General features: G+C 63.9%; 116 protein-coding genes and 1 pseudogene (1 of these 117 running past the window's edge). 82 read left to right on the forward strand and 35 right to left on the reverse strand.

What is annotated here, in order from left to right; genetic code table 11:
• The coding region (locus FJ543_RS07305; protein ID WP_140874504.1) for a chloride channel protein at positions 1 to 695 on the reverse strand (695 nt) is incomplete at its 3' end.
• A 128-nt stretch (positions 696 to 823) separates the two neighbouring features.
• On the opposite strand from FJ543_RS07305, the gene FJ543_RS07310 reads away from it, so the two are divergent.
• Positions 824 to 1,381 (forward strand): DUF305 domain-containing protein, encoded by a 558-nt coding sequence (locus FJ543_RS07310; protein ID WP_140712197.1) that lies wholly within the window; start codon positions 824 to 826, stop codon positions 1,379 to 1,381.
• An 80-nt stretch (positions 1,382 to 1,461) separates the two neighbouring features.
• On the opposite strand, the gene FJ543_RS07315 is transcribed toward FJ543_RS07310, so the two are convergent.
• Positions 1,462 to 1,761, reverse strand: a complete 300-nt coding sequence (locus FJ543_RS07315) for a hypothetical protein (RefSeq protein WP_015314947.1) — start codon at positions 1,759 to 1,761, stop codon at positions 1,462 to 1,464.
• A 278-nt stretch (positions 1,762 to 2,039) separates the two neighbouring features.
• Here FJ543_RS07315 and rlmN point away from each other — a divergent pair, with 278 nt between their 5' ends.
• From rlmN to FJ543_RS07330, 3 genes are read left to right on the forward strand one after another with little or no spacing between them, the layout of a single operon-like run.
• Positions 2,040 to 3,275, forward strand: a complete 1,236-nt coding sequence (rlmN, locus tag FJ543_RS07320; RefSeq protein ID WP_140874506.1) for a 23S rRNA (adenine(2503)-C(2))-methyltransferase RlmN — start codon at positions 2,040 to 2,042, stop codon at positions 3,273 to 3,275.
• Between the two features lie 32 nt (positions 3,276 to 3,307).
• The gene (locus tag FJ543_RS07325) at positions 3,308 to 3,721 is read left to right on the forward strand and encodes a hypothetical protein (RefSeq protein ID WP_224529748.1); all 414 of its coding nucleotides are present in this window, start codon (positions 3,308 to 3,310) and stop codon (positions 3,719 to 3,721) included.
• On the forward strand, positions 3,718 to 4,191 hold the full coding sequence (locus tag FJ543_RS07330; RefSeq protein WP_140874510.1) for a hypothetical protein: 474 nt from the start codon (positions 3,718 to 3,720) through the stop codon (positions 4,189 to 4,191). The genes FJ543_RS07325 and FJ543_RS07330 overlap by 4 nt, the downstream gene beginning before the upstream one ends.
• Here FJ543_RS07330 and FJ543_RS07335 read toward each other — a convergent pair.
• Positions 4,163 to 4,804, reverse strand: a complete 642-nt coding sequence (locus FJ543_RS07335; protein ID WP_015314951.1) for a LysE family translocator — start codon at positions 4,802 to 4,804, stop codon at positions 4,163 to 4,165. The genes FJ543_RS07330 and FJ543_RS07335 overlap by 29 nt on opposite strands.
• Before the next feature lie 327 nt (positions 4,805 to 5,131).
• Between FJ543_RS07335 and FJ543_RS07340 the strand changes: the two genes are divergently transcribed.
• Together FJ543_RS07340 and FJ543_RS07345 are read left to right on the forward strand one after the other, a co-directional pair.
• A complete protein-coding gene (locus FJ543_RS07340) occupies positions 5,132 to 6,355 on the forward strand; it encodes an argininosuccinate synthase (protein ID WP_015314952.1) in 1,224 nt (407 codons plus the stop codon).
• A 5-nt stretch (positions 6,356 to 6,360) separates the two neighbouring features.
• Positions 6,361 to 6,882: a hypothetical protein gene (locus tag FJ543_RS07345; protein WP_140618256.1), complete on the forward strand. Its 522-nt coding sequence runs from the start codon at positions 6,361 to 6,363 to the stop codon at positions 6,880 to 6,882.
• 48 nt (positions 6,883 to 6,930) lie between these two features.
• Here the strand turns inward: FJ543_RS07345 and FJ543_RS07350 are convergent, their stop codons facing one another.
• The gene (locus tag FJ543_RS07350) at positions 6,931 to 7,728 is read right to left on the reverse strand and encodes a lytic transglycosylase domain-containing protein (RefSeq protein ID WP_015314954.1); all 798 of its coding nucleotides are present in this window, start codon (positions 7,726 to 7,728) and stop codon (positions 6,931 to 6,933) included.
• Positions 7,729 to 8,059: 331 nt separating this feature from the next.
• Here FJ543_RS07350 and FJ543_RS07355 point away from each other — a divergent pair, with 331 nt between their 5' ends.
• The 7 genes from FJ543_RS07355 (at position 8,060) to FJ543_RS07385 (ending at position 14,599) form a co-directional block, all read left to right on the forward strand.
• Complete coding sequence (locus FJ543_RS07355; protein ID WP_140874512.1) at positions 8,060 to 9,157, forward strand: putative zinc-binding metallopeptidase; 1,098 nt, start codon at positions 8,060 to 8,062, stop codon at positions 9,155 to 9,157.
• 62 nt (positions 9,158 to 9,219) lie between these two features.
• Positions 9,220 to 9,819 carry a DUF1236 domain-containing protein gene (locus FJ543_RS07360; protein WP_015314956.1) on the forward strand — a complete coding sequence of 200 codons (600 nt, stop codon included), beginning with the start codon at positions 9,220 to 9,222 and terminating at the stop codon, positions 9,817 to 9,819.
• 178 nt (positions 9,820 to 9,997) lie between these two features.
• Positions 9,998 to 10,954, forward strand: coding sequence for a type II CAAX endopeptidase family protein (locus FJ543_RS07365; protein WP_140874513.1), 957 nt, complete (start codon positions 9,998 to 10,000; stop codon positions 10,952 to 10,954).
• 294 nt (positions 10,955 to 11,248) lie between these two features.
• Positions 11,249 to 12,844, forward strand: a complete 1,596-nt coding sequence (gene ffh, locus FJ543_RS07370; RefSeq protein WP_015314958.1) for a signal recognition particle protein — start codon at positions 11,249 to 11,251, stop codon at positions 12,842 to 12,844.
• 7 nt (positions 12,845 to 12,851) lie between these two features.
• Positions 12,852 to 13,178 carry a chorismate mutase gene (locus FJ543_RS07375; RefSeq protein WP_015314959.1) on the forward strand — a complete coding sequence of 109 codons (327 nt, stop codon included), beginning with the start codon at positions 12,852 to 12,854 and terminating at the stop codon, positions 13,176 to 13,178.
• A gap of 48 nt (positions 13,179 to 13,226) precedes the next feature.
• Positions 13,227 to 13,628 (forward strand): 30S ribosomal protein S16, encoded by a 402-nt coding sequence (rpsP, locus tag FJ543_RS07380; RefSeq protein WP_023774471.1) that lies wholly within the window; start codon positions 13,227 to 13,229, stop codon positions 13,626 to 13,628.
• 125 nt (positions 13,629 to 13,753) lie between these two features.
• On the forward strand, positions 13,754 to 14,599 hold the full coding sequence (locus tag FJ543_RS07385; protein WP_140874515.1) for an acyl-CoA thioester hydrolase/BAAT C-terminal domain-containing protein: 846 nt from the start codon (positions 13,754 to 13,756) through the stop codon (positions 14,597 to 14,599).
• Positions 14,600 to 14,707: 108 nt separating this feature from the next.
• Here the strand turns inward: FJ543_RS07385 and FJ543_RS07390 are convergent, their stop codons facing one another.
• From FJ543_RS07390 to FJ543_RS07400, 3 genes are all read right to left on the reverse strand, one after another.
• The gene (locus FJ543_RS07390; RefSeq protein WP_015314961.1) at positions 14,708 to 14,971 is read right to left on the reverse strand and encodes a YMGG-like glycine zipper-containing protein; all 264 of its coding nucleotides are present in this window, start codon (positions 14,969 to 14,971) and stop codon (positions 14,708 to 14,710) included.
• A 179-nt stretch (positions 14,972 to 15,150) separates the two neighbouring features.
• The gene (locus FJ543_RS07395) at positions 15,151 to 15,561 is read right to left on the reverse strand and encodes a DoxX family protein (protein WP_140618262.1); all 411 of its coding nucleotides are present in this window, start codon (positions 15,559 to 15,561) and stop codon (positions 15,151 to 15,153) included.
• Positions 15,562 to 15,664: 103 nt separating this feature from the next.
• Complete coding sequence (locus FJ543_RS07400) at positions 15,665 to 16,570, reverse strand: bestrophin family ion channel (RefSeq protein ID WP_140712213.1); 906 nt, start codon at positions 16,568 to 16,570, stop codon at positions 15,665 to 15,667.
• Positions 16,571 to 16,744: 174 nt separating this feature from the next.
• On the opposite strand from FJ543_RS07400, the gene FJ543_RS07405 reads away from it, so the two are divergent.
• Positions 16,745 to 17,152, forward strand: coding sequence for an ACT domain-containing protein (locus FJ543_RS07405; RefSeq protein WP_140874517.1), 408 nt, complete (start codon positions 16,745 to 16,747; stop codon positions 17,150 to 17,152).
• 215 nt (positions 17,153 to 17,367) lie between these two features.
• Here the strand turns inward: FJ543_RS07405 and FJ543_RS07410 are convergent, their stop codons facing one another.
• The gene (locus FJ543_RS07410) at positions 17,368 to 18,402 is read right to left on the reverse strand and encodes an aspartate-semialdehyde dehydrogenase (protein ID WP_140874519.1); all 1,035 of its coding nucleotides are present in this window, start codon (positions 18,400 to 18,402) and stop codon (positions 17,368 to 17,370) included.
• 458 nt (positions 18,403 to 18,860) lie between these two features.
• On the opposite strand from FJ543_RS07410, the gene FJ543_RS07420 reads away from it, so the two are divergent.
• The 4 genes from FJ543_RS07420 (at position 18,861) to FJ543_RS07435 (ending at position 22,677) form a co-directional block, all read left to right on the forward strand.
• On the forward strand, positions 18,861 to 20,729 hold the full coding sequence (locus tag FJ543_RS07420; RefSeq protein ID WP_140618269.1) for a DEAD/DEAH box helicase: 1,869 nt from the start codon (positions 18,861 to 18,863) through the stop codon (positions 20,727 to 20,729).
• 215 nt (positions 20,730 to 20,944) lie between these two features.
• Positions 20,945 to 21,676 carry a DUF805 domain-containing protein gene (locus tag FJ543_RS07425; protein ID WP_140874521.1) on the forward strand — a complete coding sequence of 244 codons (732 nt, stop codon included), beginning with the start codon at positions 20,945 to 20,947 and terminating at the stop codon, positions 21,674 to 21,676.
• 139 nt (positions 21,677 to 21,815) lie between these two features.
• Entirely contained in the window at positions 21,816 to 22,235 is a 420-nt protein-coding gene (locus FJ543_RS07430) for a polyketide cyclase (protein WP_140874523.1), read from the forward strand.
• A complete protein-coding gene (locus FJ543_RS07435; RefSeq protein WP_140874525.1) occupies positions 22,228 to 22,677 on the forward strand; it encodes a MarR family winged helix-turn-helix transcriptional regulator in 450 nt (149 codons plus the stop codon). Before FJ543_RS07430 ends, FJ543_RS07435 begins: the two co-directional genes overlap by 8 nt.
• Here FJ543_RS07435 and leuB read toward each other — a convergent pair whose 3' ends face one another.
• From leuB to FJ543_RS07450, 3 genes are all read right to left on the reverse strand, one after another.
• Entirely contained in the window at positions 22,678 to 23,781 is a 1,104-nt protein-coding gene (leuB, locus tag FJ543_RS07440) for a 3-isopropylmalate dehydrogenase (RefSeq protein ID WP_015314971.1), read from the reverse strand.
• Positions 23,782 to 23,963: 182 nt separating this feature from the next.
• Positions 23,964 to 24,314: a VOC family protein gene (locus FJ543_RS07445; RefSeq protein WP_140874527.1), complete on the reverse strand. Its 351-nt coding sequence runs from the start codon at positions 24,312 to 24,314 to the stop codon at positions 23,964 to 23,966.
• A gap of 13 nt (positions 24,315 to 24,327) precedes the next feature.
• Entirely contained in the window at positions 24,328 to 24,711 is a 384-nt protein-coding gene (locus tag FJ543_RS07450) for a RidA family protein (protein ID WP_140874529.1), read from the reverse strand.
• 365 nt (positions 24,712 to 25,076) lie between these two features.
• Here FJ543_RS07450 and FJ543_RS07455 point away from each other — a divergent pair, with 365 nt between their 5' ends.
• The gene (locus FJ543_RS07455) at positions 25,077 to 26,912 is read left to right on the forward strand and encodes a tetratricopeptide repeat protein (RefSeq protein ID WP_181173938.1); all 1,836 of its coding nucleotides are present in this window, start codon (positions 25,077 to 25,079) and stop codon (positions 26,910 to 26,912) included.
• A complete protein-coding gene (locus tag FJ543_RS07460) occupies positions 26,903 to 28,312 on the forward strand; it encodes a tetratricopeptide repeat protein (protein WP_140874533.1) in 1,410 nt (469 codons plus the stop codon). Before FJ543_RS07455 ends, FJ543_RS07460 begins: the two co-directional genes overlap by 10 nt.
• A gap of 615 nt (positions 28,313 to 28,927) precedes the next feature.
• On the opposite strand, the gene FJ543_RS07470 is transcribed toward FJ543_RS07460, so the two are convergent.
• Both FJ543_RS07470 and leuD read right to left on the reverse strand, forming a co-directional pair.
• Positions 28,928 to 29,863, reverse strand: coding sequence for a hypothetical protein (locus tag FJ543_RS07470; RefSeq protein ID WP_015314975.1), 936 nt, complete (start codon positions 29,861 to 29,863; stop codon positions 28,928 to 28,930).
• Between the two features lie 51 nt (positions 29,864 to 29,914).
• A complete protein-coding gene (gene leuD / locus FJ543_RS07475) occupies positions 29,915 to 30,520 on the reverse strand; it encodes a 3-isopropylmalate dehydratase small subunit (protein WP_140874535.1) in 606 nt (201 codons plus the stop codon).
• 153 nt (positions 30,521 to 30,673) lie between these two features.
• On the opposite strand from leuD, the gene FJ543_RS07480 reads away from it, so the two are divergent.
• From FJ543_RS07480 to FJ543_RS07500, 5 genes are all read left to right on the forward strand, one after another.
• On the forward strand, positions 30,674 to 31,114 hold the full coding sequence (locus FJ543_RS07480; protein ID WP_140874537.1) for a GNAT family N-acetyltransferase: 441 nt from the start codon (positions 30,674 to 30,676) through the stop codon (positions 31,112 to 31,114).
• A gap of 81 nt (positions 31,115 to 31,195) precedes the next feature.
• Positions 31,196 to 31,513 (forward strand): metalloregulator ArsR/SmtB family transcription factor, encoded by a 318-nt coding sequence (locus FJ543_RS07485; RefSeq protein WP_015314978.1) that lies wholly within the window; start codon positions 31,196 to 31,198, stop codon positions 31,511 to 31,513.
• The gene (locus FJ543_RS07490; protein WP_140660427.1) at positions 31,513 to 31,959 is read left to right on the forward strand and encodes an SRPBCC family protein; all 447 of its coding nucleotides are present in this window, start codon (positions 31,513 to 31,515) and stop codon (positions 31,957 to 31,959) included. Before FJ543_RS07485 ends, FJ543_RS07490 begins: the two co-directional genes overlap by 1 nt.
• A 41-nt stretch (positions 31,960 to 32,000) precedes the next feature.
• On the forward strand, positions 32,001 to 32,492 hold the full coding sequence (locus tag FJ543_RS07495) for an SRPBCC domain-containing protein (RefSeq protein ID WP_140874539.1): 492 nt from the start codon (positions 32,001 to 32,003) through the stop codon (positions 32,490 to 32,492).
• 67 nt (positions 32,493 to 32,559) lie between these two features.
• Complete coding sequence (locus tag FJ543_RS07500; RefSeq protein ID WP_140874542.1) at positions 32,560 to 33,297, forward strand: DUF72 domain-containing protein; 738 nt, start codon at positions 32,560 to 32,562, stop codon at positions 33,295 to 33,297.
• A gap of 233 nt (positions 33,298 to 33,530) precedes the next feature.
• On the opposite strand, the gene FJ543_RS07505 is transcribed toward FJ543_RS07500, so the two are convergent.
• The 4 genes from FJ543_RS07505 to FJ543_RS07520 are packed head-to-tail and all read right to left on the reverse strand — an operon-like array spanning position 33,531 to position 38,566.
• Positions 33,531 to 34,697 carry an FAD-binding oxidoreductase gene (locus tag FJ543_RS07505; RefSeq protein ID WP_015314982.1) on the reverse strand — a complete coding sequence of 389 codons (1,167 nt, stop codon included), beginning with the start codon at positions 34,695 to 34,697 and terminating at the stop codon, positions 33,531 to 33,533.
• Positions 34,698 to 34,724: 27 nt separating this feature from the next.
• The gene (locus FJ543_RS07510) at positions 34,725 to 36,341 is read right to left on the reverse strand and encodes an ATP-binding protein (protein ID WP_140874544.1); all 1,617 of its coding nucleotides are present in this window, start codon (positions 36,339 to 36,341) and stop codon (positions 34,725 to 34,727) included.
• Positions 36,332 to 37,024 (reverse strand): response regulator transcription factor, encoded by a 693-nt coding sequence (locus tag FJ543_RS07515; protein WP_015314984.1) that lies wholly within the window; start codon positions 37,022 to 37,024, stop codon positions 36,332 to 36,334. Before FJ543_RS07515 ends, FJ543_RS07510 begins: the two co-directional genes overlap by 10 nt.
• Before the next feature lie 3 nt (positions 37,025 to 37,027).
• Positions 37,028 to 38,566, reverse strand: a complete 1,539-nt coding sequence (locus FJ543_RS07520) for a DUF4173 domain-containing protein (RefSeq protein ID WP_140874546.1) — start codon at positions 38,564 to 38,566, stop codon at positions 37,028 to 37,030.
• A gap of 285 nt (positions 38,567 to 38,851) precedes the next feature.
• Between FJ543_RS07520 and FJ543_RS07525 the strand changes: the two genes are divergently transcribed.
• Entirely contained in the window at positions 38,852 to 39,739 is an 888-nt protein-coding gene (locus FJ543_RS07525; protein WP_140618286.1) for a CoA ester lyase, read from the forward strand.
• A 37-nt stretch (positions 39,740 to 39,776) separates the two neighbouring features.
• The gene (locus FJ543_RS07530) at positions 39,777 to 39,983 is read left to right on the forward strand and encodes a DUF1737 domain-containing protein (RefSeq protein WP_015314987.1); all 207 of its coding nucleotides are present in this window, start codon (positions 39,777 to 39,779) and stop codon (positions 39,981 to 39,983) included.
• An 18-nt stretch (positions 39,984 to 40,001) separates the two neighbouring features.
• On the opposite strand, the gene FJ543_RS07535 is transcribed toward FJ543_RS07530, so the two are convergent.
• The 3 genes and pseudogenes from FJ543_RS07535 to FJ543_RS07545 form a co-directional block, all read right to left on the reverse strand.
• On the reverse strand, positions 40,002 to 40,283 hold the full coding sequence (locus FJ543_RS07535) for an XRE family transcriptional regulator (protein ID WP_015314988.1): 282 nt from the start codon (positions 40,281 to 40,283) through the stop codon (positions 40,002 to 40,004).
• Between the two features lie 9 nt (positions 40,284 to 40,292).
• Positions 40,293 to 40,612, reverse strand: a pseudogene (locus tag FJ543_RS07540) (type II toxin-antitoxin system RelE/ParE family toxin).
• 203 nt (positions 40,613 to 40,815) lie between these two features.
• Complete coding sequence (locus FJ543_RS07545) at positions 40,816 to 41,238, reverse strand: metallopeptidase family protein (protein WP_140618287.1); 423 nt, start codon at positions 41,236 to 41,238, stop codon at positions 40,816 to 40,818.
• Between the two features lie 178 nt (positions 41,239 to 41,416).
• Between FJ543_RS07545 and FJ543_RS07550 the strand changes: the two genes are divergently transcribed.
• From FJ543_RS07550 to FJ543_RS07560, 3 genes are read left to right on the forward strand one after another with little or no spacing between them, the layout of a single operon-like run.
• Positions 41,417 to 42,460, forward strand: coding sequence for a hypothetical protein (locus FJ543_RS07550; RefSeq protein WP_140874548.1), 1,044 nt, complete (start codon positions 41,417 to 41,419; stop codon positions 42,458 to 42,460).
• The gene (locus tag FJ543_RS07555) at positions 42,402 to 43,880 is read left to right on the forward strand and encodes a DUF6504 family protein (RefSeq protein WP_140719708.1); all 1,479 of its coding nucleotides are present in this window, start codon (positions 42,402 to 42,404) and stop codon (positions 43,878 to 43,880) included. The genes FJ543_RS07550 and FJ543_RS07555 overlap by 59 nt, the downstream gene beginning before the upstream one ends.
• Positions 43,877 to 47,212, forward strand: a complete 3,336-nt coding sequence (locus FJ543_RS07560; protein ID WP_140874550.1) for an error-prone DNA polymerase — start codon at positions 43,877 to 43,879, stop codon at positions 47,210 to 47,212. The genes FJ543_RS07555 and FJ543_RS07560 overlap by 4 nt, the downstream gene beginning before the upstream one ends.
• A gap of 83 nt (positions 47,213 to 47,295) precedes the next feature.
• On the opposite strand, the gene FJ543_RS07565 is transcribed toward FJ543_RS07560, so the two are convergent.
• On the reverse strand, positions 47,296 to 47,463 hold the full coding sequence (locus FJ543_RS07565; RefSeq protein WP_015314993.1) for a hypothetical protein: 168 nt from the start codon (positions 47,461 to 47,463) through the stop codon (positions 47,296 to 47,298).
• 282 nt (positions 47,464 to 47,745) lie between these two features.
• On the opposite strand from FJ543_RS07565, the gene FJ543_RS07570 reads away from it, so the two are divergent.
• Together FJ543_RS07570 and FJ543_RS07575 are read left to right on the forward strand one after the other, a co-directional pair.
• Entirely contained in the window at positions 47,746 to 48,666 is a 921-nt protein-coding gene (locus tag FJ543_RS07570; RefSeq protein ID WP_015314994.1) for an SMP-30/gluconolactonase/LRE family protein, read from the forward strand.
• A 162-nt stretch (positions 48,667 to 48,828) separates the two neighbouring features.
• Positions 48,829 to 49,038: a 4-oxalocrotonate tautomerase family protein gene (locus tag FJ543_RS07575; RefSeq protein ID WP_015314995.1), complete on the forward strand. Its 210-nt coding sequence runs from the start codon at positions 48,829 to 48,831 to the stop codon at positions 49,036 to 49,038.
• A 39-nt stretch (positions 49,039 to 49,077) separates the two neighbouring features.
• Here the strand turns inward: FJ543_RS07575 and zapE are convergent, their stop codons facing one another.
• The 3 genes from zapE to FJ543_RS07590 all read right to left on the reverse strand — a co-directional run bounded on the left by zapE (position 49,078) and on the right by FJ543_RS07590 (position 51,518).
• Positions 49,078 to 50,304 (reverse strand): cell division protein ZapE, encoded by a 1,227-nt coding sequence (zapE, locus tag FJ543_RS07580; RefSeq protein ID WP_140874551.1) that lies wholly within the window; start codon positions 50,302 to 50,304, stop codon positions 49,078 to 49,080.
• A gap of 92 nt (positions 50,305 to 50,396) precedes the next feature.
• Complete coding sequence (locus tag FJ543_RS07585; RefSeq protein ID WP_015314997.1) at positions 50,397 to 50,936, reverse strand: protease inhibitor Inh/omp19 family protein; 540 nt, start codon at positions 50,934 to 50,936, stop codon at positions 50,397 to 50,399.
• Positions 50,937 to 51,074: 138 nt separating this feature from the next.
• Positions 51,075 to 51,518: a hypothetical protein gene (locus tag FJ543_RS07590; RefSeq protein ID WP_015314998.1), complete on the reverse strand. Its 444-nt coding sequence runs from the start codon at positions 51,516 to 51,518 to the stop codon at positions 51,075 to 51,077.
• A 215-nt stretch (positions 51,519 to 51,733) separates the two neighbouring features.
• Here FJ543_RS07590 and FJ543_RS07595 point away from each other — a divergent pair, with 215 nt between their 5' ends.
• The 9 genes from FJ543_RS07595 (at position 51,734) to FJ543_RS07640 (ending at position 59,919) form a co-directional block, all read left to right on the forward strand.
• Positions 51,734 to 52,744 carry an MBL fold metallo-hydrolase gene (locus FJ543_RS07595; protein ID WP_140618297.1) on the forward strand — a complete coding sequence of 337 codons (1,011 nt, stop codon included), beginning with the start codon at positions 51,734 to 51,736 and terminating at the stop codon, positions 52,742 to 52,744.
• An 80-nt stretch (positions 52,745 to 52,824) separates the two neighbouring features.
• Positions 52,825 to 53,391 carry a hypothetical protein gene (locus FJ543_RS07600; protein WP_140618299.1) on the forward strand — a complete coding sequence of 189 codons (567 nt, stop codon included), beginning with the start codon at positions 52,825 to 52,827 and terminating at the stop codon, positions 53,389 to 53,391.
• A 213-nt stretch (positions 53,392 to 53,604) separates the two neighbouring features.
• Positions 53,605 to 53,766, forward strand: coding sequence for a DUF1328 family protein (locus tag FJ543_RS07610; protein ID WP_015315001.1), 162 nt, complete (start codon positions 53,605 to 53,607; stop codon positions 53,764 to 53,766).
• Between the two features lie 93 nt (positions 53,767 to 53,859).
• Entirely contained in the window at positions 53,860 to 54,744 is an 885-nt protein-coding gene (gene dapF, locus FJ543_RS07615) for a diaminopimelate epimerase (protein ID WP_140874553.1), read from the forward strand.
• Complete coding sequence (mtaB, locus tag FJ543_RS07620) at positions 54,744 to 56,069, forward strand: tRNA (N(6)-L-threonylcarbamoyladenosine(37)-C(2))-methylthiotransferase MtaB (RefSeq protein ID WP_140874555.1); 1,326 nt, start codon at positions 54,744 to 54,746, stop codon at positions 56,067 to 56,069. The genes dapF and mtaB overlap by 1 nt, the downstream gene beginning before the upstream one ends.
• Before the next feature lie 12 nt (positions 56,070 to 56,081).
• Complete coding sequence (ftsY, locus tag FJ543_RS07625; protein WP_140874557.1) at positions 56,082 to 57,971, forward strand: signal recognition particle-docking protein FtsY; 1,890 nt, start codon at positions 56,082 to 56,084, stop codon at positions 57,969 to 57,971.
• Positions 57,972 to 58,028: 57 nt separating this feature from the next.
• Positions 58,029 to 58,703, forward strand: coding sequence for a septation protein A (locus tag FJ543_RS07630; RefSeq protein ID WP_015315005.1), 675 nt, complete (start codon positions 58,029 to 58,031; stop codon positions 58,701 to 58,703).
• 19 nt (positions 58,704 to 58,722) lie between these two features.
• Positions 58,723 to 59,343, forward strand: coding sequence for a pyridoxamine 5'-phosphate oxidase family protein (locus tag FJ543_RS07635; protein WP_140660442.1), 621 nt, complete (start codon positions 58,723 to 58,725; stop codon positions 59,341 to 59,343).
• Between the two features lie 36 nt (positions 59,344 to 59,379).
• Positions 59,380 to 59,919: an NADPH-dependent FMN reductase gene (locus FJ543_RS07640; protein WP_140660443.1), complete on the forward strand. Its 540-nt coding sequence runs from the start codon at positions 59,380 to 59,382 to the stop codon at positions 59,917 to 59,919.
• 72 nt (positions 59,920 to 59,991) lie between these two features.
• On the opposite strand, the gene FJ543_RS07645 is transcribed toward FJ543_RS07640, so the two are convergent.
• Positions 59,992 to 60,420 carry a GNAT family N-acetyltransferase gene (locus FJ543_RS07645; protein WP_140712253.1) on the reverse strand — a complete coding sequence of 143 codons (429 nt, stop codon included), beginning with the start codon at positions 60,418 to 60,420 and terminating at the stop codon, positions 59,992 to 59,994.
• 213 nt (positions 60,421 to 60,633) lie between these two features.
• Here FJ543_RS07645 and mdh point away from each other — a divergent pair, with 213 nt between their 5' ends.
• The 10 genes from mdh to lpdA all read left to right on the forward strand — a co-directional run bounded on the left by mdh (position 60,634) and on the right by lpdA (position 71,800).
• Positions 60,634 to 61,602: a malate dehydrogenase gene (gene mdh, locus FJ543_RS07650; protein WP_015315009.1), complete on the forward strand. Its 969-nt coding sequence runs from the start codon at positions 60,634 to 60,636 to the stop codon at positions 61,600 to 61,602.
• A 45-nt stretch (positions 61,603 to 61,647) separates the two neighbouring features.
• On the forward strand, positions 61,648 to 62,841 hold the full coding sequence (gene sucC, locus FJ543_RS07655; protein WP_140660445.1) for an ADP-forming succinate--CoA ligase subunit beta: 1,194 nt from the start codon (positions 61,648 to 61,650) through the stop codon (positions 62,839 to 62,841).
• A gap of 4 nt (positions 62,842 to 62,845) precedes the next feature.
• A complete protein-coding gene (locus FJ543_RS07660; RefSeq protein WP_015315011.1) occupies positions 62,846 to 63,217 on the forward strand; it encodes a cupin domain-containing protein in 372 nt (123 codons plus the stop codon).
• 3 nt (positions 63,218 to 63,220) lie between these two features.
• The gene (locus FJ543_RS07665; RefSeq protein WP_140874558.1) at positions 63,221 to 63,718 is read left to right on the forward strand and encodes a DUF1579 family protein; all 498 of its coding nucleotides are present in this window, start codon (positions 63,221 to 63,223) and stop codon (positions 63,716 to 63,718) included.
• 11 nt (positions 63,719 to 63,729) lie between these two features.
• Positions 63,730 to 64,632 (forward strand): succinate--CoA ligase subunit alpha, encoded by a 903-nt coding sequence (gene sucD, locus FJ543_RS07670; protein WP_023784122.1) that lies wholly within the window; start codon positions 63,730 to 63,732, stop codon positions 64,630 to 64,632.
• A gap of 144 nt (positions 64,633 to 64,776) precedes the next feature.
• A complete protein-coding gene (locus FJ543_RS07675) occupies positions 64,777 to 67,761 on the forward strand; it encodes a 2-oxoglutarate dehydrogenase E1 component (RefSeq protein ID WP_140822836.1) in 2,985 nt (994 codons plus the stop codon).
• 32 nt (positions 67,762 to 67,793) lie between these two features.
• Entirely contained in the window at positions 67,794 to 69,071 is a 1,278-nt protein-coding gene (odhB, locus tag FJ543_RS07680) for a 2-oxoglutarate dehydrogenase complex dihydrolipoyllysine-residue succinyltransferase (protein ID WP_140874560.1), read from the forward strand.
• A gap of 93 nt (positions 69,072 to 69,164) precedes the next feature.
• Complete coding sequence (locus FJ543_RS07685) at positions 69,165 to 69,617, forward strand: hypothetical protein (RefSeq protein ID WP_224622419.1); 453 nt, start codon at positions 69,165 to 69,167, stop codon at positions 69,615 to 69,617.
• Positions 69,614 to 70,369 carry an SDR family oxidoreductase gene (locus tag FJ543_RS07690; protein ID WP_015315017.1) on the forward strand — a complete coding sequence of 252 codons (756 nt, stop codon included), beginning with the start codon at positions 69,614 to 69,616 and terminating at the stop codon, positions 70,367 to 70,369. Before FJ543_RS07685 ends, FJ543_RS07690 begins: the two co-directional genes overlap by 4 nt.
• A 24-nt stretch (positions 70,370 to 70,393) precedes the next feature.
• Positions 70,394 to 71,800, forward strand: a complete 1,407-nt coding sequence (gene lpdA, locus FJ543_RS07695) for a dihydrolipoyl dehydrogenase (protein WP_140874564.1) — start codon at positions 70,394 to 70,396, stop codon at positions 71,798 to 71,800.
• A 673-nt stretch (positions 71,801 to 72,473) separates the two neighbouring features.
• Here lpdA and FJ543_RS07705 read toward each other — a convergent pair.
• The gene (locus tag FJ543_RS07705; RefSeq protein WP_140822829.1) at positions 72,474 to 73,541 is read right to left on the reverse strand and encodes a TraB/GumN family protein; all 1,068 of its coding nucleotides are present in this window, start codon (positions 73,539 to 73,541) and stop codon (positions 72,474 to 72,476) included.
• A gap of 328 nt (positions 73,542 to 73,869) precedes the next feature.
• The gene (locus FJ543_RS07710) at positions 73,870 to 74,808 is read right to left on the reverse strand and encodes a tyrosine recombinase XerC (protein WP_140874566.1); all 939 of its coding nucleotides are present in this window, start codon (positions 74,806 to 74,808) and stop codon (positions 73,870 to 73,872) included.
• A gap of 115 nt (positions 74,809 to 74,923) precedes the next feature.
• Here FJ543_RS07710 and rimM point away from each other — a divergent pair, with 115 nt between their 5' ends.
• Positions 74,924 to 75,529 (forward strand): ribosome maturation factor RimM, encoded by a 606-nt coding sequence (gene rimM / locus FJ543_RS07715; RefSeq protein WP_140660455.1) that lies wholly within the window; start codon positions 74,924 to 74,926, stop codon positions 75,527 to 75,529.
• On the forward strand, positions 75,526 to 76,224 hold the full coding sequence (gene trmD / locus FJ543_RS07720) for a tRNA (guanosine(37)-N1)-methyltransferase TrmD (protein WP_140874568.1): 699 nt from the start codon (positions 75,526 to 75,528) through the stop codon (positions 76,222 to 76,224). Before rimM ends, trmD begins: the two co-directional genes overlap by 4 nt.
• On the opposite strand, the gene FJ543_RS07725 is transcribed toward trmD, so the two are convergent.
• Positions 76,206 to 76,958, reverse strand: coding sequence for a sulfite exporter TauE/SafE family protein (locus FJ543_RS07725; protein WP_140719739.1), 753 nt, complete (start codon positions 76,956 to 76,958; stop codon positions 76,206 to 76,208). The genes trmD and FJ543_RS07725 overlap by 19 nt on opposite strands.
• 338 nt (positions 76,959 to 77,296) lie before the next feature.
• Between FJ543_RS07725 and rplS the strand changes: the two genes are divergently transcribed.
• The 7 genes from rplS to leuC all read left to right on the forward strand — a co-directional run bounded on the left by rplS (position 77,297) and on the right by leuC (position 83,138).
• Positions 77,297 to 77,848: a 50S ribosomal protein L19 gene (rplS, locus tag FJ543_RS07735; RefSeq protein WP_013892267.1), complete on the forward strand. Its 552-nt coding sequence runs from the start codon at positions 77,297 to 77,299 to the stop codon at positions 77,846 to 77,848.
• A 158-nt stretch (positions 77,849 to 78,006) separates the two neighbouring features.
• Complete coding sequence (locus FJ543_RS07740) at positions 78,007 to 78,420, forward strand: organic hydroperoxide resistance protein (protein ID WP_140874570.1); 414 nt, start codon at positions 78,007 to 78,009, stop codon at positions 78,418 to 78,420.
• The gene (locus tag FJ543_RS07745; RefSeq protein ID WP_140793884.1) at positions 78,417 to 78,917 is read left to right on the forward strand and encodes a MarR family winged helix-turn-helix transcriptional regulator; all 501 of its coding nucleotides are present in this window, start codon (positions 78,417 to 78,419) and stop codon (positions 78,915 to 78,917) included. Before FJ543_RS07740 ends, FJ543_RS07745 begins: the two co-directional genes overlap by 4 nt.
• A gap of 170 nt (positions 78,918 to 79,087) precedes the next feature.
• Positions 79,088 to 79,885, forward strand: coding sequence for a transporter substrate-binding domain-containing protein (locus tag FJ543_RS07750; protein WP_140874572.1), 798 nt, complete (start codon positions 79,088 to 79,090; stop codon positions 79,883 to 79,885).
• Between the two features lie 90 nt (positions 79,886 to 79,975).
• The gene (locus FJ543_RS07755; protein ID WP_140712273.1) at positions 79,976 to 80,785 is read left to right on the forward strand and encodes an amino acid ABC transporter permease; all 810 of its coding nucleotides are present in this window, start codon (positions 79,976 to 79,978) and stop codon (positions 80,783 to 80,785) included.
• Positions 80,786 to 80,838: 53 nt separating this feature from the next.
• The gene (locus FJ543_RS07760; protein WP_140874574.1) at positions 80,839 to 81,474 is read left to right on the forward strand and encodes a class I SAM-dependent methyltransferase; all 636 of its coding nucleotides are present in this window, start codon (positions 80,839 to 80,841) and stop codon (positions 81,472 to 81,474) included.
• A gap of 254 nt (positions 81,475 to 81,728) precedes the next feature.
• The gene (gene leuC, locus FJ543_RS07770) at positions 81,729 to 83,138 is read left to right on the forward strand and encodes a 3-isopropylmalate dehydratase large subunit (protein WP_140793890.1); all 1,410 of its coding nucleotides are present in this window, start codon (positions 81,729 to 81,731) and stop codon (positions 83,136 to 83,138) included.
• Between the two features lie 39 nt (positions 83,139 to 83,177).
• On the opposite strand, the gene FJ543_RS07775 is transcribed toward leuC, so the two are convergent.
• Positions 83,178 to 83,495 carry a hypothetical protein gene (locus FJ543_RS07775; RefSeq protein ID WP_140712277.1) on the reverse strand — a complete coding sequence of 106 codons (318 nt, stop codon included), beginning with the start codon at positions 83,493 to 83,495 and terminating at the stop codon, positions 83,178 to 83,180.
• A 149-nt stretch (positions 83,496 to 83,644) separates the two neighbouring features.
• Between FJ543_RS07775 and FJ543_RS07780 the strand changes: the two genes are divergently transcribed.
• Together FJ543_RS07780 and FJ543_RS07785 are read left to right on the forward strand one after the other, a co-directional pair.
• Positions 83,645 to 84,841: a GGDEF domain-containing protein gene (locus FJ543_RS07780; protein WP_140874576.1), complete on the forward strand. Its 1,197-nt coding sequence runs from the start codon at positions 83,645 to 83,647 to the stop codon at positions 84,839 to 84,841.
• Between the two features lie 75 nt (positions 84,842 to 84,916).
• Positions 84,917 to 86,134, forward strand: a complete 1,218-nt coding sequence (locus FJ543_RS07785; protein WP_140874577.1) for a GGDEF domain-containing protein — start codon at positions 84,917 to 84,919, stop codon at positions 86,132 to 86,134.
• Here FJ543_RS07785 and FJ543_RS07790 read toward each other — a convergent pair.
• Complete coding sequence (locus tag FJ543_RS07790) at positions 86,118 to 86,525, reverse strand: hypothetical protein (protein WP_140874579.1); 408 nt, start codon at positions 86,523 to 86,525, stop codon at positions 86,118 to 86,120. The two genes, FJ543_RS07785 and FJ543_RS07790, sit on opposite strands and share 17 nt — an antisense overlap.
• Before the next feature lie 241 nt (positions 86,526 to 86,766).
• On the opposite strand from FJ543_RS07790, the gene FJ543_RS07795 reads away from it, so the two are divergent.
• The 8 genes from FJ543_RS07795 to FJ543_RS07830 all read left to right on the forward strand — a co-directional run bounded on the left by FJ543_RS07795 (position 86,767) and on the right by FJ543_RS07830 (position 94,064).
• Positions 86,767 to 87,192 carry a hypothetical protein gene (locus tag FJ543_RS07795; RefSeq protein ID WP_181173940.1) on the forward strand — a complete coding sequence of 142 codons (426 nt, stop codon included), beginning with the start codon at positions 86,767 to 86,769 and terminating at the stop codon, positions 87,190 to 87,192.
• A gap of 256 nt (positions 87,193 to 87,448) precedes the next feature.
• Positions 87,449 to 87,865, forward strand: a complete 417-nt coding sequence (sdhC, locus tag FJ543_RS07800; protein ID WP_140618350.1) for a succinate dehydrogenase, cytochrome b556 subunit — start codon at positions 87,449 to 87,451, stop codon at positions 87,863 to 87,865.
• Complete coding sequence (gene sdhD, locus FJ543_RS07805; protein ID WP_023771889.1) at positions 87,865 to 88,260, forward strand: succinate dehydrogenase, hydrophobic membrane anchor protein; 396 nt, start codon at positions 87,865 to 87,867, stop codon at positions 88,258 to 88,260. Before sdhC ends, sdhD begins: the two co-directional genes overlap by 1 nt.
• A gap of 4 nt (positions 88,261 to 88,264) precedes the next feature.
• Complete coding sequence (sdhA, locus tag FJ543_RS07810; RefSeq protein ID WP_140712281.1) at positions 88,265 to 90,100, forward strand: succinate dehydrogenase flavoprotein subunit; 1,836 nt, start codon at positions 88,265 to 88,267, stop codon at positions 90,098 to 90,100.
• 2 nt (positions 90,101 to 90,102) lie between these two features.
• Positions 90,103 to 90,537: a DUF3052 domain-containing protein gene (locus FJ543_RS07815; protein WP_140874581.1), complete on the forward strand. Its 435-nt coding sequence runs from the start codon at positions 90,103 to 90,105 to the stop codon at positions 90,535 to 90,537.
• A complete protein-coding gene (locus FJ543_RS07820) occupies positions 90,537 to 91,316 on the forward strand; it encodes a succinate dehydrogenase iron-sulfur subunit (protein ID WP_140874583.1) in 780 nt (259 codons plus the stop codon). Before FJ543_RS07815 ends, FJ543_RS07820 begins: the two co-directional genes overlap by 1 nt.
• A gap of 638 nt (positions 91,317 to 91,954) precedes the next feature.
• Positions 91,955 to 93,277, forward strand: coding sequence for an LTA synthase family protein (locus tag FJ543_RS07825; protein WP_246678826.1), 1,323 nt, complete (start codon positions 91,955 to 91,957; stop codon positions 93,275 to 93,277).
• Between the two features lie 157 nt (positions 93,278 to 93,434).
• On the forward strand, positions 93,435 to 94,064 hold the full coding sequence (locus tag FJ543_RS07830) for a DUF480 domain-containing protein (protein ID WP_140874585.1): 630 nt from the start codon (positions 93,435 to 93,437) through the stop codon (positions 94,062 to 94,064).
• A 126-nt stretch (positions 94,065 to 94,190) separates the two neighbouring features.
• Here the strand turns inward: FJ543_RS07830 and FJ543_RS07835 are convergent, their stop codons facing one another.
• A complete protein-coding gene (locus tag FJ543_RS07835; protein ID WP_015315043.1) occupies positions 94,191 to 94,616 on the reverse strand; it encodes an OsmC family protein in 426 nt (141 codons plus the stop codon).
• 212 nt (positions 94,617 to 94,828) lie between these two features.
• On the opposite strand from FJ543_RS07835, the gene FJ543_RS07840 reads away from it, so the two are divergent.
• The 3 genes from FJ543_RS07840 to FJ543_RS07850 all read left to right on the forward strand — a co-directional run bounded on the left by FJ543_RS07840 (position 94,829) and on the right by FJ543_RS07850 (position 96,082).
• The gene (locus FJ543_RS07840) at positions 94,829 to 95,056 is read left to right on the forward strand and encodes a hypothetical protein (RefSeq protein ID WP_140791388.1); all 228 of its coding nucleotides are present in this window, start codon (positions 94,829 to 94,831) and stop codon (positions 95,054 to 95,056) included.
• Positions 95,053 to 95,409, forward strand: a complete 357-nt coding sequence (locus FJ543_RS07845; protein ID WP_015315045.1) for a YciI family protein — start codon at positions 95,053 to 95,055, stop codon at positions 95,407 to 95,409. The genes FJ543_RS07840 and FJ543_RS07845 overlap by 4 nt, the downstream gene beginning before the upstream one ends.
• 142 nt (positions 95,410 to 95,551) lie before the next feature.
• On the forward strand, positions 95,552 to 96,082 hold the full coding sequence (locus tag FJ543_RS07850; RefSeq protein ID WP_015315046.1) for a hypothetical protein: 531 nt from the start codon (positions 95,552 to 95,554) through the stop codon (positions 96,080 to 96,082).
• A 117-nt stretch (positions 96,083 to 96,199) separates the two neighbouring features.
• Here the strand turns inward: FJ543_RS07850 and FJ543_RS07855 are convergent, their stop codons facing one another.
• Positions 96,200 to 97,459 carry a ubiquinone biosynthesis hydroxylase gene (locus FJ543_RS07855; protein WP_140618363.1) on the reverse strand — a complete coding sequence of 420 codons (1,260 nt, stop codon included), beginning with the start codon at positions 97,457 to 97,459 and terminating at the stop codon, positions 96,200 to 96,202.
• Between the two features lie 98 nt (positions 97,460 to 97,557).
• Here FJ543_RS07855 and tesB point away from each other — a divergent pair, with 98 nt between their 5' ends.
• The 7 genes from tesB (at position 97,558) to FJ543_RS07890 (ending at position 105,635) form a co-directional block, all read left to right on the forward strand.
• Positions 97,558 to 98,418, forward strand: a complete 861-nt coding sequence (tesB, locus tag FJ543_RS07860; protein ID WP_140822799.1) for an acyl-CoA thioesterase II — start codon at positions 97,558 to 97,560, stop codon at positions 98,416 to 98,418.
• 298 nt (positions 98,419 to 98,716) lie between these two features.
• Positions 98,717 to 99,055, forward strand: coding sequence for a P-II family nitrogen regulator (locus FJ543_RS07865; RefSeq protein ID WP_015315049.1), 339 nt, complete (start codon positions 98,717 to 98,719; stop codon positions 99,053 to 99,055).
• Positions 99,056 to 99,086: 31 nt separating this feature from the next.
• Positions 99,087 to 100,442 (forward strand): ammonium transporter, encoded by a 1,356-nt coding sequence (locus FJ543_RS07870; RefSeq protein WP_015315050.1) that lies wholly within the window; start codon positions 99,087 to 99,089, stop codon positions 100,440 to 100,442.
• 326 nt (positions 100,443 to 100,768) lie between these two features.
• The gene (locus tag FJ543_RS07875; protein ID WP_015315051.1) at positions 100,769 to 101,047 is read left to right on the forward strand and encodes a hypothetical protein; all 279 of its coding nucleotides are present in this window, start codon (positions 100,769 to 100,771) and stop codon (positions 101,045 to 101,047) included.
• Positions 101,048 to 101,255: 208 nt separating this feature from the next.
• Positions 101,256 to 103,916, forward strand: coding sequence for a DNA translocase FtsK (locus FJ543_RS07880; RefSeq protein ID WP_140874587.1), 2,661 nt, complete (start codon positions 101,256 to 101,258; stop codon positions 103,914 to 103,916).
• A 133-nt stretch (positions 103,917 to 104,049) separates the two neighbouring features.
• The gene (locus FJ543_RS07885) at positions 104,050 to 104,730 is read left to right on the forward strand and encodes an outer membrane lipoprotein carrier protein LolA (protein ID WP_140618433.1); all 681 of its coding nucleotides are present in this window, start codon (positions 104,050 to 104,052) and stop codon (positions 104,728 to 104,730) included.
• 98 nt (positions 104,731 to 104,828) lie between these two features.
• Positions 104,829 to 105,635 (forward strand): exodeoxyribonuclease III, encoded by an 807-nt coding sequence (locus tag FJ543_RS07890; protein WP_140874589.1) that lies wholly within the window; start codon positions 104,829 to 104,831, stop codon positions 105,633 to 105,635.
• A 169-nt stretch (positions 105,636 to 105,804) separates the two neighbouring features.
• Here FJ543_RS07890 and FJ543_RS07895 read toward each other — a convergent pair whose 3' ends face one another.
• Positions 105,805 to 106,260: a cyclic nucleotide-binding domain-containing protein gene (locus FJ543_RS07895; protein WP_015315055.1), complete on the reverse strand. Its 456-nt coding sequence runs from the start codon at positions 106,258 to 106,260 to the stop codon at positions 105,805 to 105,807.
• 123 nt (positions 106,261 to 106,383) lie between these two features.
• Positions 106,384 to 107,067, reverse strand: a complete 684-nt coding sequence (locus FJ543_RS07900; protein ID WP_015315056.1) for a response regulator transcription factor — start codon at positions 107,065 to 107,067, stop codon at positions 106,384 to 106,386.
• Positions 107,068 to 107,211: 144 nt separating this feature from the next.
• On the opposite strand from FJ543_RS07900, the gene FJ543_RS07905 reads away from it, so the two are divergent.
• The gene (locus FJ543_RS07905) at positions 107,212 to 107,748 is read left to right on the forward strand and encodes a L,D-transpeptidase (protein ID WP_181173971.1); all 537 of its coding nucleotides are present in this window, start codon (positions 107,212 to 107,214) and stop codon (positions 107,746 to 107,748) included.
• Between the two features lie 72 nt (positions 107,749 to 107,820).
• Here FJ543_RS07905 and FJ543_RS07910 read toward each other — a convergent pair whose 3' ends face one another.
• Entirely contained in the window at positions 107,821 to 108,063 is a 243-nt protein-coding gene (locus tag FJ543_RS07910) for a hypothetical protein (protein ID WP_015315058.1), read from the reverse strand.
• 166 nt (positions 108,064 to 108,229) lie between these two features.
• On the opposite strand from FJ543_RS07910, the gene gcvA reads away from it, so the two are divergent.
• Positions 108,230 to 108,812: the 5' portion of a transcriptional regulator GcvA gene (gcvA, locus tag FJ543_RS07915; protein WP_015315059.1), read on the forward strand. It continues 350 nt past the right edge of the window; only the first 583 of its 933 coding nucleotides appear in the window; the start codon lies at positions 108,230 to 108,232; its stop codon lies beyond the right edge, outside the window.

The following is a 108,812-nucleotide window of genomic DNA, read 5'->3' on the forward strand; positions in this document are numbered from 1 at the left end:
TCCTTGGACACGCCGAAATAGGTGTAGTTGCCGAGCACGCCGAGCGAGGCGAGGCCGGCCAGGATGACCGCTGTCAGCACCAGTCCGTTGGTGCGCGCCTCATAGGTGCGGCCCATTTCCTCGATGGCGAAGACGATGCCGGCGAGCGGGGTGTTGAACGCCGCCGCGATGCCCGCCGCCGAGCCGGCCAGGATCAGGCCGCGCGCCTGCGCCATGCCGCCCCAACGCGCCGCCTGCAGCATCAGCGACGCGCCGACCTGTACGGTCGGTCCCTCGCGGCCGATCGAAGCGCCGCAGAACAGGCCGACAAGGGTGAGCGCGATCTTGCCCGCCACCAGCCTGAGCGACAGGATATGGCTGCGGTCGTCATCGTCGCGCAGGTGGCGGGCGGCGATCGCCTGCGGAATGCCGCTGCCTTGCGAGCCCGGGAAGAAGGCGTGCGCCAGCCAGGCGCACAGCACAAAGCCGAGCGGCGTGATGGCCAGCGGCAGATAGAAACGCCAGCCGCCGTCATTGCCGATCACGACATGAAAAAGCGCCTGCGCCTTGTCGGCCAGCACGGCAAAGAGCACGCTGATCAGGCCGATCGAGATCGCACCGGCCCAGAACACCAGACGTGGCTGCCAGACGCGGCGCGAGGCCCACATGGCGCGCGAACGCCGCAGCATGGGGTGTTTTCGCGATTGGCCGGCCATGTCTGCCCTCGGGGGGAAAACCCAGCCCTAACACAGGCATGACGCCAATCAAGTGTGAGTCTGCCGATCGGACGGGATCAAAAGCCCACCGTCGCGGTTGTGTCCCTTTGAACAAGGAGCCCGCAGTCATGAGCTATGTCAGATTCGCCGCGATGATCCTGGTTTCCACGGTCCTCATGTACGGGCTCATGTACCTGAACACCTATGCGCTGGATCATGTTTTCTTCAGCCAGACCCGGGTGTGGATGGCCATCGTGATGGGCGCCGCCATGGCCATCGTCATGATCGGCTTCATGTGGGGGATGTACGGGAGCGTGGCCGCGAATGTCGGCATCGTCATCGGCGGCATGCTCGTATTCGCTGGTGCCTTGTGGCTGGTCAGAAGCCAGGAAACCGTGAGCGACGTCTCTTACATGAAGGCCATGATCCCGCACCACTCGATCGCGATCATGACCAGCGAACGCGCCCATATCCGCGACCCGGAGGTGCGAAAGCTCGCGGACGGCATCATCGACGCCCAAGTGCGCGAGATCACGCAAATGAAGCGTCTGATCGCGCGGCTCGAAGCGAATCCCGTAGCGGCCGGCGCTCCTGACCTGCCGTCCTACCGAGCCCGCGGGGCCGCGCCGCCGCCACCGGAAACCGACCAGAGCACCGGGATCGATACGCTCTCCATCGACAGGTAGGCGCGGGGAGACGCGCGGATAATATGGAAGTTGCTCGTCCCGCCGGCCTCCAAGCCGGCGGGAACATCCTTGCGGGATCGTCACATAGCCATTTTTTCACATTCGGCCTGGGCCTTCTTGGTCGAGGTGTCGATCATGTAGGCTTTGCCCTTGGCGTCGGTCATCATCATCATGCAGTGCTTGATCGGCTTGGCCATCTTCATCATGTCGGCGCCCATCTTCGCGTCCGGCGTCATGGTGCCCATATGGCCGTCGGGCATGATCGCCGTCACTTGTCCGCCTTTCATCATGCTCATGGTGCCCATCGCGTCCTCGGCAAACGCCTGCGAGGCGCAAAGAGCGGCGAAGCCGGCAACGACGGCGAGCTTGATCGATTTCATCCTGCATACTCCCATTCTGTAGGGGCACAGTTGCCCCATTCAGGGTTCGAAGGCGCGATGGGGATCGTTACGCCAACACGACTAAGTGATCGCCGCCAACGACATCGCGTCCACCGGCGGCGATCGTCCTTCACGGGGACGGTGGCGATCGGGACACCGACGGCGGACCCCAGTTTGGCGTGCACGGCATGACTTCGCGCTCAACCTGTGCTATGCGCCGCGCTTCATATCGGGCCGATGGATGAAATCGGCCGCAAACCGCTTATATCTGTGTAACCATGACCCTTTCACTCGACCTTACCGCCGAAGGCGCCCGTGACGCCTTGCGCGGCCGTGCTGCGCGGACCGAAAAGCCATCGCTGATCGGCCTCACGCGGACGGAACTCGCCGCCGCTCTTGTCGAATCCGGCACCGTGCCGGAGCGCCAGGCAAAGATGCGCGCCCAGCAGCTCTGGCACTGGATGTATGTGCGCGGCGTTTCCGACTTCGCCGGCATGTTCAACATCTCCAAGGATCTGCGCGCCGAACTCGACAAGCATTTCACCGTCGCCCGGCCCGGGATCGCCGAGGAGCAGATTTCCGCCGACGGCACGCGAAAGTGGCTGTTCCGCTTTCCGCCCCGCGGCGCCGGCCGGCCGGTCGAGATCGAGACCGTCTATATCCCCGAGGAAGGCCGTGGCACGCTCTGCATCTCCTCGCAGGTCGGCTGCACGCTGACCTGTTCGTTCTGCCACACCGGCACGCAGAAGTTGGTGCGCAACCTGACCGCGGAAGAAATCCTGGCGCAGTTGCTCACCGCGCGCGACCGGCTCGGCGACTTCCCCGACCGCGACACGCCGGATGGCGCCATCGTGCCGGCCGAGGGCCGGAAAGTGTCCAACATCGTCATGATGGGCATGGGCGAGCCGCTCTATAATTTCGAGGCGGTGAAGAAGGCGCTGCTGATCGCCTCCGACGGCGACGGCCTGTCCCTGTCGAAGCGCCGCATCACGCTGTCGACCTCCGGCGTCGTGCCCGAGATTTTCCGCACCGGCGAGGAGATCGGCGTCATGCTGGCGATCTCGCTGCATGCGACCAACGACGATCTGCGCGACCTTCTGGTACCGATCAACAAGAAGTATCCGCTGAAGGAGCTGATCGCCGCCTGCCGCGCCTATCCCGGCCTCTCCAACGCCAAGCGCATCACCTTCGAATATGTGATGCTGAAGGACGTCAACGATTCCATTGAGGACGCCAAGGGGCTGATCAAGCTGCTCAAGGGGATTCCGGCCAAGATAAACCTGATCCCGTTCAACCCGTGGCCGGGCACCAACTACCAGTGCTCGGACTGGGAGACGATCGAGAAGTTCGCCGACTACATCAACAATGCCGGCTATGCCTCGCCGATCCGCACGCCGCGCGGCCGCGACATCCTGGCCGCCTGCGGCCAGCTGAAGTCGGAATCGGAACGCATGCGCAAGGTCGACCGGCTGGCGCTGGAAGCCATGATGATCGCGGGGCACGGCGAGGTGTGAGCCGTCTCGTCGCCGGCCTCACACGCTTCGCCATGATTGCGGTCGGCTACCTCGCCGCCGTGCTGACCTCGATCCTGGTGCCGGTGCTACTGATCGTTCTTCTGGCAGGGATCGAGGACGGCAACTGGTCGATCATTTTCACATTCGACTGGCTGGCCTCCTTCCCGCTCGCCGTGTTGACCGTGGCGATCTGCGCGCTGCTGATCGTCGGCCCGGCGATCTTCGTCGCCGAACGGCTGGCTCTGCGAGGATGGTTCTACTTCGCCGTCACGGGCGCGGTCACGTCGATCGCCTTCGGTGTTTTTGTGCCGGGCTCCGCCGGAGGCTTCGTTTTCAATCCGGGCTTCCTGGGTTTTCTGGCCGCCGCCGGCATTGCCGCCGGTTGGGTCTACTGGCTTCTGGCTGGACGCAGCTCCGGTCGTCTCACGGGCCGTGATCCCCGATGAACCGTGTCGTCACCTACATCGTGCACTTCGCCATCATCCTGTTCGGTTACGCCGCCGCCTCGCTGGCGGCGAGCGCCTTCCTCAACATCCTGTTCCTGGCCTCGCTCGGCTACGCGCCGGTGCAAGCGCATCCGGCGGCAACGGCATCGCTCTATTTTTCAATTCCCTTCGTCGCCCTGTTCGTCGCCTATTTCGGCTTCATGCCGGCGGCGATCGTCATCCTGATTGCCGAAATTCTCGGCCGGCGCGACTGGTTGTTCTACGCGCTCGCCGGGGCGGGGGTGGCGGGGGTTTTCCTCGGCCTCGTCGACAATGTCCGCGATTCCCCTTTCGCGGTCACCGAAGCCAGCGCCATCATGGCGGTACTCGGTGGCGGCATGGTCGGCGGGATCTTCTATTGGCTTGCCGCCGGGCGCTGGGCGGGAAGCTGGTGGAAGGTCTCTACTTCGCCTGGGCCGTCAGGATCTTGAGCGCGAACGCCGAGAACACGCCGGCGAAGAGATAGTCGACCACCCGCGTCACACGGGGGCTGGCTTTCATTGCCGCCGAGAATTTTTCCGCCGCCAGCACCATCGGTACCGTCACCGGGATCGACAGCACGATGAACATGGAGCCGAGGAAGAACAGCTTCCCCGGCGCGTTCGGATCGTGCGCGGAGACGAATTGCGGCAGGAAGGTCATGAAGAACAGGATGATCTTCGGGTTGAGCAAATTGACGCCGAGCCCCGCTGCCCAGCTACGCAACAAGGAAATCCGCGGACCGGTCTTCTTTTCCGGCGAGAAAGCCGAGCCCTTGGCGATCGCCTGCCAGGCTAGGAAGACGAGATAGCCGGCGCCAAAGATCTTCAGCACGAAGAAAGCCATCGGCGAGGCGACGATCAGCGCCGAGACGCCGACCACCACCAGCGTGGTGTGGATCAGCGTGCCGCACAGCGCGCCGGCCATCGAGGCAAAGCCGGTGGCGCGGCCCTGGCTCAGCGTGCGCGACACGAACAGCGTCATGTCGGGGCCTGGCGTGATCGCCAGGATCACGGTGGCGATGGCGAACTGGATCAGCGTGGTGGTGTCGGGAATGAAGGACATGGCAGGCCCCGGGGGAACGCGTCGGCTATACAGGACCCGTCTCGCCGGCGCCAGATGGGGCCAGCGCGTCCTCCGGTGGAGTTGGAGCGGTTCGGCCAGTTTCGCCAGCTTACATTTCGCCAGCTTACAGGCGGCGGTCTTGAGCGCCTGGTGACCGGCGGCATGGCCCCGGGGATCGGTCCTTCCGATCAAGCCCGGCGTCGCACTGCCGCGCTGGATCAGCAACCTTGCGCCGCATGCGCTTGCTCGCTTTCCCGTTCCTGCTAAAAGGCGCTCCGACAATCCGTGACGCCTTGCCTCAGGCGTCCACCTTTCGACGGAGCAGAAATGTCCAAGATCAAAGACGTCAAGAAGGTCGTGCTCGCCTATTCCGGCGGCCTCGACACATCCATCATCCTTAAATGGCTGCAGACCGAACTCGGCGCCGAAGTCGTCACCTTCACCGCCGACCTCGGCCAGGGCGGCGAGCTGGAGCCGGCGCGCCGCAAGGCCGAGATGATGGGCATCAAGGACATCCGCGTCGTCGACGTACGCGAGGAATTCGTCGCCGACTTTGTCTTCCCGATGTTCCGCGCCAACACCGTCTACGAAGGCACCTATCTCCTGGGCACCTCGATCGCGCGGCCGCTGATCTCCAAGCACCTGGTCGAAATCGCCAGGGAAACCGGCGCCGACGCCATCGCGCATGGCGCCACCGGCAAGGGCAACGACCAGGTCCGTTTCGAGCTTTCGGCCTATGCGCTCAACCCCGACATCAAGGTCATCGCGCCGTGGCGCGACTGGTCGTTCAAATCGCGCACCGACCTGATGAACTTCGCCGAACAGCACCAGATTCCGGTGCCGAAGGACAAAAGGGGCGACGCACCGTTCTCCGTCGACGCAAATCTGCTGCACTCGTCCTCCGAGGGCAAGGTGCTGGAAGACCCATGGAGCGAGCCGCCGGAATTCGTGCATCAGCGCACCGTGTCGCCGATGGACGCGCCGGATGCCGTCACCGAGATCGAGATCGAATTCCTGAAGGGCGACCCGGTCGCGCTCAACGGCAAGAAGCTGTCGCCGGCCACCATGCTGGCGGCGCTCAACGATCTCGGCCGCGACAATGGCATAGGCCGGCTCGACCTGGTCGAGAACCGTTTCGTCGGCATGAAATCGCGAGGCGTGTATGAAACGCCGGGCGGCACCATCCTGATCGTGGCCCATCGCGCCATTGAATCGATCACGCTCGACCGGGGTGCCGCGCACCTCAAGGACGAGTTCATGCCGCGCTACGCGGAGCTCATCTACAACGGCTTCTGGTTCTCGCCCGAGCGCCTGATGCTGCAGGCGATGATCGACAAGAGCCAGGAAGACGTCGAAGGCACGGTGCGGCTGAAGCTCTACAAGGGCAATGTCATGGTCACCGGCCGCAAGTCTGGGAAGACGCTCTATTCCGACGCGCTGGTCACCTTCGAGGACGACCGTGGCGCCTATGACCAGAAGGACGCCGCCGGCTTCATCCGCCTCAATGCGCTGAGGCTGCGGACATTGGCCGCGCGCAACCGCAACAGCTAGACGGAATGCGCTGTCTCGGTCGATGCCCGGTGCCGCTGCTCTTTCTGGCGGCGCCGGTCATGGCTGGGGACTTCGCGCCCACCTCCCTGGACCTCGCCGCCCTCATCGAATGCAGGGCCGATCTGCCGGCGTATAATGGTCTTGCCCTCTGGCTGGGCGGTGAGCCAGACGCGGCGCAGACCCTTGGCTGGAAGGAGGTCGCTTCCGGCAATCCCTTCCTGCGGCAGTATCGATTGTCGGCCCCGGTCCATGTCTTCGGGCGCGAGACCGCGACGATCGTCTTTACCGCGACAGGGCCGATGGCCGTGCTTGATGGCATCGCCGCGCCGGACCTCGCCCGCCAGCTCGACGTCCCGGCGACGGTCTCGACGCCGGACAAGTTCCTCGGCGAGAAGGTCATGGCCGAAAGCAGCGAGGACGCCGGCGGCGTGAGCCTAGCCACGCGCATCACGCTCAACGTCTCGACCGTCGAGTCCCACCCCGGCAGGACGCTGGCCGGCTGTTCCTATGCGCTCGACGTGAAATGAAACCCGGCGCGGTGGCCGGGTTTTTCGTTCAATGGCCGTGCGGATCGATCAATCAGCGTCGATCGCGGTGGCGATGCGGGCGATGGCCTGCTGATAGACGCTTGCCGAATTCCAGCCGGCGATCGCGCCCATATTCGACTGCGCGCTGGCGCCAGCCCGCCAGCCGTGACCCTTGAGGAAGTTGGCGGTGGAGGCCAAAGCGATCGCCTTGTCGCGCAGGTTTCCGCTGCCTACCGCATACTTCAAGACATTTCCGGGCAGGAACTGCGTGTGGCCGATCTCGCCATGCATGGCGCCGACCGACGAGGCGGTCAACGCTCCGCGATCAACCAGCTTCAGGGCCGCGATGGCATGCGGGTGAAAATAGTCGGGCCGGCGGCAATCATAGGCAAGCGTCACAATGGCGGAGACTGTGTTCTGGTTGCCCATGGAAGCACCGAAGCCGGTTTCCATGCCCCAGATGGCGAGCAGCACGCCCGGCGACACGCCGTAGTTGGCTTCAATCTGGTTGAACAGCGCTGCGTTCGACTTCTTCAGCGAACGGCCCTTGGAGATGATCGCCGACCCGCCGCGGCGTTTCATGAAATCGTCCACCGAGCCGCTGAAAGCCTTGTGGATGGCGCGGTCGGCGGAGATCGTCCTTGTTGCGTAGGTCGCGCCGGCCAGAGCGGCCAGACCCCTCGACCCGACACCTTCGGACTTGGCCTCGGCGGCGAAGTCCTGTTTCCAGGCGTCGAAGCCGGCGCCGGTCTTGCCGCAGCTGGCCGCCGCTTGCGCGCCGGTTGCCAGCCCGAGCACTGCCACCACCGCCGCCGCTAAAATCCTACCCTTGGCACGAAATGCCATGTTGTTCTCCTGGTTGCCTGATTCACGTCCCGTTTGCGAATTTGCCAGCGAAACGCGCATTTGTCACCGTCTGTGGCGCGATGCTGGCGAATGCCGGGGAATTTGCCTACGATCAAGTGATTATTATGGCGAGTGTCAGGCATGAAAGACGCTGATGCCGCCCATGGACCGGGGCAGGCGCGCCTGGACCGGCGAAGCAAAATAGTCGCGATGGACCGCGGAACACCGGCCGGTGGTTCGCGTTTGGGCACGGGCCGCCATGATCCCTTCCTATGAATCATGCATCCCTTTCAGATGAATCATACATCCCTTCTGACGAATTGAGACCGAGATGAAACTTTTCGACTGCCCGCATTGCGGCCACCGTCTCTATTTCGAGAATGCCCAGTGCCTGAACTGCAGCAGTCTCGTGCTCTATGATCCCGAGGGCGCGCGCTTTGTCTTGTCCGGCGTCCACGGCGCGATCCAGTGCACCAATGCCGACGAATGCGCCTGCAACTGGATGGCCGAGCCGGGACAGGTCTTCTGCCGTGCCTGCGTGCTGAACCAGCTGATCCCCGATCTCTCGGTCGACGGCAATCGCCGCCGCTGGATTCGCGTCGAGGCGGCGAAGAAGCGCGCCATCTATTCGCTGCTCGCCTTCGGCCTGCCGGTGGCGCCCAAGCAGAGCCCGACGGACGAGATCGGGCTGGCCTTCGACTTCCTCGCCGATCCGATCGGCGGCGGCCCGGGCGGCGAACGGATTCTCACTGGTCACGACAACGGCCTGATCACGCTGAACGTCGCCGAAGCCGATTCAGCCGAGCGCGAAAAACGTCGCGTCCAGATGGGTGAGAATTACCGCACGCTGCTCGGCCATTTCCGCCACGAGCTCGGCCACTATTACTGGGACCGCCTGATCCGCGACGATCCGCAAAGGCTGGAAGCGTTCCGCGCCTTGTTCGGCGACGAGCGTGCCGACTACGAACAGGCGCTGAAGGCCTATTACGCCAATGGCGCGGCGCCCGATTGGCAGCAAGACCACATCTCGGCCTACGCCACCTCGCATCCGTGGGAGGACTGGGCCGAGACCTGGGCCCACCACCTGCACATTACCGACACGCTGGAGATGGTCCATGCGCTGAACTTCCCGCTCGGCCGGCTGGAGACGGTGGAGACGAACGAACTGCCGCGGGGCGATACCGGGGGCGAGCCGCAGGCAGCACCCTCGGAGCCCGCCAACACACCCGAGCCCTTCGACAAGATCCTTGCCCGCTGGCTGGTGCTGTCGGAAGCCTCCAATTCGATCAACCGCTGCATGGGCCTACCCGACCTCTACCCCTTCGTCGTTTCGGACGCGACCGCGCGGAAACTGGCGTTCGTACACGATCTTCTGACCGGCTTGCCGATGGAGGCCGGAACAAATCGTGAGTTGGCTCGCGCATTTTAGCCGGAACGCATGCGCTGCTGTCCCGTTGTCACCGCCGAGGGACTGTGAAACGGAGAGAACCCATGAAATCCTTATTGTTTCCCGCAATAGCCGGGATGCTGACCGCAATGTCGGGCGCGGCATTGGCCGATACCGCTGTCTCGGCAGTCACCGATCTCAACGTGCGTGCCGGTCCCGGCCCGCAATATCCAGTGATCGGCGTGCTCGCCGCAGGCCAGTCGGCGACGCTCAACGGCTGCATCGAAAACAGCAAATGGTGCACCATCGCCGAAGCTGGCGGCCAGGGCTGGGTCTATTCCGACTACGTCACCGCCGATTTCGGCGGCAGCCGCGTGGTGCTGACGCAGCGCCGCTCCGCCGTTGCCGTGGTCTCGCCGCCGGACGACATCGGCAACTATTCGACCGACTATACCGGTGCGATCATTTCCAGCGATCCGGTGGTTGGCGACTTTCCAGCGCCGCCGGCCGCGGTACGGACCTATGTCGACACCCATCGCCTCGACCCCGTCTATCTCGACGGCGAGGTGGTCACCGGCGCGACCCTGCCCGATACGGTCGAGCTGCGCGAAATTCCTGACTACAACTACCGCTATGTCTATGTGAACGGCCAGCGGGCGCTGATCGATCCGCAGACACGGCGCATCATGTACGTCGTGCGTTGACGCGATGCCGGCGGTCGCCGAAGCGGCCGCCGGCGAAACCTGGATTGGCGACCGCGGCAGGCTGGCACGCGCCTGCGTTCCGTGGCAATCGGAGTGCGCGTATTCCTGCTGATATCGATTCCGGTTCCCGAAGCCATCAGCTGGATCAAGCAGCGATGGATTGGGATCGAGGACAAGGGTGACGATCGACGACACCGCCTTCGAGCGCTATCGCAACACGCCGAACGCCAGGACGACCTTGCCGCGCCTGTTGCTGGGAACGCTGATCGTCGTCCTGTTCTGGGCCGCCACCACCGCGGCCGTGCTGTTCGGTGGCACCCATGTTTACCTCGCCTGGCAGGGGGCGGCGGCTTCGCCATACGGCATTGAAGGCTTTCTCGCCTCGCCCATTGGCATCCTCTGCGCGCTCGCCTCTTTCGCGGGGATCTGGATCGGCCTGTGGATCGTGATGCGCTGGGTGCATGGCGAGCCGCTGTCGGCGCTGCTTGGCGCCGGCCGCCGCGTAGCGCGACCGGACTTCCTCAAGGGGCTGATCGCGGTGCTGATCACCTCGGCCTTGTCCGAAATCCTGTTCTATCTGCTGCAGCCCGGCATTGCGCGCGGCACGATCAGCCTGTCGTCATGGCTGCTGTTCGCGATCCCGATCGCCGCGCTCACCTTGCTGCAGACTTCGTCGGAGGAGGTGCTGTTTCGCGGCTACCTGCTGCGTGGCCTGGCCAATCGGTTCAGAAGCCCGTGCGTCTGGGCGCTGCTGCCCGGCCTGCTGTTCACCTCGCTGCACTGGAGCGGCGGTTCGTCGGCCGCCATCAACGCCAGCGTGCTGGTGTCGATCGCTGCCTTCGCGCTGCTGCTGACGCTCGTGGTCTACGCCACCGGCAATCTCGGCGCGGCCCTTGGCGCTCATCTTGGCAACAACCTCACCGGCTTCCTGCTGATCTCGCATCAGGAGAGCTACAATTCCTTCGCCTTGTTCACCGCAAAGCCGCTCGAAGGGCCGGGCTGGATGATATCGGATGCGATCCTCATTGCGCTCATCGGTATTGCCTGCAGCCTGCTGACGATTGTCTTGCTGCTGCATCCGCGCTCGCCGCTGAAGGTCACGGCCGAGGTTCCAAACGCCGTGGGTGCTGCTTGATCGCTGCCCGGAAAACATCGCAACATCGGCCTTGCCTTGACTCTCGCGCCAAATTCCTGTCTACAGCCCACCAATTCCGCGACGAGTATCCCTCCGAGCAAGCCGACCAGGATGCCGAAACCTCTTTGAGGCCGAGTGCTGTAAACAGATCCTGGAGGCCAACACCCGGCAGCGCTGTGCGCCCCCGGGTGCTTTTTGGTTTTGGGCTTTTGCTTGGACTGGCTTTTGCTTGGAGACTGGGCGCGAACGCATTACCTCTCGGGCACCATCCGGTGCCAGGGAAAAGGAAAACGAATGTTTGAATCGCTGCAGGAGCGTCTTGGCTCCATCCTGAACGGCCTGACCGGCCGCGGCGCGCTGTCGGAGGCTGATGTCTCGGCAGCGCTGCGCGAGGTGCGCCGTGCGCTGCTCGAGGCCGACGTGGCGTTGGAAGTGGTGCGATCCTTCACCGACAAGGTGCGCGAGAAGGCCGTCGGCGCCGCGGTGCTGAAGTCGATCAAGCCGGGGCAGATGGTCGTCAAGATCGTCCATGACGAGCTGGTCGACATGCTCGGCGCCGAGGGTGTCGCCATCGACCTCAACGCACCGGCCCCGGTCGTCATCATGATGGTCGGCCTGCAGGGCTCCGGCAAGACCACCACTTCGGCCAAGATCGCCAAGCGGCTGACCGAGCGGCAGAACAAGAAGGTCCTGATGGCCTCGCTCGACACGCGGCGTCCGGCCGCGCAGGAGCAGCTGCGCCAGCTCGGCGAGCAGGTCAAGGTGGCGACGCTGCCTGTTATCGCAGGCCAGAACCCGGTCGATATCGCCAAGCGCGCCGTGCAGGCGGCCAAGCTCGGCGGCCATGACGTCGTCATCCTCGACACCGCCGGCCGCACCCATATCGACGAGCCGCTGATGGTCGAGATGGCCGACATCAAGAAGGTGTCGAGCCCGCACGAGATCCTGCTGGTCGCCGATTCGCTGACCGGCCAGGACGCCGTCAACCTGGCGAAGAGCTTCGACGAGCGCGTCGGTATCACCGGCCTGGTGCTGACCCGCATGGACGGCGACGGCCGTGGCGGTGCCGCGCTGTCGATGCGCGCCGTCACCGGCAAGCCGATCAAGCTGATCGGCACCGGCGAAAAGATGGACGGGCTGGAGGAATTCCACCCCAAGCGCATCGCCGACCGCATCCTGGGCATGGGCGACATCGTCAGCCTGGTCGAAAAAGCCGCCGAGAACATCGATGCCGAGCAGGCGGCGGCGATGGCCAAGAAGATGCAGTCGGGCAAGTTCGACCTGAACGACCTCGCCCAGCAGCTTCAGCAGATGTCGAAGATGGGCGGCATGGGCGGCATCATGGGCATGATGCCCGGCATGGGCAAGATGAAGGACCAGATGGCCGCCGCCGGCCTCGACGACAAGATGTTCGGTCGCCAGCTCGCCATCATCTCCTCGATGACGAAGGCCGAGCGCGCCAATCCCGACATTCTCAAGCACTCGCGCAAGAAGCGCATCGCCGCTGGCTCCGGCACCGATGCCGCCGAGATCAACAAGCTCCTGAAGATGCATCGCGGCATGGCCGACATGATGAAGGCGATGGGCGGCAAGGGCAAAGGCGGCGGCCTGATGCGCGGCATGATGGGCGGCCTTGCCTCCAAGATGGGCCTTGGTGGTTTGGGGGGCGGCATGATGCCCGGCGGCATGGGCGGCATGCCCGATCTGTCGAAGATGGACCCCAAGCAGCTCGAAGCCTTGCAGAAGCAGGCGCAGGCCGCCGGCCTCGGCGGCATGAAGGGGTTGCCCGGCGGTCTTCCCGGCGGCGGCTTGCCCGGCCTGCCCGGCGGCATGAAGCTTCCCGGCCTTGGCGGCGGTGGCGGCCTGCCCGGTCTCGGCAAGAAAAAGTGAGGACGCTATGAACGAAGAAAAGGACATGGCCGACGCCCGCACCATCCTGGCCGGCTACCGCGCGTCGATCGACAACATCGACGCGGCCCTCATTCACATGCTGGCCGAGCGCTTCCGCTGCACCAAGGCGGTTGGCGTGCTCAAGGCCGAGCATGGCCTGCCGCCGGCCGACCCGGCGCGCGAGCAGCAGCAGATCGCCCGCCTGCGCCAGCTGGCGCATGACGCGCATCTCGACCCGGATTTCGCGGAGAAATTCCTCAACTTCGTCGTCCGCGAAGTGATCCGGCACCACGAACAGATCGCCGCTGCCAACGGCGTGACGAAAACGGGTTGAAGAAACCCTGACTTATCAAACGAAATCAGAGCTTTTAGGAGAAAAGAAATGGCACTGAAGATCAGACTGGCCCGTGCGGGCTCGAAGAAGCGTCCTTACTACCACGTCGTCGTTGCCGACGCCCGTTCGCCTCGCGACGGCCGGTTCATCGAGTCGCTCGGCTCGTGGAACCCGCTGCTGCCGAAGGACGGCGAGCGCATCAAGGTCGACGCCGACCGCGTCAAGCATTGGCTGTCGCACGGCGCCCAGCCGACCGACCGCGTGCTGCGCTTCCTCGATGAGGCCGGCCTTGCCAAGCGCGAAGCCCGCTCCAACCCGAAGAAGGCCGAGCCCGGCAAGAAGGCGCAGGAACGCGCCGCCCTGCTGAAGAAGGCCCAGGAAGACGCCGCCGCCGCCGTCGCCTCGGCCGCTGCCGCACCGGCCGAAGCGGAAGCCGCTACCGCCGAGTAATCGCGTCCTATTCCTTGCGGGAACAAAACGGCGGGCCTGTGCCCGCCGTTTTGTTGTTTGCATTTGTCACTCACCTGCCCTTTGCTGTTTCATTGGAAAGCTTCTGATTTCCGGCTGAGGATCGGATGGACGAACGGGCAGTCGCGGAGGAAATCCTGTCCGGCTTCGTCGCCGGAACCCTGTTGCGATGCCCCGAGGCCACGACAGGTGTCGTGGTGCTGAGCGGATCGAGCGGCCGCGTCGACGTCGGGCGCGCCAGGCTGTTTGCCGATGTGGGCGTCTCTGCCCTTGCCCTCCGGTGGTTTGGCGGCCAAGACCAGATCCCAGGCATATGCGAAATCCCCCTGGAGATTTTTTTCGCCGCGACCGACCGTCTTGTCGGTTTGGGATGCCGGCGCATCGTTTATGTCGGCACGTCCAAAGGTGCCGAGGCGGCCTTGCTCGTGGCGACGCATGACCCGCGCATCGACGCCGTTGTCGCGATCAGCCCGACATCGGTGGTCTGGGGAAACATCGGGCCGGGCCGCGACGGCGTCAGCTGGCCCGAGCGGTCGTCGTGGACACTCAAGGGGCGCCCTCTCCCCTTTGTTCCGGCCGACCCCAACTGGAAGGCACGCTACGTCGATGGCCTCGTGTCCTACCGAGGGCTTTTCGAACACTGCCTGACCGCTTTCAAGAAGGAGGCCGGCAAGGCCGCCATTCCCGTCGAGGAAATTTCGGCGACGGTCATGCTGGTCGCGGGCGGCGACGACGCGCTGTGGCCGTCCCTGGAATTTGCCGCGTCGATTGTCCAGCGTAGGCAAGACGCCGGAAAGGCCACGCGCCTGGTTTCGGCCCCCGGCGCCGGCCACCGCATCGTCCTGCCTGGCGAAACCACCCCGCGCTCAAGCTCGCATGCGCATGGCGGCAATGACCGCGCCGATGCGGATCTGGGACGGGACGCCTGGCGATACATTCGGGAGCTGTTGTAGCGCGGCTCGCGGCGGCGGCTGTCTCAAGCGAGTCGCGGCCAATTCATCGATCGAAAACGGCGGGTCAAAAGCCCGCCGTTTTGCTCTTCATGTTTGGACTGAGGCCGATCAATAACCGCTTGGGCAGCGATCGACATAGACCCGACCATGGCGATCGCGGTACCGGCATTGGCCGCTTTCGCTGGCATGGCCGATCAGCGCGCCGGCCACGGCGCCGACCGCACCGCCGACAACAGCGCCCTGCACCGGATCTCCGGCCACGGCCGCGCCAACCGCAGCACCGCCCAGGCCGCCCACGGCAGCCCCTTTTTCCGTTTGCGAACATGCACCCAGTGCCGTCGTCAGCACCAGAATGGTCAGTATTTTCTTCATTTGTCGTTCCTCTCACACGCGGATCGCCGTCTCGCCGCCAAGTGCTTAACTCTCAGACGGCTAATTTGATCCCGAGGAGAACGAAGATCGCGACGCTGCTCGCCCAAACAGACCGCATCGGCGGTATTGCCACCCGATGGCGTGCAGGCGAAGTGGACGCTGTTCTTGGCTCGGAACAGCTATCGGCTGAACGGGATCAGCGCACGAACCCTGGGGTCGCGCAGATAGAGGCCGCCCCATAGGATGATGCCGAGATAGACGCCGAACAGCATGTGCGAGAACAGCGGATTGCCGATGCGCGCATTGGTGGCGATGGCGCCGCCCATATAGGCGGTGAGCAGGAGGGCGCCGAGCACGGAGGTGCGCGGCAGCGCGTAGAGCGCGGTCGAGACCAGGCCGATGACGCCCAGCATGCGCGCGACGTTGGGATCGGCTGGCCACCCAAGCGGCACCATCGTCTGGGTGACCACGTCGAGCGGCGGCAGCTTGATGGCGCCGTCGAAGATCATGAACAGGACGATGAGGCCGCTGAGCGCCCGGCCGGTCCACAGGGCGCCAGCCGAGACGGGCGCGGTTTGAGAAATGCTCATTGGGTGTCCTCCTGATGGTCAGCCCCTTTTTCGGTGGGGTCGACCCAAGGACGTTCCATGAGGCGTCGATCCGACAAATGTTCGGATTTTTGACGGTGCGGCGTTACGAAAGATAGAACTTTTCGGCCGACAGCATCTTTGGTGGCGTCTCGCCCAAGGCCTCGAACACCGAGATTTCGCAGACCCGGCACAGGCCGTCGAGCGCGAGGTCGTTGGCTTCGGTGCCAAACGGATCCTCAAGCTCTTCCGAAAGCGCGTCGAGGCCGAAGAAGGTGTAGGCGATCAGCGCCGTGAACAATGGCGTTGCCCAACCGGTGGTCGAGATCAGGCCAATCGGCAGCAGCAGGCACACGATGTAGGCCGTGCGGTGCACCAGCAGCGTGTAGGCGAAGGGCAAGGGCGTGCCGGCGATCCGCTCGCAGCCGGCCTGGATGGCGGTGATTGACGCCAGCCTCTCATCCAGAATGCGGAAACCGATCGTGTCGAGGTCGCCAGCCCGGCGCTGCGCATTGGCACGGCGGCCCATGCGCCTGACCATCTCGTCCGCCGGATTGGCGAAACTAGCGGCCGTCCCGGCTTCAGCCTCGATGAAGGCATGGACCTCCTTGACGCTGTCGATCTTGCGCAACTGGCCGCGCAGAAAATGACAGAAGGCCAGCGCTTCCATCAGCAGGGCGCGCTGCTCGGCCCGATCGGGAATGAGGCTTGTCGTGGCGCGGGCCAGATTGCGGATTTCGAAGACCAGCGCGCCCCACAGTTTGCGCGCCTCCCACCAGCGATCATAGGCGGCGTTGTTGCGAAACGACAGATAGATCGACAAGGTCACGCCCACCAGTCCGAAAGGCGTGATGTTGAAGACGCCGAGATCGAGCTGGAACCGGCGCGCCACGACGAGGATGACCACCGAATAGATCGCGAAGCCGAAAATCTGCGGCAGGATGCGTGGCACCACCGAACCACGCATGATGAAGAACAGCTGCAGGAAGGTGGGGCGCGGACGAACGATCATTCGGGAGCCTTTCACGGGCGAGCGTCGGCCCTCAGCTCCTGTATTGTGCGATGCGGCGGCCATGCAAGCCCGGCCGCCAGCGACATTGCCATGTCGTCCGTGTGTCGACTACCGGTGTGTGCTGTTTGCGGATATTGAGAAGCTGCTGCCGTCCCGATGCAGGCGAGGAAAAAAATGACGGGCGAGACCGATCTGAGCACTCTGTTGGCGTCGATGATGCCGGAACTGCGCGATGGCATCTATGTCTTCGCCACGCTGGCGCCTGGCGTTCCACAGCCCGAAGGCCTCGAACCGGTCATGGCGTTTCGGGAGCGCGAAGGCACGACGCTGATCGTGACGGAGGAAGCCGCCCGGAGCACTGAGCTGACCGCCTCGTTCCGCTGCCGGATGATCACGCTGAACGTCCACTCATCGCTGGAAGCCGTCGGCTTCCTTGCCGCCATCACCGCGCGCCTCGCCGCCGCCGGCATGGGCGTCAACCCGGTCTCGGGTTTTTACCACGACCATCTGTTCGTGCCGGCTGGGCGGGCGGAGGAGGCGATGGCGGTGCTGCGCGAACTGAGTGTGGATAGTGCGAGTTGAAATCGGCGCAAAGCGGCTAATCTCATGAGTCGCAGCGCCAAAATGGACAGGCCAGCGCCGCCCCTCATCCCCCTGCCGGGACCTTCTCCCCGTATAGTGACGGGGAGAAGAGGGCTAACGGCCGGAGGCCGGGCCCGCGACGGCGGGCCGCCGGTCGTCCGGCGCCCTCGCGGAGGGCCAGCCGCGGCAGCGGCGATACGGCCCGTGAGCGAAGATTATGCCGCCTTCTTCTTCGGCTGGATCAGGCCGCGCTCTACCAGGAGCTCGGCGATCTGCACGGCGTTCAGCGCCGCGCCCTTGCGCAGATTGTCGGAGACGATCCACATCGACAGGCCGTTGTCGATGGTCGAATCCTCGCGGATGCGCGAGATGAAGGTGGCGTCCTCGCCGGCCGATTCCAGCGGCGTGATGTAGCCGCCATCCTCGCGCTTGTCCAAGACCTGGCAGCCCGGCGCATCACGCAGGATGTCGCGCGCCTCATCGGCGGTGATCGGCTTCTCGAACTCGATGTTGACCGCTTCCGAATGGCCGATGAACACCGGCACGCGCACGCAGGTCGCCGTCAGCTTGATCTTGGGATCGAGCATCTTCTTGGTCTCGGCGACCATCTTCCATTCTTCCTTGGTAAAACCGTCATCGAGGAAGACGTCGATATGCGGGATGACGTTGAAGGCGATGCGCTTGGTGAACTTCTTGACGTCGACGCTGTCGGCGACGAACACCGCGCGCGTCTGCGTGAACAGCTCGTCCATGCCTTCCTTGCCGGCGCCGGATACCGACTGGTAGGTGGCGACGACGACGCGCTTGATGGTGGCGAAATCATGCAGCGGCTTCAGCGCCACGACGAGCTGCGCCGTCGAGCAATTCGGGTTGGCGATGATGTTCTTGCGTGTGAACAGCGAGATCGCGTCCGGGTTAACCTCGGGCACGATCAGCGGCACGTCCTGGTCGTAACGGAAGGCCGACGAATTATCGATGACGACGCAGCCCTGCTTGCCGATCTTCGGCGACCATTCCTTGGAGACATTGCCGCCGGCCGACATGATGCAGATGTCAGTGTCGGAAAAATCATACTGGTCGAGCGGCCTGACCTTCAGCGTGCGGTCGCCGAACGACACTTCCGTGCCCATGCTGCGCCGCGAGGCGAGCGCCACGACTTCGCTCACTGGAAAGCCGCGCTCTTCCAGGATGTTGAGCGTTTCCCGGCCCACATTGCCCGTGGCGCCGACTATCGCAACCTTGAAACTCATAAAAATCTCCTGTCCCTCTCCGCTTGGTTTTTGGAGAAAACCCGCCGGCCAAGTGCGGGTTCCGTCCCCCGGGCCGGACCCGGGAGAGGGTGGTTAGGCCAAGGGAATCACACCGTTTTGGTGGTGGTTTTGGTGGTTTTCTTGGCCAAGAATGGGGTTTTGCCGGAACGAGGCGACGCAGAGACGCGCCCGGCCCAATGGTTCGCATTGAGGCTGGGGGCATCGAATGCAAGAAGAGCCATCAAAAGGCCGCGCATCGAAAAACGATCCCGTTCGAAGCGGGCTTTTACGCGGTTTGCGGCAGGAGTCAATTGGCGGTACGCCGCATAGCCTTCACGGCACCCTGTACAAGAAGGGCGGCAGGAAGTACGAACGGCCAAGATTGTTTGGCTGGCGTCGCCAGCCCCCCGGCATGTGCTCCATGATGAGCGCAGAACCCTGAATTCCGAAAGAACGAGATGTCCAACTTCGATGGTATTGTTCCCGCGCTGGCACAAGCGCTGGAAAAACGCGGTTATTCCGACCTGACACCGGTGCAGAAGGCGGTGCTGGAGCTCGGCCAGGCCGACGCGCTGGTATCGGCGCAGACCGGCTCGGGCAAGACCGTCGCCTTCGGCCTTGCCATGGCGCCGACGCTGCTCGACGGCGCGGAACGTTTCGGCCCGGCAGCGGCGCCGCTGGCATTGGCGGTGGCGCCGACACGCGAACTGGCGCTGCAGGTGACGCGCGAGCTCGAATGGCTCTATGAGCCAACCGGCGCCACGGTGGCGTCCTGCGTCGGCGGCATGGATATGCGCACCGAACGGCGCGCGCTGGAGCGCGGCGCCCATATCGTCGTCGGCACGCCCGGCCGGCTGCGCGACCACATCACGCGGCATTCGCTCGACATGTCGACGCTGAAGGCCGTGGTTCTCGACGAGGCCGACGAGATGCTCGACCTCGGCTTTCGCGAGGACCTCGAATTCATCCTCGATGCCGCACCGGCCGAGCGCCGGACGCTGATGTTCTCGGCCACCGTGCCGCGCTCCATCGCCACGCTCGCACAGGGCTATCAGCGCGATGCCGTGCGCATCTCGGCCGCCGGCGAGGAAAAGCAGCATCTCGACATCGAGTATCGGGCGCTGAATGTAGCCCAGGCCGACCGCGAGAACGCCATCATCAACGTGCTGCGCTTCTATGAGGCCAAGAACGCGCTGGTGTTCTGCAACACGCGCGCCGCCGTCAACCATCTGACCGCACGCTTCAACAACCGCAATTTTTCCGTCGTGGCGCTCTCGGGTGAACTCAGCCAGAACGAACGCAGCCACGCGCTGCAGGCGATGCGCGACGGCCGCGCGAAAGTCTGCATCGCCACCGACGTCGCGGCGCGCGGCATCGACCTGCCCAATCTCGAGCTGGTGATCCACGCCGACCTGCCGACCAATCCCGAAACGCTGCTGCACCGAAGCGGCCGCACGGGACGTGCCGGGCGCAAGGGCGTCAGCGCGCTGATCGTGCCTAACAGCGCCCGCAGGCGCACCGAGCGGCTGCTGCAAAGCGCCAAGCTGACGGCGACCTGGGCGAGCCCGCCCTCGGCCGACGACGTGATGCGGCGCGACGACGAGCGCATTCTTGCCGACCCGGCTTTCGACGAACCGGTCAAGGATGACGAGCGCGAGTTCATCGATGCGCTTCTTAGCCGGCATGGCGCCGAACAGGTGGCGGCCGCTTTCGTGCGCCAATGCCGCGCCAGCCGCTCGGCGCCCGAGGATCTCATGGACGTCGCGCCTTTCACGCCATCGCGTGAAAGAGCGGCGGGCGAAAAGTTCGCTCATCGCGACGAGGCGCCCAGCCGCCGCGACGATTTCGGCGACAGCGTCTGGTTCTCGCTGTCGGTGGGGCGCCGGCAGAATGCCGAGCCGCGCTGGCTGATCCCGATGCTGTGTCGTGCCGGCAGCATTTCCAAGCGCGAGATCGGCGCCATCAAGATGCAGCCGGAAGAGACGTTCGTGCAGATCGCCGCCGACTGGGCGGAGCGCTTTCTCGCCGCGATCGGTCCCGACCGCAAATTGCAGGGCAACATCGTGGTCAAGCGGCTGGACGGCACGCCGGACCTGTCGCGGGCCGGCTATCAGCCGCCGAGCCCGGACAAGAAGCCGCATCGCGGCAAGGCGCCGTTCGACCCGAACGCGCCGAAGCGCAAATTCGAGAAGCGTGCACCGGCTTCAGTCGACCAGCGTCCGGCCACCACGCATGAGGCAAAGCCGTGGGCGAAGAAGCCGGGCAAGCCGAAATTCGACAACGCCGGTCCGCCAAAAAACAAGAAGACGAAGAAGCGGCCTTCGTAGGAATCCAGACTGGCCGCGCTCTGCTTCAGGCCGGCCCGGATGATCGCCGCCCAGCTTGCCGACGCCAGTGTCGGCCGGTGCTGTCTGGCGATGTGCCCGGCCAGGGACGCGCGGCAGGCATCGGAGCGCTTGGCTGTCATAGCTATGGGCGGCTTGCCCATGGGCTTGGGCCTGTGCCACATCTTGGCAGGGAACGGGCTACAAGGGGCGGGCGGATGCGCGGTGAAGTGCTTCACTATGACGAGGACCAGGGCTTCGGCTTCATCACCGGAGCCGACGGCAGCAGCTACACTTTCACCCGCGAGAACCTGCGCCGGCAAACCGCCATGCCCAACGGGACGGCGGTCGAGTTCCAGCCGGGCGGCGGCCAGGCGCGCGACGTCTTTTCGACCGCTGGCCAAACCACCGCAGGCCCGGCCGTGAACTCGACGGTTGGCGCAGGCATAGATGCGGCACCGGCCCAAGCCGGCACCGCATCCACAGCCCGCGCACCGCAGGCGCAGCATTTCGGCCGATCCAGCGAGAGCGCAACCGCCGAACCCAGTGATCTCTGGGGCTATTTCTGGCGTGGACTGACGCAGAACTACTTCAACTTCGCCGGCCGCGCCCGCCGCAAGGAATATTGGGGCTATTGCCTGTTTTGGGTGGTCTGCCTGCTGATCGTCGGCGGCATCGGCATCTTCACCGATATCGAAATGGGCAATTTCGACACAGATGTCTCGGCGGCGGTGACGGTCGGCCTCTGCGGCACCTTCCTCTTGGCGACGCTCCTGCCCGGCCTCGGCATGACCGTGCGCCGGCTGCACGATATCGGCCTGTCGGGCTGGCTCTATCTGGTGATCCTGATCCCCAGCATCGGCAGCCTGATCATCCTGGTCTTCGCGCTGATCCCGACCCAGGCGCGTGAAAACCAGTGGGGACCGATACCGGCGGGAGTCAGGGTTTAGGAGCCAGATCCCTCGAAAAGTCACTCCAAAAAAACGACGGTTCAGCCGAACTTCGTATCACAGACGAAGATTCCGCTTGCAATTTAATCCGCGCACAGATAGTCTGTGTGCGGATTAAATAGATGAATGGAGCAAGACGATGTGGACCAATGAATACACCGCGACTTCCCCCCTTCCTGCGCAAGCCATCTGGAACGCGCTCAAGGCCTTGCATGAAGGCCGCCTGACTTATGAAGGCTCCGATACCTTCGTGCTGCATGGGCCATTCGCCAAGGGCACCCGCGTCTCGGTGACGCCGGTCGGTCAGGACACGTTCGAATCGACCATCGTCGATCTCGTCGAAAACGTGACCTATGCCGATGAAACTTCGTTCGGCGACACCAAGCTGCTGTTCCGGCACACTCTGGTGCCTGTCGAAGGCGGCACGCAGGTGACGCACCGGCTCGATATCTCAGGCCCTTCGGCCGCCGAGGTCGGCCCTGAACTCGGGCCCCAGATCAGTGGCGATTTCGACGTGTCGATGGCCAAGTTGTTCGAGGCGTTGGCGAACCGTGGCTGAACTCGACACGCGCTTCAAGGGCGGGCCGTCGGAGAGCCCCGGCTTGCTGCTCTGGCGAACCACCATGCGCTGGCAGCGCGTCATGACGGCGGCGCTGGCGCCGCTCGACCTGACGCATGTCCAGTTCGTGCTGCTCGCCTCGGCGATGTGGCTTGGCCGCAATGGCGAACCGCCCAACCAGGTGCAGCTCGCCGCCCAGGCCGGCACGGAGGTGAAGATGACCTCGGACGTCGTCGCCCGGCTGGAGGCCAAGGGCTTGATCGCACGCGAAGCCGATCCCCGGGATTCCCGGGCCAAGGTGATCCGCGTCACCGCCGCCGGGGCGGCGGCCGCCCAGCAAGCGATCGTCGCCGTCGAGGCCGCCGACTCAGCGTTTTTCGAGCCGGTGGACGAGGCGCGGCTCGTCGGTCTGCTGCGGCAGCTTGCCGGCGAGATCCGCTGATTATCCCAGGAACTTGGCGATGATCGCGTCGCCCATTTCGACCGTGCCGACCTCGGTCATGCCGGGTGAGAAAATATCCTTGGTGCGCAGGCCCTGGTCGAGCACGGCGGCGATAGCGCCTTCAAGCTTGTCGGCTTCGTCGACCATGCCGAAGGAATAGCGCAGGCACATGGCGAAGGAGGCGATCATGGCGATCGGGTTGGCGATGCCCTTGCCGGCAATGTCGGGTGCCGAACCGTGCACCGGCTCGTACAGCGCCTTGCGCTTCTTGGTCTTGGCGTCAGGCGCGCCGAGCGAGGCCGACGGCAGCATGCCGATCGAGCCGGTCAGCATGGCGGCGATGTCGGACAGCATGTCGCCGAACAGATTGTCGGTGACGATGACGTCGAACTGCTTTGGCCAGCGCACCAGCTGCATGCCGCCGGCATCGGCCAGCATGTGGTCGAGCTTGACGTCGGAATAGCGTGCCTTGTGGGTCTGGGTGACGACCTCGTTCCACAGCACGCCCGACTTCATGACGTTGCGCTTTTCCATCGAGGTGACATGGTTCTTGCGGGTCCGCGCGAGCTCGAAAGCGACGCCCGAAATGCGCTCGATCTCGAACGTGTCGTAGACCTGGGTGTCGATGCCGCGCTTCTGGCCGTTGCCGAGATCGATGATCTGCTTGGGCTCGCCGAAATAGACGCCGCCGGTCAGCTCACGCACGATGAGGATGTCGAGGCCTTCGACGACTTCCTGCTTCAGCGAGGACGATGCGGCCAGCGCCGGATAGCAGATGGCGGGCCTGAGATTGGCGAACAGCTCCATGTCCTTGCGCAGGCGCAGCAGGCCGGCTTCGGGGCGCACCTCGTAAGGCACGGCATCCCATTTCGGTCCGCCGACGGCGCCGAACAGCACCGCGTCCGCAGCCATCGCCTTTTCCATGTCGGCGTCGGAAATCGCCGCACCGTGCGCATCGAAGGCGCAGCCGCCAACCAGGCCCTCGTCGGTGACGAAGCCACTGCCGAGCTTTGCGTTCATGGCCGAGATCAGCTTCTTGACCTCGGCCATCGCCTCGGGGCCGATGCCGTCGCCGGGGAGCAGGAAAAGATGCTTCGTTGCCATGGTGAGCCGTCCCAGAAAGAATGCGTTTCGGTTTGCAGCGTCCTTCGCGCGCCAAAGAGGCGCGCGGCGCTGTGCGACGCGGCCTTGCTAAACGCCAAGCGGTTGCAGCGCAAGGGGAGGACGAAGGACCTGTCGCCGCTGTCCCGCCGGCATGTCCAAGTTAGTGGCCACGGAAGATGCGCTCACCGGTGCGAGAGAATGTTGACCAGCCGGCCCAGCGGATCGCGCACATAGAAGCGCCGCACGCCCCAGGGTTCATCGGCGGGTCCGTATTCGACGGCGAAGCCGGCGCCCTTCATGGCTTCGAATGCCGCATCGACATCGTCCACCTCGATCGACAGATCCGGCACCGGCGTACCGGACCCGCCTTGCGTCATGAAGCTGACCTGCAGCTGCATCATGTCCTCGGAACCGTAGGTTACGATCCAGCCCTGATCCATCAGGATGTCGAGGCCAAGCACGTCATGGTAGAAACGGTTCGCCGCGGCCACGTCCGGCGTTTCGATATTGGCCACGATACGCCGGACCTTCATGGCGGAAGTCTCCTCACACGGTACGCCGCAGCGCCGTCACCTCGATCTCGATCTTCATTTCCGGCTTGTTGAGCTGGCAGACGACCATCGTCGCCGCCGGCCTGATGTCGCCGAATGTCTCGCCGAGGATCGGGAAGACGACATCCACGAAGGCCTGGTCGGTGATGTAGTAGTGCGCGCGCACCACGTCGGATATCTCGAAGCCGCCATCCTGCAACGCCTTGCCGATCGTCGCCAGGCAATTGCGCGTCTGCGCCTCGACACTGTCCGGCATCGTCATGGTGGCGTAGTCGTAGCCGGTCGTCCCGGACACGAAGCACCAGTCGCCCTGCACCACGGCGCGTGAATAGCCGGCGGTCTTTTCGAACGGCGAGCCGGTTGAGATGAGCTTGCGCATGGGGGAGCCTCGCATTGTTGCAGCTAGTCTGCGGGGAAAAACCGATCCTGCCATGGGCCAATGCGGATGGATCGGCGGTGCAGAAACTGTGGCCTCGACGGGCCAGCTTGTGCCCGGACGCCACAAAGGGAAATCGGCAAAGTCAACCGCCGCCACAATTTCTGCTTGCATTCAGGAACAAAAAGAGAACTATATATGTATCCGCGAGAGCAGACGCGGTCACTCCGGGGGGAGGAATCATTATGTCAAGCCGCACCGTCGCGCTCGCTCGCGCCTTCGTGGTACGGTTTTCGCGCGTGCCGGTGGTAGTCTTGACAGCGATGGCGGCCCAGGCCGGGCTTGGCTCTACGGCGCTTGGCGCGGGCATGGATTACGCCACCTGTTTCAGCGACGGCAAGGTTGGCGCCGACCAGCAGATCGCCGCCTGCACGCCCATCGCCGAGGACAGCAGCGAGATACCCGATCTGCGCGTGAATGCCTATTTCTGGCGTGGCCTTGCCTATACGCAAAAGAATGATATCGACCATGTCATCGCTGACATGAATGAGGTGATAGCGCTCGATCCGACTTACGTGCGCGCTTTTACCAACCGCGCCATTGCCTGGGAGAGCAAGGGGGACTTCGACCGAGCCGTGGCGGACTATACGGGCGCGATCGCGCTCACGCCGAACGACGCCAACCTCTACGCCTATCGCGCCAGGGCACTCGGCAAAGGAGGCGAGCATGATCGCGCTATTGCCGAGTGCGACAAGGCGATCGACATCGACCCCGCCAACGAGATCGCCTATGGCGTGCGCGGTGTCCAATGGGAAGACAAGGGCGACGCGGCGCGGTCCCAAGCCGACTATGACAAAGCGGAGAGCGTCCGTACCGACCCGGTCGCGCCTTATCAAGACCGCGTCCGCTCGTGGATCGCGAAGGGCGAGCGCAAGCGCGCTGAAGCCGACTGCAAGTACATAGCTGGCGTCGACGTGAGCAAAGGACGCGCTTGCAGCCACCTGATCGTGAAAGCTCTCGGCGACCCGCGCGACGGCGGCCCCGGCTCAAACCCCGCTTCTGCTCAAAATGCGATTGGAGTGGGGTGGCAGGAAAAGGGCGACCATACCCGCGCCATCGCTGCATTCGACGAGGCTATCCGGCTCAATCCAACAAGTTCCGCTTTCTACTTCAATCGCGCCAAGAGCTGGGGCTTAAAGAAGAATTATACCCGCGCGCTCACCGATCTGAATGAAGCCGTCCGCCGCAACCCGGCCAACGCCGAGGCTTATCGCGTGCGCGGGATGACTATGGCTCGAATCGGCAATTCAAAGGAGGCTTTTGCCGACCTCGACAAAGCGATTTCCATCAGTGCCGACGATCCAAAACCGTATTTTGAGAGGGCGCTTGTCTGGGAGACGAGCGATCCCAACAAGGCACTCGCCGATCTGGATAAGGCAATCGCGCTCGATCCGGCCAACGTGGGCTACCGCAACGAAAGGCTTCGCGTCCAGCTCGACAAGCGCAGGGCGAAGGGGCAACCCGTACTGCAGGCACCAGACACGGAGGACAATCAGGGTCCCGAGACCGCCGACACCTCCAACCCAGCCGCGATGCAAGCGGCGAAGCCTGCCGAGCCTCCAACGTATGAGCCGTTTCAGCCATACCCCAAGAAGGTGGATCATTCCGAGATCGTGGCCTCGACGCTCAAGCGGGGCCTGGAGCAACAGGCGCGTGGAAATCTCAATGACGCGATAGACTCGTTCAACTTTGCAATCGAACGCGACCCCTACAATGCCGACGCCTTCTACAACCGCTCGATCGCCGAGGCATCGCGAGGGAACGACGCCGTCGCCGCCAAGGACTGCCGGCGCGCCGTTGATCTCGACCCCAGGCGAACGGGTTCCTGCAACGACCATGCGTCGGCCGAACCAGCCGAGTCGGCTGCGGGAGGGACCAGGAACCCGGCAGCTGCGAAAGTCCTGATCGAGCGCGCCAAGGCGCGTCTCGCGGAATATAGCGCCGACAGCGCGCTCATCGATCTTGCCACTGCGATCCGCCTCGATCCCGACAATGCTGAAGCCTATCTGCGCGAGGGCGAGCGAGGGCGACGAACGGGGACAAGGCCGGAGCATCGGCGGATTGCCGTCACGCGGTCGAACTCGATCCGAAATGGGCAGGAGCTTGCGACGAGCAGGTTGCAAGCGGCGAAAGCATGCAGTTGACTCCACCGAGGGTGGAACAGCCGAAACCCTCCGTCGCGGCCGGGGTTGAAATCCTGGCCCGGCAACTCAGCCAGGGTAAAGCAAAGCCAACCGAAAAGCTGCCCGCGTCAAAGATAACGGAGCTGGCTCAGGCGGCTCGCCCGGGCGTCCTGAGCGCAGTGCAGAACGGCGACACTTTCTCGGGTGCCGGAAAATACGAGCAAGCCATCGGGCAATATGAGAAGGCGATCGCCCTCGACCCCAATAGCCCGTTCGCCTATTTCGGTCGCGGCAAGGCCTGGGCCGCAAAACGCAACTACAGTCGAGCGATCGCCGACTATGATCGGGTGATCGATCTCCTCCCAAACTTAGAGTCGGCGTGGATTTTCCGGGGCATCGCCAAGACCATGTCGGGCGATGTTGACGGAGCCTTGGCGGATTGTAGCCAGGCCGCCAAGATTGACCCGGAAGCGAGCGACGCATTTGTCTGTTCCGCGTCGGCTTGGAGCGCCAGGGGCGACGCCGAGCGGGCGATCGCGGCCTACTCAGTGGCGATTAAGATCGACCCGAAAAATGCAGCCAGTTACTTCGGGCGCGGCATGGCACGAGTCGACATGAATGACTATGAGGGCGCCATTGCCGATTTCGATCAGGCGATAAAATTCGATCCTTACAATGTCAGCTATGTGACCGAGCGCATTACGGCTCTGGCCGCGAAGGCAAAAGACGCTGCTGCATCGGGTGCCGTTGGGCCTGAGCCGAAGAATCTAAAGGCTTTGACCGATCGTGGCTACACTATTCCACCTGCAGCCAGAGTGGCTTTCGAGCAGGGAGGGGTGCTGGATAACGAAAATGACTATGACGGCGCCATCGCGCAGTATGGCAAGGCAATCCTCCTGTTCCCTGCATTCCGGGACGCATATGTGGCCCGCGCCTTCCTTTGGGAGATAAAGGGCGATTATGCTCAGGCCATTGCCGATTTCAGCCTTGCGATCGCGATCAACCCCGACATTGGCGAGACCTATGGCGATCGCGGCCGCAACCTCAAATATCAAGGGGATTATGACGGAGCGGTGGCGGATTACGACAAAGCCGTCCGTCTTGATCCAACGAACGCCAGGAGCTATGCCGGTCGAGGCATGTTCCGAATGGCCCGGCGAGAAGACGCAGCAGCACTTGCCGATTTCGAGACTGTGCTCAGCCTCGATCGCAATAACGTTTTCGGTTACTTCGGCCGAGGAGCGATCGGCGTTCGCCAATCGAACTATGATGGCGCCATTGCCGATCTGAACCAAGCAATAAGGATGAAGCCGAATTTCGCTGCCGCTTATCAAGCGCGAAGCCAAGCATGGGAAGCCAAGGGAAACCACAAACGCGCCGAGGCCGACCGCAAGAAAGCGCTCAGCCTCGAAGCGAAATAAGCTTGTCCGTCGGAGTTGCATGGAGGTCGTCCGACTGGTCCGATGGCGGGCTCACAACGGTGAGCCGGTGATGAATCAGGCTCGCAGTTGCGCCAGGACGCCTGCGATATCACCCATGCCCAATGCCGATGATGCGACCGTCTTCCACCCGAAAAAATGTCGCAGGAGGTGAAGTGCAGCGTCCGGCCGGTCGGTGCGACACCGAAATAGACACCTTGTGTGCCGCTGTAGACGAAGCTCGCGGCCACATGGTCCTTGTCGGCGACCACGACTTCCGTGACGACTTTGAGATCCGGCATTGCCGTCAGCCGCGCCTTGAAGAAAGCGACCGTCGCCTGTTTCGGACTGACATTGGCCGGCGGCGGTGCCGCGGCGCTCTGTTGATGATTCACATAGGTGTCGGCGAACAGTTCGGAGAAGGCGTCGATATCGCCCGCGCTCAATGTCGCCGCGAACCGTCCCGCCAGTGGTTGAGCCGAGCAGCCGCCCGGGCGAGGGTCGGTGTCAGCAAGCCGCCACCGAGAAGCAGCCCGGCTGCTGTCACTTGTCGCTGATTCTGCATCGTAGCCTCCGTCGGGAAATGGCGACGGAAGACCGTCGCGCTTGGCGACAGCGCTAGTTCGCCGACCCCAGCGCCTTGTCCAGCGCTTCCTTCACATCGGCCGGCCATGTCGCCAGCGCCGGCCAGGCGTTCGGTTGGCCATTGTCGCCGCGGCGGGCGAAATAGAGCTGGTGTTTGGCCGGGTCGACGGCCATGAAGCCGTCATTGCCGCCGCAATCATGCGGCACGCAGCCGCTGGCGAAGAAGGCGCCGGACGCGGTCTTTTCCGTGCCGCCGCCGACCAGCAGGCTGGTCGCCATATCGGGCATGTCCTTGCCGAGCAGCTTTTCGGCTTCCTTGTAGACAGCCTCATTGTGGAAGGCGTCGATGATGTTCTGGTACTTTTCCGGATCGATGTCTTTCCAGTCGGTGCCGGGTTCGGGCATGTAGGTGAGATTGCCCGAAATCGTCAGCCCATCCGTCGGCGACCACTGCAGCGCCGGCTTCTGGTCCCCCGGCAGGAGATAGGGCACGAAATAGATGGCGTTGTCGGACACTCCCGCGGGCGGCGCTCCGCACTCGTCCTGCTCAACCTTGGTGCTCTGGATGGCGCCGCCTTCCGGCTTCCAGACGATCACCGTCGCCGGGCCGCATTGATTGCCGCCATCGCCAACATCGAACAGGGCCACCTTGATGCCGCCAACCTCCACAATCTTGTCGAAGAAGAGATCGTAATTGCTGGCCAGCTGCTTACCGTCATAAGCAAGCACCTTCTCGCCGTCCTGCTCCGGCTGCGTGATGGTGAGGTGGCCGCCTTCGAACGGCACCGGCGCCTGTTTGTCGTCGTCAGCGGCGTCGGCGGCGTTGGCTCCCGCATCCTGATCGGTGGCCGGCTTTTCCACCGCCGGCGCCTGTTGCGCGGCGGGCGTCTGGGTCTGCGCGAGCCCGCTCGCGGCGGGCGCCAGCAACAAGGCCAGCCCGCAAACGCCGGCAAGAAGCTGATGTCTCATGACTGTCCCTCCCTCGACCCGGCCCGGAAAGGACCCGGTCCTGGCGGCCGCTCAGGCCCAGGGGCGCAGTTCGGCGTTCTTCTTCTCGAACGAGGCGATGGCGCCTGCCTTTTCCATGGTCAGGCCGATATCGTCGAGCCCATTGAGCAGGCAGTGCCGCTTGAAGTCGTCGAGGTCGAAGGTGACCACGCCGCCGTCCGGACCGCGGATTTCCTTGGCTTCGAGATCGATCGACAGGGTGGCGTTGGAGCCGCGCGATGCGTCGTCCATCAGCTTCTCCAGGTCCTCGGGGCTGACGGTGATCGGCAGCACGCCGTTCTTGAAGCAGTTGTTGTAGAAGATGTCGGCGAACGAGGTCGAGATGACGCAGCGTATGCCGAAATCGAGCAGCGCCCATGGCGCGTGTTCCCTGCTCGAGCCGCAGCCGAAATTGTCACCGGCAACCAGGATCTGCGCCTTGCGGTAAGCCGGCTTGTTGAGCACGAAATCCGGATTTTCGGAGCCGTCGTCCCTGTAGCGCATCTCGGCGAACAGGCCGGTGCCAAGCCCGGTGCGCTTGATCGTCTTGAGATAATCCTTCGGGATGATCATGTCGGTGTCGACATTGACGATCGGCAGGGGAGCGGCGACGCCGGTGAGCTTGGTGAATTTTTCCATGGCTTTGGCCCGTGTTTTCGTTGCGGGGGATTTGCTGAGGCTCGGTTTACACAAAGCCGCGGGCAAATAAAAGGCAACTGTTCGTGCGCGCCGGCACAAGGGCGCTGCGCAAAACAGCTTCGAATTCACCGCCCGATGGTGCAGTCTGGTCCAATGGTGGAAAACTCCCACGTTCTCTATGCGCGTGAACCGGCGCTCGGCATTCCCGAATTCCGCCGGGTGCTGGTGGAATCCGGTCTCGGCGAAGCCCGGCCCGTCGACGACGAGGCAAGACTGAAGGCGATGCTGGAGGGCGCCAACCTGATCGTGACCGCCCGTCTCGACATGGCCGGTCTTGATATGGAAGCCCCGCCGCTGATTGGCGTTGCCCGCTGCCTGACCGACTTTTCCTGGGTCTGCTACATCAGCGATCTTGCCGTCTCGGCCAAGGCGCAAGGGTTGGGTATCGGCAAGGGACTGATGGGCGAGGTGGCCCGGCAGCTCGGACCGTCGGTCGCCATCAGCCTGATTTCCATGCCGGACGCTGTCGGATTCTATGAACGCATCGGCATGAAGCGCGTGCCCGACGCCTTCTGGATCTCCCGCCAGCGCTGACTTTCCTCTGTGATCCATCCATCGTCAACGGTGAGCGACCTTGTCGCTTGACATGCAACCAAATGGTTGCATATTAAAGCCATGAGCATGGATGCCGTCTTTCGCGCCCTGGCCGACCCGACACGCCGGCAATTGCTGGACAGCCTGCATGCCAGGAACGGACAGACGCTCAATGCGCTGTGCGCGGAGATGGCCATGACCCGCCAGGCGGTGACCAAGCACCTGGCGATCCTGGAAGAGGCGAACCTCGTCACCACCATCCGCCGGGGCCGAGAGAAGGAGCACTACCTCAACCCGGTTCCGATCAATGAGATCGCCGAACGCTGGATCGGCAAATTCGAGCGCCACCGGCTTGATGCATTGAGTGATCTGAAGAAACGCCTCGAAAGGGAAGACTGATGAGCAACAGCTTCGTTTACGTGACCTATATCCGCACCACGCCGGAGAAACTCTGGGAGGCGTTGACCGACCCGGAGTTCAACCGGCAGTTTTTCCTCTGCTCCTATCAGGAGAGCGATTGGAAAGTGGGCTCCAGCTGGAAGCTGATCTTCCCGGACGGCCGTGTCGCCGACAGTGGCGAGATTCTCGAGATCGACCCGCCACGACGCCTGGTCATCAAATGGCGCAATGAATGGATGCCCGAGATCAGGCAAGACGGCTACACGCGCTGCACCTTCACCATCGAGCCCGACGGCGAGCTGATGAAACTTGCCGTCACCCATGAGGCGGACGGCCCGCACAGGCTGATCGGCAATGTCGCCAAGGGCTGGCCGCTGGTGCTGGCCAGCCTGAAGAGTCTGCTCGAGACCGGCAAGGGATTCGAGCGTCCGCCATCGAAAGCTTGAACTCGTTTCGCTAGCGGAACAAATTTCACGTGGAGGCATCGATGATGCACGCTCTCAGGGTGCGGAGCATGACCAATGGCGAGACGATCATGGCATCGGCCGAGATCGGCGCGCCTCCCGAACGCGTCTTCGGGGCGCTGGTCGGCAAGGAAGCCGAGCAATGGTGGGGGTCAGCCGATACCTACCGGATGGCCGACTGGTCGGCCGACCTTCGCGTCGGCGGCCGCTGGACTGTTGTCGTGCGCACGGCCGGCGGTAGGGACCTGCCGGCCGGCGGCGAATTCCTCGAAATCGAAACACCGCGCCGGATCGTGCAGACGTGGGCCCATGGCTGGGACCATCCCGCGCTTGGCCGGCGACAAACCAGGGTCGCCTGGCTGCTGGAGCCTATCGCCGACGGCACGCGCGTCACCATCTGCCATGGCGGCTTTGGCGGGCGGCAAGAGGCGGCGGCTGAACATGCCGAGGACTGGGCCCGGGTGCTGGCCTGGCTGCAGGCGCATGTCGAGGCTGGTAGGCTGGCTGCGGCCTGATCGGCGAGCGTCGTCACGCACCCTCCGCACGCCTTGACCCATGCCTCTTCTGGTCCACATCCCTTGCATGGGAAAACAGGCATGTTTCATAGGCACGGCTGGCTGGGGCATTCCGACACGATACAAGAATAATTTCCCACAATCCGGATCGCATCTCGAACGCTACGCCCGGCACTTTCCGATCGTCGAGATCGACACGTCCTTCTACAAGCCGCACCGTCGCGAGACTTACGAACGCTGGGCACACGCCGTGCCGCAGGATTTCCGCTTCGCGGTCAAGATGCCGAAGGCGATCACGCATGAGCGCCGTCTCGTGGACTGCAACGACCCTTTGCAAAGCTTTCTCCAAGAGGTCGAAGGTCTCGGCGCAAAGCTCAGCGTGCTTCTGGTGCAGCTGCCGCCGAGCCTGCCCTTCGAGCCCGATGTCGCGAGCGATTTCTTCGACATGGTGGACACCCGAACCGAAACCAGGCTGGTCTGCGAGCCGCGCCATCCCAGCTGGTTCGAAGCAGAGGCTGAAGCGCTTCTGGCCGTTCGCCGGATCGGACGCGTTGCCGCCGACCCCGCTTCAGTGCCATCTGCCGCGATGCCGGGCGGCTGGCCCGGCCTCGCCTATTTCCGCTGGCACGGCGCGCCGCGCGTCTACTATTCCGACTACGATGCCGACAGCCTCGACCGGTTCAGCCGGCAAGTCGAGGCCGCCGCCGCTTCGGGTGCCGAGGTCTGGGGAATCTTCGACAACACGGCCGGAGGCAATGCGCTGGGCAACGCGCTCAAGGTTGACGCCCAGACTTCGTCATTCTAGGGCGAAGCAAGGAGCGCAGCGACGCGGCGCAGACCCTAGAATCCATGCCGCGACGTCGACTTGTCGCGACAATACGCGCAAATCGGCACCCCCTTCGTTCTGCGCCGTTAGAACACTACGACAACGGTAACGGCATGGATTCCAGGGTCTCCGCGACGTCGCTTCGCTCCTGCTCCGCCCTGGAATGACGAAGAAACTGAGCGCCTGGCAAACCCGCGAGGCAGCCCCTGACCTCAAATCACATTCAATTCCCGGAAGGCCCGCCCTTCGGCGACACGCGCGTAGCCAAATGCCGAGCAGTCGATCGTCCGGTAGCCGCCATGCACGATCAGTTCGGCCAGCGCCTTGCCGACCGCCGGCGCCTGTTGCAGGCCATGGCCGGAGAAACCGTTGGCGAACAGGAAATTCGTCACTTGCGGGTGCGGGCCGATCACGGCGTTCTGGTCCAGCGTGTTGTAATCGTAGTGCCCGGCCCAGGCGCGCGTCGCCTTGATCGCCTCGAAGGCCGGGATGCGGGTTGCCAGCACCGGCCAGATCACCTCTTCAAACAGCGGCCAGTCGACGTCGAAGTCCCCGGGGTCGGCCGGGCCGTCGCCCTCTTCCGGCTCGGCGCCGCCGGTGAGGTAGACCGAGCCTTCCGGCCTGACATAGATGCCGGAGGGATCGACCAATAATGGCATGTCAGTGAATTTGTCCCGCGCGTCGAACACGAAGACGTTGCGCTTGCGCGGCTCGACCGGCAGCGAAAGCTGGGCAAGGGCGGCGACCTTGCCAGCATTCGGCCCGGCGGCATTGATGACGGTGCCGGCCTCGAGCCGATCGCCATTGTCGAGGCTGACGCCGGTGACGCGGTCACCCTGCCGCTCGACGCCGGTGACCGACGCGCTGATGAAGTCGATCTTCTTCTGCCGCAACGCCTTGCGAAACAGCATCAGCATCGCATGCGCGTCGAACCAGCCCTCGCCGGTCCGGCCATAGGCGCCGGCGGTGATGCCTTCGGCCGACAGCCAGGGGAAGCGGCGCGTCAGCTGGTCGGCGTCCTCGAGCAGGATGTCGGCTCCCTCGGCGACCTGCGCTTCGTGGTTGGCTTTCAGGATCGGCAGCCCGGCCTCGCCAGCAAGGATGAGATAGCCGCCCTCGCGAAAACCGATATCGGCGTCGGTGCCGAATTCTTCCTTCAGCCGCCGGAACAGTTTTAGCGTGAACTGCGACAGGCGGATGTTTTGCGGAATGGAGAATTGCTGGCGGATCGAGGCCATGGACAGCGTCGTCGCCGCATGGGCGAATTGCGGGTCGCGCTCGATCAGCGCGATCGAGCCGGAAAACCCTTCCTCGCGCAGATAGTAGGCGATCGAGGACCCGACGATGGCCCCGCCGATGATGACGATGTCGTAGCGCACTTTTTTCTCCGATCCGCCGTCCGCAATCTACGCGACCGGCAAAGTGATCTCGAAGCGCGTGCCGCGCTCGGAGTCAACCAGCCGGATCGTACCATCATGCGCTTTCAGGAGGGCCAGCACGATGCGAAGCCCCATGCCGGTGCCGCCCGTATCGCGTCGCGTGGTGAAGAACGGCTCGAAGATGCGCGCTTGGTTGCTTGGCGAGATGCCGGCGCCGTCGTCGCCGACCAGCACGGTCGCCTTGCCGCCTGCGCTTGCAGCGGTGATCGAAACCAGCGTCGCGCCGTGCCCGGCGGAATTGTCGATGAGGTTGGCAAGCACGATCGCCGCGTTCTCGGCCGAGATGCGCAAGGCCACGTCGCCACCGGCCTTGACTTCAACCGCCAGCCTGGTGTCGACGGGAAGCAGGGCCAGCGCCGCGCCGACCGAGGTGCTTTCGCCGCTGGGTGCGAGGTTTTCGGCCCGCGCCAGGTCGAGCAGCCGCCGGACCAAAAGGTTGAGCCGCCCTGCATCGGTGACGATATTGTCGGAGAAGCGCCGCCGCTCGTCATCGTCCATCGCCGAGCCTGAATCGCGCAGCAGTTCGGCCGCGCCCTGGATCGCCGTCAGCGGCGATTTGAGTTCATGCGAGACATGGGTGGCGAAGGTCTGGATGGCGTCCGAGCGCGCCTGCAGTTTTTCGGCCATGTCGAGAAAGGCGGCGGAAAGCTCCGCCATTTCTCGCGTGCCATGGTGGTCGAGAGGCCGGATCGCGTCGCGCTCGCCGGCGGCGATGCGCTGGGTGCGGTCGATCAGCGCGTAGATCGGCCGGCTGACGGTGCGCAGGAAGACGAGGCCGATAAGCAGCGTGCCGCCGAGAATGGCGATCGCCGCCGCCGTCACCTTGCCGCGTTCGCCATAGAGATGTTTTATGATGTTGTTGGGCGTCCGCGAGACATAGACCACGCCGGCGACCTGGCCGCTCACGGTCACCGGCAGGGCGACGAAGACGCGCACCTTGGTGCCGCGGCTGACCGAATAGAGCGGCGGCGCCGGCTGGTTGGGGATGCGCAGCCGGAGCGCGCTGGCATAGCGCCCGGCAAGTGCTGCGCGCACCTCCTCGACCCCGGCAAGCGACTGCCCGATCTCGTCGCGCCCGGCAATCACCACACCCTGGGGATCGAGCAGCCGGAAGCCGGCCAGCGTGGTCTTCTGCGTCGCGTCGAGAATGCCCGCCAGCCGCGCGCCGATCGTGGCGAAAGCGGGATCGACCGTGGTGGGGATCCCCGCCGGCCGGGTCGCAAGCACGTAGTCCGAGGCGAGATCGAGCCGCGGCTCGATCGGCCGATAGGGCGAATCGAGATTGGCGCCTCGGCTCGCATAGCCATTGGCCGGCGGCATCGCCACGCCAAGCTTTTCCGGTGAAATGCCGGCGTCGCGGACCTCCTGCGCATAGATGGCGGCAATGGCCGCGCCCTGTGCGATCAGTTCTGCCTCGGTCTGGCGGATCAGCTGGTTCTCGTAGAGGCGGAAGAAGAACAGGCCGACCAGCGGCAGGGACATCACCAGGATCAGGATGGCGACGACGACCGTGGCGAGGCGCGGCCGCCATTTGCGGCCGACCCACTTGCTGCCAATCGACTTGCTTGATGTCGTCAGCCGCATCGGCCGAGCCGGAAGCCGACGCCGTGCACGGTCTCGATGACCTCCGGGCACCCCACGGCCGCCAGCTTGGCCCGGATATTGCGGATATGGCTGTCGACGGTGCGGTCGGCGACATGGATCTTGCCGGCATAGGCGTTGGCCATCACCGCGTCGCGGTCGAGCACATGGGTGGGCCGCGCCAGAAACCCTTTCAGGATCGAGAACTCGATCGCCGTCAGGGCGAGCGGCTTGCCGTCGAAGGCGGCCGCGTGGCTGGCCGGCGCCAGGGTGAGCTTTCCCTGCGCGAACTGCCTGTCGTCGGCCAGTTCCGGCGCCGCCGGACGGGCGCGGCGCAGGATGACGTTGACACGGGCGACAAGTTCGCGCGGGCTGAACGGTTTGGTGACATAGTCGTCGCCACCCATTTCGAGCCCGAGGATGCGGTCGATCTCCTCGTCGCGCGCGGACAGGAACAACACCGGCACGTCTGATGTGTGACGCAGCCGCCGGCAGACCTCCAGCCCGTCCATCTCCGGCATGCCGATGTCGAGCACGACAAGGTCGGGTGTGCTTCGTTCGATTGCCTGCAGGGCGGCGGCGCCATCGGAGACGGCAGCCGTTTTCATGCCGGCCTTTTCCAGCGCGAAGCAGATCACTTCGCGGATATGCGGGTCATCGTCGGCGACGAGGATGTGATGCGGCATGGATTAGCGATCCGGCACGGGTTCCGCGGCGCTGGGAACAATAGGCCGCCTGTTGTCGAGATAGCGAAGCAGGCGCCAGTCGCGGAAGCTCCAGCTTCGCCAGTTTTCCTGCAGGCCGCGATACCAGCCTTCATCGACACCGCGCAACCTTGCCAGTTCGCCGACGGCACCGGCATTGGCCGTCCCGCGCTGAGGATCGAAGAAGCGATCGAGCGCTGGAAACGCGTCCGGCCCGAGCGATCGGAGATACCAGGCGTCGAGCGGGATGCCTTGTCCGCTCATTTCGAGGGAATGGTCGACATTGTAGGTGGCGATCATGGCTGCGAAGTTGATGAAACAGCAGGCATAAAGCGTTAGGGATAACGTCAGAAGATTGGCGGAGAGCAGCCATTCACGGGATTTTCCGAGCGCGATACGGGCGACGATCAGCGCAAGGCCGGCCGCCACCAGTCCCATCCAGACGAAAGCGGCGACGCGCCAGTAAGTCAGCGCATAGATGCCGACATAGAGGTCGAGCCGCAGGACCGACGAGACGACCAGCATGATGTTCTGTGCCACCCAGGCATAGACCAGCCGGCGGATGAGCGGGTCGGCCGATGTTTCACTGCCGGGCCTCAGCGCCGCAAGGACAAAACCGGCGGCCAGCAGCGCGGTGGAGATCAAGAGATAGGCGCCGCGATGCGCGTAGGCGGCGTAGCTCAAACCATCGGGAAGCGCGACCCCGCCCCATAGATAGGTGGCGTCGAGCCCGCTCTGCAGCGCAAACAGAATGTTGAAGACGATCAACGCGCGCAGGATGGCGGCCTTGCCGAAGACGATGTCCTCGACGGCGTACCGGTCGGCCGCTGGCTGGGCATCGGCAGGATGGTGATTAGGCCTGGCGATGCGGCGCTGAAAGCGCGGCAGGCGTGGCCGCAGAAAGGCCCAGACGCCGGCAAGCACGAATAGCCAGAAGGCAATCCGCGTCAGCTGGATCAGGTCGAGCAGCTTGAAGACGTCGATCAGCGACAGCCAGTCTTCGATGACCGGATTGGCGGCACCGAAAAGGGCGACGAAGACCGCGCCCAGCGTCAACGGCATTACCCAGACCGCGATTGCCGCCAGCCTTATGCGATGTCCGCCGAACCGCCGCGCCGCTCTTCGCCACTGGAGGAGAAAATCGCCGAGGAACCGGAACGGCGCCGCCAGTCCGAACAGCACGATCTGGCCGGCAATTCGCGCCATGCTGTGCCACGGGCGGCCGCTCAGCGAAAGCGCGAACGCCACCAGCGCGGCAAGCGCGACCGAGACGGACAAGGGGCTGACAGTCTCGGCGAGCGGCAACAGCGCAACAAGCAAGGCGGCCGACTTGAGCCACATCTTGCCGTCGCTGAAGGCGGCGGGATGCACGGCAACCACCGCTGCGGCAAGCAGCGTGGCGAACAGCAGAACCGTGATCCCGGCGGGCTGGCCGTAGAACAGGAAATCGGCGATCGCGACCAGCAGCACGGCGACGCCGAAGCGGCTGCAATAGCTTGGCGCGGCGCGGAAGAAAGAGGTCACGGCCTGATCTTCCTGATGGCGTTCCTTCGCGATGGCGGCGGGCTCTTGCGGACAAATGGGATGGGAATTGCAGCGGGGTTGGCGCGTTGCGGGTCGACCAGCCACCAGCCTTCGCTGCGCAGTCGGTAAGGCAGACGGGGTTTTGCTCGCTTGTGCATGCCGCCTGTGTCGCAGGCCTGCAGGAAAGCGATGCGGCGGATCGGAGGAGGTTTTCGGCAGGCGCGTGCAGTTTTCGTGCAGGGCTGGCGGCTTGCCTCGACCAATCACACACGGCATAGATCTGGCATGACCGAAATCTACCGCCCGCGCCGCTCCGTGCTCTATGTCCCGGCCTCCAACGACAAGGCGCTGGCCAAGATCGCGCAGCTTGCCTGCGACGCCGTCATCATCGACCTCGAGGACGCCGTCGCCCCCGCCGACAAGATCGCCGCGCGCGAAAAACTGGCCGGCATTTTCGCCAACCGCCCTGATGCCAATGGCCGGCGACGCGAGATGGTGGTACGCGTCAATGCGCTGTCCAGCGAATGGGGCACTGACGATCTTGCGGCCGTGGCCAAGGCGGAGCCGGACGGCATCCTGCTGCCGAAGGTCGACACGCCGCGTGACGTGCTCGAAGTCGGCGATGTGCTGGACGATAATTTTGCCCCGGACAGCGTGAAACTATGGGCGATGATCGAGACGCCCAAGGCCATGCTCAACATCGGCGCCATCGCCGAACTCGGCCGCGACCCCGCCTCACGCCTGGATTGTTTCATCGCCGGAACGAATGACCTGATCAAGGATACCGGCGTGCTGGCGACGCCGGATCGCGCCTATCTGCTGCCATGGCTGATGCAGATGCTGCTGGCGGCACGCGCCGGCGGGATCGACATGCTCGATGGGGTGTTCAACGATTTCCGCGACCCGGATGCGTTCGCGCGTGAGTGCACGCAGGCAGCCGCCATGGGCTTCGACGGCAAGACGCTGATCCATCCATCGCAGGTCGAGGCGGCCAACCGTGCCTTCGCTCCGTCGGCGCAGGCGCTGGCCGAGGCGCGCGCGGTGAAGGATGCCTTCGCGCTTGCGCAAAACAGTGGCAAGGGGGTCATCGCGCTGAATGGCAGGATGGTCGAGCGGTTGCACTTGGCGCAGGCCGAGAAACTTCTGGCGAAAGCGGCCGCCATCGGCGCATGATATTCGCCGATTTGGGATACACGACAGGAATTGAACGATGAAACTCTACCGCTTTCTCACCGCCCCGGACGACGCCAGCTTCTGCCATAAGGTGACGGCGGCGCTGAACAAGGGCTGGCACCTGTTCGGCTCGCCGACCTACGCCTACGACAAGAAGACCAAGACCATGCGCTGCGGCCAGGCCGTGGTGAAGGATGTCGATGGCCAGGAATACGGGCCGGATACGAAGCTCAGCGACTGGTAGCCGCTGGCAAGGAGAGCATCAGGCGGCCTCGACAATATCAAGACGCACGGTAAGTCCGGCCAGCGCGGCAAGATTGATCAACGTGTCCAGACTGAAATTCGTGATCCTGCCCCGCAGGAGGTCGCTAAGGCGTGGCTGGGTAATCCCAAGCCGGTTGGCTGCTTCGGCCTGGGTAACGTCCCAACTCCGCACCCGCTGTTCGATAGCGATCAGCAAGTTGGAGCGCATGGTCATGTTGGCGGACTCGGCCGGAGTCTCCTCCAGTGCGTCCCACACGTTTTCAAAACTCTGACGGTCCATCGTCCTCCACTAGATTTGTCTGAACCGGGATGCGGCAAGATCCAAGTTTCGTTTCACTGTCTGTTGCGTCTTCTTCTGGAAGGCGTGCAGCACATAGACAGCGTCGCCTATGCTCGCGACGTAAAGCACCCGGAACGCGCCGGTGGCGTCGCGGACGCGGATTTCCCGCACACCTGGGCCGACCGTCGTCATCGGCTTCCAGTCGCTTGCTCTAGTCCGAGCTGCACCTTATGCAGCTGAACGCCCGTTTCCTTGCGTGCCGCCTCTGGAAAATCCCGGAGCTGGGCAAGAGAATCTCCGAGAAACTCTAAGCGCTTTGTTACTGGCATTGGTGGATTTATATCAAAACTTGTATAATTGCGCAAGGCGGTGATCCGGCCAATCGATGACCATAGCGGCGGCTCACCGACCATGCTGAGACCAACATGGTTAGGGATATCGACTGAGAAGGGAAGCGCGGTAACCTCTCTCTTCGTCACCTAGGGCGAAGCAAGAAGCGAAGCGGCATAGAGCAGGAAGACGAAGGTACGGGCTATTCAGCCGCCTCTTCGATCTTCTCCATATCATCGTCCGACAGGCCGAAATGGTGGCCGATCTCGTGGACCAGTACGTGGGTGACGATGTCGCCCAGCGTTTCCTCGTTTTCGGCCCAGTAGTCGAGCATGGCGCGGCGGTAGAGCGTGATGCGGTTCGGGCCTTCGCCTGTCTGCGGGTTCCAGCGTTCGGCGATGCCGCGCCCCTCGAACAGGCCGAGCAGGTCGAACGGCGTTTCCAGCGACAGGTCGTCCATGATCTCGTCGGTCGGGAACTCGGCGATCTGGATGACGATCTCGCCGGTCAGCTTGCGAAAATCCTCCGGCAGGTGGGCGTAGGCCTCCAGGGCAAGGAACTCCAATTCCTCCATCGAGGGCGCAAGTTCACCATGCCAGGTGCGGGTCTTGTAGATGCGGGCCATGCTTTGTCCTTTGATCCCGGCATATAGGCTTTCGCGCTGGTCTAGGCAAATGACGCCTGTACCCCGGCGTCGCGCAAGAAGAGGAATAAATTCCTTGATGAGCCTGCTTGACTCTTCCGATCCCCTCTGGAATCTATAGGAACATAACAGGAACAATTGTGAGTGAAAGCTGACCGTCATGGCGATGACCGCCGTGGCGCGGGAGACTGTTTTTGCCCTGCGCCGCCAGATCGCGAAGATCGAGGGAACACTGCCCGAGCGCCTGCAGGCGCCGGCTGGCGCGCCCCTTGATGCTGACGCCGGCAGCGATCTGACGATCGTCCGGCGCGGCCTTGCCGCGGCCTTGCCGGATGCTTGCCTGCCCATCGGCATCGAGCGGCTCGATGCCGCGCTCAGCGGCGGCCTGCCGAAAGCCGCCCTGACCGAAATCCATGGCCTGGAAACCCGCGATGCGGGCGCCGTCGCCGGTTTCGCCCTGTCGATCGTCAGCCTGATCCTCAACCAGGCGCAGGGGCTGCCCATCCTGTGGATCGGGACATCGGAAATTTTCCATGAGGCCGGCTTTCCCTATGCCAGGGGGCTGCATGCCTCGTTCGGCATCGAGCCCCAGCAATTGCTGTTTTCCGAGGCGCCCAGGCTTGTCGATGCGCTGTGGATCGCCGAGGAGGCGGCCCGCATGACCGCGCTTGCAGCCGTCATCCTGGAGATCCGCGGCAATCCGCAGCGGCTGGACCTGACCGCGACACGCCGCCTGCATGCGCGGGCGCAAGGTGCCGGCCGGCCGGTGTTCCTGCTGCGACAAGCGGCCGAGCCCGAACCGACGGCGGCGCCTGTTCGTCTGATTGTCGCTTCGGCGCCGGCCGTGCCGCGCGAAACAGTCGCCGGGCCGCTCGCCGGCTCGATCGGTCACCCGGCCTTCACCATCAGCATCGGCAAGAGCCGCACGGCCCTGCCTGGACAATTCACACTGGAGTGGAACCCCGATGAATGCAGATTCGATGAAAGAAGGGGCGAGGAAAGAAGCAGGGCAAGCAACGAATGGGCAGAGAATCCTGTCCCTGTGGTTTCCCTATCTCGCGACCGAAAGGATCCTGCGGCAGCGTCTGGGGAAATCCTGGCGTTCCCGGCCGCCGGATCATCCGCAGCCATCTCATCCACCGCTCGTGATCAGCCATCGCCAGGGCAACGCGCAGCGCATCGCGGCCCTCGACGCGCGGGCTGAGGCGCTGCACCTGAAGCGCGACATGGGGATTGCCGATGCGCGCGCCATGCATCCGTCGATCGACATCGTCGAAGCCGATCCGGAGGCCGACCGGCGCCTGCTCGAGGGCCTTGCCGACTGGTGCGACCGCTACACGCCGCTGGTGGCGCTGGACGGCATCGACGGCCTGTTCCTCGACGTCACCGGCTGCACCCATCTGTTCGGCGGCGAACGCGCCATGCTGGACGAAATCCTGTCGCGCTTCTTCCAGCAGGGTTTCGACGTCCGCGCCGGGCTTGCCGGCACGCCCGGGGCGGCCTGGGCGGCGGCCCGCTTTTGCGGCGACCGCATCGTTCCATCAGGCGAGGAGGAAGCCCTGCTCGCGCCCTTGCCGCTGGCCGCCCTTCGCATAGCGCCGGAAACCCGTACCAGCCTGGAAAGCGTGGGGCTGCGCACGGCGGGTGCCGTCATGGCGGCACCGCGCGCGCCGCTCGCCCGCCGCTTCGGCGCTTTGCTGCTCCAGCGCCTCGACCAGGCGCTTGGCCGTCTCGACGAGGCGATCTCACCGCGTCTTCCCGTCGCGCCGCTTTCGGTCGAGCGTCATCTCGCCGAGCCCGTCACGCTGACGGAGGAGATAGAGCGGCTGGTGGGCATGCTGGCGACGACCTTGAAGACCGACCTCGAACGCCGCGGCGAAGGCGCAAGGAGCCTGGCGCTACTGCTTTTTCGCGTCGACGGCGCCGTCAGCCGCATCGCGCTCGGCACCTCGCGGCCGATGCGCGAACCCTTGCTGATCCGGAAATTGTTCCATGAAAGGCTGGCGGCACTCGAGCAGCATATCGATGCCGGCTTTGGCTTCGACCTGGTGCGCCTCTCGGTGCTGGCCGTCGCCGCTTTCGACATGCAGCAGGCCGATCTGACCGGCGAAGCGGCCGATGACGGCGCCGACATCGCCCTGTTCGCCGACCGTATCCGCGCCCGCCTCGGCGAGGGCGCGGTTCTGCAGCCGGTTCCCGTGGAAAGCCACCTGCCGGAACGCGCCGTCGCCGTCATTCCCTTCACCGAAGCCCCGCGCCGGACCACACCACCCAAGAAGCCGGACAGGATGCAGGCGCCGATGACCATCTTCCCGCCGGAACGACCGATCCGGCTGTTCCGTTCGCCCGAGCCCATCGAGGTGCCGGCCACCGAAATGCCGGAGGGACCGCCGCTGCATTTTCGTTGGCGCCGCGCGCTTTACCGTGTGACGCGCGCCGAAGGGCCGGAGCGCATCGCCGCCGAATGGTGGCGCGAGGCGCCGGGCGACGCGGCGGCGTCGACACGCGATTATTTCCGCATCGAGGATGCCGGTGGCCGCCGCTACTGGCTCTACCGGCAAGGCCTTTACGGCGGCGTCTCGCAAACCCCGCCGCGCTGGTTCATGCATGGGGTCTTCGCATGAACGCGCTGACCGTCATTCCTTATGCGGAGTTCGGCATCCAGTCGAATTTCTCCTTCCTGCGCGGCGCCTCCAAACCCGAGGAGCTGGTGGTCGCGGCCAAGCTCATGGGCTTCTCCGCGATCGGGCTCGCCGACCGCAACAGCGTCGCCGGCGTGGTGCGCGCCTGGCAGCAGGCCAAGGTCGAAAAGCTTGCCTACCATCCCGGCTGCCGGCTGGTTTTTGGCGACGGCACGCCGGACATTCTCGCCTATCCCAGGGACCGTGCGGGCTGGGGCCATCTGTGCCGCATGCTCACCCAGGCCAATCTGCGTGACGAGACCGAAAAGGGCGCCACCCTGCTCCGGCGCGACGACCTGCTCGAATGGGGGGACCGGATGTCGCTGGCGGTCCTGCCCGATCTGGCGGCCGGCGCGCAAGACAGTCTGGCTTTGCTCCGTGAACTCAGGGGTCGCTTCGGCAGGATCCTGCGGCTCGGCGTCTCACCCTGTTATGCCGGCCATGATCGCTTCCGGATCGAGCAGGCGGCGGCGTTCGCCGAGAGCACCGGCATCCCGCTGATGGCGACCAACGATGTGCTCTACCACACGGCCGAACGGCGCCCGCTGCAGGACGTGCTGACCGCGATCCGCCTCAATGTTCCGGTCGCCGAGGTGGGGCTGGAACTGACCGCCAATGCCGAACGCCATCTGAAGCCGCCGCTGGAAATGGCGCGCCTGTTCCGCCGGTATCCGCAAGCGCTGGCGGAGACGCTGCGGTTTGCGCAAGAGCTGACCTTCTCGCTCGGCGACCTTCAGTACAATTATCCCGACGAGCCGACGGAATCGGGTCTCGGACCGCAGGCGGAGCTGGAGCGACTGGCTCGGGAAGGTGCGGCCCGGCGCTTTCCCGGCGGTATCCCCGCCAGCGTGATAAAACGAATCCAGGAAGAGCTCGCCCTGATCGAGCGGCTGAATTACGCCCGTTATTTCCTGACCGTCCATGACATCATCAAATTCGCCCGAGGCGAAGGCATTCTCTGCCAGGGCCGCGGCTCCGCGGCCAATTCGATTATCTGCTTCTGCATTGGCATTACCGAGGTCGGGCCGGACAAGATCGACACGCTCTTCGAGCGTTTCATTTCCGAGGAACGCAACGAGCCGCCGGATATCGACGTCGACTTCGAGCATGAACGGCGCGAAGAGGTGATGCAGTACATCTATACGAAATACAGCTCCAAACGCACGGCACTCGCCGCCGCCGTCATCAGCTATCGCGGCCGTTCGGCGCTGCGCGAAGTGTCGAAAGCGATGGGCCTTTCGGAGGATGTCAGGGCGTCTCTCTCCGGCTCGATCTGGGGTTGGTCGACCTCGGAACTCGGCGAGAAGGAAGCCAGGGCCGGCGGCCTCGACCGCAGGGATCCGGTGTCACGGCATGTGATGGAACGCGCCAACGAGATCATGGGCTTTCCCCGCCACCTCTCCCAGCATGTCGGCGGCTTCGTCATCACCAGGGACCGGCTCGACGAGATCGTCCCCATCGTCAAGACGGCGATGGACGAGCGCAAGATGGTCGAATGGGACAAGGATGATCTCGATTCGGTGAAAATCCTCAAGGTGGATATCCTGGCGCTCGGCATGCTGACCTGCCTGCAGCGCGCTTTCACTTTGCTCGAGACCCATTACGGCGTGAGAGACGATTATGGCAGGCCATTGACCCTGGATACGATCGCCAAGGAGGATTCCCGTGTCTACGACATGATCTGCCGTGCCGATACGCTCGGCGTCTTCCAGATCGAATCGCGTGCTCAGATGTCGATGCTACCGCGTCTCAAGCCGCGCGAATTCTACGACCTCGTCATCGAGGTGGCGATCGTACGACCGGGCCCGATCCAGGGCGACATGGTGCACCCCTATCTGCGCCGGCGGCAAGGCAAGGAAAAACCCGAATATCCCAAGGCGGAGCTGAAAGAGATTCTCGGCAAGACGCTGGGCGTGCCGCTGTTCCAGGAGCAGGCGATGAAGATCGCCATCGTCGCCGGCGGCTTCAAACCGGGCAAGGCCGATGAACTGCGCCGTGCCATGGCCACCTTCAAGCGCACCGGCACGATCGGCAATTATCGCCAGCAGATGATCGACGGCATGACAGGACGAGGCTACGAAAAGGACTTCGCCGAGCGCTGTTTCAAGCAGATCGAGGGCTTTGGCGAGTATGGCTTTCCCGAAAGCCACGCCGCCTCCTTCGCCCTGCTCGTCTATGCCTCCTGCTGGTTCAAGACCTTCTACCCGGACGTGTTCTGCGCCGCTATCCTGAATTCGCAGCCGATGGGCTTCTATCAGCCGGCGCAGCTGGTGCGTGATGCCCGCGACCATGGCGTCGACATCCGCGAGGTCGACGTCAATTTCTCCGTCTGGGACTGCACTTTGGAAAAGGCGCTTTTCGACCCGGCCCGCATCCTGCCGCGCCATGCCGAAATGCGCGGTGTCATCGAGACTCAGCATGCGGTGCGGCTCGGCTTCCGGCAGATCAAGGGACTTTCCAAGGAACGCATGGAGGTTTTCGTCGAGCGGCGCGGCGCCGGCTACTCGACGGTCCGGGATGTCTGGCTGCGCTCCGGCCTCAATGTCGACGAGATCGAGAAATTGGCGCAAGCCGACGCCTTTCGTTCCATCGGCCTCGACCGCCGCGCGGCACTATGGGAGGTCCGCGCGCTCGACGGCAAGAGTGCCGCCGAGAAGCTGCCGCTGTTCGACCAGCCGGCGCTCAGCCTGCGCGAGCTGGAGCCCGAGACGAAGCTGCCGAAAATGCCGCTCGGCGAGCATGTCATCCATGACTACCGCTCGCTCGGCCTGTCGCTGAAGGCGCATCCGGTCGCCTTCCTGCGCGAGCGGCTCGACCGCGCCGGCATCACTCCCAATGCCAGCCTGCCTTCCGTGCGCGACGGCAGGCGGGTCTCCGTTGCCGGGCTGGTGCTGGTGCGCCAGCGCCCCGGCAAGGGCAACGCGATCTTTCTCACGCTGGAAGACGACAAGGCCGTCGCCAACGTCATCTTCTGGGAAAGGACCTTCACCCGTTTCCGGCCCATCGTCATGGGTGCCCGGTTTGTGAAGGTCACCGGGAAACTGCATTCGGAATCAGGTGTCGTCCATATCGTCGCCGAGAAGATCGAGGACCTGACGCCCTGGCTGACCGTGCTGCTGGAGAAGGTCGGTGCGGCCGCACTGCCGGCCGCCGATCCTTCGGACCGCTCCGGCCAACCCGCAATTCGGCCCGCGATGCTGAAAGACGGACGGGATCTCGCAACGCTGTCGGAAGAGGCGGAGAGGGTCATGCCCAAAGGGCGTAATTTTCAGTAGGCCCGACCACCTTCGTCATCCACGGGCGAGCAGGAGCGAAGCTCCGTCGCGGCGACCCGAGGACGACAAACGTGATGGGTTGCTCAGCCGTAGATCTGCTTGTGGATCTGGTAGAGCATTTCCGAACGGTCGGCGCGCATGTCGGCCAGATCGCGGCTGGAGAAGCTGTCGATTTCGGCGATGAGGCGATTGTAGTGTTTGCGCTTGGCGATGCTGGTGCGAGCGCGGGTCACGAGGTCGTTGAAGATCATAGCAAGGTTCCTTCTGTGCCGCATTCGGCGCGGCCGTTTCTTCCTCCCTTGATCGGTACGGATCATGACATAGGAATGGTGCGTTGCAAAAAGAAGATGTTGCAATGCACCATTGCAGCCAGCGCATAGCCGGTTAATGGCTTCCTAAGCTCCCGCACGACGCGCGGCCCGGGCCGGCAGGCGAGCCGCCTCCCATTTTGTCTTACAAATTAGCGTTACCCCGTCTTGCCAGATCGATTGCGGGCTGGCTTGATCCAATGTCACCTTATGCCTGGAGGAAACATGGCGGCCGCAGATTATTATGAAGTTCTCGATCCGCGTTTCGGGCGCCTGTTCAACGGCAACGCGCAGGTGGAGAAGCTGTTCACCGGCTGCCGGTGGGCGGAAGGGCCGGCCTGGTTCGCCGCCGGCCGCTATGTCGTCTGGTCGGACATTCCGAACAACCGCATGATGCGCTACGACGAGACGGACGGCAGCGTCAGTGTCTTCCGTCAGCCCTCCGGCAATTCCAACGGCAACACCGTCGACCGGCAAGGCCGGCTGGTCACCTGCGAGCATTCGGGCCGGCGCGTCAGCCGCACCGAGCATGACGGCTCGATCACCACCATCGCCGCCAAATGGAAGGGCAAGCCGCTGAACTCGCCCAACGACGCGGTGGTGAAGTCCGACGGCTCGATCTGGTTCACCGATCCGACCTACGGCATCGACACCGACTATGAGGGCGACAAAGCCGAGAGTGAAATCGGCGCCTGCCATGTCTACCGGGTCGATCCCGACACGGGCGATATCGAGGCTGTCATCACCGACATGGTCAGGCCGAACGGCCTTGCCTTCTCGCTCGACGAAAGCCTGCTCTATGTCGTCGACACCGGCCGCACGCATGGCGCCGAGAACCCGGCGCATATGCGGGTGTTCAACGTCGGCAAGCACGGCAAGAAGGTTTCCGGAGGCAAGGTGTTCGCCGACTGCACGGCCGGACTGTTCGACGGCTTCCGGCTCGACGCCGATGGGCGCATCTGGACGAGTGCCGCCGACGGCATCCATTGCTACGATCCCGACGGCACGCTGATCGGCAAGGTCAAGGTGCCGGAGGTGACCGCCAATTGCGTTTTCGGCGGCGCCAAGCTGAACTGTCTCTACATCGCCGGCACCACCTCGCTTTATTCGGTGCGGCTGATGGTGAATGGGGCCAAGACCTATTGAGTCTGCTGGAAACGCTTCTCTGGCGTCCCTTATTGGCCGTTTTGCGGGTAGCCACAGCGCCCGCTTCGCCGCGGCTTCCGGAGCCACCATCCTGCGGTTCGCCGGGGCGGAGTTCGAAGCCGCATGTCGGCGGTATCAGACACAATTCAAGGGGAGGGCGTCATGCCATTCGTCAACATCCGCATCGTCAAGGAAGTGATCGCCGCCGATCCGGCCGGCAAGAAGGCTGACATCGCCAGGAAAGTCACGGCGGCCATCATGGACGCCACCGGGCTTAGCAACGACGATGTCTGGGTGGTCTTCGAGGAAGTCAACGCCCGCGACTGGTATGTCGGCAAGACCGACGTGGAGACGTTGAGAGGCAAGAAATAATCCCAAGGCGCGATGAGCGCCGTAAATCCTGGGCTCTGCTCAGGAAGGTGAAGGTGCGGCGTCCGTGTCCGCGCCTGCCGTGCGTCGGCCGACCGTACCTTCACCCGGCCGGCGCTTCGCCCAGCTCTCCAGCCAGTCGCGGCTTTGCATCTCGATCAGCCGCGATGCGGTTCGCTCGAATTCGAACACCTCGACGCCGCGCTTGGCCACATAAAGCGCGTGCGGTGGCGCCTCGGCGCTCACCACCAGCCGCGTATGATGGTCGTAAAGCGTGTCGATCAACAGGATGAAGCGTTTGGCCTCGTTGCGCTTGCCTTCGCCCAGTACCGGCACACGGTCGATGAAAACAGTCGAAAACCGCCCGGCGATCGCCAGGTAATCGCGCGCGCCGAGCGGCTTTTCGCAAAGGTCGGCGAAGGTGAAACGCGCCGCGTCACCAGCGGCGGCCGGCACCACCACCTTGCGTCCCTTCAGCGTCAGCGAGGTCTCGGCCGTCGGCGCACCGCGCGTCATCGCCTGCCAGGCCTCGTCGAGCGCCTGGTCGGCCGCCGCATCGGCCGGCGTGACATAGACCGGCGTACGGGCGAGCTTTTCCAGCCGGTAATCCTTGTCGCTGTCCAGCGACAGCACCTGCGCGTGGCGTTCCAGTATGGCGATGAACGGTAGGAAAAGCTGGCGGTTCAACCCGTCACGGTAAAGGTCTTGCGGCGCCACGTTCGAGGTGGCCACCAGTACGATCCCGTTGGCAAACAGTGCCGAGAACAGCCTGGACAGGATCATGGCGTCGGCGATGTCGGTGACCGAGAACTCGTCGAAACACAGCACCCAGGCCTGCTCGGCGAGCGCCTTGGCCACCGGCGGGATCGGATCGTCTTCCCTGACCGTGCCTTCCTTGCGCGCCTGCCGGTGTTTCTGGATACGGTCCTGCACATCGGCCATGAAGTCGTTGAAATGCACACGGCGCTTGCGCCTGACCGGCAGGAGCTCGAAGAACATGTCCATCAGCATGGTCTTGCCGCGGCCGACGCCGCCATGGATGTAGAGGCCCTTGACAGCTTCATGCGTCTCGCGCTTGCGCGCAAACAGCCAGCCCAGTGCACTGGACTTGTGCGCCAGCCGCTTGGCCGAGATCTCGACGGTCAGCCGGTCGAGCGCGGCGGCGATCGCTTCCTGCGCAGCATCGCGCTCGATCGCGCCTGATACCACCAGATGGTCGTAGCGCTGCCGGACGGTCGGATGGGTCTGAAGGCCGTCACGCAGATGCATCGATCACGTCATTGTTCAGAGCAGGATGCCCAGAGAAAGGGTGCGCCGAGATTGAGGTCACGCCGCCGGCATCACCTGAATGTCGGCATCTCCTACCTCGTAAGCGAGATCGGTTGCCCGTTGGAAGTCTGGCCGTCGAATTTCGAGCCGCCCGACGAATAGAGCCGCGCCAGCGAACCGCCATTCTCGTCATAAAGCGTCAGCTGCTTGCCGGCGACGTTCCACGACTTGATGCCGTCGATCGGCGCCGGGCAATGCAGCGGCCCGGCGCGGAAACCGGCGCCGAACTTGGTCTGCGGCGTCGCCACCTTGCAGCTCTGGCCGGAGACGCTGACGTTCCAGACACCGGCGACGGCCGCCGCGCTGAGATCGGCGGCACCCGCGGGCGCCGCGCCGTCCGGCGGCAGCGAAGCAACTTGCGTGTTAGCCGGCGCGGTCGGGAACCGCGACGGGTCGGTGGTGCCGGGTGAGGCCGGCGGCGGCAGCTGGTTGGAACTCACCTGGCCAGCGGGGGCTGGCTGCAGCGGCGCCGGTTGCTGGTCGTCCATCGACGAGAAGCGTGAGGTTGAGCAGCCGCTCGCAACGAGTGCCGCCAGGGATACGGCCACCAGGCCGCCTTTCGAAAAATTCATTACAACCTCCGTCGGATCCGGCTGGGGGGAAACCGTCCGCGCAATCTCACCTCCACCAAGATGGAGAAGGTGGCGAAATTTCAACCCGATATGGTTAAAATAGGGTTTGTGGTATGAATTGTTGCAAATTTATCGCACTCACCCGGCGAGCGGCGCACTCGGCACGAACACATATCCGTCCGGTCCGACGATATAGCACTCGCGCAGACCATGCGGCTTGTCGATCGCGCCGGCCAGCACGATGTGGCCATGCTCCAGCGCCGCCGCCTCGATCGCGTCGGGCTCCGCGCCATAGAGACGCAGTTCGATGCCGGCACCGCGCGTCTCCGTACCCGCGATGGAGCCAGTCATGGGATTGTCGAGATAAGAATGGTCCGCATGCAGCATGAACACCGATCCCAGAAGCTCGAGCGCGGCGAAATCCTCGTCGGCATAGACGATGCGGGCGCCAAGCACGTCACCGCAGAAGGCTTCCATCGCCGCCATGTCCGATACCAGCAGATTGACGCCGATGCCGCGCGGCAGCGAGCGGCCGAAATCCTCGGCCTTCATCCAGGGTGTCTTGGTCCGCTTCATCGCCATGGCGTCTTCCTCCTGATGCCGCGATCCTAGCCGAGACCGCCTTGCCGCCCTTGGCCTTCGGCCGGCAAACGCTTGCGCCAGCCGCGTCAGGGCTTATGTCTATGGCCAATTCCAGGAAAGGTGTGTGGCGATTTCCCCGGGAAAACGCGCAGCACTTTCCCCCTGGGAATTGAGTGAAAACAAAGAGTTCACCGAAACCCGCCGGAGCGCAGACCTTGGCCGCCAGAAAGAAAGCCGCCAACCGCTACTACAGCGGCCCGCCCAGCGACCATTTCGACGGCAGCCTGTTCTTCAATCCCGGCGGCCGGATGCCCGGCCCCTTCAAGGATTTGCTGAAATGGCAGTTCAGCGGCCAGCGCTCGAAATGGCCGGCTGCCAGCCCGAGCCCCTTTGCGCAGGCAAAGCCGGCGGCGGCGGTCGAAGGCGCCGATCTGGTCGTGACCATGGTCGGCCATTCGACCTTGCTGATCCAGACAGCCGGGCTGAACATCCTTACCGATCCGGTCTGGTCGGAGCGCACATCGCCGTTCTCCTTTGCCGGACCCAGGCGCGTCAATCCGCCGGGTATCGCCCTTGGCGATCTGCCGGCGATCGACCTCGTGCTGGTCAGCCACAACCACTATGACCATCTCGACCTTGCCACGCTGAGGCAGTTGCAGGAGAAGCACGATCCGCTGGTGGTGACGCCGCTCGGCAACGATGCCATCATCGCCGCCGCGGTGCCCGGGACGCGGCTTTCCGCGCATGACTGGGGCGACAGGGTCGATGTCTCCGACGGCACCGCTATCCACGTCGAGCCCGCGCATCACTGGTCGGCGCGCGGGGCGCGCGACCGGCGCATGGCGCTGTGGGCCGGCTTCGTCATCGAGACGCCGGGCGGAAAAATCTATTTCGCCGGTGATACCGGCTTCCACGGCGGCATCAACTACCGGCTGATGGCGGAGAGGCATGGCGGCTTCCGCTTCGCCATCCTGCCGATCGGCGCCTACGAGCCGCGCTGGTTCATGGCGCCGCAGCACCAGAACCCCGAGGAAGCGGTCCAGGGCATGTCGTTGTGCAACGCAGCCTTCGCCGCCGGCTGCCATTGGGGCACGTTCCAGCTCACCGACGAGCCGTTCGACGAACCGGTGCGGAAGCTGGCCGAGGCGCTGGACGGCCGAGGCATCCCACAGGAGCGCTTTCGCGCCTTGCGGCCCGGCGAGATCTGGGAAGTGCCCCGGATATGATCGCCTCGATGGCTGGAATGACCGTTTACGCTGCCATGGTTTTCGCTGATGGTCATCCGCGGACAGGATAGGGGAATCAGATGAAGTCAATCATGGCAGGTCTTTTGGCGCTGGCGGTCTCTGTGCCGGCGGCTTTCGCGGGCGAGATCAGCGATCGGGCGGCCGAGGCCGAGAAGCTGCTCCAGTCGGGTGATGGCGCCGGTGCGCTGGAGAAATTCAGCAGCGCCCAGGAAGCGCTCTGGCAAGCGATGCCGCTTGGCGTCCTGAACGTCAAGCAAGTCGACACGGCCTCCGGCTTCGGTATCTACAGCGAGCGCGCCAACCACATCTACAAGCCCGGCGAGAAAATCGTGCTGTACATGGAGCCGGTCGGCTATGGCTACGGCAAGGACGGCCTCGGCAACAGCATGATCGCGCTCTCTGTCGACATCACCGTCGTGTCCGCAGCCGGCGAAACGCTCGGCACAATGGAAAAAGTCGGCCGTGTTCAGATCGCCTCTCGCTCGCACAATCGCGAACTGTTCTTCAAACTCGACCTCTCCCTCGACGGCCTGCCGGCCGGCAAATACCGGTGCAACTTCGTCATGCATGACGAGAATTCGAGCAAGACGGCCCCCTTCAGCACGGATATCGAGATCGCCGGCTGAGGCGATGCCGGGAAAACCACCGATGTCCGATGGAGACGGCACCGGCGGGGACGAAATCCGCGTCGGGCGTAATGTCTACATCAATCAGAACTGCACTTTCTACGACCTCGGCTGCCTCGACATCGCCGACGCTATCTCCCGGCCTCGGGAACCCAAGCACGACAGCCGCGTTTTTCAACCGGTTTCAATGTGTCCGGCTTGCGAGGCGTTCCCATGCTCAAATGGATCATCATTCTCCTGATCATCGCCGCCGCGGCGAGCCTGCTCGGCATGCCGGCGCTGGCGGGCGCGGCCGCCACTGGCGCGCGCATTCTCATCGGCATCGTGCTCATCATCTTCCTGTTGATCTTGCTTGGGGTCTTTGCGGTAACGTAAGTCCCGCACCTTCGCCGTGAAAGCGGCTGCGCACTGGTAATTCCTGCCCGTTTCCGCCATATAGCGCCGAACGGACATGGAAATTTCGGAGCAATGGCAGGCACGGCCCCTTTCGCCAAGATGAACGGCATCGGCAACGAGATCATCGTTGCCGACATGCGTGGCCGTGCGGATCGGGTGACGGCCGCGGCTGCCATCGCGCTCAACGCCGATGCCTCGACGCGGTTCGACCAGATCATGGCGATCCACGACGCCAGGACGCCGGGCACCGCTTATTTCGTCGACATCCTGAATTCCGACGGGTCGGGCGCGCAGGCCTGCGGCAACGGTATGCGCTGTGTCGTCCAGGCGCTGGCCGCCGAGACCGGCGAGAAGACCTTCACCTTCGAAACCGTGGCCGGGATCTTGAACGCCCGCGAACACGCGGACGGCTCGATCTCGGTCGACATGGGCACGCCGCGCTTCGGCTGGCGCGACATCCCGCTGGCCGAGGAGTTCCGTGACACCCGCATGATCGAATTGCAGGTCGGCCCCATCGAGGCGCCGGTGCTGCATTCGCCTTCGGCCGTCTCGATGGGCAACCCGCACGCCATCTTCTGGGTCGACGCCGATGTCTGGACCTATGAACTCGACCGTTTCGGCCCGCTGCTCGAAAACCATCCGATCTTTCCCGAGCGCGCCAACATAACCATCGCGCAGGTGACCTCGCCCGACTCGATGATCATCCGCACCTGGGAGCGTGGCGCCGGGCTCACCAAGGCCTGCGGCTCCGCCTCGTGCGCGGCTGTCGTTGCCGCCGCGCGCACCAGGCGCACGGGCCGCAGCGTCAATCTTTTGACCCCCGGCGGCGGTACGCTGCATGTCGAGTGGCGCGAGGACGACCACGTCATCCTGACCGGCGCGGCCGAGTGGGAATTTTCCGGCAGCTTCGATCCGTCGACCGGACAATGGGCCCGCGACACCGAAAGCGCGGCGTGATGTCCTCCCTTGCCAAGGACGTCGACGTGGCGAAGGAGGCCGGCCGCATCGACGTGGTGACTTTCGGCTGCCGTCTCAACACCTATGAGTCCGAAGTGATGCGGCGCGAGGCCGAAAATGCCGGCCTCGGCGCGCTGGATGGCGGCGCCGTCATCTTCAACACCTGCGCCGTCACCGGCGAAGCGGTGCGCCAGGCCAGGCAGGCGATCCGCAAGGCGCGCCGCGACAACCCGGCCGCGCGCATCATCGTCACCGGCTGCGCCGCGCAGACCGAGCCCGAAAAATTCGCCGCCATGGACGAGGTCGATCTCGTGCTTGGCAATGAAGAGAAGCTGAAGGCCAATTCCTATCGCGCGCTGCCCGATTTTGGCGTCAACGATACCGAAAAGGCGCGCGTCAACGACATCTTTTCGGTGCGTGAGACCGCCGGCCACATGGTCGATGCCATCGAGGGCCGGGCCCGTGCGTTCGTGCAGGTGCAGAATGGCTGCGACCATCGCTGCACCTTCTGCATCATCCCCTACGGCCGCGGCAATTCGCGCTCGGTGCCAATGGGCGCCGTGGTCGAGCAGGTCAAGCGGCTGGCGGGCAACGGCTACGCCGAGATCGTGCTGACCGGCGTCGACATGACGTCTTTCGGCGCCGACCTGCCAGGCGCGCCGAAGCTCGGCAAGCTGGTGAAGACCATCCTGCGTCAGGTGCCCGACGTAAAGCGGCTTAGGCTGTCCTCCATCGATTCGATCGAGGCCGACGACGACTTGCTCGATGCGCTCGCCACAGAACCCAGGCTGATGCCGCATCTGCATCTGTCGCTGCAGTCGGGCGACGACATGATCCTGAAGCGCATGAAGCGCCGGCATCTGCGCGATCAGTCGATCCGCTTTTGCGAGGATGTGCGCAAGCTGCGGCCCGGCATTGTCTTCGGCGCCGACATTATCGCGGGTTTCCCGACCGAGACCGAAGCCATGTTCGAGAATTCGCTGGAGATCGTCGAGGAGTGCGGCCTGACCCATCTCCACGTCTTCCCATTTTCGCCGCGCGAGGGCACACCCGCCGCGCGCATGCCGCAGCTGCGTCGAGAGCTGGTCAAGCAGCGCGCCGCCCGGTTGCGCGCCGCCGGCGAAGCGGCCTACCAGCGCCATCTGTCCTCGCTCGCCGGCAGCCGTCAGTCGGTCCTGATCGAGCGCGACGGCCTTGGCCGCACCGAAGGGTTCACGCTTGCCGCACTCGGCACCGGCGCGCCGGGAGAGATCGTCGAGGCTGATATAACCGGCCACGACGGGATCAGGCTGATAGCCACTCCCCTTGCCGCCCGCGCCGCCTGAGAACACAAAAGCATGGCTGGTTTTTTCAAGAAGATATTTTCGTTCGGCAAGAAGGAGGTGGTCGAGGAGCGCATCGACGAGACCGCCCCGCTGCCGCCGATCAAATGGGACCAGATCGACGCGCTGAAGCCGGCGGCCGAGCAGGCCGTGCCGGAGTTTTTGAAGCGCGAGGAGCCTGTGGCGGAAGCCGTGCGGGCGACCGTGCCTGCTCCGGTCGAGGCCGCGCCCGGGCCGCAGCCCGAGGAACCCACACCCGAGGAACCCACACCCGAACCTGCGCCGACCATTCCGCCCGCGCCGGAGCCGACGGTTCCGTCAGAACCGGAGCGGCAGCCGGAGCCTGCGCCGGAAGAGAAACCGGCACCCGCGCCCGAGACACCTGAACCGCCCGCGCCGGAAGAGGTCCCGCCGCCGCCGGTTGCTCCCGAGCCCACGCCCGAACCCCAGCCGCAGGAGATCCCGCCGGCGCCATCGGAGCCGGAGATCGTTCCCTCGCGTCCGGAGAGGCGACCGGAACCCGCGCCCGTCGAAGTGCCGACGCCGCCAGTCGAAGTGCCGGCCGAGATACCCGCACCGGTCGAGGTGCCGTCGGCGTCGCCGGCTGAAGTGCCTCCGTCGGCGGCCGCCGTCGAGCAGCCTTCAAGGGCCGGCGCTGCCCCTCATCCGCCTGCCGGCACCTCCCCGTATAGGGACGGGGCGAAGGAAGGGGCTTCAGCACCGTCCTTGCCCGGTTTGCGGGGAGAGCATGAAGGAAAGCGCGGACCTGCCGTCGAAGCGGGGCTCGAAGCGCCACCAGCTGAAATCGCCCCTCCCATTCGCCAGCCTGCACCGGTCGAGACGCAGCCGGTCGTTGCCGAGGGCGCACCCGAGCCTCAATCGGTCCCGCGGCCCACCCCGGAGCCAAGACCCGTTCCCGGCAAGGTGACGGTCGCCAGGAAGGTCGAGCAGAAGGCCGAGCCACAGAAGGCGCCGGAGCCGGCGCCGAGGCAATCCTGGTTCCAGCGCATGCGGGACGGGCTAGCCCGGTCCTCGCGCGAACTGACCGGCAACATTGCCGGCGTCTTCACCAAGCGCAAGCTGGACGAGGAGACGCTGCAGGACCTGGAGGACGTGCTGATCCGCGCCGATCTCGGCGTCGAAACGGCGCTGCGCGTCACCGATTCACTGGCCTCCAGCCGCTACGGCAAGGATGTTTCCGATACCGAAGTGCGCGCCGTCATGGCGGCCGAGGTGGAGAAGGTGCTCGCGCCGGTCGCGAAACCACTCGAGCTTGACCTCTCGCACAAGCCGCATGTCATCCTGGTGGTCGGCGTCAACGGCACCGGCAAGACCACGACCATCGGCAAGCTAGCCGCCAAGCTGACCGATGGCGGCCTGTCGGTGATGCTGGCCGCCGGCGATACGTTCCGCGCCGCCGCGATCGAACAGCTGAAGATCTGGGGCGAACGAACGAAATCGCCCGTCATTGCCTCGAAGCTCGGCGCCGACGCCGCCGGTCTCGCCTACGATGCCTTCGAGCGGGCAAAGGAAGCCGGCTCCGACGTGCTGATCATCGACACCGCCGGCCGGCTGCAGAACAAGACCGAACTGATGGCGGAGTTGGAAAAGATCGTCCGCGTGCTGGGCAAGCTCGATCCCGAAGCGCCGCACACCGTGCTGCAGACGGTCGACGCCACGACCGGCCAGAACGCGCTCAACCAGGTCGAGATCTTCCGCAATATCGCCGGCGTCAACGGCCTGGTGATGACCAAGCTGGACGGCACGGCGCGGGGCGGTATTCTGGTGGCGATCGCGGCAAAGCATAAATTGCCGGTCTATTTCATCGGCGTCGGCGAACAGGTCGACGACCTCGAACCGTTTTCCGCAAGCGAATTCGCCAGGGCGATCGCTGGAGTGGCTTGAACAGGCACGATGCCGGAAGTGAGGCTTCCGGATTGGATCGTGCGTTAGAAGGAAACCATGAACCCACCCATTCTCGAACGCGATCCGTCCGACCCGCAGAAAGAGAAGAAGGAAGGCATCAATCCCGTGCTCAAGCTGGCGCTGGAGCTCGGGCCGCTGCTCGTCTTCTTCTTCGCCAATGCGCGCGGCGAGTGGCTGACGCAGAAATTGCCCGTGCTGGCTGAATTCGGCGGCCCGATCTTCGTCGCCACAGGTCTGTTCATGGCCGCGACCGCCATCGCGCTGATCGCCTCATGGCTGCTCACCCGCACCTTGCCGATCATGCCGATGGTGTCGGGGGTCGTCGTTTTCATCTTCGGCGCGCTGACGCTTTATCTGCAGGACGATATCTTCATCAAGATGAAGCCGACCATCGTCAACACGCTGTTCGGCGGCGTGCTGCTTGGCGGCCTGTATTTCGGCCGCTCGCTGCTCGGCTATGTCTTCGAGTCCGCATTCAAGCTCGATGCCGAAGGCTGGCGCAAGCTCACCTTCCGCTGGGGCCTGTTCTTCCTGTTCCTGGCCCTCGTCAACGAAGTCGTCTGGCGGAATTTTTCCACCGACGCCTGGGTTACCTTCAAGGTCTGGGGCATCATGCCGATCACGCTTCTTTTCACCTTCAGCCAGATGCCGCTGATCCTGCGCCACTCGCTGGACGACAAGGCCGGCGGCGAAGAGAAAGTCGGCAAATAGGGCTGTAAAGGGGAGAGCCATGGAATTCGTCACCACCCAGGAGGAGCTGCGGACGATCTACAAGACGCCGCGCCCGACCGATGGCTCAATCCGCAAGGAATTGAAGGCGCTGGACGCCCATTGCCGCTCCTTCATCGGCAAGAGCCCATTCGTGCTGATCGGCTCGTCCGATGGCGAAGGCAATGCCGACGTCACCCCGAAAGGCGACAAGCCCGGCTTCGCCGCCATTCTCGACGAGAACACCATCGCCATCCCCGACCGGCCCGGCAACAACCGGCTGGATACGCTGGAAAACATCATCCGCAATCCCTCGGTCGGGCTGCTCTTCCTCATACCAGGCATGAACGAGACGCTGCGCGTCAATGGCGATGCCCGCATCACCGTCGATGCCACCTTGCGCGAGCGCCTTGCGGTCGACGGCAAGGAGCCGCAAAGCGTTATCGTGATCGTAGTCAAGGCCGCTTACATGCATTGCGCCAAGGCTTTCATGCGCTCCGATTTGTGGAAGCCCGACAGCTGGCATGATCGCGCCACGCTGCCGACGCTCGGCCAGATCCTGCGCGACCAGTTGGCACTGGCCGATTCGGCCGAGGCGACCGACCGCTGGCTCGACGGCGAGTACAAACAGACGATGTGGTAGGGTTGTCGGCCCCCGATTCGTCTGGACTGGTCCGCCTTGCTCAACCTCATTGCGATATCCGGCAGCCTGCGGGCGGCCTCCACCAATTCGGCCCTGGTCGCGGCACTGGCGCTGAACACGCCAGCGGGCTGTCGCGTCACCGTCTATGACGGGCTTGGCCGGCTGCCGATCTTCAATCCCGACGACGAGGGCGAGCGGACGCCGCGCGAGGCCTCCGATCTGATCGAGGCCGTCACCGGCGCGGACGGTGTCGTCGTCTCCTGTCCCGAATATGCCCATGGCGTGCCTGGCGGCCTTAAGAACGCGCTCGACTGGCTGGTCTCGCGTGACGCCGCCGTCGGCAAGCCGGCGATGCTGGCGCACGCCTCGCCACGCTCGCTCTACGCCCGCGCGGCGCTGGCGGAGATCATGCGCACCATGTCGTTCGCGCTTTGCGAAGAAGCCATGCTCGAGGTCTCGCTCCTCGGCAAGAAGCCGGCGGAGGTTGAAAGTATCCTGCGAGAGCCGGCAAACGTGCGGGCAATTCGCGATGGCCTGTCAGCCTTCGCGGCCTTCATCCGCTCGCGCCAAATTTGAGCGGACTCGCGCCAAATTGAGCGGACGCCATCGTGTCGTCGTCCTGGAAGGACCGGAGGCGTTGGCCAATCGCTACAGCCGATAGACGTACATCACAAAGGTCTCCGCCTCGCCATGCGCCTCCTTGCGCCCCTCATAAAGTGCGCGGGCGGGCAGATTGTCCGGCTCGGTGCCGACCCAGGCCTCTTCGCAGCCATGCTCGCGGCCGAGCGCGAACATGGCGTCGAGCATTCCGCGCGCGATGCCTTGGCGCTGGAAGGCTGGCGAGACGCCGACCTCGTCGACATAGAGTTCGGTCGCCTTGTCCGGATGGCGGTGCATGACCGCCGCGCATTGGCCGACGACAACGTCCTCGGCCAGGGCCACGATCATGAAATGGCCCGATTGCGCGAGATAGCTTGCCAGGCGATCGGGCCGCACCGGCTCGTCGAACACGTCGTCGGCAATCCGCATCACAAGGGCGTCATCTCCGGGATAAAGCCTTCTGATCTCAATCGCCATTGTGTAAATTCTCCCAAGTCGGCTTATAAACTTTGACGTTTACGTAAATCCCGAAGACACTAACCGATTGAAAATGCAGGGGTCGAAATAATCGTTTGAATTTATTCCGCACCAGAGTTATTGGGTGCGGGAAATTCGCGGTTCCCCGCAGCAGTCCGGCCTCTTCCTCGACGCCGTGTTGGCGCGTCACAGACAAAGGGAAATCATCCTCACATGGCACGCAACAAGATAGCGCTTATCGGCTCTGGCATGATCGGCGGCACGCTCGCCCACATGATCGGCCTCAAGGATCTCGGCGACGTGGTCCTGTTCGATATCGCCGAGGGTATCCCGCAAGGCAAGGGGCTCGATATCGCGCAGTCGTCGCCGGTCGATGGTTTCGATTCCCGGCTGACCGGCGTCAACGACTATGCCGGCATCGAGGGCGCCGATGTCTGCATCGTCACCGCCGGCGTGCCGCGCAAGCCGGGCATGAGCCGCGACGACCTGCTGGGCATCAACCTGAAGGTCATGGAGCAGGTCGGCGCAGGACTGAAGAAGTACGCGCCGAAGGCCTTCGTCATCTGCATTACCAATCCGCTCGACGCCATGGTGTGGGCGCTGCAGAAGTTTTCGGGCTTGCCCAAGACCCATGTCGTCGGCATGGCCGGCGTGCTCGACAGCGCGCGCTTCCGCTACTTCCTGGCCGAGGAATTCAAGGTTTCGGTCGAGGACGTCACCGCCTTCGTGCTCGGCGGCCACGGCGATTCCATGGTGCCGATGATCCGCTATTCCACGGTGTCGGGCATTCCGCTTCCCGACCTGATCAAGATGGGCTGGACCTCGAAGGAAAAGCTCGACCAGATCGTGCAGCGCACCCGTGACGGCGGCGCCGAGATCGTCGGCCTCCTGAAGACCGGCTCGGCCTATTACGCGCCGGCGGCCTCGGCGATCCAGATGGCTGAATCCTACCTCAAGGACAAGAAGCGCGTGCTGCCTTGCGCGGCACACCTCTCCGGTCAGTATGGCGTCAAGGGTACCTATGTCGGCGTGCCGGTGGTGATCGGCGCAGGCGGTGTCGAGCGCGTCATCGAGATCGACCTTAACAAGGCCGAGCAGAAGATGTTCGAGGCATCGGTGGCGACCGTGCAGGGCCTGACCGAGGCCTGCGTCAAGATCGCGCCGCAGCTCGCCTCGAAATAACCCGCCCAAACGTCACCCCGGCAAACGACCTGGAGATAGTTCCCGATGAACATCCATGAATATCAAGGCAAGGCGCTGCTGAAGAGCTTTGGCGCGCCGGTGGCCGAAGGCGTGCCGGTTTTCAAGGCAAGCGAGGCGGAAGCCGCTGCACAGGCGCTGCCCGGCCCACTCTATGTGGTGAAGAGCCAGATCCATGCCGGCGGCCGCGGCAAAGGCAAATTCAAGGAACTCGGCGCCGACGCCAAGGGCGGCGTGCGGCTGGCGAAGTCCGTCGCCGAGGTGGTCGCCAACGCCAACGAGATGCTCGGCCATACGCTGGTGACCAAGCAGACCGGCCCGGCCGGCAAGCAGGTCAACCGCCTCTATATCGAGGACGGCGCCGACATCGAGCGCGAGCTCTATCTCTCCATCCTGGTCGACCGCTCGGTCGGCCGCATCGCCTTTGTCGTCTCGACCGAGGGCGGCATGGACATCGAGGGCGTCGCGCACGACACGCCGGAAAAGATCATCACCGTCGCCATCGATCCGGAAAAGGGCGTTACGGCTGAGGACGTCAAGGCGCTCAACGACGCGCTTAAGCTCGACGGCGACGCGGCCAGGGATGGCGGCACGCTGTTCCCGATCCTCTACGAGGCCTTCGTCGAGAAGGATATGAGCCTGCTCGAGGTCAACCCGCTGATCGTCATGAAGGACGGGCATCTGCGCGTGCTCGACGCGAAGGTGTCGTTCGACAACAACGCGCTGTTTCGCCACCCCGATGTGCTGGAACTGCGCGACACGTCAGAAGAGGACGAGAAGGAGATCGAGGCGTCCAAATACGACCTCGCCTATGTCGCGCTCGACGGCAATATCGGCTGCATGGTCAACGGCGCCGGCCTTGCCATGGCGACGATGGACATCATCAAGCTCTATGGCGCCGAACCCGCCAACTTCCTCGATGTCGGCGGCGGCGCTTCCAAGGAGAAGGTGACGGCGGCGTTCAAGATCATCACCAGGGATCCGGCGGTCAAGGGAATCCTGATCAATATCTTCGGCGGCATCATGAAGTGCGACATCATCGCCGAGGGTGTGATTGCCGCGGTCAAGGAAGTCGGGCTCAAGGTGCCGCTGGTCGTGCGCCTGGAAGGCACCAATGCCGAGCTTGGCAAGAAGATCATCAACGACAGCGGCCTGAACGTCGTCTCGGCCGACGATCTCGACGACGCGGCCAAGAAGATCGTGGCGGCGGTGAAGGGCTGAGCCGGTGCCTCCACGCAAGATAAACCTGGTCGAGGCGGCGGATCGGACCATCACTGAGGTCTTCGATCCGCATATCGCCGGCGACGTGAATGACAGCCAGGCCAAGGTCGCCAAGTTCGGCGAGGTCTTCGACTGGCATGCGCATGACAATGAAGACGAAGCCTTCCTCGTGCTGCGCGGCAGGATCGCCATCGATTTCCGCGATGGGCCGATCGAGCTCGGCGAGGGCGATTTCATCGTCGTACCGCGCGGCGTCGAGCATCGGCCGCGTTCGCTGACATCAGAGCCGGTGGTGCTGATGTTCGAACCGGCGACGACACTCAACACCGGCAATGCCAAGAGCGATCTGACGGTCGCCGATCTGAAGCGGCTCTGACCGATGAACGCCTCGCCCTTCTCTTCGCTCTCGGCCGATCACCAGCTCCTGCAGGCTTTGGTCGGTGCTTGGCGCGGCGAGGAGGAGGTCGCGGATACGCAGTGGGCCGATGGCGGCATGGCGACGAGCGAAGTGATAGCGGAAGCGCAGTTCGGCGGTCTGTTCGTGGTGCAGCGCTATAAGCAGCGCCGCGATGGCACGGTCTCCTTCGGCGCGCACAATGTATTCGGCTTCGACCAGCAGAACAGCGTCGTCACCATGCACCAGTTCGATTCGATGGGCTTTGTGCCGTCCTCGCCCGCCACGGGCACATGGAACGGCAGCGAATTGGTACTGGAGCGATCGTCGCCGCGCGGCTTTGCGAAGGTGACGTATGTTTTCGACGATGCCGACACCTACCGCATGCGATTGCATTTCAAACTTGCCGGCAGCGATGACTGGCAAGACATGGTGAGCGGCGTCTACCGGCGCGTCTCGCCTTCCTCGATCAACGGTTTTTAAAAAGGGCGGCCATGTCCATTCTCGTCGACAAGAATACCAAGGTGCTGGTGCAGGGCCTGACCGGCAAGACCGGTACGTTCCATACCGAGCAGGCGCTGGCCTATCACGGGACAAAGATGGTCGGCGGCATCCATCCCAAGAAGGGCGGCGAGACCTGGACAGGCTCGAAAGGCGAGAGCCTGCCGATCTTCGCCACTGTCGCCGAAGGCAAGGAAAAGACAGGCGCCAATGCCTCCGTCATCTACGTGCCGCCGGCGGGCGCCGCGGAAGCCATCATCGAGGCGATCGAGGCGGAGATCCCGCTGATCGTCTGCATCACGGAAGGCATTCCGGTGATGGACATGATCAAGGTCAAGGCGCGGCTCGATCGCTCGGCTTCGCGGCTGATCGGACCGAACTGCCCGGGCGTGCTTACCCCCGACGAATGCAAGATCGGCATCATGCCCGGGAACATCTTCCGCAAGGGCTCGGTCGGCGTTGTTTCGCGCTCGGGAACACTTACCTATGAGGCTGTGTTCCAGACCACCAATGTCGGCCTCGGTCAGACCACTGCCGTCGGCATCGGCGGCGACCCCGTCAAGGGCACCGAGTTCATCGACATGCTCGAGATGTTCCTGGCCGATGATGAGACCAAGTCGATCATCATGATCGGCGAGATCGGCGGTTCGGCCGAGGAAGACGCCGCGCAGTTTCTCAAGGACGAAGCCAAGCGTGGTCGCAAGAAGCCGATGGCCGGCTTCATCGCCGGGCGCACGGCGCCGGCCGGACGCACCATGGGCCATGCGGGCGCGGTCATCTCCGGCGGCAAGGGCGGCGCGGAAGACAAGATCGCGGCGATGGAATCGGCCGGGATAAAAGTTTCGCCGTCGCCAGCGCGGCTGGGCACGACGCTGGTCGAGGCGATCAAGGGTTAAGCCAGTAGTGAGTAGCAGGTAGTCAGTAGTGAAGAAGGGAAGAACGGGTGAGTAGCAGCTGAGCGGAAAATTCCATTTTCCACTCACTACCGGCTACTCACTATTCCCTCGAAAGGAGACGGAGCCAGGCTCCGCTGAAACGACATGGCAAGACACGATCAGGCCAACGACCAATTTTCGCTCACCTCTTTCCTCTATGGCGGCAATGCCGATTACATCGACGCGCTCTACGCGGCGTATGAGGACGATCCCGCCTCGGTCAATCCCGAGTGGCAGGAGTTCTTCGCCGGGCTGAAGGACGATGCCGGCGATGTGCGCAGGAACGCCAAGGGCGCTTCATGGGCGAAACCTTCCTGGCCGCTGCAGGCCAATGGCGAGCTGGTGTCGGCGCTGGACGGCAATTGGGGCATCGTCGAAAAGCACCTGGAAAAGAAGGTCAAGGACAAGGCCGTCACCAACGGTGTCGTGCTGTCCGACGCCGATGTGCACCAGGCGACACGTGATTCCGTGCGCGCCATCATGATGATCCGCGCCTTCCGCATGCGTGGCCATCTGCACGCCAATCTCGATCCGCTCGGCATCAACACGCTCGAGGATTACAACGAACTGTCGCCGGAAAATTACGGCTTTACCGAAGCCGACTACGACCGGCCGATCTTCCTCGACAATGTGCTGGGGCTCGAATTCGGCAGCATCCGGCAGATGCTGGAGATCCTCACCCGCACCTATTGTTCGACGCTCGGCGTCGAGTTCATGCATATTTCCGATCCCGAGGAAAAGGCCTGGATCCAGGCGCGCATCGAGGGCGCCGACAAGGAGATCTCGTTCACCGCCACCGGCAAGAAGGCGATCCTGCAGAAGCTGGTCGAGGCGGAAGGCTTCGAGCAGTTCATCGACGTCAAGTACAAGGGCACCAAGCGCTTCGGTCTCGACGGCGGTGAATCGCTGATCCCGGCGCTGGAGCAGATCGTCAAGCGCGGCGGCCAGCTCGGCATGAAGGAGATCGTGCTCGGCATGGCCCATCGCGGCCGCCTCAATGTGCTTTCCCAGGTGATGGCCAAGCCGCACCGCGCCATCTTCCACGAATTCAAGGGTGGCTCGGCGGCCCCCGACGAGGTCGAGGGCTCGGGCGACGTGAAGTACCATCTCGGTGCCTCGTCGGACCGCGAGTTCGACGGCAACAAGGTTCACCTGTCGCTGACGGCGAACCCTTCGCATCTGGAGATCGTCGACCCCGTGGTAATGGGCAAGGCGCGCGCCAAGCAGGATTCCCTGTTCGGCCGCGGCCGCGAGGAGATCGTGCCGCTGGAAGAGCGGGCCAAGGTGCTGCCGCTCTTGCTGCATGGCGACGCCGCCTTCGCCGGCCAGGGCGTGATCGCCGAGATCCTCGGCCTGTCGGGCCTGCGTGGCCACCGCGTCGCCGGCACGCTGCACTTCATCATCAACAACCAGATCGGCTTCACCACCAATCCGCGCTTCTCGCGCTCATCGCCCTATCCGTCCGATGTCGCCAAGATGATCGAGGCACCGATCTTTCACGTCAATGGCGACGATCCGGAGGCTGTGGTGCACGCCACCAAGGTGGCGATCGAATTCCGCATGAAGTTCCACAAGCCGGTGGTCGTGGACATGTTCTGCTATCGCCGCTTCGGCCACAATGAGGGCGACGAACCGGCCTTCACGCAGCCGCTCATGTACAGCAACATCCGCGCCCACAAGACGACGGTGCAGATCTATGGCGATCGCCTGATCGCCGAAGGGCACATCACCCAGGCCGAGCTCGATCAGATGAAGGCCGACTGGCGCGCGCATCTGGAAGCCGAATGGGAAGTCGGCCAGCACTACAAGCCCAACAAGGCCGACTGGCTCGACGGCGCCTGGTCAGGCCTGCGCACGGCCGACAACCAAGACGAGACAAGGCGCGGCAAGACCGCGGTACCGGTCAAGACGCTGAAGGAAATCGGCAAGAAGCTGACCGAGGTGCCCAAGGGTTTCGAAGCGCACAAGACGATCATCCGCTTCCTCGAAAACCGGCGCCAGGCGATCGAGTCCGGCGAAGGCATCGACTGGTCGACGGCCGAGGCGCTGGCCTTCGGCGCGATCCTGCTCGACGGCAATCCGATCCGGCTGTCCGGACAGGATTCCGAGCGCGGCACCTTCTCGCAGCGCCATTCCGTGCTCTACGACCAGCGCGACGAGACCCGCTACATCCCGCTCAACAATCTGTCGGCGGCGCAGGCCGGCTACGAAGTCATCAACTCGATGCTGTCGGAAGAAGCGGTGCTGGGCTTCGAATATGGCTACAGCCTGGCCGAGCCGAAGGCGCTGACCTTGTGGGAGGCGCAGTTCGGCGACTTCGCCAACGGCGCCCAGGTGGTGTTCGACCAGTTCATCTCGTCGGGCGAACGCAAGTGGCTCAGAATGTCGGGCCTCGTCTGCCTGCTGCCGCATGGCTATGAAGGCCAGGGCCCGGAACATTCTTCCGCCCGGCTGGAGCGCTTCCTGCAGCTTTGCGCCGAAGACAATATGCAAGTCGCCAACTGCACGACGCCGGCCAACTACTTCCACATCTTGCGCCGGCAGCTGAAGCGCGACTTCCGCAAGCCGCTGATCCTGATGACGCCGAAGTCGCTGCTGCGCCACAAGCGGGCGGTGTCGACGCTGCCGGAAATCTCGGGCGAAAGCTCGTTTCACCGGCTGCTGTGGGACGACGCCCAGCTGTTGCCCAACCAGGCGATCAAGCTGACCAAGGATTCCAAGATCCGCCGCGTCGTGCTGTGCTCGGGCAAGGTCTATTACGACCTCTATGAAGAGCGCGAGAAGCGCGGCATCAACGACATCTACTTGCTGCGCGTCGAACAGCTCTATCCGTTCCCGGCCAAGGCGCTGATCACCGAGCTGTCACGCTTCCGCAACGCCGAGATGGTGTGGTGCCAGGAGGAGCCCAAGAACATGGGTGCCTGGTCGTTCATCGATCCGTATCTGGAATGGGTGCTGGCGCATATCGACGCCAAGCATCAGCGGGTGCGCTACACCGGCCGTCCGGCGGCCGCGTCGCCGGCGACCGGGCTGATGTCGAAGCATCTCGCCCAGCTCGCCGCCTTGCTCGAAGACGCGCTCGGCGAATAAGCAGAACAGAACCGAAAGAACGGACAGGCACAATGGCTACCGAAATCCGCGTTCCCACACTCGGCGAATCCGTCACCGAAGCGACCGTCGGCAAATGGTTCAAGAAGGTCGGCGATGCCATTGCCGCCGACGAACCGCTGGTCGAGCTCGAAACCGACAAGGTGACGGTAGAGGTGCCCGCCGCCGCCGCCGGGACGCTCGGTGAAATCACGGTTGGGGAAGGCGAGACGGTCGGCGTCGGCGCCCTGCTCGGGTCGATTTCGGCCGGTGGCGCGGCTGCTCCCGCGACCAAGCCGCAAGCGGTCGCGCAGGCGTCCAGCCCCGACGCGGCATCCACCACCAAGCAGGCCGCGGCCGAGACCGCCAAGGTTGCCGGCGATGCCGGACCGGTCGAGCCGCGCACCATGCCGCCGGCGCCGGCGGCGGCAAAATTGATCGCCGAGAACAATCTGTCGGTCGACCAGCTCTCCGGCTCGGGTAAGCGCGGCCAAGTGCTGAAGGGCGACGTGCTGGATGCCATCTCCAAGGGTGCGCCGTCGCAGCCGGCCGAGACGCCAAAGGCAGCGCCGGCACCGATCGCGGTTCGGGCGCCGTCGTCGGGTGATGATGCATCGCGCGAGGAGCGCGTGCGCATGACCAAGCTGCGCCAGACCATCGCGCGCCGCCTGAAGGAGGCGCAGTCGACCGCCGCCATGCTGACCACCTTCAACGAAGTCGACATGTCGGCGGTGATGGCGCTCAGGACCAAGTACAAGGACGTTTTCGAGAAGAAGCACGGCGTGAAGCTCGGCTTCATGGGCTTCTTCACCAAGGCGGTCACCCACGCGATGAAGGAAATCCCCTCGGTCAATGCCGAGATCGACGGCACCGACATCATCTTCAAGAACTATGCCCATATCGGTGTCGCGGTCGGCACCGAAAAGGGTCTCGTGGTTCCGGTCGTGCGCGATGCCGACCAGATGTCGATCGCCGAGATCGAGAAGGATATCGGCCGGCTGGGCATCGCAGCGCGCGACGGCAAGCTGTCGGTCGCCGACATGCAAGGCGGCACCTTCACCATCTCCAATGGTGGCGTCTACGGGTCGCTGATGTCGACGCCGATCCTCAATGCGCCGCAGTCGGGCATTCTGGGCATGCACAAGATCCAGGACCGGCCGGTTGTGGTCGGCGGCCAGATCGTGATCCGGCCGATGATGTACCTGGCGCTCAGCTACGATCACCGCATCGTCGACGGCAAGGAAGCCGTGACCTTCCTGGTGCGGGTCAAGGAAAGCCTGGAGGATCCGGAGCGGCTGGTGCTCGATCTGTGAGGCGGTCGGATGGCGGCTTGCGGCAAAGAGCGGCCAATGATGGCTCGCTTGCTCGGAGCCACCAAACCGGTTGTGCTTATGGCCGGGATCGTGATGACTACCGCAGCCGCCCAAGCCGCCTGCCCGATCGAACTCGCCGTCTATGGGGATAGCCAGAGCGGCAGCGAGATCGATTTTACCCCGACCGGCACATCGGCTGTTGTCACCAATACGTTCCGGCTGATCCTCGACAACAATGTGGTGCTGAACGGCATCGTCATGTGGACCGCGGATGTTGCGCGGCCGAACGGCGCGCTAATGTATAAGTGCCCGGAAGGCGACGTGACCGGCGAGGAGCTCGCCGCCTGCACGCTGTGGAACGGCGTCATCTATACGTCCGACGACAAGGGCACTGTCGGGCTTTTGCCGGCCGAGGCCGTCGAGGCGCCGAAAACGCTGATCCTGCCCGATCTCGGGCCGGTGCTTAGGCAATCCCGAGCGTATGGCGGCGGAGGATTTTCGAAAGTGCCGTCGGATGTGTTCGCGATGAAAGGATGCCAGGAATGAGCGCGGCGCAAAAAGTGCTGCTGGTCACCGGCGGCAGCCGCGGCATCGGCGCCGCCATCTGCCGGCTGGGGTTGGAGGCGGGCTATCGCGTCGCGGTCAATTACGCCTCCAACAAGGCCGCCGCCGATGCGCTGGTCGCCGAAATCAAGGACGGCGGCGGCGAAGCCGTTGCCGTCAGGGGCGATGTCGGCAAGGAAACCGATATCGTGGCCATGTTCGGCGCCGTCGACCGCGCCTTTGGCCGGCTCGACGCCTTCGTCAACAATGCCGGCATCGTCGACGTCAAGGCGCGCGTCGACGAGATGGATGTCGCGCGGCTGGAACGCATGATGCGCATCAATGTCGTCGGCTCGTTCCTGTGCGCCCGCGAGGCGGTGAAGCGCATGTCGACGCGGCATGGCGGGTCGGGCGGTGCGATCGTCAACATCTCGTCGGCGGCGGCGACGCTGGGCTCGCCGGGCGAATATGTCGACTATGCCGCCTCCAAGGGCGCCATCGACACCTTCACCATCGGGCTTGCCCGCGAGGTGGCGCTGGAAGGCATCCGTGTCAATGCGGTGCGGCCGGGCATCATCGACACCGACATCCACGCCTCCGGAGGCCAGCCGGACCGGATAGAACGGTTCCGCGATCTGCTGCCGATGAAAAGGGCGGGCACGGCGGATGAAGTCGCCGGTGCGGTCCTCTATCTTTTATCCGATGCCGCGTCCTATACGACGGGCGCGATCCTGAATGTCAGCGGCGGCCGCTGAACCCCAAGCAAAAGGGAAACAAACATGGCTTATGACGTGGTTATCATCGGCTCGGGACCCGGCGGCTATGTCTGCGCCATCAAGGCGGCACAGCTTGGGCTGAAGGTCGCGGTGGTCGAGAAGAACGCGACCTTCGGCGGCACCTGCCTCAACATCGGCTGCATCCCGTCCAAGGCGCTGCTTTATGCCTCGGAAATGTTCGCCGAGGCCGGCCATTCCTTCGACACGCTCGGCGTCGAAATCCCGGCACCCAAGCTGAACCTGAAGAAAATGATGGCGCACAAGGACGCGACGGTGTCGTCCAACGTCAACGGCGTCGCCTTCCTGTTCAAGAAGAACAAGATCGATGCCTTCCGCGGCACCGGCAAGGTGGTTGCCGCGGGCAAGGTCTCGGTGACCGGCGAGGATGGCAAGGTCGACGAGATCGAGACCAGGAACATCGTCATCGCCACCGGGTCCGACGTCGCCGGCATTCCCGGCGTCAAGGTCGACTTCGACGAAAAGATCATCGTGTCCTCGACCGGCGCGCTGTCGCTGGAGAAGGTGCCTGGCCATTTGGTGGTGGTGGGCGGCGGTGTCATCGGCCTCGAACTCGGCTCCGTCTGGGCACGGCTTGGCGCTAAGGTCACTGTGGTCGAGTTCCTCGACACCATTCTGGGCGGCATGGACGGCGAGGTGTCGAAACAGTTCCAGCGGCTGCTCTCCAAGCAGGGCTTCGAATTCAAGCTCGGCGCCAAGGTCACCGGCGTCGCCAAGGCCAAGACGGGCGCGACCGTTACCTTCGAGCCGGTCACGGGGGGTGCTGCCGAAACCATCGAGGCCGATGCCGTGCTGATCTCGACGGGACGCCGCGCCTTTTCGGACAGTCTCGGGCTGAAGGAAGCCGGCGTCGAGGTCGACGAGCGCGGCCGGGTCAAGACCGACGGGCATCTCAGGACCAATGTTCCCGGGATCTACGCCATCGGCGACGTCATCGCCGGGCCGATGCTGGCGCACAAGGCCGAGGACGAGGGCGTGGCGGTGGCCGAGACCATCGCCGGCCAGGCCGGCCATGTGAACTATGACGTCATTCCGAGCGTCGTCTACACCAGTCCGGAGATCGCCTCGGTCGGCAGGACCGAGGAAGAGCTGAAGAAAGCCGGCATCGACTACAAGGTCGGCAAATTCCCCTTCACCGCCAACGGCCGCGCGCGCGCCATGCTGCATACCGACGGTTTCGTGAAGATCCTGGCCGACAAGCAGAGCGACCGCGTGCTCGGCGTCCATATCGTCGGCTTCGGCGCCGGCGAGATGATCCATGAGGCGGCGGTGCTGATGGAGTTCGGCGGCTCGTCGGAAGATCTGGCCCGCACCTGCCATGCCCATCCGACGATGTCGGAAGCGGTGAAGGAAGCGGCGCTGGCCACCTTCTTCAAGCCGATCCACATCTAAGGGTGCCCAACGCTTCGTCGTCCTATGGCGGAGCAAGGAGCGAAGCGACGCGGCGTAGACCGGCCGAGGTCGCGGCATGGATCCTCGGATCAAGCCCGAAGGAGGACGAACGGGCGGAGTGGCTTGGCGCCAAGGCCCCCCAACGGTCATCACCCAAAACAAAACGGCCCGCCTTTCAGCAGGCCGTTCGTCTTCGATATCGAGCCCCTTACTGGGCCGGCGCTGGTGCCGGGGCGGGCGCTGGTGCGGGAGCCGGCGCTGGTGCAGGAGCCGGGGCGGGCGCAGGAGCTGGTTCGGCTGGCTTGGCCGGTTCAGCGGGCTTCATCGGTTCAGCCGGTGCGGGCGCCGGAGCCGGTGTGCTGGCCGCTGGCGGCTCGGCGGGTGCCGGGTGCTCGCCACCACTTCTTCCGAAAACATAATACGCGACAATCGCCAGGATAACGACGACCAGTGCAATCAGCCAGGGGCTGCCGCCACCGCCGCTCGGCCGAGGGGCATTGGTGGTCGAATTGTACGGATCGTTTGGATTTGGTGTGTTCGCCATGAATGTGTCCTCCGGGAAAATGAAAAAGGTCAATCAACATCCATCAACGCGCAACCGTTGAATGGGTTTCACGCTAGCGGAGGAAAACGCCGTAAACGCGGCGTTTGCGTGCCTCCGCTGCCATCCGACTCAATTGACGGCGGTGACAGTATAGCCGGCTTTGCGGAAATCCTCGACCAGTCCCTCTGGACCGGGAAGGTGCAGCGCGCCGACCGCCATGAAGGCGTTGCCCTTGGCCAGGATCGGCCCGGCATGATCGACCATTACCTTGTTGCGGCTGGTGATCATGGTTTCCTCGAAGGCGGCGTAGCCCGCGGGGTCGTCCTGCTCCTCGGGCATGGCGGCGCGGAACAGCGGCCAGAACATCCCGGTGTCGCCACGCTGGTAAAGCACGATCATGGTTTCGTTGATATCGTTGACCTTGTCGCCCAGCTTCAGCGTGTCGACCAGACCTTTCATGTGAAACGCGAGCGGCAGCGAGGCCATGGCGCGCAGCTGGCTCTCGGCCGTTTCCAATCCTTCCACCGGCTTGCCGGCCGCCTTGGCGCTCTCGGCCAGCTTGACGTCGAGCACCGGCGCGCCGCCGGACTGGCGGGCGAGTTCGCAAGCCGGAAGCGCCATCATGGCCGACAGCATCCACGGCTTCATTTTTGCGACCGTCGCCGGCGGGATGCCGCGCGCATCGAGCGCGGCGTTCATGGCCGCCGCTTCGTCCGGCGACAGCAGTGACGAAAGCGTCGTGGAGTCGGTGAACATCATCAGGTCCGGCTCCTTCAGCATCGCCGCCATCATCTTCTGCTTGTCGAGCACGTCGGTGGTCTCGATGATGAGGGTGCCGGCCGCATCGAAGGCCTTCTGCGCATAGGCCGGCAGCGTGGTGACGCGCGGATCGGTCATGTGCATGGTGCCGAACAGGTAGGATGGCTGTTCGCCTGATTTTTCCAGCTTCCACAGCAGTCCCTTGCCGTTCAGCGTGGCAGCCGCCTCGGCCTCGATTTTGCCGTAGGTGGCAGGGTTGCTCTTCTGCAAGGCCGACAGCATGTCGGCGCCGCTACAGGTCGGGATTTCCGCGTGCGCCCTGCCGGCGGCGAACAGCAGGACAGCAAGGAAGGACAGGAAAAACAGCACGTTGAGCGCGACAAGCAGTTTCAGCGAGACGGAAGCCGCACGGTCGGCGATGGCAATGACGCGTTTCATGGTCCCATTCCTAGGACTGAAAAGCGGCAAAACCGTTAATCGGGGTTATGAAATTGTCCTAACCGCCCATTCTTCGTCATCCACGGGCGGAGCAAGGAGCATAGCGACGCGGCGCAGACCCGAGGATGAATGCCGCGACTTCAGAGCACCGCCCACGGTGCAGAATTCAGCTCCGCTGCATTCCACGGCTGATGTCACGGCATGGATCCCAGGGTCTCCGCGACGGAGCTTCGCTCCTGCTTCGCCCTAGGATGACGAAGTTGGGAAGGCTTCGGCCAATCGCGAATGTTTATAATGGGCCACCGATACTGCATGGCTTTACCGACGTTCATGCCCTGGGATGGGCCGATTCGTAGATTTCGAGCAGCCTTGCGGTGTCGACGCCGGTGTAGATCTGTGTCGTCGACAGGCTGGCGTGGCCCAGGAGTTCCTGGATGGTGCGCAGATCGCCGCCTCGGCCGAGCAGATGGGTGGCGAAGGAATGGCGCAAGGCATGTGGCGTCGCCGTGTCCGGCAGGTTGAGCGCCGAACGCAGCTTCGCCATGTCACGCTGGATGATGGCCGGGTTGAGCGGGCCGCCGCGCGCGCCGCGAAACAGCAGACCCTTCGGATCGAGGTGATAGGGGCAGAGCCGGCGGTATTCGGCGATCGCCCTGAGCGCCACCGGCAACACCGGCACCAGCCGTGTCTTGCCGCCCTTGCCGGTGACGCGCAGCACGGTGTCGGCTTCCGACGCCAGATCAGCGGCATTGAGGCCAAGCGCTTCCGAAATGCGCAGGCCCGAGCCGTAGAGCAGCGTCAGCACGGCGGCGTTGCGGGCGGCGATCCAGGGTTCTTCCGCCAGTTGGCCTTCCACCGATACGACATGTTTGGCATCGCTCGCCGTCAAAGGTTTGGGCAGGGATTTGGGTTGTCGCGGCGCGCGCAAGGCCGCCGCACCTGCCGCATTGGCGAGGCCGCGCCGCTCGAGGAACCGCAGCAGCGAGCGGATGCCGGCCAGGCCACGGCCAAGCGTGCGTGCGCCGGCGCCGGCATTGCGGCGGGCGGCGAGGAAGCCGCGCAGGTCGGCCGGGCGCAGATCGGCGATATCGGAAATGCCGGGCGGTCCGCCGATATGGCCAGTGAGGAAATGCAGGAACTGGCGTGAATCGCGCTCATAGGCTTCCACTGTCTCGGGTGACAGGCGACGTTCACGCGCGAGCATCTTCAGCCAGCTTTCGCGCGCGGCCTGGAGATCGGCCTTTGCCGGTATGAGGAATTCCTGCATCGGGTCTGTTCCGGTTCGCCGTCATTTTCCGGCAGCCGGGTTAGGAAGCGGTGAAGAGCCCGTTATTGAAATGACGGCGAGGCGGCGCTAGAGCAGGGACAAAGGATTTTCGCCCATGAGCAAGCCGCAGAACCCCGTCCAGATGGCCGTAATCGGCGCCGCGCACGGCATCAAGGGCGAACTCAGGGTGAAAACCTTCACCGGCGAGCCAATGGCGCTGGCGGATTATGGGCCGCTCTACGCCAGGGATGGACGAGCCTTCCAGATAACCGACATAAGGCCCGCCAACACCGTTGTCGTGGTGCGCTTCAAGGGTGTCAGCGACCGCAATGCGGCCGAGGCGCTCGCCGGCACGGAGCTGTTCGTCGACCGTTCGATGCTGCCCGATGATGGCGAGGAGGACGAATTCTACCATGCCGACCTGATCGGGCTGGAAATCCGGGATGATACCGGCGCCGCCATCGGCAAGGTCGTCGCGGTGCACAATTTCGGGGGCGGCGACATCCTCGATGTGACGCTCGCCGGGCGCAAGGGCGTGCTGATCCCGTTCACGCAAGCCGCCGTGCCTGCCGTGTCGATCGCCGAGGGCTTTGTCCGCGTCGATCCGGTGGCGGCTGGACTGGTCGAGGACGAGGACGAGGACGCGGACGCGCCGCGCGAGGAGGATTTCGACCCGAAGGGCCGGCCGCGCGGACCGCGCGACGCCGGAGGCAACCGGTGAGTTTTGCCGCGTCGGTGCTGACGCTCTATCCCGAGATGTTTCCGGGCGCGCTTGGCCTGTCGCTGGCCGGGCGGGCACTGGAGGCGGGGACATGGTCTCTGGAGGCGATACAGATACGCGACTTCGCCACCGACCGGCATCGCACCGTCGACGACACGCCGGCCGGCGGCGGCGCCGGCATGGTGATGCGTGCCGATGTCCTGGCGAAGGCAATCGACCATGCTTCGCCGCCGGGCGATTTGCGTCCGCGCCTGCTGATGAGCCCTCGCGGAAGACCGCTGACGCAGACGCGCGTGCGGGAGCTCGCCGCCGGGCCGGGTGCCGTCATCCTGTGCGGCCGCTTCGAAGGCGTCGACCAGCGGGTGATCGATGCACGGGGACTGGAGGAAGTCTCGATCGGCGATTTCATCCTGTCCGGGGGCGAGCCGGCGGCGCTGGTGCTGCTCGACGCCGTGGTGCGGCTGTTGCCCGGGGTGATGGGCAATGCGGTCTCCGGGGAAGAAGAGAGTTTCGAAAACGGCCTGCTCGAACATCCGCACTATACGCGACCGCAGGAATTCGAGGGCCGGGAGATTCCCGAAGTGCTGATCTCCGGCAATCACAAGAAGATCGCCGCCTGGCGCCGCGCGCAGTCGGAGACGCTGACGAAAGAGCGGCGACCCGATCTGTTCGGCGATCAGCCTTTGCTGAAGTAGTAAAAAGCCAGAAACAGGCCGACGGCGATGACGAAGCCGCGCACCACGTTCTGCGGTACGCGCTTGGCGATCCAGACGCCGGCATAGCCGCCGAGCGCGCCGCCCGGGATCATGACGATCGCCTCAGGCCAGGCGACGACGCCGCCCGAGACGAAGACGACGATGGCGACGGCCGCGATGACTACGGCCAGCATGTTCTTCAGCGCGTTCAGGCGGTGGTAGTCGCCGGCCTGGGTCAGGCCGAGGGTGGCCAGCATCATCACGCCCATGCCGGCGCCGAAGAAGCCGCCATAGATGGCGGTGACGAATTGTGCCAGCGAGCCGGCGAGCGAGCCGACAGCCGCTTCGTGTCCGGGTTTCGGCGCCGGCTTCAGCCAGGGCCCGGCGGCAAACAGTGCCGTCGCGCCCAAAAGCAGCCACGGCACCAGGACGCGAAAGGACGGATTGTCGAGCGCCAGCAGGATCAGGGCGCCGGCTAGCGCGCCGACGGCCGAGATCAGGCAGAGCAGCAGCGCGCCGCGCCAGAAGTGCCTGATGTCGGCCCAGTAAGCGAGGGTCGAGGTGATGTAGCCGGGGAACTGCGTCACCGAGGAGGTGGCGTTGGCCACGATCGGGGGGACGCCGACCAGTGTCATGGCGCCGAAGGTGATGAAGGTGCCGCCGCCGGCAACCGCGTTGGCGGCGCCTGACAGAAAGCCCGCCAGGAAGAGCAGGATGGCGTCGAAAACAGACATGGATGGCCGCCGTGAAGAAGTGTGCTATTCTGGCTTAGGAAGCTTGGTGGACAGACGCAACCCGGCACGGCAGGATTAAGATGGTGCCATGCCGGGAGCCATGCCGGCAAAAAATGCATGGGCAAGGCGTGACAAAGCGCCGAAATAGCTGTATGTGCCCGCCCGTACCGGCAAGAACAAATCTGCCGGACCCGTCAACAATGACGGTGTAGTCGCCCCTGCCCGATGTCTGGGAGACAAATGTCTTGGAGACAAAGGACATAGCCGAGCGGTCAATGGAACTGCAAGGCGAGCGTAGGGCGCTCTGACTGTCGGAAGAACAAGAAGTGGATTTTTAGATGGATCTCATCCGTCAGCTCGAGGCCGAACAGGCCGCCAAGATCGAAGCCAAGCGCAAGCTTCCCGAATTCCAGCCCGGCGACACCGTGCGCGTCCAGGTCCGCGTGACCGAAGGCACCCGCACCCGCGTCCAGGCTTATGAGGGCGTCGTCATCGCCCGCGCCGGTTCCGGCTTCCAGGAAAATTTCACCGTCCGCAAGATCTCCTACGGCGAAGGCGTCGAGCGCGTGTTCCCCGTCTACTCGCCGATGGTCGAAGGCGTCGAGATCGTGCGCCGCGGCAAGGTACGTCGCGCCAAGCTCTATTACCTGCGCGATCGTCGCGGCAAGTCGGCCCGTATTTCGGAAAACACCGGCGTGCGCGCCCGCAAGCTCAATGATGAGGAGCGCGACGCGCTGAACGCCGAGAAGGCGCGCATCGAGGCCGAGAAGGTCGCAGCCGCCCAGGCGCTGGCCGCCGAGACGGCCGCCAAGGAAGCCGCCGAGAAGAAGGCAGCCGCCGAGGCTGAAGCAGCAGCCAAGGCTGCCGCCGAAGCGACCCCGGCCGAATAAGAGTTTGACGAAGGAATTTGAAAAAGGCGGCTTCGGCCGCCTTTTTTTCGTTTCACCGAACTGTGAACGGGTTCAGCCTCGGAGATCGGGGTCGGCAATTGACGCCCAATCATATTGTGCACTAACTAATCGTGCACAATCTAATTGGAGAATGGAAGATGGCACTCTACACCACACAGGCCCACGTGACGGGCGGTCGCGCCGGCCATGGCGAAACCAGCGATGGCCTGCTCAAGGTCGATCTGGCAATGCCCAAGGAGCTCGGCGGACCAGGTGGCGCGACCAATCCCGAACAGCTTTTCGCCATCGGCTATGCCGCCTGCTTCGAAAGCGCGATCCGCTTCGTCGCGCGCAAGCAGAAGCTGACGCTCGAAGATGCAGCGGTAGCGGCCACCGTCAGCCTGCTTCCCAATGGCGAAGGCTTCAAGCTCGGCGTCGCGTTGGCAGCGGAGACGAAAGGCCTTGATCAGGCGGCGGCGGAAGCGCTTGTATCGGCGGCGCATCAGATTTGCCCCTATTCGAATGCCATCAGGGGCAATGTCGAGGTGGCGCTTTCGGTAAAGGTGGCATGACGACAAAAGTCGAAACGAAAGCCAGAGAAGCCCCGGCGGAGGCCGCCGGGGCGTACCCGGTGCCACGGCTCGACCAACAGCTCTGTTTCGCGCTCTATTCGGCGAGCGGATTGATGACCAAGCTTTACCGGCCGTTGCTCGATCCGCTCGGCCTGACCTATCCGCAATATCTGGTGATGCTGGCGCTGTGGGAACGCGCGCCGAGCACGGTGGGTGACCTTGGCGAAGCGCTCGGCCTGGATTCAGCGACGCTGACCCCGCTGCTCAAGCGAATGGAAGCGGGCGGCCTCGTCACCCGCCGGCGCGATGCCGACGACGAGCGCCGGGTGCTGGTCGAGCCGACGGCCAAGGGCCAGGCGCTGCGCGCGAACATGAAGGATGTGCAGGCGGCGCTCGATTGCGGCATGCCGCTGGAGCGGGACGAGCTCAAAACCCTTCACGGCACGCTCACCCGCCTTGTCGCAGGATTGCGCGAAGCCGCGACCGAGCAAGATTGATCGCGGCAAGGATCGTCCTGAAAAACCGCCTCCCGGAAGCACTGGAATCCACGTCAACGCGCAAGGTCGCGGTGGACCCGTCTTGCAAGGCGCTTGCGGAAAGCTAAAGTCGGCGCCGGATTTCTCTGCCGCGCAAGCATCGCGCGGCCAATCATTTCGGGGAGTGTGTCATGACCAAATCGAAATTGCTGCTGGCCGGCCTGTTAGCCCTGGTCCTGGCGCCCGTTGCCGCCTTCGCGCAGGCGCTGCCCGATCTGGGCGGCAAGAAGGTCGTTGTGGTGACCGAAAACGCCTATCCGCCGCTGCAGTTCATCGATGCCAAGACCGGCAAACAGATCGGCTGGGAATATGACGCGATGAACGAGATCGCCAAGCGGCTCAATTTCAAGGTCGAGTACCAGAACACCTCCTGGGATGCGATGATCCAGGCGGTCTCCGACAACCAGTACAACATCGGCATGACCGGCATCACCATCAAGGACGACCGCAAGCAGAAGGTGGATTTCTCCGATCCCTATATGCGCTCGGAACAGTTCATGCTGGTGCGCGGCGATGAAAGCCGCTTCACCGACGCCAAGACCTTCGGCGCCTTCAAGGACGGACTGATCGGCGCACAGGCCGGCACCACGCCCTTCTACACCGCCGTCTACAGTGTGCTCGACGGCAATGAGCAAAACCCGCGCATCAAACTGTTCGAGACGTTTGGCGCCACCGTGCAGGCCCTGAAGTCCGGCGACGTCGATGTCGTGCTGACCGACGGCACCGCCGGCAAGGGTTATGTCGATGCTTCGGAGGGCAAGCTGAAGCTGATCGGTGGCCCGCTCGGCACCGAGGATTTCGGCTTCATCTTCCCCAAGGGCTCCGACCTGGTGAAGCCTGTCAACGCGGCGATCGCAGCGCTGAAGGCGGATGGCACCTTCGATGCGCTGAACAAGAAGTGGTTCCTTGATTACAAGATGGGGCAGTGAGCCAATCTTGTTGAGGGCGTGGTCTGATGGGCAGGGATTTGCCTTGAGTCTGCGTCCCTCTCGCAGTTCTTGCGTCGCCGATCCCTGCTAATGGCAGCCCCCACCATTTCCAAACCCGACTTCCCCTGGTGGCTCGCCGTTGCCGGTGTCCTTGCGCTGGCTGCCGCCCTCGCCATCGCCGCCAGCGATCTTTATGCGCAGGTCTTCGCCACTGTCGCCAAGGGCATCGGCATCACCGTCTTCGTCACCGTGATCGCCTTCGTCCTGGCGTCGGTGATCGGCCTCGGCATCGCTTTGATGGGGCTGTCGGGTTCGGCCTGGCTGCGGCAGATCGCGCGCTTCTATGTCGAGATCATTCGCGGCGTGCCGATCCTGGTGCTGTTGTTCTGGATAGCCTTTGCCGGCGCGCCGGCCTTCGTCGCGGCCTGGAACGGGCTGACCGCGCCATTGCAGAATGCCGGCGTCCTCGGCGAATTGCTGGTGCGTGACGTGTCGTTGCTGTGGCGTGCCATCATGGCGCTGACCATCGGCTATTCGGCCTTCATCTCCGAGGTTTTTCGCGCCGGCATCCAGTCGGTCGAGAAAGGACAGATCGAGGCAGCGAAGGCCTTGGGGCTGAGCCGTGCGCAGCGCTTCCGGCTGGTCGTGTTCCCACAGGCGATCCGCACCATCCTGCCGCCGCTCGGCAATGATTTCGTCGCCCTGGTCAAGGATTCCTCGCTGGTCTCGGTGCTCGGCGTCGCCGACATCACGCAGATGGGCAAAGTGTATGCCGCCGGCTCGTTCCGCTTCTTCGAGACCTATTCGATAACAGCCTATATCTATCTCATCCTCACCGTCGGCCTGTCGCTGGCGCTCAGGGCGCTGGAGCGGCGTTTGCGCCGCCAGCATGAGGAATAGTTTTTGGGCCGGGACAGCGTTACGCTCGGTGCTTGCCGGAGGAGGAGCTGCCAGTGAACATCGACAAGGCCAATGCGGCGCTGGATTCGGTCTACACGGCCGATACGCCCGAAACGCTGGCGCGGGCCTATGCCGCATGGGCCGCGACCTATGATGGCGAAACCGCCTCGCTCGGGTATCTCCTGCCGTTCCTGATCACCGCCTGGGTTACCCGCCACGTGCCTGCGGGAGAAGGGCCGCTGCTCGACGCCGGCTGCGGCACGGGCCTGTCGGGACCGTCGCTGAAGGCGCTCGGCTACAGCGACATTGCCGGACTCGACCTGTCGGACGACATGCTCAAGATCGCCGGCAGCCGCAGTGCCTACAGCGAGCTGAAGCAGGCAATGCTGGGCGGGCCGCTGCCGTGGCCGGACGGGTATTTCCGCGCCTTCTTCTCCACCGGTGTGTTCACCATCAGCCACGCGCCGGCCACCGGCCTGCACGAACTGGTGCGCATCACGAAAAAGGGCGGCCACGCCATCTTCACCGTGCGCGACCAGGTGTTCGACAGCGGCGGTTTTCAGGCCGTGTTCGACGAATTGGAACAGGCAGCGAAATGGCGGGCGGTTGAGGCAAGCCCGTGGTTTCGCTGTTACGCCATCGCCGAGCCCGACGCACTGGTGAAGACTTTTGTGTTCGAGGTGATGTAAGCCGAGGGAGAAGTGCTGGCGACACGCCGCAATTGCCGAAAAGCCAAAACATTGCTATCTAGCCCGCCATGGAAAAGCTTTTCAGCGATCCGGCCTACAAGGGGTTCGTGCTGCAGGACAGAAAACGCCTGCCGTCGCGCTTTTCCGCGCGCGTGTCCGGCGCCCTGACCAGCCGACTTCGCTGATCCCTGCCGGCCGGCCGCGGGCTTGCGGCATCAGCTCTTTCCCATTCTCATATCGACGGATTTACGCACATGAGCGCACCGCGCACCCTCTACGACAAGATTTTCGACGACCATGTCGTCGACCGCCAGGACGACGGCACCTGCCTGCTCTACATCGACCGCCACCTCGTCCATGAGGTGACCAGCCCACAGGCCTTCGAAGGCCTGCGCATGAGCGGCCGGAAAGTCCGTCATCCGGAAAAGACGCTGGCCGTGGTCGACCACAACGTCTCGACCTCGCCCGAGCGCAAGTTCGGCATCAAGAACGAGGAAAGCCGCATCCAGGTCGAAGCGCTGGCCAGGAACGCCAGGGATTTCGGCGTCGAATATTATTCGGAGAACGATATCCGCCAGGGCATCGTCCACATCATCGGCCCCGAGCAGGGCTTTACCTTGCCCGGCATGACCATCGTCTGCGGCGACAGCCACACTTCGACGCACGGTGCCTTCGGCGCGCTGGCGCATGGCATCGGCACGTCCGAGGTCGAGCATGTGCTGGCGACGCAAACGCTGATCCAGCGCAAGGCCAAGAACATGCTGGTGCGCGTCGATGGCGTGCTGCCGGAAGGGGTCACCGCCAAGGACATCATCCTTGCCATCATCGGCGAGATCGGCACCGCCGGCGGCACCGGCTATGTCATCGAATATGCCGGCGAGGCGATCCGTGCGCTGTCGATGGAAGGCCGCATGACGATCTGCAACATGTCGATCGAGGGCGGCGCGCGCGCCGGCCTGATCGCGGCCGACGAGACCACCTTCGCCTATGTCAAGGACAAGCCGCGCGCGCCGAAGGGCGCTGCCTGGGACGCGGCGCTCGAATACTGGAAGACGCTGCAGACCGACGAAGGCGCGCATTTCGACAAGATGATCGTGCTCGACGCGGCCAAGCTGCCGCCGATCGTCTCCTGGGGCTCCTCGCCCGAGGATGTCGTCTCCGTGCAAGGCATCGTGCCGAACCCGGAAGACATCATCGACGAGAACAAGCGCACCTCCAAGCTGCGCGCGCTCGACTATATGGGCCTGACGCCGGGGACGAAGATCACCGACATCACGCTCGACCGCGTCTTCATCGGCTCCTGCACCAACGGCCGCATCGAGGATCTGCGCGCCGTCGCCAAGGTGGTCGAGGGCAAGACAGTCAGCCCGCATGTCGATGCCATGATCGTGCCGGGCTCCGGGCTGGTCAAGGAGCAGGCCGAAGCCGAGGGGCTGGACAAGATCTTCCGCGCCGCCGGGTTCGACTGGCGCGAGCCGGGCTGTTCGATGTGCCTGGCCATGAACGACGACCGGCTGAAGCCGCATGAGCGCTGCGCCTCGACCTCGAACCGCAATTTCGAGGGCCGCCAGGGCTTCAAGGGTCGCACCCACCTGGTGTCGCCGGCCATGGCGGCGGCGGCGGCGATTGCCGGCCACTTCGTCGACATTCGCGACTGGAAATAAGCCACGCTGGGGTTGACCCGAGCCTTTGCAGGGCTCGGGTCAAGCCTTCCTGTCGCGCCGTATGAGTTCGTGGAATTCCTCGCGGCGCCCAGGTTCGTCCGCCGCGACCACGAGCGCCAGCTGCTCTTCGTCAAAGAGCTTGAACCACTCGTCCCATTCGACAAGCTCATAGCCGCCGGCGTTGACGGGCCGTTCCGGCTGGTCCTGGTCCTGATAGGCGTGCTGGCCGAAGACCAGCCTAAGCATGGGCTGCGTCCCAGCCTCTGGCGATATGTCGACGATGGCGGGAAAGCCGGCACGCCCGGCAGCCCATGAACGGATTGCATCGTGGTCGGTCAATATGATCGTGTCGGCCATGGCCTGCTCCTGGATTGTGAGTTCAGGAACGCTTCCGACAGCACCGGGTTCCCGCAAACATACGGCGCCGACAGCCCAGGCTTAACGGCTTGTTTGGGCTTGCCCTCTAAGGTCTTCCGCGACGTCAGCAGAGGGGAAGTCACAGTCCTTTGGACACCGGCCTGTTCATAGCGTTGCTCAATCCGACGATCGCGCTGGCGCTCGGCGCGGCCTTCCTCATGCTGTGGTTCCATCAGCGCCATCGCCCCTATCTGGCGGTGCTGGCGCTCAGCTACTGCGTCTCGGCGCCCGGCTTCCTGTTCCAATATTTCACCTTGCCCATCGGTGTGACGCTGACCAAGCTGGTGTCGAACATCTGCTTCACCATCGCTGCCTGCTGCCTGTCCGGCGCCATTATCGCCCGCTACGGCCGGAAGGTGCCCGGCGTGGGGATCGCCGTGCTGGCGGGCGGCGGCCTTGCGGCATTCGCGTGGTTCCTGTTCGTCACCCCGGATCTCACCTGGCGCATCCTGGCGATGAATTTCGGTTTCGGCGGCGTCAGCCTGCTCGTCGCCGCCGAACTGCGCCCGGTGCGCAACAATGGTCCGACGGAAAAGATCCTGTTCGTGCTGTCGCTGCTGTCCAGCGTCAATTTCTTCGTGCGCACCCTGGCGGTCGTCATCGCGCACGGGCCCTTCGCCGGCTATGACGGCTTCTACGGCTCGTCCTACTGGACGACGGCGCTGCTGTCGCACGCGCTGCTGTCGCTGCTGATCGCGCTTTGCCTCTTCACCGCCGCCGCGCTCGACGTGATGAAGGCGCTGAAGACGGAAACCCACACCGATCCGCTTTCGGGGCTGCTCAACCGCCGGGGTTTCGAGGAGCGGGCCGCCATGCTGCTGCAGCGTTGCGCCGTGGCCAAATTCCCGGTGGCGCTGGTGCTGGCGGACCTCGACCATTTCAAGGCGCTCAACGATATGCACGGGCATGCCGCCGGCGACCGCGTGATCGCGGATTTCGCCGGGAAGCTGCGCTCGGCCACGGGAGCGCGAGGTGCCGCGGGGCGCATCGGCGGCGAGGAATTCGCCGTGCTTTTGCCGCTGACCGATCTCGCCGCGGCGCGGCTCTTCGCCGAGGCGGTGCGCACACTCTATTCGGCCGGCGGCGTCGACGGGCTTCCCGCCGGCACCAAGGTTACCGCCAGCTTCGGCGTGGCGGCCCGCAGCGGCGACGAGACGCTGGAACCGTTGATGCGACGGGCCGACGAGGCGCTTTACAAGGCTAAGAAAAATGGTCGCAACAGCGTGCGCCTCTCCTACGAGCGACCGGAGACGGTGTTCGTGCCTGAGCCGCTCAGGGCCAGCTGACCGCCGCGTCCGCGCTTCGCGTTAACGTCTTTTTCGCCCGTCGATGTTTAGCTGTCGGAGGGGGTTTGAGGATAGATGAGCGGCGCCAACTTCATCCTGTTGATCAATCTGGCGGTTGCCAGCCTGCTGGCGGTATCCTTCATGGCTGTCTCGTTCCATGATGCCGGCCGCGCGCCGGCGCGCTGGATGGCGTCCGCTTATGTCCTGGGCGTGGTCTATTCAGCGATCGAATTCAGCATTCCGGCCTTCAACGATGCGCGGCTTCCTGTGGTTACGGCCTTTGCCGTTTTCCTCGGCGCCACCATTGCCTTCAACGGCGGACTTGCCCGCAAATATGGCGTGGCGCCGCCATGGACGCCGATGCTGTTCTTCCTGGCCGCAACCACCATCGCGGTCTATTTCGTGCAGGATCTGCCGCGCCAGTCGCTCACCCGCATCATGGCCTACCAGCTTCCCTACGCCGCCATGCAGTTCGTTGGCCTTGGCATCGTCTGGGCGTCTAGGCAAAGCCGCGGTCGCCTCGATCTGATCCTGATGGCGGTGCTGGCGGCCAGCGGCCTGCAGTTTGCCTCAAAGCCGTTCATCGCGCATGCGCTCGGCGGCTGGGGCGCCAATCCGCAGGCCTATCTGCAAAGCAGCTACGCGCTGGTGTCGCAGTCGCTGGGCACTGTCTTTGCCCTGGCACTGGCGCTGCTGACGCTGGGCATTCTCGTTCGCGATGTGCTTGCCGAAGTGACGTCGAAGTCGGAGGTGGACACGCTGTCGGGCCTGCTCAACCGTGGCGGCTTCACGCGTCATGCGGAGCTGGCCGTACACGACGCCACGCGCCTGGGCGTGCCGGTGGCGATGGTCATTGCCGATCTCGATCATTTCAAGTCCGTCAACGACAGCTTCGGCCATGCCTCCGGCGACCGGGTGATCGAGGCCTTTGCCGGCCTGCTGCGAGAAGCGGCCGAGGGCCATCACGTGGTTGGCCGCATCGGTGGCGAGGAGTTCGCCGTTATCCTGACAGGCGCCAACCTTGCAGCCGCCCGGCTGTTCGCGGAAGGCACCCGCCACGCGTTCGGCGCATTGCCCATCAGCAGGTTGCCGGCCGACAGCCGCTGCACGTCGAGCTTCGGCATTGCCGAGCTCCACGTGAGCGAGGGGTTTTCCGACCTGATGCGGCGCGCGGATGAAGCGCTCTACCTGGCAAAGAATGCCGGGCGCGACTGCGTGCGTGTCTCCACCGGGCCGGCCGATGGGCTGGCCGTGTTCAAAATCGGCCAGGCCCGCATCAACGGCAGGGGCTGAGCTCAGGCATTTCGCCGTGGGACAGGCCGTACATATAGGAGCGGCCCTTGACGAACACCGGCGGGCGATAGCAGTCGCCTTCACCCGATATGTCGTCGGATTCGTTCTGGTAGATCACCTTGGGCTGGCCGGCGCTGGTGTAGTCGGACAATTGCCTGGCCAGCTTGCCTTCGCCGACGATGATGCGCTTGTAGCCGGCTGCGCTGTCGATGACGAGATTGCCGAACGAATCGGCGTAGACGCGGTCATGATGGCGCAAGCCGGCCTCGGCCGGCGCGGCCACCGTGACGGCAAGCGCTGCCAGCGTGAGGCCCGCGAGGCTTGTCCGCACTGATTTGGCCCGCGCTGATTTAGAACCCACTGATTTAGCCCGCACTGATCTAGAACGCATGTCGCTCTCCCTTTGTCGGCGCGAGAGAGATCGCGCCCCGATCTGGTCCGAATCGGAAATTAACCCTTTCTTAACCTTTGTTAAGGGGAGGAGCGGCCCGACGGCCGTTTCTTAATGAAGATGGTTAATTTCGCGGTCGCCGCCGATGTCCCCAATGGATCGACATGGCCGGTCTAATCCGGGGTGAACTTGATCTTGGCGCGCCGCGTGGCTAGCGTGCCCGGCCATGAGGGGGCAGCACATGATGTTTGACCGAACGCTTCGGATGTCGTTCGCTATTCCGCTGCTTCTCGCGGCCGGCGCCTGTGTGCCGGAGGACGGCGCGCCCAAGGCCGCCAACACAGCGACACCCGTGGTGGCGCCTGCTGCTCCCGTCCAGCAACAGTCCGCGCGACCGGCGACCAAGATCACCACCGACCTCACCGCCCCACGCTTCACCACGGGCACGGCCACCTACAGATGCGGCAATGGCGGCATGATCACCATTCAGAATCTCGGCACGTCGCTGCGCGTGGTCGGCCAGGAAGGCGCCACCGAGGAGTTCGCGGCGTCACCGGCAAACCAGAGCAGCCGCTACCAGGCGATCACGCATGACGCAATCGTGATCGACGGACGCGAGGCGCTGGTGATGAAGAAGGGATCGACGCCGCAGACCTGCACCCGGTGAGCCAAATCTCGACACGGCCGCGCCCCTGGCGAGACATGCTGCACTGCAGCGATATCAAGCCGGCTTCGGCCGTTCGCCCGCTAATCGATTGAAGCCGCATCCGGGCTTTTAGTCAGACTAAATTACGTTTTCGAAACGGTTTTCTGGCTTTGACGCGGTGCAAAAAGAGCATTAGAAACCGGCTGTCCGAAGTCGCAACCGGAAGCGGCATTGCCGCATTTCCACCTGAGGCGGCAGACGCCGGAATGGGGCAGCCATGAGCAAATCACCAGCCACCCAAGCCAGACGCGAAAGGCCGCTTTCGCCGCACCTGAGCGTGTACCGGCCGCCGATCACCATGACGATGTCGATTATCCATCGCATCACCGGGGGCGCGCTTTACTTCGGCACGCTGCTGGTTGCCGTCTGGCTGATGGCGGCGGCATCCTCGCAGCCGGCTTTCGATTGGGTGAACTGGGCCTTCGGCACCTGGCTCGGGCGGCTGATCCTGTTCGGCTATACCTGGGCGCTGATGCATCACATGCTGGGCGGTGTCCGCCATCTGATCTGGGACACCGGCGCCGGGCTTGAAAAACACACGGCCTCGAAGATCGCCTGGGCGACGCTTGCCGGCTCGGTTCTGCTCACGCTGCTGATCTGGGTCGCCGGCACCATGGCGCGGGGAGCCTTGTGATGAGTGCGAAGAACACCGACATGCGCACCCCGCTGGCCAGGGTGCGCGGCCTGGGCTCTGCCCGCGAAGGCACCGGGCATTTCTGGCGCCAGCGATTGACGGCGATCGCCAACATCCCGCTGATCCTGTTTTTCACCGGGTTCCTGATCGCGCTCAACGGCGCCGGCTATGCGCAGGTGCGGGCAGCGCTCGCCAACCCGTTCGTGGCGCTGGTGATGGCCCTGGTGCTCATCTCGCCGCTCTATCATATGCGGATCGGCATGCAGGTGATCATCGAGGACTATGTGCATGGCGAAGGCATGAAGCTGGCGCTGATCGCCCTCAACACATTCTTCACCATAGCAGTCGGCGTCGCTTCGCTCTTCGCCCTGCTGAAACTGGCATTCGGAGGCTGAAGTCTTGGCCCAGGACACGAAATCAGCCAACGCGGCAGGCTACACCTTTGTCGATCACAAGTTCGACGTGGTCGTCGTCGGCGCCGGCGGCGCCGGGCTGCGCGCCACGCTTGGCATGGCCGAACAGGGCCTGCGCACCGCCTGCATCACCAAGGTGTTCCCGACCCGCTCGCACACGGTTGCCGCACAAGGCGGCATCGCCGCGTCGCTGTCCAACATGGGCCCGGATTCCTGGCAGTGGCACATGTACGACACCGTCAAGGGCTCGGACTGGCTGGGCGACGTCGACGCCATGGAATATCTGGTGCGCGAAGCCCCGGCCGCCGTTTACGAACTCGAACATTACGGCGTGCCGTTCTCGCGCACCGAAGAGGGCAAGATCTACCAGCGGCCGTTCGGCGGCCACATGATGAACTATGGCGACGGGCCGCCGGTGCAGCGCACCTGTGCGGCCGCCGACCGCACCGGCCATGCCATCCTGCACACGCTCTACGGCCAGTCGCTCAAGAACAACGCGCAGTTCTTCATCGAGTATTTCGCGCTCGATCTGATCATGGAACCGGACGGCACCTGCACCGGCGTCGTGGCGTGGAATCTGGACGACGGCACCATCCACCGCTTCTCGGCCAAGATGGTGGTGCTGGCGACCGGCGGCTATGGGCGCGCCTATTTTTCGGCGACCTCGGCGCACACCTGCACCGGCGACGGTGGCGGCATGGCGGCGCGGGCGGGGTTCCCGTTGCAGGACATGGAGTTCGTGCAGTTTCACCCGACCGGTATCTATGGCGCCGGCTGCCTGATTACAGAGGGCGCGCGCGGCGAGGGCGGCTATCTCGTCAACTCCGAGGGCGAACGCTTCATGGAGCGCTACGCACCGTCGGCCAAGGACCTCGCCTCGCGCGATGTCGTCTCGCGCTGCATGACGCTGGAAATTCGCGAAGGCCGCGGCGTCGGCAAGGCCAAGGACCACATCTTCCTGCACCTCGATCATCTCGATCCGGCGGTCTTGCACGAAAGGCTTCCAGGCATTTCGGAGTCGGCGAAAATCTTCGCCGGCGTCGACCTGACCAAGGAGCCGATCCCGGTGCTGCCGACGGTGCACTACAATATGGGCGGCGTGCCGACCAATTATTGGGGCGAGGTGCTCAATCCAACTGCGGACAACCCCGACCGGGTCTCGCCCGGCCTGATGGCGGTCGGCGAGGCCGGTTGCGCTTCCGTGCACGGCGCCAACCGGCTTGGCTCGAACTCGCTGATCGACCTGGTGGTGTTCGGCCGCGCCGCGGCGATCCGCGCCGGCCAGGTCATCGACCGCAAGGCGGCGATCCCGTCGCCCAACAAGGCTTCGGTCGACAAGATCATGGATCGCTTCGACCGGCTCCGCCACGCCAACGGCTCGACGCCGACGGCTGTCCTTCGTGAAAAGATGCAAAAGGCGATGCAGGAAGATGCCGCCGTGTTCCGCACGCAGGAATCGCTCGAAAACGGCTGCAAGCGTATTTCGGAAATCTGGACCGAGCTCAAGGATGTCAAAGTCTTCGACCGCTCGATGATCTGGAACTCGGACCTGGTCGAGACTCTGGAACTGGAAAACCTGATGGCCAACGCCATCACCACCGTCTACGGCGCCGAGGCGCGCAAGGAGAGCCGAGGCGCGCATGCCCGGGAGGATTTTTCCGCCCGCGACGACGCCAACTGGCGCAAGCATACGCTCGCCCATCTCAGCGAGGACGGCGCGGTGACGCTGACCTATCGGCCGGTGCACACCGAGCCGCTTTTGGCCGAAAAGGACGGCGGCATCAGTCTGGCCAAGATAGCGCCGAAGGCCAGGGTGTACTGAGGATGGCGACGGCGGCGGGATATTCCGGTACGTCCCTTCCGGTCAAGCTCGGCCTGAAGGATGGGATGATTGCCGCCTTCATCGCCCTGCCGCCGGACCTCGCGGACCTCGCCGAGGCCGTCGATTTCGCCGAGGTCGACCGGCTGGCCGAATGGTCCGACATTTCGGGCGTGGTGTTGAAATACGACGCCGTCCACGCCTTCACCAGACAGCGCGCCGAGATCGAGGAGCGCCTCGGCGCACTCGAGGCGGCGATCAAGCGCGACGGCATGGTCTGGGTCTCCTGGCCAAAGAAGGCCTCGAAAGTGGCCACCGACGTCACCGAGGGCGTTGTCCGTGCTGAAGCGCTCAAGCTCGACCTTGTCGACGTCAAGGTCGCCGCCGTGAACGAAATCTGGTCCGGGCTGAAGCTCGTCATCCGAAAGGACCTGAGGTAATGGTCGAACTCACGCTCCCAAAGAACTCGAAGGTCCAGCAGGGCAAGACCTGGCCGAAGCCGGAGGGTGCCACCAATCTCAGGGAATACCGCATCTATCGCTGGTCGCCGGACGACGACGAGAACCCGCGCATGGACACCTACTTCGTCGATATGGACGATTGCGGGCCGATGGTGCTCGACGCGTTGCTGTGGATCAAGAACAAGATCGACCCGACGCTGACCTTGCGCCGCTCCTGCCGCGAAGGCATTTGCGGTTCCTGCGCCATGAACATCGACGGTTCGAACACGCTCGCCTGCACCAAGGGCTGCGACGGCATATCGGGCGCGGTCAAGATTTATCCGCTGCCGCATATGCCCGTGATCAAGGACCTGGTGCCCGATCTTACCAATTTCTACGCCCAGCACGCCTCGATCGAGCCATGGCTGAAGACGGTGTCGCCAACGCCGGCCAAGGAATGGCTGCAGAGCCACGAGGAGCGCGAAAAGCTCGACGGGCTTTACGAGTGCATATTGTGCGCCTGCTGCTCGACCTCGTGCCCGAGCTACTGGTGGAACGGCGACCGCTATCTCGGCCCGGCGACGCTGCTGCAGGCCTATCGCTGGCTGATCGACAGCCGCGACGAGGCCAAGGGGGAACGGCTCGACAATCTCGAAGACCCGTTCCGGCTCTATCGCTGCCACACCATCATGAACTGCGCGCAGACCTGCCCGAAGGGGCTCAATCCCGCGAAGGCGATCGCCGAGATCAAGAAGATGATGGTGGAGAGAAGGGTTTAGGTTCGGCGGAGGACAAGCCGGCCGGCTGATCGAGAATCGGTACTCGCCTGAAATACACGGCGGCCATCCTCACCAACAATGCGCTGAGATCAAGGATCCCTCAGCGCCGTCGAAGCGGCTACCAGGCGCCACGGCACGGCCTGGATATGTGGCGCGCCCATCATTGTTTTCATACACGTTGCTTGCCCAAAACCGAGGTGATTTTCGGGACGACTTACATTAGAGAAACCTCATTAATCAGCTGTCATCTATACACTATGACGTGACGTTACCTTAGTATAGCGTTAAGAGATTCTCGATAGATACTTCGGAAGTCGTCGCTCGAGTACAGAGTATGAGTGGATTTCCTGCGGTTCGTTACTGGCCAATAGGACCGTTGGTTAGCGCCGCGACGGTGGGATCGCTCACCTGGCTCACCTCGCAGGTCTATTTTCAGGAGAAGAGGCTGATCCTGGTCGTCGGCCTAGTGGCTTTGATCGCGCTTGTCTTGCTGGATCGCCTCCAGGGGGCAAGGACGGATCAGCCAGGAAGCGGGTGGTTCAGAGCCTATTTATCGCTCGTTCCGTGCTTTTTCTTCCTTGTCTATGTCTACCTCGAAAATGTTTTCGGCTATTTCGATTGGGCAGCGATGTTCATGCATGTCGACGCCGGAGTTCTCACCCCCAGTGTTGATGAATACTGGAAGCACGATCCTGATCATTGCCGCCGGTCTTTTCGGTCTTGGCGCACTGAAGGCGCGCGGCACGCTGACAAGAGGATTGGACGTTGCCTTGATGGCATTCTTCCTGGCGGCAAACCCGATGCTGACACGTCCGATCGCGGCAGCGATCCATCCCAACCCGCTGCATGATTTCCTGTCCAAGCAGTTCGTCGATGTCACTTCTTTGACAAAGCCGGCTGAAACAGCGTCGGCGACCGCCGCGCCAAAGAACCTCATTCATATTTTCATTGAGAGCGCCGAGCGCACCTACATGAACGAGGCGGAGTTCGGCGACGTCATGGGTCCGCTGCTCGAATTCGACAGGCGTGGCGTTTCGGCGACCAACATGGTGCAACTTGCCTATACCAACAACTCCATCTCAGGGATGGTCGCTGCGAACTGTGGAACGCCGCTGCTGATATCGTTCTTCACGACGCGCCAGTACCTGGAGGAGAATTCGCAATTCCTGCCAGGACTGACCTGCCTGGGCGACGTTCTGAAGGCGCGGGGCTATCAGCAGAACTTTATTACCGGTTGGCCGCTCAACTTCACCGGTCAGGGCACATTCTATTCCACCCATGGCTACTCATCGCTTTTTGGGGGATCCGAAGTGGTGGCCGCCATCGCGGGGCGCGGCAACGCTTTTGGCGCCGACGACGCCGAAGTTCTGGATATGAGCTTCGGCGTCTTGCGCCGAGTGCAGCGGGACGGCAAACCGTTCTCGCTCACGATCGCCGTCAGCGGCGGGCATGCGATGGACGGCTACCTGACCGACAAATGCATCGGCAAGACGGGACTTCCTCCGCAGACCCCCAACATTCTCCATGCCGTGAAATGCACGAACATGCTCATCGCGGACTTCATTCACAAAGCCGAAGCCGCGGGTCTGATGAGGAACACTGTCCTGGCCTTGCAAAGCGACCACCTCAGCGCGCCGAGCACGGTAACGGATCGCTTGAACAATTATGAACGCCGCAACTTCTTCTCGCTGTCGGGCGATGGCATTCCTTCCAAAACCTATACCGGGCTTGCGGGCACGATTGACATATTTCCCACCATTCTTGACGCGCTGGGGGTGCCGCTCTCGAATGACCAGGCTGCCCTTGGCGTTTCGCTGCTTGGGGATCGACCGACGCTGAGCCGGGCACTTGGACAGGACCAGTTCGATGACGCTATCTATGCCGAGGATGTGCTCGTCAGGTCATTCTGGCAGTTGAAACCGACACGGACCGCCGTGGCGTCCGAGGCTGAGTCGCGTTAATGCGCGCCTGCGTTTGTTCGCCGCTAGATAGCGCCTACCTGGCCGAGGCCTCAACCCGATCAAGGCGATCGCCGAGACAAGAGTTCTGCTCTGTCGCGCTTCTCGGATGTCTGTCAAAATCATGCTGTCCAAGAATCGGTAGAAAATAACCAATCCAATGAGCGAAGACCTTCCCATCCTCTCTCCCGCCGAAGCCCGCGTGCTCGGCTGCCTGATCGAGAAGAAGGAGCTGACGCCGGACGTCTATCCGCTGACGCTCAACGCGGCACTTGCCGCGGCCAACCAGAAGACGGCGCGCGAGCCTGTCATGGCGCTGGAACAGACGGAGGTGCACAGGGCGCTGAAGCTGCTTGAGCAGAAGGGACTTGTGCGGCAGATGTTCGGTTCGCGCGTCGAGCGCTACGAACATCAGATGGCGCAGCGTTTCTCGCTGACCACGCCGCAGACCGCGTTGCTCGGTCTGCTCTTGCTGCGCGGACCACAGACGGCACATGAACTCCTGGCGCGAGCTGAGCGCATGGCGCGGTTTTCATCGATCGAAGACCTGCGCGGGGAACTCGACATGCTGATCGGCCGCCGGCCGCCATTGGTCCAGGAAATCCCACGCGGGCCGGGCCAGCGCGAGGACCGCTACGTGCATCTGCTCGCCGGTCCGGTGGATGCTGCCGCCCTCTCGGCTCAGCGCAGTGCGCCGGCCGCGCCTGCCTCCGATCTGGAAGCGAGGTTGGAGGCGCTGGAGCAGGAAGTCGCGGCCCTTCGCGCCCGGCTTGATGCGCTGGGCGGTTGAGGCCGCCAATCCGAGACCCCACGAGAGTCCCTTGAGGGGAGATTGGATGCTGCGACCACTTTCGCCAATCTCCGATGCAGAAACGCCGGCCCTGGAGCCGGCGTTTGTCACTTCAGGCCAAGCCCTTCAGCCAAGCCTGGCGTCGAGCGAAACCTTGATCGCGCCGAGCGCCTGAGAGACCGGGCATTCGGCCTTGGCCTTCTCGGCCAATTCCTTGAACTTCGCCGCATCGATGCCGGGCACCTTGCCGACCAGGGTGATGGCGCTGCCGGTGATGCCGGTGCCGGGAACCAGCGTGACCACGGCCTTGGCGTCGAGTTCTTGCGCCGGCGTGCCGTTTTCGGCGAGGAAATGCGACAGCTGCATGGCGTAGCAGCCGGCATGGGCGGCCGCGATCAGTTCTTCCGGATTGGTGCCGGATTTGCCGCTTTCGTCCTCGAAGCGCGCCTTGAACGAATAGGGCGTACCCTTCAGGGTCCCGCTCTGCGTGTCGAGCGTGCCCTTGCCGTCTTTCAAATTGCCTTTCCAGACGGCGTTTGCGGTGCGGTCCATGAAGTCCTCCTGGGTTGTCGTGAACTTGTCCTGGGTGAGCCAGCGTCCGGCCAACTATAGCGCGGACGTCGGCGAAGACCACTGCGCTGTTTGGACCACGGCACGATGACGGCCCTTTCCGCCGAAAAAATACCCACGCAAAAATGTCGGCTTCCATCCGGGCCGGCCGTCCTGCGGGAGGCCACGGGATTTGTGGCCCGATGGAGGTTGACATGGACAATCTGTTTTTCGCGCTGTGGAAGAGGCCAGGCCGCGGGCCTGGGCGACAGGAGGACTTCTGGCTGGACCCGCCGGCGTCCGGCCTTGGCAGGCTGCTGGCGGCGCTTGCCATCATCACGGTCGCGGCATGCCTTCTCGACCATGCGTCAACGGCCGCGGGCAAGGCTGACATGGCTGTCGCCGCAGCCTATGGTTTTTCAAAAGAAGGGAGCTCGAAATGAAATATGTCTGCCTGGTCTATGGTGAGGAAAAAGAGCTCCATGCCATGACCGCCGAGGGTGCCGCCAAGCTCGATGCCGACTCGCTGGCCTATGACAGGTCATTGGATCAACAAGGCAAGCTGATCATCGCGCAGGCACTGCAATCGGTGAAGACGTCGAAGACCGTACGGCGGCGCAAGGGCAAGCAGCTGATCACCGACGGCCCGTTCGCGGAAACGAAGGAGCAGTTGCTCGGTTTCGTCATGATCGAAGCGAAGGATCTCGACGAGGCGCTGGACATCGCCGGCGAGATTCCGCTGGCCGAAATCGGTACGATCGAAGTGCGCGCGATCTACAACGTGCCGGGGTCATAATTCCCTGTCATGCGTTGCGCTCCCTTATAAACCTGGGCGTTCGGTTGAGCGAAGGTCCTGCCCTTGCCGGGGCTCAATTCTTGCGTGTTGAAGCAAGCCACGAGTTCTCCTATCGTCGCCCAAGACTTTGGGGGATTTGGACATGCCTTTCCTGATTGCTGTCCTTGGCGTGCTCGGAGCGGCGGCATTGTGGTGGTACCGGATGAAGGCGATGAACGACGCCGCGCGCGAGGTCGCCGAAGTCGTCGGGCGCGTTCAAGGCAACATCCGGCGCAAGAAGCTGCGCAAGCAGGCCGCACTTTCGCCGCTGACGGCGATCGATGATCCGGTGGTGGCGGCAGCGACGCTGATCACCGCGATCGTTTCGGAAGACGGCCCTGTTCTGCCGCGGCGCGAGGCCGTCATTCGCGAGGTGATTTCGCAGATCGCAGCCGGGCCGAAGAAGACCGACGAGGCGGTTGTCTATGCCAAGTGGGCCGCGACGCAGATAGACGACACCACCATCGTCATCGACAAGCTGGCGCCCTTCCTGCGCGAACGCCTCGACCCGAACGAACGGGACGATCTCTTGCAAATGCTGAACCGGGTGGCTCAGGGCGGAGAGCAGAGCCTGAAGATACCCGACCAGCGCATGCTGCGGCTGCGCCAGAAGCTTGGTTTTGAAGTGAACTGAGATCGCCGGCCTCGGCGATCGGCGCGAAACTCCCGCTGCATCCTCATCCCATGGCGGAGCAAGGAGCGATGCGACGCGGCGCAGCCCACAGGCCGCGACGTCAAGTCAGCGAGACGATCAGATCGCCTCGCCCTTCAGCAGGCGCGGCGTGCCCGCGGATAGTCCCGATGCCTGGCGGATGAAGAACTCCTTCAGCCGCGGCATACGCTCGACGAGACCGAGGCCGATGTCGCGGACGGTGCGCAGCGGGGTGATGTCGTTGGAAAACAGCCGGTTCAGCACATCGGTCGTGATGCCCATCTGCACCGTGTCGAAACGGCGCCATTGCTGATAGCGTTCCAGCACGTCGAGCGCGCCGATGTCCTGGCCGAGCCGGTCGGCCTCGACGATCACCTCGGCAAGGGCGGCCACATCCTTGAAGCCGAGATTGAGCCCCTGGCCGGCGATCGGATGGATGCCGTGGGCGGCATCGCCGGCAAGCGCGATGCGCGGTGCCACGAAGGCGCGCGCGATGGTGAGACCAAGCGGCCAGGCGCGCGGCTTGTCGGCGACGCGGATTTCTCCAAGTTTCAGCCCAAAACGTTGTTCAAGTTCGTGTTCGAAGACGAGATCGTCGCCTTCGACGAGCGTTTTCGCATCTTCCGCCCGTTCGACCCAGACGATCGAAGAGCGGTTGGTGCCGTCCTCGTCGGGTATCAGCGGCAGCGTGGCGAACGGGCCGGCGGGCAGAAAATGCTCTTCGGCGCGGCCGTTGTGCGGGCGTTCATGGGCCACGGTGCAGACGATGCCGGACTGACCGTATTCCCACTTGACCGTCTTGATGCCGGCCATGTCGCGCAGTTTCGAATTGACGCCATCGGCGGCAACCAGCAACCGCGCCGCCAACGTGGCGCCGTCCGCCAGATGCACTGACATGCCGGCTCCATTTGTCTCAAAACCTTGCACCGCCACGCCTTCGATGATGTCGATGCCGAGCTGTTCGGCTTTGGCCCGCAAGGCGCCGTTCAACGCCCTGTTGGCGACCATATGCGCGAAAGGCTCACCTGGCGCCACCTCGCCGCCGAAGGTCAGGAAGACCGGGCGCACCGGATCGGCGCTGCGTGAATCGGTGATGATCATCTCAGTGATCGCCTGCGCCTTCGGCGCGATCTCGGCCCAGACGCCGAGCTGGTCGAGCATGCGGCAGGCCGCCGCGGCGATGGCGGAAGCGCGGCCATCCCTTTGCCAGGAACCGGCGGGCGCCGCGTCGACCAGCGCCACGGCGAGGCCCGGGCGAGCCTGTTTCAGCGAGACCGCGGCGGCCAGGCCGACATAGCCGGCACCCGCGACGAGAACATCGATCCCGGATCTGGCCTTGGCGTCCGCCTTGCGTTCCATTGTCTTGGCTCCTTGCGCGCCTACGGGGCTTGCGCCCTTGACGGCTCGTTCTTCCTGTCGGAAACCGCCATAGCAATTTTGCGGCGAGGTCACAAAACATGACGGCGGCGATCGACGAGCTTCTGCGCATTCTCGACCTCGAGAAGCTGGAACACAATCTGTATCGTGGTCGCAGCCCCCAGGTGGAGTGGCAGCGCGTGTTCGGCGGCCAGACCATCGCGCAGGCGCTGGTGGCGGCGCAGCGAACGGTGGAGCCCGACCGTTTCGTGCATTCGCTGCATGGCTATTTCATGCGCCCGGGCGACATCAAGGTGCCGATCATCTACGAGGTCGATCGCATCCGCGACGGCGGTTCCTTCACCACGCGGAGGGTGCTGGCAATCCAGCACGGACAGGCGATCTTTTCGCTGGAAGCCTCGTTCCAGGTCGACGAGAAGGGGCTCGAGCACCAGTTCGCGCTACCTGACGACGTGCCGCCGCCGGAAGGGCTGAAGACGCAGCGCCAGCTGCTCGAAACGGCCGACCGGGTGCCGGAGGCGGTTCGCCGTTTCTGGGCGCGCGAGCGGCCGCTGGAGTTGCGGCCGGTCAACCTCCAGCACTATGAAAGCCGCGACAAGCTGCCGCCCCGGCAGAACGTCTGGATCCGCCTTGCCGGGCCGGTTCCCGACGACCGCGCGCTGCAGTCGGTGCTGCTCGCCTACCTCTCCGATATGACGCTGCTCGACACCTCGACCTTCGCCCATGGGCGCGGCCTGTTCGATCCCGACATCCAGGCCGCCAGCCTCGACCATTCGATGTGGTTCCATCGGTCGCATTCGCTCGACGGCTGGCTGCTTTATGCGCAGGACAGCCCCTCGAGTTCGGGATCGCGCGGTTTCAGCCGCGGCACGCTCTATGCCCGTGACGGCACGCTGATCGCCTCGATGGCACAGGAAGGGTTGATCCGGCTCAAGCGTTGAGCATTCGCGAGTCTTGTTTGAGCAAGATTCTTTGCGAAAGCCGATTCCATTTTTCCTGATCATGCTCAAAGCCGGCAAATTAGGCAATTTCACAAAATTGCTTAAATTTTGAGCATGCGGCATGCCGCACATGCATACAGCAATTGGCGGCGGGCGCTCCATTCCCTTTGTTTCCAATAGGTTAACGCCCTGCTTCGGCACTTGGCACGGAGCTTGAATCCTTGGGGGCACTCTCCGGCTCTTTGGGATCGGTGAAGTCGTGCAAACGCGGGGCACCGCAACAGCAAAGGGTGAACCTATGAAAATCGTGATGGCAATCATCAAGCCGTTCAAGCTGGACGAGGTACGCGAAGCGCTTACCGCCGTCGGCATCCAGGGCCTGACCGTCACCGAAGTCAAAGGCTACGGGCGTCAGAAGGGGCATACGGAAATCTATCGGGGGGCGGAATACGCGGTCTCTTTCCTGCCGAAGATCAAGATCGAGGTCGCGGTCGCGGCCGACATGGTCGACAAGGCCGTCGAAGCCATCACAGCCGCTGCCAAGACCGGCCAGATCGGCGACGGCAAGATCTTCGTTTTCGGCATCGACCAGGCGGTGCGCATCCGCACCGGCGAAACAGACAGCGACGCGCTCTGAGCGGCGAACACGTATTCCAATGGAGAGTTCAATGAATATTCCTTCCACTTTGAAGACGACGGGACGGGCGGCCCTTCTGGGCACGCTCGCTCTCGCAGCGCTGGGCAGCGTCGCCGCCTTCGCGCAGGAAGCCGCACCCGCTGCCGCTGCCGCGGCACCTGCCGCCGCGCCCACCCCGGTGCTCGATACCGGCAACACCGCCTGGATGCTGACCTCCACGGCGCTGGTGCTGATGATGACCATCCCGGGCCTGGCGCTGTTCTACGGCGGCATGGTGCGCAAGAAGAACGTGCTCGCCACCGTCATGCAGAGCTTCGCCATCACCTGCCTGGTGACGGTGCTATGGTTCATGTTCGGCTATTCGCTGGCCTTTTCCGACGGCGGCGGCATGAATGCCTATCTCGGCGGCACCTCGAAATTCTTCCACCACGGCATCACCACCGCCAGCCTGTGGCTGCCGGGTGTGGCCAACATCCCTGAATTCGTCTTCTCGATGTTTCAGATGACCTTCGCCATCATCACGCCGGCGCTGATTGCCGGCGCCTTCGCCGAACGCTTCAAGTTCTCGGCACTGCTGATCTTCATGGCACTGTGGCTGCTGATCGTCTATGTGCCGATCGCGCATTGGGTCTGGGGTGGCGGCTTCCTCGGTACGGCTGGCGTGCTCGACTTCGCCGGCGGCACGGTCGTTCACATCAATGCCGGTGTCGCGGGCCTCGTCTGTGCACTGGTTCTCGGCAAGCGCGAAGGCTACGGCACCACCAACATGGCGCCGCACAACCTCGTCTATTCGGTCATCGGCGCATCGCTGCTGTGGGTCGGCTGGTTCGGCTTCAACGCCGGTTCGGAACTGGCGGCCGACGGCCTTGCCGGTGCCGCCATGCTCAACACCCAGGTTGCCACCGCCGCCGCGGCGCTGGCCTGGATGTTCGCCGAATGGATCATCGCCAAGAAGCCTTCCGTGCTCGGCATCATCTCGGGCGCCGTCGCGGGCCTCGTCGCGGTGACGCCGGCTTCCGGTTTCGTCAACCCGACCGGCGCCTTCATCGTCGGCATCGTCGCCGGCGTCGTCTGCTACCTCTCGGCGGTCAAGGTGAAGCACATGTTCGGCTATGACGACTCGCTCGATGCCTTCGGCGTGCATGGCGTCGGCGGCGTGGTCGGCGCCCTGCTGACCGGCGTGCTTGCCGACCCGGCGATCAACAGCCTCTCGTCGGGCGCTTCTCTCGGCAAGCAGATCTACGGTGTCGCCGTCACCATTGTCTGGACGGCGGTTGCCACCTTCGTCATCCTCTACGTCGTCAAGGCGCTGGTCGGCCTGCGTCCGACGACCCAGGAAGAAGTCGAAGGCCTCGACATCTCCCAGCATGGCGAAGTGGTGCCGTAAGGCATCCTTGCCAACGGGCCGGCGGAACCCTCCTCCCGCCGGCCCCATGTTTGCCGCGCAATTCCGGAGGGAAAACCGCGAAGCCCTTCTGCTGGAATTGCTTTGAAAGCATCCCGTCGTGATGCTCCCGCAAGGAGGTCACGCCTTGAGGCCCGGATCGCTCCGGGCCTCTTTTTTTGCAAATTCGTTCTCGCTTCGTCCGAGTCCGCGCAATCACGTTCGCGTGAAGAAGCTTTTCGAGGAAACATCGACCGCTCTGTCGCCGAACTCAGGAGGCGATCGTCGTTCTGACGCTCGTGATTTTGAAACAGGGAAGGAATTTTCTCATGAACCTCAAGAATATCTGCCTCGGGGCACTCGCACTTTCCATGGTCAGCGGCTTTGCATTTGCCGGCGCACTGGACGAGCCGGACAACATGGCGCCGTTCTTCACCGATTCCAGCATGAAGACCATGAAGCCGATGGAGGAATTCAAGGCGGCTTTCATGGCCATGCCGAAGGAGAAGCAGGACGCCATGATGAAGGAATGCCAGGACGCTGCGATGAGCAAGCCGCACGCCGAGTTCTGCGCCAATGTGAAGATGCTCGGCGGCGCCAGCAAGTAGCACGCTGCCCAGCCCAACGAATGGATGGCGGGCCAGGGCGCCCGCCATTTTTCTTATGGTGCGGTCACTGGTAGATGTCGGTGCCAAAAGGACGGCCCCCACGGTCTTATAGTTAATGCGCCCTTAACCTTCCCACGCCTAGTCTGGCATCCGAATCTGCCGGAGTGCGTCATGCGCTGCGGCCAGGCAATCACTGACGGGGAAGAGCATGCGTTCAGGGGCTTCAGCACCGCTCGCGCTGACCGATACGGGGCACGGCATCCAGGCATTCGCGCGGCGCCAGGTCGGCCGTCTGGTCGGCACCGGCCTGTTCGCGTTCACGGCCTTCGCCGTCGCCAGCCTCGCGACCTGGAACGTCGCCGATCCAAGCTTCTCGCATGCCACCGCCAACATCGTCACCAACGCCATGGGCTATGCCGGCGCGGTGTTCTCCGACCTCGCCATGCAGTTCTTCGGCCTTGCCGCGGTCGCCGCGCTGGTTCCGGCGGTGATCTGGGGATACCTCCTGTTTTCGGCGCGCGGCGTCGACCGGCTGCCCAGGCGCGGGCTGTTCTGGTTCGGTTTCGCGCTGCTCGCCGCCGCCATCGCCGGCTGCATCGTTCCGCCCAAGACCTGGCCGCTGCCCACCGGCCTCGGCGGCGTCTTCGGCGACATGGTGCTCAAGATCCCCGGTGTCCTCATCGGCGGCTATCCGACCGGGCTGGTGGCCAGCGTGCTCGCCATAGTGCTGGCTGCGCCCGCGCTCTGGCTGTTCGCCCATGGCGCGGCGCTGCTCGGGCGCAAGAACGGCTTCGCCGTGATGGAAGAGCCGGCCGCCGCGGACCCGCGCGAGGACGAGCTTCTGTTCGACAATGACGAGGACGACGGCGACGAGGGTATACTGGCGCTCGGCGCAATCACCCATTGGTGGCTTTCTTTCCGCGCGTGGATGCATCGCCGGGCGGTGCGCCGCAGGCAGGAGCGCGACGAGTTCGAACCGGAGATGGAGCCGCGCGCCAGCGCCTGGCGCCAGGCCGCCGAACGCGTCGAGTCGGCCGAGTTCGCCGAGCAGCGCATGAGCCATGACGGCCGCGCCCGTGTCGAACCGGAATTCTTCGCCGCCATGGTCAACGACCGCAGCGTCTCCGTCGACCCGGACGACGACGATGTCTTCGGCCGCGACGACGCGGATATGGATTTCGATGACGAGCCCGTCGCGCAGCGGCGTGCTCCCACGGCCAAGGTCCAGCAGTTCCGCTCCGATGCCGCCACCCGGGTGGAGGCGCCGGCGGCGCGACCGGTACCGGGCGCCCGCGTCCAGCGCGAGGCGCAAACCTCGCTGATCGGCTCCGACACGTTCGAAATGCCGTCTCTGCATTTCCTGTCCGAACCGAAGAATGTCGCGCGCGACCCAAGTCTTTCCAAGGACGCGCTGGAACAGAACGCGCGCCTGCTCGAAGGCGTGCTGGAGGATTTCGGCGTCAAGGGCGAGATCATTGCCGTTCGCCCGGGTCCGGTCGTCACCCTTTACGAACTCGAACCGGCGCCCGGCATCAAGTCGTCGCGGGTCATCGGCCTTTCCGACGACATCGCCCGTTCGATGAGCGCGATCGCCTGCCGCGTCGCCGTGGTGCCGGGCCGCAACGCCATCGGCATCGAACTGCCCAACGCCAAGCGCGAAACGGTTTACCTCCGGGAGATCATGGCCAGCCGCGACTTCGAGACGACCAAGGCCAAGCTGGCGCTGGCGCTGGGCAAGACCATCAATGGCGAAGCCGTCATCGTCGACATCGCCAAGATGCCGCACGTGCTGGTCGCCGGCACCACCGGTTCGGGCAAGTCGGTCGCCATCAACACCATGATCCTGTCGCTGCTCTACCGCCTCACCCCGCAGGAGTGCCGGCTGATCATGATCGATCCGAAAATGCTCGAACTCTCCGTCTATGACGGCATTCCGCATCTGCTGACGCCCGTGGTCACCGACCCGAAGAAGGCGGTGGTGGCGCTGAAATGGACCGTGCGCGAGATGGAGGACCGCTACCGCAAGATGTCCAAGGTCGGCGTGCGCAACATCGACGGCTTCAACGCACGCGTGCAGCAGGCCGAGAAGAAGGGCGAAAAGATCTCGCGCACTGTGCAGACCGGCTTCGACCGCCAGACAGGCGAGGCGATCTACGAGACCGAGAATCTCGATCTTGAGCCGATGCCCTATATCGTCGTCATCATCGACGAAATGGCCGACCTGATGATGGTCGCCGGCAAGGACATCGAAGGCGCGGTGCAGCGCCTGGCGCAGATGGCGCGCGCCGCTGGCATCCACGTCATCATGGCCACGCAACGTCCCTCGGTCGACGTCATCACCGGCACCATCAAGGCCAATTTCCCGACCCGCATCTCCTTCCAGGTCACCTCCAAGATCGACAGCCGCACCATTTTGGGCGAGCAGGGTGCCGAGCAGCTGCTCGGCATGGGCGACATGCTCTACATGGCCGGCGGCGGCCGCATCCAGCGCGTGCACGGGCCGTTCGTCTCCGATGACGAGGTCGAGAAGATCGTCGGGCACCTGAAGCTGCAGGGCGTGCCGGAATATCTCGACGCCATCACCGAGGACGACGGCGAGGACGCCGACGAGCCGTCCGGCAAGGCCGGTTCGGGCGGCGGCGGCGGCGGTGGCAATTTCGAGGATTCCGACGACCCTTACGATCAGGCGGTTTCGGTGGTGCTGCGCGACGGCAAGGCCTCGACCAGCTACATCCAGCGGCGTCTGGGCATCGGCTATAACAGAGCCGCCTCGATTATCGAGAAGATGGAAAAGGAAGGTATTGTCGGCCCGGCCAACCATGCCGGAAAACGCGAAATCTTGGTGCCGACAGAAGACGACAAGTTCTGACAGTGCAGAGTTCGTGGCAACTTTGAACCTTCTGGCGCGTTCACCGACTGCGCAGCGATCGGCTCGCCAAACTTCAGCCCAACTGGGGGTTCACGACAGCGGCCAAATCAGGAACCGGACGAGAGTGACCGATATGAAAAACGATCTTTCAGCGCTCAGCGATTTTGCCCCGACACGCCGCCAGTTGGTTGGCCTCGGCCTGGTCTTAGCGGGTGCCGCCGCACTTAACGTGGTGCCCGGATTCGAGTTGCTGGCCTCAGCGCAGGCGGCTGTGCCCGCGGCGGCACAGAAGATCGCCGACCATTTCTCGGCGGTCAAATCGATGAGCGGCGAATTCGTCCAGTTCGGCCCCAAGGGCGAGCAGACCGGCGGAAAATTCTTCCTGGAACGGCCGGGCAAGATCCGCTTCAACTATGACGGGTCTTCGAATTTCCGGGTGATTTCCGACGGCAGATCGGTTGCCATACTCAACAAGAAACTGAACACGTCGGACCTTTATCCGCTGTCGAAGACGCCGCTGAAACTGCTGCTCGACGACCGCATCGACCTCTCCGGCAACCGCGTCAAGAGCGTCAAGGAAGAAGACGACCTCACCACCATCCAGCTTTCCGACAAGTCGGTTTTCGGCAATGCGCGGATCACCATGATGTTCGACCCGAAAACCTATGATCTGCGGCAGTGGACGATCACCGACGCGCAGGGCAAGGACACGACGGTGATGATCTTCAACACCAAGGAAGGCGTCAGCTTCGCGCCCGACACGTTCGCCATCGACTATACGGCCAATCGCGAGCTGAACACCAAGACGCGGTAGGCCCGCCGATATAGCCAGGCCCGTTAGCGGAGCGGGCTGGCTTGTTTTTGCGGCGCGCGGCTGGCAGTAGAATGGCGATCTCTTGCCGGACCCTCCGCATGCCCTTTTCGATCGCCACCTGGAACATCAACTCCGTGCGCCTGCGCATGCCGATCGTCGAACGCCTGCTCGATGAGTACGCGCCCGATGTGCTCTGCCTGCAGGAAACCAAGGTCCCGGACGAGCTCTTTCCCGAAAAAGCCTTTCGCAAGGTCGGCTATCCCTACATCGCATTTCATGGGCAGAAGGGCTATCACGGCGTGGCGACGGTGGCGCGGCGGCCGATCGAGGTGGTCGAAAAGCGCCGCTTCTGCGACATCGAGGACAGCCGCCACCTGTCGGTGACGGTACAGGCCGGCGGCAAGACCATCCTGATGCACAATTTCTACGTGCCCGCGGGTGGCGACGAGCCGGATCCCGAGATCAACAGGAAGTTCAGGCACAAGCTCGATTTCGTCGCCGAGATGAACGCCATCCGGGCCGAGCATGGCGAGGTATCGGCGTCGGTGCTGGTCGGGGACCTCAATATCGCGCCGCTGGAGCATGATGTCTGGTCGCACAAGCAACTGCTCAACGTGGTCAGCCACACGCCGGTCGAGACCGAAAACTTCGAGGCGATGCGGCGCGCCGGCGGCTGGGTCGACCTGATGCGGCACAACGTGCCACCGGAACAGAAGCTCTATACCTGGTGGAGTTATCGCGCGCAGGATTGGGAGGCGTCCAATCGCGGCCGGCGGCTCGACCATGTCTGGTCGTCGCCAAACCTGCTGCCCAGTTTTGCCGGCTATGAGATCCTTAGAGCCGCCCGTGGCTGGGACCGGCCGTCGGACCATGTGCCAGTGATTGCCCGGTTCGCCCTGGATTAAGTTTATGATATTCAGGTGAAGCCGGCCTGCAAACGGCGGCTTCCTGCGCTTCCCAGTTCTACTACGTCGCAGTAGAACTGTGCTCACGTACTTTAGTACGCTTCTCGGAGTCCGCCGTTTTCGCCTCGGCCTGACCTGAATCTCGACACCTGCGGCGTCAAATGCCAGGTCAACCCGAAAATCGTGGCGCCAATTCCTCGATGCGGCGGATCATGTCGTGGAATTCCTCGGAGATGCGCTGATGCAGCTTCACCGCCAATTCCGGGTATTCCTCCAGGATGCGCCGGAACATCTTGCGGCTCAGCCTTATCACTTCCGAGTCGATTTCGGCCGAGGCGCTGGTCAGCCGGTTGGTATCGGCGATCAGCGCCAGCTCGCTAAGCATCGTGCCTGGGCCGACCTTGCCGATCGGGATGCGCTCGCCATCCTGCTCGCGATAGAGCACGATGCGCCCGCTGACCACGACATAGGCCGAGTCGGCCACGTCGTCCTCGCGATAAAGCTTGTGGTCGGCCTGCACCAAAGTGGTCTCGGCACCGAAGGCGAGCAGGCGCAACTGTTCCTGCGTGAAGCCCTCGAAAAGCCTCACGGCGGACAGGATGCGGATGTCGTCATCCAGCGCCATCTAGCTGTGTCCCCGAACGGTCAGTCCAATCCCTCCTCTGCGGTACGATCCCAGAATCCCCCTCCAACAGGATCGTACCCGAAAGCGGCCCCGCCCGAACCGCTCATTTGAATGGTGAAATGTTTAAGGAACCAGCTTGTAGCCGCCGCTTTCTGTCACAAGAATTTCAGCATTGGAAGGATCGCGCTCGATCTTCTGGCGCAGACGGTAGACATGGGTTTCCAGGGTATGCGTGGTGACGCCGGAATTGTATCCCCACACTTCCTCCAGCAGCACGTCGCGGGTCACCACCTTCTGGTCGGCGCGATAGAGATACTTGATGATCGAGGCTTCCTTTTCCGTCAGCCGCACCTTGCCCCCGCGCTGATCGATGAGCAGTTTCTGGCTGGGCTTGAAGGTGTAGGGGCCGACCGAGAAGGTCGCGTCCTCGCTCTGCTCATGCTGGCGCAGTTGCGCCCGGATACGGGCAAGCAGCACCGCGAAGCGGAACGGCTTGGTCACATAGTCGTTGGCGCCGGCCTCTAGACCCAGAATCGTGTCCGAATCGGTATCGTGGCCGGTCAGCATGATGATGGGCGCCTTGTAGCCGCCCTTGCGCAGGATCTTCACCGCCTCCCGGCCGTCCATGTCGGGCAGGCCGACATCCATGATGAGCAGGTCGATGAGCCCGCCGCGCGCAGCGGTGACGCCTTTTGCCGCAGTCGCTTCCTGCAGCACATCGAATTCCTCGTAGAGGGACAGTTGCTCGACCAGTGTGCCGCGCAGGTCGTCATCGTCATCGACGATCAGGATGGTACGTGAGGTCATGGATCAATCCGTTGTTTTGAAAAGTGAATTCAGTTGACCGCTGCGTATTTATGCGGAAGCTGGCCGGCACAATAGCCGATCACAGTGATTTGTTCCGTGGCACGATCATACAAGAAAAAACGCGATCGCAATGCAGCCGGCGCAATTTTGGCAAAAGGGCTGCGCGTGCTGACCGTGCGGGCTCGCCCCGGCCATCCAAGCCAGGGCCTGCTGCAGGCCGGCAAAACGGTGTTTGCGTGCGCGCTGGGGCGTGGCGGCATCTCGGCCGGCAAACGCGAAGGCGACGGCGCCACGCCGCTCGCTTCGATGCGCATACTGGCGGGCTATTTCCGGGGAGATCAGTTTGCCGCCGGGCGCAGAACGCGGCTGGCGATGGCGCCGATCGGGCCGGACCTCGGCTGGTGCGAAGTGCCTGACGACCGCAACTATAACAGGCCGGTCAAGATTCCCTACGGCGCCAGCCACGAACGCATGCGGCGCGACGACCGGCTCTATGACGCCTGCCTGGTGCTCGACTGGAACATCGCGCCGCGCCGGCGCGGGCGCGGCAGCGCCATCTTCTTCCATCTGGCGCGTCCCGGCTTCACGCCGACGGAAGGTTGCGTGGCGGTGACCGCGCGCACGATGGCGCGGCTTTTGCCGCTGCTGTCGGACCGGACAGTGGTAAGGGTGGTGAGATAGGGGGATAGGAATAGGGAAGTCTTCAGCGGCAGCAGACACGCTCAAGCTGCATCATCCTACTCCCCTGCTCGCTTATCCCTTCCTGTTCCGCTGCCAGCCGATGTCGAGAAGGCCCAACCGGCCTGTCTCGCGGTCCATGGCCCGGGCGATGTCCCTGCGGCCGGCCCCGATATCGCGCAACTGGCGATCGGAGAGGTCCTCGACGTTCTGGTGAGGAAGGTTGACGGCGACCTTGGCCTGCCGCAGCCAGGTACGGGCAGCCGACAGCCAGTCTGGCCGGGCGATGTATGCAGGGCGAAGAGCGATGTGAGACATGAGGTGATCCGTATTCCCCGGAGATCAAATCCGGTTTGATGGTGTCTTTGATGCTGCAATCATGCCGTATTGAAAAACCAACGGGAAACGAGTAGTTCTTGTCTGATCATCAAGTTTTATTTGAGGATTAAGGCTCCATGAGCCGCTTCGATCAGGCCGCACGCTGATGGCAGCGCTCTTGCCGGGAACGCGGGCGCTCAGGACGCTGGAGGCGGCGGCCCGGCACCTCAATTTCACCCGCGCCGCCGACGAGCTCGGCCTGACGCCTGCCGCCGTCAGCCACCAGATCAAGGAAATCGAGGATCAGCTCGGCATCGTGCTGTTCACCCGCACCAGCCGCACCATCCGGCTGACGGAGGCGGGCACGGTGCTTTACGAGGCGGCGACCGACACGCTCGACCTGCTTGGCCGCGCCGTGATGCGGGCGCGCAAGATGGCGCGCGGCACCGAATTCCTGAAGGTGACGCTGGATGCGCAGTTCGCGGCGAAATGGCTGATGCGGCGCGTCGAGAATTTCCGCCAGCAGCGGCCGGGCATCGAACTCAGGTTCGACATCGCCTATGGCTTGCGCGATTTCGATCTCGACGACGTCGATGTCGGCATCCGCTTCGGCGCCGGCAAATATCCGGGGCTCAGCGCACACCGCCTGTTCGACAACATCATCATTCCGGTGTGCAGTCCGGGCCTCCTGACATCGGGGCCGCCCCTGCGCGAGCCGCGCGACTTGTTCAACCACACGCTTGCCCATA

This window comes from Mesorhizobium sp. B2-5-7 (assembly GCF_006440875.1).
In the GTDB taxonomy this organism is placed as follows: domain Bacteria; phylum Pseudomonadota; class Alphaproteobacteria; order Rhizobiales; family Rhizobiaceae; genus Mesorhizobium; species Mesorhizobium australicum.

Bases quoted from the DNA above. Each gene is read 5' to 3' on its own strand.
- leuD (WP_140874535.1), bottom strand. From the start codon at position 30,520: ATGGAAAAATTCACCAAGCTCACCGGCGTCGCCGCTCCCCTGCCGATC.
- rplS (WP_013892267.1), top strand. From the start codon at position 77,297: ATGGATCTCATCCGTCAGCTCGAGGCCGAACAGGCCGCCAAGATCGAA.
- sucD (WP_023784122.1), top strand. From the start codon at position 63,730: ATGTCCATTCTCGTCGACAAGAATACCAAGGTGCTGGTGCAGGGCCTG.
- FJ543_RS07490 (WP_140660427.1), top strand. From the start codon at position 31,513: ATGAGCAACAGCTTCGTTTACGTGACCTATATCCGCACCACGCCGGAG.
- FJ543_RS07885 (WP_140618433.1), top strand. From the start codon at position 104,050: ATGAAAAACGATCTTTCAGCGCTCAGCGATTTTGCCCCGACACGCCGC.
- FJ543_RS07455 (WP_181173938.1), top strand. From the start codon at position 25,077: ATGGATTACGCCACCTGTTTCAGCGACGGCAAGGTTGGCGCCGACCAG.
- FJ543_RS07325 (WP_224529748.1), top strand. From the start codon at position 3,308: ATGATTGCGGTCGGCTACCTCGCCGCCGTGCTGACCTCGATCCTGGTG.
- FJ543_RS07675 (WP_140822836.1), top strand. From the start codon at position 64,777: ATGGCAAGACACGATCAGGCCAACGACCAATTTTCGCTCACCTCTTTC.
- odhB (WP_140874560.1), top strand. From the start codon at position 67,794: ATGGCTACCGAAATCCGCGTTCCCACACTCGGCGAATCCGTCACCGAA.
- FJ543_RS07545 (WP_140618287.1), bottom strand. From the start codon at position 41,238: ATGGCCCGCATCTACAAGACCCGCACCTGGCATGGTGAACTTGCGCCC.
- FJ543_RS07755 (WP_140712273.1), top strand. From the start codon at position 79,976: ATGGCAGCCCCCACCATTTCCAAACCCGACTTCCCCTGGTGGCTCGCC.
- FJ543_RS07865 (WP_015315049.1), top strand. From the start codon at position 98,717: ATGAAAATCGTGATGGCAATCATCAAGCCGTTCAAGCTGGACGAGGTA.
- mdh (WP_015315009.1), top strand. From the start codon at position 60,634: ATGGCACGCAACAAGATAGCGCTTATCGGCTCTGGCATGATCGGCGGC.
- ffh (WP_015314958.1), top strand. From the start codon at position 11,249: ATGTTTGAATCGCTGCAGGAGCGTCTTGGCTCCATCCTGAACGGCCTG.
- FJ543_RS07375 (WP_015314959.1), top strand. From the start codon at position 12,852: ATGAACGAAGAAAAGGACATGGCCGACGCCCGCACCATCCTGGCCGGC.
- zapE (WP_140874551.1), bottom strand. From the start codon at position 50,304: ATGCATCTGCGTGACGGCCTTCAGACCCATCCGACCGTCCGGCAGCGC.
- FJ543_RS07480 (WP_140874537.1), top strand. From the start codon at position 30,674: ATGGTGGAAAACTCCCACGTTCTCTATGCGCGTGAACCGGCGCTCGGC.
- sdhD (WP_023771889.1), top strand. From the start codon at position 87,865: ATGAGTGCGAAGAACACCGACATGCGCACCCCGCTGGCCAGGGTGCGC.
- FJ543_RS07425 (WP_140874521.1), top strand. From the start codon at position 20,945: ATGCGCGGTGAAGTGCTTCACTATGACGAGGACCAGGGCTTCGGCTTC.
- FJ543_RS07450 (WP_140874529.1), bottom strand. From the start codon at position 24,711: ATGCGCAAGCTCATCTCAACCGGCTCGCCGTTCGAAAAGACCGCCGGC.
- leuC (WP_140793890.1), top strand. From the start codon at position 81,729: ATGAGCGCACCGCGCACCCTCTACGACAAGATTTTCGACGACCATGTC.
- FJ543_RS07585 (WP_015314997.1), bottom strand. From the start codon at position 50,936: ATGAATTTTTCGAAAGGCGGCCTGGTGGCCGTATCCCTGGCGGCACTC.
- rpsP (WP_023774471.1), top strand. From the start codon at position 13,227: ATGGCACTGAAGATCAGACTGGCCCGTGCGGGCTCGAAGAAGCGTCCT.
- leuB (WP_015314971.1), bottom strand. From the start codon at position 23,781: ATGGCAACGAAGCATCTTTTCCTGCTCCCCGGCGACGGCATCGGCCCC.
- FJ543_RS07485 (WP_015314978.1), top strand. From the start codon at position 31,196: ATGAGCATGGATGCCGTCTTTCGCGCCCTGGCCGACCCGACACGCCGG.
- FJ543_RS07645 (WP_140712253.1), bottom strand. From the start codon at position 60,420: ATGGCGATTGAGATCAGAAGGCTTTATCCCGGAGATGACGCCCTTGTG.
- rlmN (WP_140874506.1), top strand. From the start codon at position 2,040: ATGACCCTTTCACTCGACCTTACCGCCGAAGGCGCCCGTGACGCCTTG.
- FJ543_RS07400 (WP_140712213.1), bottom strand. From the start codon at position 16,570: ATGATCGTTCGTCCGCGCCCCACCTTCCTGCAGCTGTTCTTCATCATG.
- FJ543_RS07430 (WP_140874523.1), top strand. From the start codon at position 21,816: ATGTGGACCAATGAATACACCGCGACTTCCCCCCTTCCTGCGCAAGCC.
- FJ543_RS07335 (WP_015314951.1), bottom strand. From the start codon at position 4,804: ATGTCCTTCATTCCCGACACCACCACGCTGATCCAGTTCGCCATCGCC.
- FJ543_RS07880 (WP_140874587.1), top strand. From the start codon at position 101,256: ATGCGTTCAGGGGCTTCAGCACCGCTCGCGCTGACCGATACGGGGCAC.
- FJ543_RS07600 (WP_140618299.1), top strand. From the start codon at position 52,825: ATGAAGTCAATCATGGCAGGTCTTTTGGCGCTGGCGGTCTCTGTGCCG.
- FJ543_RS07590 (WP_015314998.1), bottom strand. From the start codon at position 51,518: ATGGCGATGAAGCGGACCAAGACACCCTGGATGAAGGCCGAGGATTTC.
- FJ543_RS07825 (WP_246678826.1), top strand. From the start codon at position 91,955: ATGTCGACGCCGGAGTTCTCACCCCCAGTGTTGATGAATACTGGAAGC.
- FJ543_RS07395 (WP_140618262.1), bottom strand. From the start codon at position 15,561: ATGAGCATTTCTCAAACCGCGCCCGTCTCGGCTGGCGCCCTGTGGACC.
- FJ543_RS07570 (WP_015314994.1), top strand. From the start codon at position 47,746: ATGGCGGCCGCAGATTATTATGAAGTTCTCGATCCGCGTTTCGGGCGC.
- FJ543_RS07565 (WP_015314993.1), bottom strand. From the start codon at position 47,463: ATGATCTTCAACGACCTCGTGACCCGCGCTCGCACCAGCATCGCCAAG.
- FJ543_RS07685 (WP_224622419.1), top strand. From the start codon at position 69,165: ATGACTACCGCAGCCGCCCAAGCCGCCTGCCCGATCGAACTCGCCGTC.
- FJ543_RS07895 (WP_015315055.1), bottom strand. From the start codon at position 106,260: ATGGCGCTGGATGACGACATCCGCATCCTGTCCGCCGTGAGGCTTTTC.
- FJ543_RS07360 (WP_015314956.1), top strand. From the start codon at position 9,220: ATGAAATCCTTATTGTTTCCCGCAATAGCCGGGATGCTGACCGCAATG.
- lpdA (WP_140874564.1), top strand. From the start codon at position 70,394: ATGGCTTATGACGTGGTTATCATCGGCTCGGGACCCGGCGGCTATGTC.
- FJ543_RS07705 (WP_140822829.1), bottom strand. From the start codon at position 73,541: ATGAAACGCGTCATTGCCATCGCCGACCGTGCGGCTTCCGTCTCGCTG.
- FJ543_RS07510 (WP_140874544.1), bottom strand. From the start codon at position 36,341: ATGCGGCTGACGACATCAAGCAAGTCGATTGGCAGCAAGTGGGTCGGC.
- FJ543_RS07845 (WP_015315045.1), top strand. From the start codon at position 95,053: ATGAAATATGTCTGCCTGGTCTATGGTGAGGAAAAAGAGCTCCATGCC.
- FJ543_RS07790 (WP_140874579.1), bottom strand. From the start codon at position 86,525: ATGCGTTCTAGATCAGTGCGGGCTAAATCAGTGGGTTCTAAATCAGCG.
- sucC (WP_140660445.1), top strand. From the start codon at position 61,648: ATGAACATCCATGAATATCAAGGCAAGGCGCTGCTGAAGAGCTTTGGC.
- FJ543_RS07385 (WP_140874515.1), top strand. From the start codon at position 13,754: ATGGACGAACGGGCAGTCGCGGAGGAAATCCTGTCCGGCTTCGTCGCC.
- FJ543_RS07525 (WP_140618286.1), top strand. From the start codon at position 38,852: ATGACCGAAATCTACCGCCCGCGCCGCTCCGTGCTCTATGTCCCGGCC.
- FJ543_RS07665 (WP_140874558.1), top strand. From the start codon at position 63,221: ATGAACGCCTCGCCCTTCTCTTCGCTCTCGGCCGATCACCAGCTCCTG.
- FJ543_RS07470 (WP_015314975.1), bottom strand. From the start codon at position 29,863: ATGAGACATCAGCTTCTTGCCGGCGTTTGCGGGCTGGCCTTGTTGCTG.
- FJ543_RS07495 (WP_140874539.1), top strand. From the start codon at position 32,001: ATGATGCACGCTCTCAGGGTGCGGAGCATGACCAATGGCGAGACGATC.
- FJ543_RS07610 (WP_015315001.1), top strand. From the start codon at position 53,605: ATGCTCAAATGGATCATCATTCTCCTGATCATCGCCGCCGCGGCGAGC.
- FJ543_RS07710 (WP_140874566.1), bottom strand. From the start codon at position 74,808: ATGCAGGAATTCCTCATACCGGCAAAGGCCGATCTCCAGGCCGCGCGC.
- FJ543_RS07890 (WP_140874589.1), top strand. From the start codon at position 104,829: ATGCCCTTTTCGATCGCCACCTGGAACATCAACTCCGTGCGCCTGCGC.
- FJ543_RS07515 (WP_015314984.1), bottom strand. From the start codon at position 37,024: ATGCCGCATCACATCCTCGTCGCCGACGATGACCCGCATATCCGCGAA.
- FJ543_RS07875 (WP_015315051.1), top strand. From the start codon at position 100,769: ATGAACCTCAAGAATATCTGCCTCGGGGCACTCGCACTTTCCATGGTC.
- FJ543_RS07870 (WP_015315050.1), top strand. From the start codon at position 99,087: ATGAATATTCCTTCCACTTTGAAGACGACGGGACGGGCGGCCCTTCTG.
- FJ543_RS07530 (WP_015314987.1), top strand. From the start codon at position 39,777: ATGAAACTCTACCGCTTTCTCACCGCCCCGGACGACGCCAGCTTCTGC.
- FJ543_RS07835 (WP_015315043.1), bottom strand. From the start codon at position 94,616: ATGGACCGCACCGCAAACGCCGTCTGGAAAGGCAATTTGAAAGACGGC.
- dapF (WP_140874553.1), top strand. From the start codon at position 53,860: ATGGCAGGCACGGCCCCTTTCGCCAAGATGAACGGCATCGGCAACGAG.
- rimM (WP_140660455.1), top strand. From the start codon at position 74,924: ATGAGCAAGCCGCAGAACCCCGTCCAGATGGCCGTAATCGGCGCCGCG.
- FJ543_RS07500 (WP_140874542.1), top strand. From the start codon at position 32,560: ATGGGAAAACAGGCATGTTTCATAGGCACGGCTGGCTGGGGCATTCCG.
- FJ543_RS07830 (WP_140874585.1), top strand. From the start codon at position 93,435: ATGAGCGAAGACCTTCCCATCCTCTCTCCCGCCGAAGCCCGCGTGCTC.
- FJ543_RS07740 (WP_140874570.1), top strand. From the start codon at position 78,007: ATGGCACTCTACACCACACAGGCCCACGTGACGGGCGGTCGCGCCGGC.
- FJ543_RS07445 (WP_140874527.1), bottom strand. From the start codon at position 24,314: ATGAAGGTCCGGCGTATCGTGGCCAATATCGAAACGCCGGACGTGGCC.
- FJ543_RS07795 (WP_181173940.1), top strand. From the start codon at position 86,767: ATGATGTTTGACCGAACGCTTCGGATGTCGTTCGCTATTCCGCTGCTT.
- FJ543_RS07840 (WP_140791388.1), top strand. From the start codon at position 94,829: ATGGACAATCTGTTTTTCGCGCTGTGGAAGAGGCCAGGCCGCGGGCCT.
- FJ543_RS07330 (WP_140874510.1), top strand. From the start codon at position 3,718: ATGAACCGTGTCGTCACCTACATCGTGCACTTCGCCATCATCCTGTTC.
- FJ543_RS07345 (WP_140618256.1), top strand. From the start codon at position 6,361: ATGCGCTGTCTCGGTCGATGCCCGGTGCCGCTGCTCTTTCTGGCGGCG.
- FJ543_RS07725 (WP_140719739.1), bottom strand. From the start codon at position 76,958: ATGTCTGTTTTCGACGCCATCCTGCTCTTCCTGGCGGGCTTTCTGTCA.
- FJ543_RS07340 (WP_015314952.1), top strand. From the start codon at position 5,132: ATGTCCAAGATCAAAGACGTCAAGAAGGTCGTGCTCGCCTATTCCGGC.
- FJ543_RS07420 (WP_140618269.1), top strand. From the start codon at position 18,861: ATGTCCAACTTCGATGGTATTGTTCCCGCGCTGGCACAAGCGCTGGAA.
- FJ543_RS07410 (WP_140874519.1), bottom strand. From the start codon at position 18,402: ATGAGTTTCAAGGTTGCGATAGTCGGCGCCACGGGCAATGTGGGCCGG.
- FJ543_RS07350 (WP_015314954.1), bottom strand. From the start codon at position 7,728: ATGGCATTTCGTGCCAAGGGTAGGATTTTAGCGGCGGCGGTGGTGGCA.
- FJ543_RS07560 (WP_140874550.1), top strand. From the start codon at position 43,877: ATGAACGCGCTGACCGTCATTCCTTATGCGGAGTTCGGCATCCAGTCG.
- FJ543_RS07690 (WP_015315017.1), top strand. From the start codon at position 69,614: ATGAGCGCGGCGCAAAAAGTGCTGCTGGTCACCGGCGGCAGCCGCGGC.
- sdhC (WP_140618350.1), top strand. From the start codon at position 87,449: ATGAGCAAATCACCAGCCACCCAAGCCAGACGCGAAAGGCCGCTTTCG.
- FJ543_RS07750 (WP_140874572.1), top strand. From the start codon at position 79,088: ATGACCAAATCGAAATTGCTGCTGGCCGGCCTGTTAGCCCTGGTCCTG.
- FJ543_RS07310 (WP_140712197.1), top strand. From the start codon at position 824: ATGAGCTATGTCAGATTCGCCGCGATGATCCTGGTTTCCACGGTCCTC.
- FJ543_RS07855 (WP_140618363.1), bottom strand. From the start codon at position 97,459: ATGGAACGCAAGGCGGACGCCAAGGCCAGATCCGGGATCGATGTTCTC.
- tesB (WP_140822799.1), top strand. From the start codon at position 97,558: ATGACGGCGGCGATCGACGAGCTTCTGCGCATTCTCGACCTCGAGAAG.
- ftsY (WP_140874557.1), top strand. From the start codon at position 56,082: ATGGCTGGTTTTTTCAAGAAGATATTTTCGTTCGGCAAGAAGGAGGTG.
- FJ543_RS07850 (WP_015315046.1), top strand. From the start codon at position 95,552: ATGCCTTTCCTGATTGCTGTCCTTGGCGTGCTCGGAGCGGCGGCATTG.
- FJ543_RS07550 (WP_140874548.1), top strand. From the start codon at position 41,417: ATGGCGATGACCGCCGTGGCGCGGGAGACTGTTTTTGCCCTGCGCCGC.
- FJ543_RS07900 (WP_015315056.1), bottom strand. From the start codon at position 107,067: ATGACCTCACGTACCATCCTGATCGTCGATGACGATGACGACCTGCGC.
- FJ543_RS07775 (WP_140712277.1), bottom strand. From the start codon at position 83,495: ATGGCCGACACGATCATATTGACCGACCACGATGCAATCCGTTCATGG.
- FJ543_RS07355 (WP_140874512.1), top strand. From the start codon at position 8,060: ATGAAACTTTTCGACTGCCCGCATTGCGGCCACCGTCTCTATTTCGAG.
- FJ543_RS07815 (WP_140874581.1), top strand. From the start codon at position 90,103: ATGGCGACGGCGGCGGGATATTCCGGTACGTCCCTTCCGGTCAAGCTC.
- FJ543_RS07460 (WP_140874533.1), top strand. From the start codon at position 26,903: ATGCAGTTGACTCCACCGAGGGTGGAACAGCCGAAACCCTCCGTCGCG.
- FJ543_RS07405 (WP_140874517.1), top strand. From the start codon at position 16,745: ATGACGGGCGAGACCGATCTGAGCACTCTGTTGGCGTCGATGATGCCG.
- FJ543_RS07390 (WP_015314961.1), bottom strand. From the start codon at position 14,971: ATGAAGAAAATACTGACCATTCTGGTGCTGACGACGGCACTGGGTGCA.
- FJ543_RS07630 (WP_015315005.1), top strand. From the start codon at position 58,029: ATGAACCCACCCATTCTCGAACGCGATCCGTCCGACCCGCAGAAAGAG.
- mtaB (WP_140874555.1), top strand. From the start codon at position 54,744: ATGTCCTCCCTTGCCAAGGACGTCGACGTGGCGAAGGAGGCCGGCCGC.
- FJ543_RS07745 (WP_140793884.1), top strand. From the start codon at position 78,417: ATGACGACAAAAGTCGAAACGAAAGCCAGAGAAGCCCCGGCGGAGGCC.
- FJ543_RS07535 (WP_015314988.1), bottom strand. From the start codon at position 40,283: ATGGACCGTCAGAGTTTTGAAAACGTGTGGGACGCACTGGAGGAGACT.
- FJ543_RS07785 (WP_140874577.1), top strand. From the start codon at position 84,917: ATGAGCGGCGCCAACTTCATCCTGTTGATCAATCTGGCGGTTGCCAGC.
- FJ543_RS07635 (WP_140660442.1), top strand. From the start codon at position 58,723: ATGGAATTCGTCACCACCCAGGAGGAGCTGCGGACGATCTACAAGACG.
- FJ543_RS07575 (WP_015314995.1), top strand. From the start codon at position 48,829: ATGCCATTCGTCAACATCCGCATCGTCAAGGAAGTGATCGCCGCCGAT.
- FJ543_RS07820 (WP_140874583.1), top strand. From the start codon at position 90,537: ATGGTCGAACTCACGCTCCCAAAGAACTCGAAGGTCCAGCAGGGCAAG.
- FJ543_RS07315 (WP_015314947.1), bottom strand. From the start codon at position 1,761: ATGAAATCGATCAAGCTCGCCGTCGTTGCCGGCTTCGCCGCTCTTTGC.
- FJ543_RS07910 (WP_015315058.1), bottom strand. From the start codon at position 108,063: ATGTCTCACATCGCTCTTCGCCCTGCATACATCGCCCGGCCAGACTGG.